The sequence below is a fragment of the Saccharothrix deserti genome (assembly GCF_009769385.1).
GTDB lineage: Bacteria > Actinomycetota > Actinomycetes > Mycobacteriales > Pseudonocardiaceae > Actinosynnema > Actinosynnema deserti.
The window spans coordinates 56,401-171,743 of the sequence record NZ_VKAB01000021.1; the positions used below are offsets into that span (position 1 = coordinate 56,401).

The 115,343-nt window shown below is 70.8% G+C and carries 113 protein-coding genes and 2 pseudogenes (2 of these 115 only partly in view); 74 read left to right on the forward strand and 41 right to left on the reverse strand.

Annotation, left to right across the window (positions count from 1 at the left end; translation table 11 throughout):
• The 10 genes from typA to FM051_RS29820 form a co-directional block, all read left to right on the forward strand.
• Positions 1-339, forward strand: the final stretch of a protein-coding gene (typA, locus tag FM051_RS29775; protein ID WP_158849124.1) for a translational GTPase TypA. Its footprint begins 1,563 nt before the window's first position; 339 of the gene's 1,902 nt are visible here — the last part of the coding sequence; its start codon lies beyond the left edge, outside the window; the stop codon is at positions 337-339.
• Positions 340-614: 275 nt separating this feature from the next.
• Complete coding sequence (locus FM051_RS29780; protein ID WP_158849126.1) at positions 615-2,285, forward strand: ABC transporter family substrate-binding protein; 1,671 nt, start codon at positions 615-617, stop codon at positions 2,283-2,285.
• Between the two features lie 294 nt (positions 2,286-2,579).
• On the forward strand, positions 2,580-4,382 hold the full coding sequence (locus tag FM051_RS29785; protein WP_158849128.1) for an ABC transporter family substrate-binding protein: 1,803 nt from the start codon (positions 2,580-2,582) through the stop codon (positions 4,380-4,382).
• A 146-nt stretch (positions 4,383-4,528) separates the two neighbouring features.
• Positions 4,529-5,527 carry an ABC transporter permease gene (locus FM051_RS29790; RefSeq protein WP_158849130.1) on the forward strand — a complete coding sequence of 333 codons (999 nt, stop codon included), beginning with the start codon at positions 4,529-4,531 and terminating at the stop codon, positions 5,525-5,527.
• Entirely contained in the window at positions 5,520-6,476 is a 957-nt protein-coding gene (locus FM051_RS29795; RefSeq protein WP_238412740.1) for an ABC transporter permease, read from the forward strand. The genes FM051_RS29790 and FM051_RS29795 overlap by 8 nt, the downstream gene beginning before the upstream one ends.
• Positions 6,473-7,663: an ABC transporter ATP-binding protein gene (locus tag FM051_RS29800; RefSeq protein WP_158849132.1), complete on the forward strand. Its 1,191-nt coding sequence runs from the start codon at positions 6,473-6,475 to the stop codon at positions 7,661-7,663. Before FM051_RS29795 ends, FM051_RS29800 begins: the two co-directional genes overlap by 4 nt.
• Entirely contained in the window at positions 7,660-8,730 is a 1,071-nt protein-coding gene (locus FM051_RS29805; protein ID WP_238412741.1) for an ABC transporter ATP-binding protein, read from the forward strand. Before FM051_RS29800 ends, FM051_RS29805 begins: the two co-directional genes overlap by 4 nt.
• Before the next feature lie 103 nt (positions 8,731-8,833).
• Positions 8,834-9,673, forward strand: a complete 840-nt coding sequence (mshB, locus tag FM051_RS29810) for an N-acetyl-1-D-myo-inositol-2-amino-2-deoxy-alpha-D-glucopyranoside deacetylase (RefSeq protein ID WP_158849134.1) — start codon at positions 8,834-8,836, stop codon at positions 9,671-9,673.
• Entirely contained in the window at positions 9,670-10,062 is a 393-nt protein-coding gene (locus FM051_RS29815) for a hypothetical protein (RefSeq protein WP_158849136.1), read from the forward strand. Before mshB ends, FM051_RS29815 begins: the two co-directional genes overlap by 4 nt.
• A complete protein-coding gene (locus tag FM051_RS29820; RefSeq protein ID WP_158849138.1) occupies positions 10,043-10,768 on the forward strand; it encodes a hypothetical protein in 726 nt (241 codons plus the stop codon). The genes FM051_RS29815 and FM051_RS29820 overlap by 20 nt, the downstream gene beginning before the upstream one ends.
• On the opposite strand, the gene FM051_RS29825 is transcribed toward FM051_RS29820, so the two are convergent.
• Positions 10,744-11,481, reverse strand: coding sequence for a GNAT family N-acetyltransferase (locus FM051_RS29825; RefSeq protein WP_158849140.1), 738 nt, complete (start codon positions 11,479-11,481; stop codon positions 10,744-10,746). The genes FM051_RS29820 and FM051_RS29825 overlap by 25 nt on opposite strands.
• Before the next feature lie 147 nt (positions 11,482-11,628).
• Between FM051_RS29825 and fdxA the strand changes: the two genes are divergently transcribed.
• Both fdxA and dapC read left to right on the forward strand, forming a co-directional pair.
• A complete protein-coding gene (gene fdxA, locus FM051_RS29830) occupies positions 11,629-11,955 on the forward strand; it encodes a ferredoxin (RefSeq protein WP_077008114.1) in 327 nt (108 codons plus the stop codon).
• Positions 11,952-13,079: a succinyldiaminopimelate transaminase gene (gene dapC, locus FM051_RS29835; protein WP_238412742.1), complete on the forward strand. Its 1,128-nt coding sequence runs from the start codon at positions 11,952-11,954 to the stop codon at positions 13,077-13,079. Before fdxA ends, dapC begins: the two co-directional genes overlap by 4 nt.
• A gap of 150 nt (positions 13,080-13,229) precedes the next feature.
• Here the strand turns inward: dapC and dapD are convergent, their stop codons facing one another.
• A complete protein-coding gene (dapD, locus tag FM051_RS29840) occupies positions 13,230-14,201 on the reverse strand; it encodes a 2,3,4,5-tetrahydropyridine-2,6-dicarboxylate N-succinyltransferase (RefSeq protein WP_238412743.1) in 972 nt (323 codons plus the stop codon).
• 25 nt (positions 14,202-14,226) lie between these two features.
• On the opposite strand from dapD, the gene dapE reads away from it, so the two are divergent.
• The 3 genes from dapE (at position 14,227) to FM051_RS29855 (ending at position 16,715) form a co-directional block, all read left to right on the forward strand.
• Positions 14,227-15,288: a succinyl-diaminopimelate desuccinylase gene (gene dapE, locus FM051_RS29845; protein WP_158849144.1), complete on the forward strand. Its 1,062-nt coding sequence runs from the start codon at positions 14,227-14,229 to the stop codon at positions 15,286-15,288.
• Positions 15,289-15,420: 132 nt separating this feature from the next.
• Positions 15,421-16,185, forward strand: coding sequence for an LOG family protein (locus FM051_RS29850; RefSeq protein WP_158849146.1), 765 nt, complete (start codon positions 15,421-15,423; stop codon positions 16,183-16,185).
• Entirely contained in the window at positions 16,182-16,715 is a 534-nt protein-coding gene (locus FM051_RS29855) for an LOG family protein (protein WP_238412744.1), read from the forward strand. Before FM051_RS29850 ends, FM051_RS29855 begins: the two co-directional genes overlap by 4 nt.
• 144 nt (positions 16,716-16,859) lie before the next feature.
• Here the strand turns inward: FM051_RS29855 and FM051_RS29860 are convergent, their stop codons facing one another.
• The 3 genes from FM051_RS29860 to FM051_RS29870 all read right to left on the reverse strand — a co-directional run bounded on the left by FM051_RS29860 (position 16,860) and on the right by FM051_RS29870 (position 20,021).
• Positions 16,860-17,903 (reverse strand): DNA glycosylase AlkZ-like family protein, encoded by a 1,044-nt coding sequence (locus FM051_RS29860; RefSeq protein ID WP_158849150.1) that lies wholly within the window; start codon positions 17,901-17,903, stop codon positions 16,860-16,862.
• Complete coding sequence (locus FM051_RS29865; RefSeq protein WP_158849152.1) at positions 17,896-18,267, reverse strand: DUF3224 domain-containing protein; 372 nt, start codon at positions 18,265-18,267, stop codon at positions 17,896-17,898. The genes FM051_RS29860 and FM051_RS29865 overlap by 8 nt, the downstream gene beginning before the upstream one ends.
• A 263-nt stretch (positions 18,268-18,530) precedes the next feature.
• Positions 18,531-20,021, reverse strand: coding sequence for a CocE/NonD family hydrolase (locus FM051_RS29870; protein WP_158849154.1), 1,491 nt, complete (start codon positions 20,019-20,021; stop codon positions 18,531-18,533).
• A gap of 126 nt (positions 20,022-20,147) precedes the next feature.
• Between FM051_RS29870 and folP the strand changes: the two genes are divergently transcribed.
• Both folP and FM051_RS29880 read left to right on the forward strand, forming a co-directional pair.
• Complete coding sequence (gene folP, locus FM051_RS29875) at positions 20,148-21,011, forward strand: dihydropteroate synthase (RefSeq protein ID WP_158849155.1); 864 nt, start codon at positions 20,148-20,150, stop codon at positions 21,009-21,011.
• The gene (locus FM051_RS29880; protein WP_158849157.1) at positions 21,011-21,910 is read left to right on the forward strand and encodes a glucosyl-3-phosphoglycerate synthase; all 900 of its coding nucleotides are present in this window, start codon (positions 21,011-21,013) and stop codon (positions 21,908-21,910) included. The genes folP and FM051_RS29880 overlap by 1 nt, the downstream gene beginning before the upstream one ends.
• A gap of 197 nt (positions 21,911-22,107) precedes the next feature.
• Here the strand turns inward: FM051_RS29880 and FM051_RS52115 are convergent.
• The 4 genes and pseudogenes from FM051_RS52115 to FM051_RS29900 form a co-directional block, all read right to left on the reverse strand.
• Positions 22,108-23,298: pseudogene (locus FM051_RS52115) on the reverse strand (ATP-binding cassette domain-containing protein); the annotation flags it as partial.
• Positions 23,295-24,911, reverse strand: coding sequence for a thiol reductant ABC exporter subunit CydD (gene cydD / locus FM051_RS29890; protein ID WP_158849159.1), 1,617 nt, complete (start codon positions 24,909-24,911; stop codon positions 23,295-23,297). The gene cydD and the pseudogene FM051_RS52115, both read right to left, overlap by 4 nt.
• Positions 24,898-25,743: a cytochrome d ubiquinol oxidase subunit II gene (locus FM051_RS29895; RefSeq protein WP_158849161.1), complete on the reverse strand. Its 846-nt coding sequence runs from the start codon at positions 25,741-25,743 to the stop codon at positions 24,898-24,900. Before FM051_RS29895 ends, cydD begins: the two co-directional genes overlap by 14 nt.
• Positions 25,744-25,755: 12 nt before the next feature.
• Positions 25,756-26,922: a cytochrome ubiquinol oxidase subunit I gene (locus tag FM051_RS29900; protein ID WP_158849163.1), complete on the reverse strand. Its 1,167-nt coding sequence runs from the start codon at positions 26,920-26,922 to the stop codon at positions 25,756-25,758.
• 88 nt (positions 26,923-27,010) lie between these two features.
• On the opposite strand from FM051_RS29900, the gene FM051_RS29905 reads away from it, so the two are divergent.
• The 4 genes and pseudogenes from FM051_RS29905 to FM051_RS29920 all read left to right on the forward strand — a co-directional run bounded on the left by FM051_RS29905 (position 27,011) and on the right by FM051_RS29920 (position 29,444).
• A complete protein-coding gene (locus FM051_RS29905) occupies positions 27,011-27,349 on the forward strand; it encodes a PadR family transcriptional regulator (RefSeq protein ID WP_158849165.1) in 339 nt (112 codons plus the stop codon).
• Positions 27,331-28,008, forward strand: coding sequence for a permease prefix domain 1-containing protein (locus FM051_RS29910; RefSeq protein WP_158849167.1), 678 nt, complete (start codon positions 27,331-27,333; stop codon positions 28,006-28,008). Before FM051_RS29905 ends, FM051_RS29910 begins: the two co-directional genes overlap by 19 nt.
• Before the next feature lie 27 nt (positions 28,009-28,035).
• Positions 28,036-28,326: pseudogene (locus FM051_RS29915) on the forward strand (DivIVA domain-containing protein); the annotation flags it as partial.
• A gap of 566 nt (positions 28,327-28,892) precedes the next feature.
• On the forward strand, positions 28,893-29,444 hold the full coding sequence (locus FM051_RS29920) for a DNA-3-methyladenine glycosylase I (RefSeq protein WP_158849171.1): 552 nt from the start codon (positions 28,893-28,895) through the stop codon (positions 29,442-29,444).
• Here the strand turns inward: FM051_RS29920 and FM051_RS29925 are convergent.
• Both FM051_RS29925 and FM051_RS29930 read right to left on the reverse strand, forming a co-directional pair.
• Entirely contained in the window at positions 29,431-30,210 is a 780-nt protein-coding gene (locus FM051_RS29925; protein WP_158849173.1) for an enoyl-CoA hydratase-related protein, read from the reverse strand. The genes FM051_RS29920 and FM051_RS29925 overlap by 14 nt on opposite strands.
• A 46-nt stretch (positions 30,211-30,256) precedes the next feature.
• A complete protein-coding gene (locus tag FM051_RS29930) occupies positions 30,257-31,051 on the reverse strand; it encodes a PaaX family transcriptional regulator (RefSeq protein WP_158849175.1) in 795 nt (264 codons plus the stop codon).
• Between the two features lie 262 nt (positions 31,052-31,313).
• On the opposite strand from FM051_RS29930, the gene FM051_RS29935 reads away from it, so the two are divergent.
• A complete protein-coding gene (locus FM051_RS29935) occupies positions 31,314-31,481 on the forward strand; it encodes a DUF3117 domain-containing protein (protein ID WP_012783412.1) in 168 nt (55 codons plus the stop codon).
• A gap of 195 nt (positions 31,482-31,676) precedes the next feature.
• Positions 31,677-33,137: a leucyl aminopeptidase gene (locus FM051_RS29940; protein ID WP_158849177.1), complete on the forward strand. Its 1,461-nt coding sequence runs from the start codon at positions 31,677-31,679 to the stop codon at positions 33,135-33,137.
• 2 nt (positions 33,138-33,139) lie between these two features.
• Here the strand turns inward: FM051_RS29940 and FM051_RS29945 are convergent, their stop codons facing one another.
• On the reverse strand, positions 33,140-34,006 hold the full coding sequence (locus tag FM051_RS29945; RefSeq protein WP_238412757.1) for a LysR family transcriptional regulator: 867 nt from the start codon (positions 34,004-34,006) through the stop codon (positions 33,140-33,142).
• Positions 34,007-34,062: 56 nt separating this feature from the next.
• Between FM051_RS29945 and FM051_RS29950 the strand changes: the two genes are divergently transcribed.
• Positions 34,063-35,289: an MFS transporter gene (locus FM051_RS29950; protein WP_158849181.1), complete on the forward strand. Its 1,227-nt coding sequence runs from the start codon at positions 34,063-34,065 to the stop codon at positions 35,287-35,289.
• Here the strand turns inward: FM051_RS29950 and FM051_RS29955 are convergent.
• Both FM051_RS29955 and glgA read right to left on the reverse strand, forming a co-directional pair.
• Positions 35,229-36,599: a hypothetical protein gene (locus FM051_RS29955; protein ID WP_158849183.1), complete on the reverse strand. Its 1,371-nt coding sequence runs from the start codon at positions 36,597-36,599 to the stop codon at positions 35,229-35,231. The two genes, FM051_RS29950 and FM051_RS29955, sit on opposite strands and share 61 nt — an antisense overlap.
• Positions 36,600-36,752: 153 nt before the next feature.
• The gene (glgA, locus tag FM051_RS29960) at positions 36,753-37,910 is read right to left on the reverse strand and encodes a glycogen synthase (RefSeq protein WP_158849185.1); all 1,158 of its coding nucleotides are present in this window, start codon (positions 37,908-37,910) and stop codon (positions 36,753-36,755) included.
• 104 nt (positions 37,911-38,014) lie between these two features.
• Here glgA and glgC point away from each other — a divergent pair, with 104 nt between their 5' ends.
• A complete protein-coding gene (glgC, locus tag FM051_RS29965; protein WP_158849187.1) occupies positions 38,015-39,229 on the forward strand; it encodes a glucose-1-phosphate adenylyltransferase in 1,215 nt (404 codons plus the stop codon).
• On the opposite strand, the gene FM051_RS50775 is transcribed toward glgC, so the two are convergent.
• Together FM051_RS50775 and FM051_RS29975 are read right to left on the reverse strand one after the other, a co-directional pair.
• Complete coding sequence (locus FM051_RS50775; protein WP_202919080.1) at positions 39,216-39,440, reverse strand: hypothetical protein; 225 nt, start codon at positions 39,438-39,440, stop codon at positions 39,216-39,218. The two genes, glgC and FM051_RS50775, sit on opposite strands and share 14 nt — an antisense overlap.
• A complete protein-coding gene (locus tag FM051_RS29975) occupies positions 39,437-40,063 on the reverse strand; it encodes an O-methyltransferase (protein ID WP_158849189.1) in 627 nt (208 codons plus the stop codon). The genes FM051_RS50775 and FM051_RS29975 overlap by 4 nt, the downstream gene beginning before the upstream one ends.
• 218 nt (positions 40,064-40,281) lie before the next feature.
• Between FM051_RS29975 and sigE the strand changes: the two genes are divergently transcribed.
• The 5 genes from sigE (at position 40,282) to FM051_RS30000 (ending at position 44,279) form a co-directional block, all read left to right on the forward strand.
• Positions 40,282-40,857: an RNA polymerase sigma factor SigE gene (gene sigE, locus FM051_RS29980; RefSeq protein WP_158849191.1), complete on the forward strand. Its 576-nt coding sequence runs from the start codon at positions 40,282-40,284 to the stop codon at positions 40,855-40,857.
• A complete protein-coding gene (locus tag FM051_RS29985) occupies positions 40,854-41,477 on the forward strand; it encodes an anti-sigma factor family protein (protein WP_238412745.1) in 624 nt (207 codons plus the stop codon). The genes sigE and FM051_RS29985 overlap by 4 nt, the downstream gene beginning before the upstream one ends.
• A gap of 81 nt (positions 41,478-41,558) precedes the next feature.
• The gene (locus FM051_RS29990) at positions 41,559-43,079 is read left to right on the forward strand and encodes a S1C family serine protease (RefSeq protein ID WP_158849193.1); all 1,521 of its coding nucleotides are present in this window, start codon (positions 41,559-41,561) and stop codon (positions 43,077-43,079) included.
• Positions 43,080-43,126: 47 nt separating this feature from the next.
• Entirely contained in the window at positions 43,127-43,507 is a 381-nt protein-coding gene (tatB, locus tag FM051_RS29995) for a Sec-independent protein translocase protein TatB (RefSeq protein ID WP_158849195.1), read from the forward strand.
• Positions 43,508-43,601: 94 nt separating this feature from the next.
• A complete protein-coding gene (locus tag FM051_RS30000; RefSeq protein WP_158849197.1) occupies positions 43,602-44,279 on the forward strand; it encodes a hypothetical protein in 678 nt (225 codons plus the stop codon).
• Positions 44,280-44,316: 37 nt separating this feature from the next.
• Here FM051_RS30000 and FM051_RS30005 read toward each other — a convergent pair whose 3' ends face one another.
• On the reverse strand, positions 44,317-45,450 hold the full coding sequence (locus FM051_RS30005; RefSeq protein WP_420803634.1) for an Mrp/NBP35 family ATP-binding protein: 1,134 nt from the start codon (positions 45,448-45,450) through the stop codon (positions 44,317-44,319).
• A gap of 133 nt (positions 45,451-45,583) precedes the next feature.
• Here FM051_RS30005 and FM051_RS30010 point away from each other — a divergent pair, with 133 nt between their 5' ends.
• Complete coding sequence (locus tag FM051_RS30010; protein WP_158849201.1) at positions 45,584-46,045, forward strand: MarR family winged helix-turn-helix transcriptional regulator; 462 nt, start codon at positions 45,584-45,586, stop codon at positions 46,043-46,045.
• A 9-nt stretch (positions 46,046-46,054) separates the two neighbouring features.
• Here the strand turns inward: FM051_RS30010 and FM051_RS30015 are convergent, their stop codons facing one another.
• From FM051_RS30015 to FM051_RS30030, 4 genes are all read right to left on the reverse strand, one after another.
• On the reverse strand, positions 46,055-46,594 hold the full coding sequence (locus tag FM051_RS30015; RefSeq protein ID WP_158849203.1) for a DUF1003 domain-containing protein: 540 nt from the start codon (positions 46,592-46,594) through the stop codon (positions 46,055-46,057).
• The gene (locus FM051_RS30020; RefSeq protein WP_158849205.1) at positions 46,587-47,840 is read right to left on the reverse strand and encodes a magnesium transporter MgtE N-terminal domain-containing protein; all 1,254 of its coding nucleotides are present in this window, start codon (positions 47,838-47,840) and stop codon (positions 46,587-46,589) included. The genes FM051_RS30015 and FM051_RS30020 overlap by 8 nt, the downstream gene beginning before the upstream one ends.
• 63 nt (positions 47,841-47,903) lie before the next feature.
• A complete protein-coding gene (locus tag FM051_RS30025; RefSeq protein WP_158849207.1) occupies positions 47,904-48,761 on the reverse strand; it encodes an aminoglycoside phosphotransferase family protein in 858 nt (285 codons plus the stop codon).
• Positions 48,758-49,093 (reverse strand): hypothetical protein, encoded by a 336-nt coding sequence (locus tag FM051_RS30030; protein ID WP_238412746.1) that lies wholly within the window; start codon positions 49,091-49,093, stop codon positions 48,758-48,760. Before FM051_RS30030 ends, FM051_RS30025 begins: the two co-directional genes overlap by 4 nt.
• A 113-nt stretch (positions 49,094-49,206) precedes the next feature.
• On the opposite strand from FM051_RS30030, the gene FM051_RS30035 reads away from it, so the two are divergent.
• Complete coding sequence (locus tag FM051_RS30035) at positions 49,207-50,166, forward strand: HpcH/HpaI aldolase/citrate lyase family protein (RefSeq protein ID WP_158849209.1); 960 nt, start codon at positions 49,207-49,209, stop codon at positions 50,164-50,166.
• Between the two features lie 108 nt (positions 50,167-50,274).
• On the forward strand, positions 50,275-50,439 hold the full coding sequence (locus FM051_RS30040; protein ID WP_158849211.1) for a hypothetical protein: 165 nt from the start codon (positions 50,275-50,277) through the stop codon (positions 50,437-50,439).
• A 1-nt stretch (position 50,440) separates the two neighbouring features.
• On the opposite strand, the gene FM051_RS30045 is transcribed toward FM051_RS30040, so the two are convergent.
• Positions 50,441-50,728: a DUF4190 domain-containing protein gene (locus tag FM051_RS30045; RefSeq protein ID WP_158849213.1), complete on the reverse strand. Its 288-nt coding sequence runs from the start codon at positions 50,726-50,728 to the stop codon at positions 50,441-50,443.
• Positions 50,729-50,872: 144 nt separating this feature from the next.
• Between FM051_RS30045 and FM051_RS30050 the strand changes: the two genes are divergently transcribed.
• On the forward strand, positions 50,873-52,069 hold the full coding sequence (locus FM051_RS30050) for an acyl-CoA dehydrogenase family protein (protein WP_158849215.1): 1,197 nt from the start codon (positions 50,873-50,875) through the stop codon (positions 52,067-52,069).
• A gap of 197 nt (positions 52,070-52,266) precedes the next feature.
• On the opposite strand, the gene FM051_RS30055 is transcribed toward FM051_RS30050, so the two are convergent.
• Entirely contained in the window at positions 52,267-52,479 is a 213-nt protein-coding gene (locus tag FM051_RS30055) for a hypothetical protein (RefSeq protein WP_158849217.1), read from the reverse strand.
• Positions 52,480-52,660: 181 nt separating this feature from the next.
• On the opposite strand from FM051_RS30055, the gene FM051_RS30060 reads away from it, so the two are divergent.
• From FM051_RS30060 to FM051_RS30090, 7 genes are all read left to right on the forward strand, one after another.
• Positions 52,661-53,188 carry a general stress protein gene (locus tag FM051_RS30060; protein ID WP_158849219.1) on the forward strand — a complete coding sequence of 176 codons (528 nt, stop codon included), beginning with the start codon at positions 52,661-52,663 and terminating at the stop codon, positions 53,186-53,188.
• Between the two features lie 173 nt (positions 53,189-53,361).
• A complete protein-coding gene (locus FM051_RS30065) occupies positions 53,362-54,612 on the forward strand; it encodes an ABC transporter substrate-binding protein (RefSeq protein WP_158849221.1) in 1,251 nt (416 codons plus the stop codon).
• Positions 54,613-54,620: 8 nt separating this feature from the next.
• Entirely contained in the window at positions 54,621-55,574 is a 954-nt protein-coding gene (locus FM051_RS30070) for a carbohydrate ABC transporter permease (RefSeq protein WP_420803635.1), read from the forward strand.
• Positions 55,574-56,419 carry a carbohydrate ABC transporter permease gene (locus FM051_RS30075; RefSeq protein WP_158849225.1) on the forward strand — a complete coding sequence of 282 codons (846 nt, stop codon included), beginning with the start codon at positions 55,574-55,576 and terminating at the stop codon, positions 56,417-56,419. The genes FM051_RS30070 and FM051_RS30075 overlap by 1 nt, the downstream gene beginning before the upstream one ends.
• Positions 56,420-56,426: 7 nt before the next feature.
• A complete protein-coding gene (locus tag FM051_RS30080) occupies positions 56,427-57,608 on the forward strand; it encodes an ABC transporter ATP-binding protein (protein WP_158849227.1) in 1,182 nt (393 codons plus the stop codon).
• Positions 57,609-57,880: 272 nt separating this feature from the next.
• Positions 57,881-58,768 (forward strand): SDR family NAD(P)-dependent oxidoreductase, encoded by an 888-nt coding sequence (locus tag FM051_RS30085; protein WP_158849229.1) that lies wholly within the window; start codon positions 57,881-57,883, stop codon positions 58,766-58,768.
• 122 nt (positions 58,769-58,890) lie between these two features.
• Positions 58,891-59,862, forward strand: a complete 972-nt coding sequence (locus FM051_RS30090; RefSeq protein WP_158849231.1) for a hypothetical protein — start codon at positions 58,891-58,893, stop codon at positions 59,860-59,862.
• A 1-nt stretch (position 59,863) separates the two neighbouring features.
• Here FM051_RS30090 and FM051_RS30095 read toward each other — a convergent pair whose 3' ends face one another.
• Complete coding sequence (locus FM051_RS30095) at positions 59,864-60,703, reverse strand: chromosome partitioning protein ParB (protein ID WP_158849232.1); 840 nt, start codon at positions 60,701-60,703, stop codon at positions 59,864-59,866.
• A complete protein-coding gene (locus FM051_RS30100) occupies positions 60,693-61,418 on the reverse strand; it encodes a metallophosphoesterase family protein (RefSeq protein ID WP_158849234.1) in 726 nt (241 codons plus the stop codon). Before FM051_RS30100 ends, FM051_RS30095 begins: the two co-directional genes overlap by 11 nt.
• 107 nt (positions 61,419-61,525) lie before the next feature.
• On the opposite strand from FM051_RS30100, the gene FM051_RS30105 reads away from it, so the two are divergent.
• Entirely contained in the window at positions 61,526-62,611 is a 1,086-nt protein-coding gene (locus FM051_RS30105; RefSeq protein ID WP_158849236.1) for a DUF2332 domain-containing protein, read from the forward strand.
• A gap of 253 nt (positions 62,612-62,864) precedes the next feature.
• Here the strand turns inward: FM051_RS30105 and corA are convergent, their stop codons facing one another.
• Positions 62,865-63,938, reverse strand: a complete 1,074-nt coding sequence (corA, locus tag FM051_RS30110) for a magnesium/cobalt transporter CorA (protein WP_158849238.1) — start codon at positions 63,936-63,938, stop codon at positions 62,865-62,867.
• A gap of 301 nt (positions 63,939-64,239) precedes the next feature.
• Here corA and FM051_RS30115 point away from each other — a divergent pair, with 301 nt between their 5' ends.
• Entirely contained in the window at positions 64,240-64,743 is a 504-nt protein-coding gene (locus FM051_RS30115) for a MaoC family dehydratase (RefSeq protein WP_158849240.1), read from the forward strand.
• A 1-nt stretch (position 64,744) separates the two neighbouring features.
• Entirely contained in the window at positions 64,745-65,830 is a 1,086-nt protein-coding gene (locus FM051_RS30120; protein WP_158849242.1) for a DUF2332 domain-containing protein, read from the forward strand.
• Positions 65,831-65,844: 14 nt separating this feature from the next.
• On the opposite strand, the gene FM051_RS30125 is transcribed toward FM051_RS30120, so the two are convergent.
• Complete coding sequence (locus FM051_RS30125) at positions 65,845-66,258, reverse strand: NUDIX hydrolase (RefSeq protein WP_158849244.1); 414 nt, start codon at positions 66,256-66,258, stop codon at positions 65,845-65,847.
• A 142-nt stretch (positions 66,259-66,400) separates the two neighbouring features.
• Here FM051_RS30125 and FM051_RS50780 point away from each other — a divergent pair, with 142 nt between their 5' ends.
• From FM051_RS50780 to FM051_RS30145, 5 genes are all read left to right on the forward strand, one after another.
• Positions 66,401-66,559, forward strand: a complete 159-nt coding sequence (locus FM051_RS50780; RefSeq protein WP_170185132.1) for a hypothetical protein — start codon at positions 66,401-66,403, stop codon at positions 66,557-66,559.
• Positions 66,560-66,597: 38 nt separating this feature from the next.
• Positions 66,598-67,158: a PH domain-containing protein gene (locus FM051_RS30130; protein WP_158849246.1), complete on the forward strand. Its 561-nt coding sequence runs from the start codon at positions 66,598-66,600 to the stop codon at positions 67,156-67,158.
• 14 nt (positions 67,159-67,172) lie between these two features.
• Positions 67,173-68,030, forward strand: a complete 858-nt coding sequence (locus FM051_RS30135) for a PHP domain-containing protein (RefSeq protein ID WP_158849248.1) — start codon at positions 67,173-67,175, stop codon at positions 68,028-68,030.
• A gap of 221 nt (positions 68,031-68,251) precedes the next feature.
• On the forward strand, positions 68,252-69,091 hold the full coding sequence (locus FM051_RS30140) for a RecB family exonuclease (protein WP_158849250.1): 840 nt from the start codon (positions 68,252-68,254) through the stop codon (positions 69,089-69,091).
• Positions 69,092-69,101: 10 nt separating this feature from the next.
• Complete coding sequence (locus tag FM051_RS30145) at positions 69,102-69,404, forward strand: hypothetical protein (RefSeq protein WP_158849251.1); 303 nt, start codon at positions 69,102-69,104, stop codon at positions 69,402-69,404.
• Positions 69,405-69,413: 9 nt separating this feature from the next.
• On the opposite strand, the gene FM051_RS30150 is transcribed toward FM051_RS30145, so the two are convergent.
• From FM051_RS30150 to FM051_RS30160, 3 genes are all read right to left on the reverse strand, one after another.
• Positions 69,414-70,286, reverse strand: coding sequence for an alpha/beta fold hydrolase (locus tag FM051_RS30150; RefSeq protein WP_158849253.1), 873 nt, complete (start codon positions 70,284-70,286; stop codon positions 69,414-69,416).
• Between the two features lie 95 nt (positions 70,287-70,381).
• Positions 70,382-71,701, reverse strand: a complete 1,320-nt coding sequence (locus tag FM051_RS30155; protein ID WP_238412747.1) for an Rv3212 family protein — start codon at positions 71,699-71,701, stop codon at positions 70,382-70,384.
• A gap of 594 nt (positions 71,702-72,295) precedes the next feature.
• Complete coding sequence (locus FM051_RS30160; protein ID WP_238412759.1) at positions 72,296-73,963, reverse strand: DEAD/DEAH box helicase; 1,668 nt, start codon at positions 73,961-73,963, stop codon at positions 72,296-72,298.
• Between the two features lie 353 nt (positions 73,964-74,316).
• On the opposite strand from FM051_RS30160, the gene FM051_RS30165 reads away from it, so the two are divergent.
• Entirely contained in the window at positions 74,317-75,015 is a 699-nt protein-coding gene (locus FM051_RS30165; protein WP_158849259.1) for a ferritin-like fold-containing protein, read from the forward strand.
• Between the two features lie 41 nt (positions 75,016-75,056).
• A complete protein-coding gene (locus tag FM051_RS30170; RefSeq protein WP_158849261.1) occupies positions 75,057-75,287 on the forward strand; it encodes a DUF3107 domain-containing protein in 231 nt (76 codons plus the stop codon).
• A gap of 105 nt (positions 75,288-75,392) precedes the next feature.
• On the opposite strand, the gene FM051_RS30175 is transcribed toward FM051_RS30170, so the two are convergent.
• Together FM051_RS30175 and FM051_RS30180 are read right to left on the reverse strand one after the other, a co-directional pair.
• Positions 75,393-75,695, reverse strand: a complete 303-nt coding sequence (locus FM051_RS30175; protein WP_158849263.1) for a DUF4873 domain-containing protein — start codon at positions 75,693-75,695, stop codon at positions 75,393-75,395.
• On the reverse strand, positions 75,695-76,438 hold the full coding sequence (locus FM051_RS30180) for a TetR/AcrR family transcriptional regulator (protein ID WP_202919082.1): 744 nt from the start codon (positions 76,436-76,438) through the stop codon (positions 75,695-75,697). Before FM051_RS30180 ends, FM051_RS30175 begins: the two co-directional genes overlap by 1 nt.
• A gap of 66 nt (positions 76,439-76,504) precedes the next feature.
• Here FM051_RS30180 and FM051_RS30185 point away from each other — a divergent pair, with 66 nt between their 5' ends.
• Positions 76,505-77,404 carry an AurF N-oxygenase family protein gene (locus tag FM051_RS30185; RefSeq protein WP_158849267.1) on the forward strand — a complete coding sequence of 300 codons (900 nt, stop codon included), beginning with the start codon at positions 76,505-76,507 and terminating at the stop codon, positions 77,402-77,404.
• Complete coding sequence (locus FM051_RS30190; protein ID WP_158849423.1) at positions 77,401-78,321, forward strand: alpha/beta fold hydrolase; 921 nt, start codon at positions 77,401-77,403, stop codon at positions 78,319-78,321. Before FM051_RS30185 ends, FM051_RS30190 begins: the two co-directional genes overlap by 4 nt.
• 261 nt (positions 78,322-78,582) lie before the next feature.
• Here FM051_RS30190 and FM051_RS30195 read toward each other — a convergent pair whose 3' ends face one another.
• Entirely contained in the window at positions 78,583-79,230 is a 648-nt protein-coding gene (locus tag FM051_RS30195) for a TetR/AcrR family transcriptional regulator (RefSeq protein WP_158849269.1), read from the reverse strand.
• A gap of 137 nt (positions 79,231-79,367) precedes the next feature.
• Here FM051_RS30195 and FM051_RS30200 point away from each other — a divergent pair, with 137 nt between their 5' ends.
• The 13 genes from FM051_RS30200 to FM051_RS30260 all read left to right on the forward strand — a co-directional run bounded on the left by FM051_RS30200 (position 79,368) and on the right by FM051_RS30260 (position 95,351).
• The gene (locus tag FM051_RS30200) at positions 79,368-80,351 is read left to right on the forward strand and encodes an alpha/beta fold hydrolase (protein WP_158849271.1); all 984 of its coding nucleotides are present in this window, start codon (positions 79,368-79,370) and stop codon (positions 80,349-80,351) included.
• Between the two features lie 81 nt (positions 80,352-80,432).
• The gene (locus FM051_RS30205; RefSeq protein ID WP_158849273.1) at positions 80,433-81,467 is read left to right on the forward strand and encodes a DUF3152 domain-containing protein; all 1,035 of its coding nucleotides are present in this window, start codon (positions 80,433-80,435) and stop codon (positions 81,465-81,467) included.
• A gap of 248 nt (positions 81,468-81,715) precedes the next feature.
• Positions 81,716-82,888 (forward strand): adenylyltransferase/sulfurtransferase MoeZ, encoded by a 1,173-nt coding sequence (gene moeZ / locus FM051_RS30210; RefSeq protein WP_158849275.1) that lies wholly within the window; start codon positions 81,716-81,718, stop codon positions 82,886-82,888.
• Between the two features lie 275 nt (positions 82,889-83,163).
• Positions 83,164-83,961 carry a TIGR02569 family protein gene (locus tag FM051_RS30215; protein ID WP_158849277.1) on the forward strand — a complete coding sequence of 266 codons (798 nt, stop codon included), beginning with the start codon at positions 83,164-83,166 and terminating at the stop codon, positions 83,959-83,961.
• 152 nt (positions 83,962-84,113) lie between these two features.
• Positions 84,114-86,087, forward strand: a complete 1,974-nt coding sequence (locus FM051_RS30220; protein ID WP_158849425.1) for a molybdopterin oxidoreductase family protein — start codon at positions 84,114-84,116, stop codon at positions 86,085-86,087.
• Positions 86,084-87,526: an FAD-dependent oxidoreductase gene (locus tag FM051_RS30225; RefSeq protein ID WP_158849279.1), complete on the forward strand. Its 1,443-nt coding sequence runs from the start codon at positions 86,084-86,086 to the stop codon at positions 87,524-87,526. The genes FM051_RS30220 and FM051_RS30225 overlap by 4 nt, the downstream gene beginning before the upstream one ends.
• Positions 87,527-87,625: 99 nt before the next feature.
• Entirely contained in the window at positions 87,626-88,978 is a 1,353-nt protein-coding gene (locus FM051_RS30230; protein ID WP_158849281.1) for an MFS transporter, read from the forward strand.
• A gap of 118 nt (positions 88,979-89,096) precedes the next feature.
• Positions 89,097-91,616, forward strand: coding sequence for a nitrite reductase large subunit NirB (nirB, locus tag FM051_RS30235; protein ID WP_158849283.1), 2,520 nt, complete (start codon positions 89,097-89,099; stop codon positions 91,614-91,616).
• A complete protein-coding gene (gene nirD / locus FM051_RS30240) occupies positions 91,613-91,933 on the forward strand; it encodes a nitrite reductase small subunit NirD (RefSeq protein ID WP_158849285.1) in 321 nt (106 codons plus the stop codon). Before nirB ends, nirD begins: the two co-directional genes overlap by 4 nt.
• Positions 91,930-93,045, forward strand: a complete 1,116-nt coding sequence (locus FM051_RS30245) for a uroporphyrinogen-III synthase (protein WP_158849287.1) — start codon at positions 91,930-91,932, stop codon at positions 93,043-93,045. Before nirD ends, FM051_RS30245 begins: the two co-directional genes overlap by 4 nt.
• Positions 93,042-93,707 (forward strand): sirohydrochlorin chelatase, encoded by a 666-nt coding sequence (locus tag FM051_RS30250; protein ID WP_158849288.1) that lies wholly within the window; start codon positions 93,042-93,044, stop codon positions 93,705-93,707. Before FM051_RS30245 ends, FM051_RS30250 begins: the two co-directional genes overlap by 4 nt.
• A gap of 289 nt (positions 93,708-93,996) precedes the next feature.
• Complete coding sequence (locus FM051_RS30255; RefSeq protein WP_158849290.1) at positions 93,997-94,956, forward strand: pirin family protein; 960 nt, start codon at positions 93,997-93,999, stop codon at positions 94,954-94,956.
• Entirely contained in the window at positions 94,953-95,351 is a 399-nt protein-coding gene (locus FM051_RS30260; RefSeq protein ID WP_158849292.1) for a tetratricopeptide repeat protein, read from the forward strand. Before FM051_RS30255 ends, FM051_RS30260 begins: the two co-directional genes overlap by 4 nt.
• Here the strand turns inward: FM051_RS30260 and FM051_RS30265 are convergent.
• Both FM051_RS30265 and FM051_RS30270 read right to left on the reverse strand, forming a co-directional pair.
• Positions 95,317-95,640, reverse strand: a complete 324-nt coding sequence (locus FM051_RS30265) for an MGMT family protein (protein WP_158849294.1) — start codon at positions 95,638-95,640, stop codon at positions 95,317-95,319. The two genes, FM051_RS30260 and FM051_RS30265, sit on opposite strands and share 35 nt — an antisense overlap.
• 31 nt (positions 95,641-95,671) lie before the next feature.
• The gene (locus tag FM051_RS30270; RefSeq protein WP_158849296.1) at positions 95,672-96,625 is read right to left on the reverse strand and encodes a chitinase; all 954 of its coding nucleotides are present in this window, start codon (positions 96,623-96,625) and stop codon (positions 95,672-95,674) included.
• A gap of 267 nt (positions 96,626-96,892) precedes the next feature.
• Here FM051_RS30270 and FM051_RS30275 point away from each other — a divergent pair, with 267 nt between their 5' ends.
• Positions 96,893-100,066, forward strand: a complete 3,174-nt coding sequence (locus FM051_RS30275; RefSeq protein WP_158849298.1) for an ATP-dependent helicase — start codon at positions 96,893-96,895, stop codon at positions 100,064-100,066.
• Positions 100,067-100,136: 70 nt separating this feature from the next.
• Entirely contained in the window at positions 100,137-103,718 is a 3,582-nt protein-coding gene (locus FM051_RS30280) for an ATP-dependent helicase (protein ID WP_158849300.1), read from the forward strand.
• Here the strand turns inward: FM051_RS30280 and FM051_RS30285 are convergent.
• Complete coding sequence (locus FM051_RS30285) at positions 103,715-104,251, reverse strand: hypothetical protein (RefSeq protein ID WP_158849302.1); 537 nt, start codon at positions 104,249-104,251, stop codon at positions 103,715-103,717. The genes FM051_RS30280 and FM051_RS30285 overlap by 4 nt on opposite strands.
• A gap of 79 nt (positions 104,252-104,330) precedes the next feature.
• Positions 104,331-104,711, reverse strand: a complete 381-nt coding sequence (locus FM051_RS30290) for a DoxX family protein (RefSeq protein WP_158849304.1) — start codon at positions 104,709-104,711, stop codon at positions 104,331-104,333.
• A 59-nt stretch (positions 104,712-104,770) separates the two neighbouring features.
• Between FM051_RS30290 and FM051_RS30295 the strand changes: the two genes are divergently transcribed.
• Positions 104,771-106,183, forward strand: a complete 1,413-nt coding sequence (locus tag FM051_RS30295) for a M20/M25/M40 family metallo-hydrolase (protein ID WP_158849305.1) — start codon at positions 104,771-104,773, stop codon at positions 106,181-106,183.
• The gene (locus tag FM051_RS30300) at positions 106,180-107,247 is read left to right on the forward strand and encodes a potassium channel family protein (protein WP_158849307.1); all 1,068 of its coding nucleotides are present in this window, start codon (positions 106,180-106,182) and stop codon (positions 107,245-107,247) included. The genes FM051_RS30295 and FM051_RS30300 overlap by 4 nt, the downstream gene beginning before the upstream one ends.
• A gap of 30 nt (positions 107,248-107,277) precedes the next feature.
• Here the strand turns inward: FM051_RS30300 and FM051_RS30305 are convergent, their stop codons facing one another.
• Both FM051_RS30305 and FM051_RS30310 read right to left on the reverse strand, forming a co-directional pair.
• The gene (locus FM051_RS30305) at positions 107,278-108,909 is read right to left on the reverse strand and encodes a sensor histidine kinase (RefSeq protein WP_238412748.1); all 1,632 of its coding nucleotides are present in this window, start codon (positions 108,907-108,909) and stop codon (positions 107,278-107,280) included.
• On the reverse strand, positions 108,906-109,583 hold the full coding sequence (locus tag FM051_RS30310) for a response regulator transcription factor (RefSeq protein WP_158849309.1): 678 nt from the start codon (positions 109,581-109,583) through the stop codon (positions 108,906-108,908). Before FM051_RS30310 ends, FM051_RS30305 begins: the two co-directional genes overlap by 4 nt.
• Positions 109,584-109,942: 359 nt before the next feature.
• Here FM051_RS30310 and FM051_RS30315 point away from each other — a divergent pair, with 359 nt between their 5' ends.
• Positions 109,943-110,089 carry a hypothetical protein gene (locus FM051_RS30315; RefSeq protein WP_158849311.1) on the forward strand — a complete coding sequence of 49 codons (147 nt, stop codon included), beginning with the start codon at positions 109,943-109,945 and terminating at the stop codon, positions 110,087-110,089.
• Between the two features lie 231 nt (positions 110,090-110,320).
• Positions 110,321-110,758, forward strand: a complete 438-nt coding sequence (locus tag FM051_RS30320) for a hypothetical protein (protein WP_158849313.1) — start codon at positions 110,321-110,323, stop codon at positions 110,756-110,758.
• Here the strand turns inward: FM051_RS30320 and FM051_RS30325 are convergent.
• Positions 110,728-111,627 carry a neutral zinc metallopeptidase gene (locus tag FM051_RS30325; RefSeq protein ID WP_158849315.1) on the reverse strand — a complete coding sequence of 300 codons (900 nt, stop codon included), beginning with the start codon at positions 111,625-111,627 and terminating at the stop codon, positions 110,728-110,730. The genes FM051_RS30320 and FM051_RS30325 overlap by 31 nt on opposite strands.
• Positions 111,628-111,642: 15 nt before the next feature.
• Complete coding sequence (locus FM051_RS30330; RefSeq protein ID WP_238412749.1) at positions 111,643-112,929, reverse strand: neutral zinc metallopeptidase; 1,287 nt, start codon at positions 112,927-112,929, stop codon at positions 111,643-111,645.
• Positions 112,930-113,004: 75 nt separating this feature from the next.
• On the opposite strand from FM051_RS30330, the gene FM051_RS30335 reads away from it, so the two are divergent.
• Both FM051_RS30335 and FM051_RS30340 read left to right on the forward strand, forming a co-directional pair.
• Positions 113,005-114,654 (forward strand): DUF2207 domain-containing protein, encoded by a 1,650-nt coding sequence (locus FM051_RS30335; protein WP_158849317.1) that lies wholly within the window; start codon positions 113,005-113,007, stop codon positions 114,652-114,654.
• Positions 114,655-114,991: 337 nt separating this feature from the next.
• Positions 114,992-115,343, forward strand: partial view of a M16 family metallopeptidase gene (locus FM051_RS30340; protein WP_158849319.1) — the beginning only. 947 nt of this gene lie beyond the right edge of the window; the window shows 352 of its 1,299 coding nt (coding positions 1-352); the start codon lies at positions 114,992-114,994; its stop codon lies beyond the right edge, outside the window.

Consider the following 115,343-nt stretch of genomic DNA (forward strand, 5'->3'; position numbering starts at 1 on the left):
ACGGCGTACGCGATGATCCAGCTGGCCGACCGCGGCACGTTCTTCGTGGAGCCGGGCGCGGACGCGTACGAGGGCATGGTCGTCGGCGAGAACCCGCGCGCGGAGGACCTGGACGTCAACGTCTGCCGCGAGAAGAAGCTGACGAACATGCGGACGTCGACGGCGGACGTGATGGAGACCCTGGCCCGGCCGCGCAAGCTGTCGCTGGAGGAGGCGCTGGAGTTCTGCGCCGCCGACGAGTGCGTCGAGGTCGCGCCGGACGTCGTGCGGGTGCGGAAGGTCATCCTGGACGCCAACCAGCGGGGCCGCGAGCGCAACCGCAACAAGCTGCGGGGCTGATCACCCACTCCTTATATATGGATATATGGGGTCTGCTGACGGGCACCCCGGGCTTCGGCCCGGGGTGCCCGTTCGTTTGGCCGACATGCCCGCGCGACATGCCGCGTGACGGGGCGTGTCGTCGGCGCGGCGATCACGCGGCGATCCTGTGGCAGGCGCGTGACGGGCGCGTGACGGCGGCACCCGGCGCTGGTTCGGCGTGGTCCGGGAAACGTGGTGGGCGACTCGCGGGGCCTGGGCGTCGACTGTCAGCGCCGTCTGGCACGCTCGTACGCATGGGGAAGCGAACGGTTCTTGCGCTGGTGGCTGCGTTTGCCCTGGTGGGCTGCTCGGCGACACCTCCGCCACCCCTGGTGCCCTCCACGCCGGGGATGGAGGTCGTCCCGAAGGAGAAGCTGAACGAGATCGTCGTCGGTCTCGACGACGTCAAGGGCGGCTACAACCCGCACACCCTGGCCAGCCAGAGCACCGTCACCACCGCCCTGGCCTCGCTGCTGCTGCCGTCGACCTTCCGGACCGACGCGGACGGCAGTCCGCGGCTCGACCTGGACCTCGTGGTCAGCGCAGAGGTGACCAACGCGGCTCCGTACACGGTCACCTACACGCTCCGCCGCGACGCCAGCTGGTCCGATTCGGCCCCGATCGCGGCCGAGGACTTCGTCTACCTCTGGCAGCGGATGCGGCAGGAGCCGGGGGTGGTCGACCCGGCCGGGTACCGGCTGATCAGCGACATCACCAGCCGCGAGGGCGGCAAGGTGGTCGAGGTCGTGTTCAGCAAGCCCTACCCCGGCTGGCGGAGCCTGTTCCGCAACCTCCTGCCCGCCCACCTGCTCAAAGACGCCCCCGGCGGCTGGAGCGCGGCCCTCGCGGACAGCTTCCCGGCCACCGCCGGGCCGTTCGCCGTCCGCACGCTGGACCAGCCGCGCGGCGAGATCATCCTGGAGCGCAGCGACCGGTTCTGGGAGGCGCCGCCCGCACTCGACCGGCTGGTCCTGCGCCGCGCCAGCCACCACGACACGGTCGAGGCGCTGAACACCGGTGACGACCAGGTCGCCCTCATCCGCGCCGACGCGATCGCGACCAAGGACGTCGAGGAACTGGCCAAGACCACCTCGCTGGCCACGGTCGTCGTGCCCCGCCCGGAGGTCGTCCAACTCCTCCTCCGCCCCGCCTCCCCGCGCATGCAGGACGTCCGCGTCCGCACCGCCGTCATGAACGCGCTCAACCGCGACGAGCTGATCGCCGCCGGCACCCGCAGCGGCCCGAGCGCGAACCTCCGCGCCGACGCCCAGGTGGTCCCGCCGAGCAAGCCCGGCTACACCGCGACCATGCCCGCCAAGGCCGGTGACCCGGTCCAACTGCTCACCGAGGCGGGCTACACCCGGCCCGAGGGCGGGCAGTGGGGCCGCGACGGCAAGCCCGTCGAGTTGACCATCGCCGCACCGGCCGGCATCGAGCCGTACGTGACCATCGCGAACGCGGTCCAGCGTCAACTGTCATTGTCCGGAATCGCCGCACGCGTCCTGACAACGCAGCCCAATCAGTTGTTCGGGCAAGATCTGTCGGATACCGCCACTTCCAATGAGATCGTCGACATTGCTGTCGTGCCGCAGGTCGACACCGGTGATTCGGCGGCCGTTCTGGCTTCCGCATTCGGCTGCCGGCCGTCGCCGGAGGACGGCGGTACGCCCATTCCGGCGAATCTGTCCGGTTTCTGCGACCAAGTGGTCCAACCGGTGATCGAACAGGCCCTCAGCGGGGAGCTGCTGCTCGCCGACGCGCTGAAGACGATCGAGCCGGTCCTCTGGCAGCAGGCCGTCTCGATGCCGTTGTTCCAGGTAGCGGACCTGTTGGTGATCCTCCCGGAGGCCCGGAACGTCACCGCGGGCGCGCCGTTCGCCGGTCCGATGAGCGCCGCGCGCACTTGGCAACGCGAAGATCGTTGACCGTTGACTCTTACGAAACACTGGCTTCAAGATGCGTTCGCGGTGCAGTATTGACAGTATTCCCGTCGTCCGGTTAACGAACGCTCCCGCCCGGTAACGATGGAGTCGCGTGCTGCGACCAACGTGTCACCCTTTGGTCACGATCGGCCGATGGGCAGTGACCGTGCCGCGTACAGCTTCTTATCGTGCTGCAACGGTGTGTCGGTTCGGGGCGCGTTTGGCACATCACGGTTATGGGTGTGGAAGTCGGCCCAAACGGTCGCTTCAACCCAGTGCTAGGAGGGCACGTTGTCGATGAGGAGATCAAAGGCTGTCTCGGCGCTTGCGCTGTTGACGAGCGCCGCGCTCGTGTTGAGCGCGTGCGGCGGCGGCGGTTCGAGCGACGGTGACCAAGGCGGGCAGCAGGACGCCGACCCGGGTTCGATCGGCGGTCAGGACGAGCTGTTCAAGCGTCCCAAGGTGGACGACATCGGTGAAGTCGCCGTTGCGGTGGAAGAGGGCTTCCACAACTACAACAACAACATCGGCGCGACGAACAACTTCTCCAACGCCATCGCGCTGTCGAACGTGCAGCCCTCGCCGTACATCGCGGAGCTGGTCGACGGCAAGATCGTGATCAAGGTCGACAACGACCTCATGGAGTCGATCAAGGTCACCTCGACCAGCCCCCAGACGATCGAGTGGAAGGTGCAGAAGGCGGCCGTCTGGTCCGACGGCGAAGCCGTCGACTGCGACGACTTCTACCTGAAGTGGCTGGCGGCCACCAGCAAGGCCACCGAGGGCGAAGCCGCGATCTTCGACTCGACGCCCACCGGCTTCGAGGACATCGAGAAGCTCGAGTGCTCGGACGACGGCAAGACGATCACCACGACGTTCAAGAAGCCGTACGCGGACTACCGCGGTCTGTTCTCGCAGCCGTCCAGCGACAGCCTGCTGCCGGCGCACATCCTGGAGCAGAAGACCGGCACGGCGGACATCACCAAGATCACGCCGACGCAGAACGACGAGACCGTCAAGAAGATCGCCGAGTTCTACACCAAGGGCTGGCTGGGCTTCGACCCGACGGTCGCGCTGTCCGCCGGTCCGTACATGATCGAGTCCTCGGACCTGAAGGACCAGACGGTCCTCGTGCGCAACCCGAAGTGGTGGGGCAACCCGGCCGGTCCGGCCAGGGTCATCCTGAAGACCAACACCGACTCCCAGTCCGCGGCGCAGCAGCTGCAGAACAAGGAAGTCCAGGTCATCGCGCCGCAGGCGGACAACGCGGTCGCGTCCCAGTTCCGCGGTAACGGCGAGTTCGACATCTACGCGGCCGGTGGCCAGACCTACGAGCACGTCGACTTCAACATGGCGCTGCCGCTGTTCAAGGACAACCGGGAACTGCGCCTGGCGATCGCCCAGTGCTTCGACCGCGACGCGCTGATCGAGAAGCTCGTGGCGGACGTGAACCCGAACGCCAAGCCGCTCGGCAGCCTGACGTTCATGCCGAACGAGGTCGGCTACGAGGACCACTACGGCGACATCGGCAAGGGCGACATCGCCGCGGCCAAGAAGACCCTCGAGGACGGCGGCTGGAAGCAGGGCGCCGACGGCATCTACACGAAGGGCGAGTTCCGCGCGTCCTTCAAGCTGGGCCACAAGATCGTCACGCGTCGTGCCGACACGGTCCGCATCCTCCAGGACAAGTGCAAGCAGGCCGGCATCGAGATCGTCGCCGACCAGGCCGCCGACTTCAACGACAAGCGCCTCCCGGCGAGCGAGTTCGAGGCCGCGCTGTTCGCGTGGGTCGGGCAGCCGCTGAAGGCCGGTGCGTTCGGCAACTACGCCCAGAAGGCCAAGGGCGGCACGGCGAACTACAACAACTACGACTCCGCCGCGTTGACGGAGAAGTGGTCGGCCGCGAACGCCGAGCTCGACTACCAGAAGCGCATCACGCTGATGAACGAAGCCGACAAGATCATGCGGGACGACCTGCACAGCATCCCGCTGTTCCAGTTGTCCGACTTCGCCGTCTCCAGCGCGGAAATCGGTCCGATCTCCTACGTCGGCGTCGCCGGCGGTGTGACCTGGAACCTGTACGCCTGGCAGAAGAAGTAACAGCCGGAAGTTCGCACTCCAGGTAGTCAGCACGACCCAGCCGCCGGGGGGCCGGTGCCACAAGCACCGGCCCCCCGGACGGTGCCCGCGTCCGGTAGGCTCCCCCGCTTGCACGCGGGGGTGCCTAGGGAGACTAGAGACTCGTCATGTTCCGTTACATAATCCGGCGGTTGTTGATCTCGATTCCGCTGTTGATCGTCGCTTCATTCCTCTGCTTCGGACTCGTCAACGCCATGGGCGACCCCCTGGGCGAGTGGAAGCTCCAGAAGGCCCGGACACCGGCGGAGATCGCCGCCGCCTACGAGCGGACGGGCTACAACAAGCCGTTCGTGGAGCGCTACGTCTCCTGGGCCGGCGACTTCGTGACCGGCGACTGGGGCGAGTCCGTCGTCCCCGGCAACGCGGGCAGGCCGGTGAAGGACGAGCTGCTCAAGGCCTTCGGCGTGACGCTGCGGCTGATCCTCGGCGCGGAGCTCATCGCGCTGCTGCTCGGTATCGCGGTCGGCGTCATCGGCGCGGTCAGACAGTACTCGATATTCGACTACACGGCGACGGGAATATCGTTCGCCATGTTCTCGATGCCGTTGTTCTGCGTTGCGCTGGTGCTGAAGGCCGGCGGTATCGAGTTGAACAACTGGCTGGAATCCCTGGGCGCCGACCGGTGGATCATCACGGCGGGCCCGCCGGGCGACGGGTTCGGCGGCAGCTTCGGCGAACAGGTGTTCCAGTACAGCGGGGCGTACATCCTGCCGACCATCTCCCTGGTCGTCATCCAGTTCGCGCTCTACAGCCGTTTCCAGCGTGCTTCGATGCTGGAGACCCTGAACGCCGACTACGTGCGCACGGCGCAGGCGAAGGGTGTTTCCGAGGCGCGGTCCATCTTCCGGCACGCGTTCCGCAACGCCCTCATCCCCATCATCACGGTCTCCTCGCTGAACATCGGCGCGGGCTTCGGCGGCGCGGTGATCACCGAAACGGTCTTCGGCTGGTCCGGCATGGGCAAGTTCCTCATCGAGGCGATCGTGAAGATCGAGCCATTCCAGGTGCTCGGCTTCATGATGGTGACGGCTGTGTTCATCATCGCGTTCAACCTGATCGCGGACATCCTGTACGCCTTCCTGGACCCGAGGATTCGCCTTGACTGAGATCGGTTCCCCCGTGGCGCAGGCGCCATCGCCGAGCCCGAACGAGGCGAGCACTTTCGACACGACCACGGCGCGCAAGCAGTGGCAGATCATCCTGCGCCGGTTCGCCCGGCACCGGGCCGCGCTGTTCGGCCTGGTCCTGTTCGTGATCCTGGTGGTGTTCGCCTTCATGGGCGGGCTGTTCTGGCAGTACTCGTACACGGACCTGGGCTTCAAGCGGTACCTGCCGCCGAGCGTCGACCACCCGTTCGGCACGGACCGGCTGGGCGGCGACATGGTCGCCCTGATCATCCGCGGCATGCAGTTCTCGCTCCAGATCGCGATGGTCGTCGCGTTCCTGTCCACGCTCATCGGCGTGGTGCTGGGCGCGTTGGCCGGTTACCTGAAGGGCTGGGTCGACACCCTGATCAGCCGCTTCATCGACCTGATGCTGGTGATCCCCGGCTTCGTGATCGCGGCCGTGCTGGTGCGCAACAGCTTCGTGGTGTCGGTGGCGGGCGGCAGCGGCGGCAGCAACTGGCTGATCGTGGCGCTCTACCTGGGCCTGATCATGTGGCTCCAGATCGCCCGGGTGATCCGCGGCATGGTGCTGTCGTTGCGCGAGAAGGAGTTCGTGGAGGCCGCCCGCGCGCTGGGCGCGTCCACGTTCCGGATCGTGTTCCGGCACATCCTGCCCAACACCATCGACGTGATCATCGTCAACGCCACGCTGGCCATCGCGCAGGCGGTGCTGCTGGAGGCCGCGCTGTCGTTCATCGGTCTGGGCGTGCAGAGCCCGGACACGTCGCTGGGCCTGATGATCAGCCTCAACAAGAACGAGCTGACGCAGCACCCGTGGCTGTTCTTCACCCCGTTCGTGTTCATCGTGCTGATCTCGCTCGCGGTGAACTTCATCGGTGACGGTCTCCGGGACGCCTTCGACCCGCGGCAGAAGAGGGTGAAGGCATGAGTGAGTTGGACGTGATGGACGCACCAGAGCCCTCGCCCTGGGAGAAAACCGACGGCAGGGGCGGCGAGAAGCTGCTCAGGGTCGAGAACCTGTCGGTGGACTTCCCGACCGACGACGGCACGGTGCACGCCGTGCGGGACGTGTCGTTCACCCTCGGCGCCGGCGAGGTGCTGGGCATCGTGGGCGAGTCGGGCTCCGGCAAGTCGGTGTCGTCGATGGCGATCATGGGCCTGCTGCCCAAGACCGCGAAGATCGGCGGCTCGATCAAGTTCAAGGACCGCGAGCTCGTCGGCCTGAGCTACAAGCAGATGCAGCCGATCCGCGGCAACGGCATCTCGATGATCTTCCAGGACCCGATGACGTCGCTGAACCCGGTGTACACGGTGGGCTGGCAGCTCGCCGAGGCGCACCAGGCGCACCACGACGTGTCGAAGAAGGCGGCCTTCGCCAAGGCCGTCGAGGTGCTGGAACTCGTCGGCATCCCGCAGCCGGACCGCCGTGCGGCGCAGTACCCGCACGAGTTCTCCGGCGGTATGCGGCAGCGCGCGATGATCGCCATGGCGATCATCAACGACCCGGACGTGATCATCGCGGACGAGCCGACCACGGCGCTGGACGTGACGGTGCAGGCGCAGATCCTGGACACGCTGCTGCGCATCCGGGACGAGACGAGCGCCGGCATCATGATCATCACGCACGACCTGGGCGTGGTGGCGGGCATGGTGGACCGCGTGCAGGTGATGTACGGCGGCACCGTGGTCGAGCAGGGCACCGTGGACGAGGTCTTCGAGGCCCAGCGGATGCCCTACACGGTCGGCCTGCTGGGGTCGATCCCGAACCCGAACATGCTGGGCAAGCGGCTCACCCCGATCAAGGGCGCGCCGCCCTCGCTGATGAACCTGCCGCAGGGCTGCTCGTTCTCGCCGCGCTGCCCGCTGGCGATCGACGAGTGCCGCGAGACCGAGCCGTTGCTGCTGGAGACCGACCGGGCCGGCCACTTCGCGCGGTGCCACCGCTCCGCGCACCTGGCCACGATCGAGAACCCGCAGCGGCTGTTCGCGCACGACGAGATCGGCGTGGTGGAGAACCCGGCGTCGCTGACCATGGCGAACCCGGACATCCCCATCTCCGAGGACGTCGACGTGGTGGAAGCGCGGTTGCACGAAGAGGAGAAGCCGACCTCATGACCACCTCGACAGACGTGAACCCGCAGGCCGGGGGACTCGAATCCGGCGACCGTCCGGGCGAGACCCCGCTGCTGGAGGTCAAGGACCTGGTCAAGTCGTTCCCGGTCCGCGGCGGCGGCATCATCCCGCGCACCGTGGGACAGGTGCAGGCCGTGTCCGGCGTCAGCTTCAACCTGCACCAGGGCGAGACGCTCGGCCTGGTCGGCGAGTCCGGTTGCGGCAAGTCCACCACCGGGCGGGCCATCCTCCAGCTGCACAAGCCGACGTCCGGCTCGGTGAAGTTCGAGGGCCGCGAGCTGACCACGTTGCGCGGCAAGGGCCTGCGGTCGGTGCGCCGGGACATGCAGATCGTGTTCCAGGACCCGTACGCGTCGCTGAACCCGCGCTGGCAGATCAACGAGCTGATCTCCGAGCCGTTCAAGATCCACGGCGTGCCGAAGGACGACGGCGGCGACGTGCAGCACCGGGTCAACGAGCTGATGGAACTCGTCGGCCTCAACCCGGAGCACCGCAACCGGTACGCGCACGAGTTCTCCGGCGGCCAGCGCCAGCGCATCGGCATCGCCCGCGCGCTCGCGCTCAACCCGAAGCTCGTGGTGCTGGACGAGCCGGTGTCCGCGCTGGACGTGTCGGTGCAGGCGGGCGTGGTGAACCTGCTGGAGGAGTTGCAGGAACGCCTCGGGCTGGCGTACCTGTTCGTGGCGCACGACCTCTCGGTCGTCCGGCACATCTCCGACCGGGTCGCGGTGATGTACCTCGGCAAGATCATCGAGATCGGCGACCGGGAGGACATCTACGCCCGGCCGATGCACCCGTACACGCAGGCGCTGCTGTCCGCCGTGCCGGTGCCGAACCCGAAGGTGGAGCGCCGGCGTCAGCGGATCGTGCTCACCGGTGACGTTCCGTCGCCGGTGAACCCGCCGTCGGGCTGCCGCTTCCGCACCCGCTGCTGGAAGGCGCAGGACATCTGCGCCGTCGAGGAGCCCAAGCTGGAACGGCGCGGCGACGGCGAGGGCACGCTCTCGGCGTGCCACTTCGCCGAAGTAGTGCCCGCTCTGGTCGGCTGATCACCTGCCGTTGGGGTCGCTCGATCGGCGGCCCCAACGGCGCACAGCGCAATTCCACACCGTCGCGATTCCGGATCACAGGGTGTCCCTCTACGCTGATCCGGTGACGCTCACTGCTCCACCACGGTTGCTTCTGGTACACGCACACCCCGACGACGAAAGCCTGTGGACGGGCGGCACCATCGCCCGCTACGCGGCGATGGGCGTGCACGTCACCGTGGTCACCTGCACCCTCGGCGAGGAGGGCGAGATCATCCCGCCCGCGCTCCGGGAGCTGGCCGCGGACGCCGCCGATCAACTCGGCGGGTACCGGGTCGCCGAACTGAGATCCGCGTGCGCCGCGCTGGGCGTGACCGACCACCGGTTCCTCGGCGGCATCGGCCGCTGGCGGGACTCCGGGATGGCGGGCGTCGAGGCGAACAACCACCCGCGCGCGTTCGCGAACGGCTCGTTCGACGAGCAGGTCGCCGCGCTGTCGGAGATCATCACGTCGGTCAAGCCGCAGGTCGTCGTCACCTACGACGCGTTCGGCGGCTACGGCCACCCCGACCACATCCGGGCGCACCAGATCACCATGGCGGCGGCGGTGGACGTGGACCGCGTCTTCCACGCCGTGACGTCGCGTGCGGCGACCGAGGCGGGCGCCGCCGCGTTGGCGGAGATGGCCGACCTGCCGTGGCGGCTGCCCGCCGAGGGCGAGCTGCCGGTCACCGACGACGCCGTCATCACCAGCACCATCGACATCTCCGAGCACCTGGTGGCGAAGCTGCGCGCGTTGCGGGCGCACTCCACGCAGGTCAGCGTGTGGCAGGACGGTTCGGGTGGCGCGAGCTACGCGCTGTCCAACGGCATCGCGCAGCCCGTCGTGCAGGCCGAGTACTACGTGCTGGCCAAGGGGCCCGCGGAGGGCGCGGAGACAGACCTGTTCGGGGGGCTCGATTGACCGATCGCCTGGCGCTCGTCGGTATCGCGGTCGCGGCGTTCGTGCTCGCCGTGCTGGAGCTGTTCTACCTGCCGTTGCGGCTGGACGGCACCCTGCTGCCGCGGGTCGGTGACTGGCCGTTCCCGGTCACCGTCGTGCTCGCGATCGTGACCACGCCGATGCTGGTGCTGGCCGCGTCACGGCACGCGCACCGCACGTTGGCCGCGGTGTCGCCGCTGCTGGTGTGGATCGGCACGTTGCTGCTGTTCGGGTTGTTCGGCCCGGGTGGTGACGTGGTACTCCTCAACGACTGGCGCACGCTGGTGCTGTTCGCCGGCGGTGTGCTGCCGAGCGCCATCGCGGTGGGCGCCCACATGGGGAGGCAGGTCGGTGCCCGAGACGATCACTGACCGGGACGTGGTGCGGGCGCTGCGGCCGTTCGTCCGGGCGACCGGGCCGCTGCTCGACACCCTCCGCGACGCGAACCTGCTCGGCCTGCGCGACCGCGAGGTCGAGCAGGGCGCCGACCGCGGGCTCGTGGACAAGCTGTGGGACCAGCTGGCCGCGGTGAAGGTGCCCGGCACGGCCGCGTGGTCCCGCATGGACGTGCTGCAGCGCGACGAGTTCTGGCTCAACCGGGTCGGCCGGCTGGTGTCGTTGATCTCGGCACTGCCGGGTATCGGCGGCGTGCTGGCCGACCGGCTGCCGATCCAGTCCGCGCTGGGTGCGGCGGGGCAGGGGCTGCTGCTGTCGGCGATCGCGGGGGAGCACGGGTTCACGTCGACCGAGGACCGGGTCCGGCTGCTCGCGCACGTGCTGTTCCAGCGGGAGGTCGACGGGCTCGCGGTCGATCCCCGGGAGGACGAGCAGACCGCCGAGCTGACCGAGGAGCTGCGGGAGCGGTCCACGATCAAGGCGATCGGCGCGACGATCTGGAAGCTCGCCAAGGTCCTCTGGAAGCTGGAGGACGAGCTGGACAAGCGGCCGCGGGGCCGGTTCTACCACCAGGCGCTCGGGATGCTGCCCGTCGTCGGCGTGGTCGGCGACTACTTCGGCGAGCGGTCGGCGTTGAAACGGGTCCGCACGGCCGCCTACGAGTGGTTCGAGACCCAGTAGCGGTAGCGGTGGTGCTCGGCGCAGCCCAGCGACTCGTAGAGCGTGATCGCGGGCTTGTTGTGCTCGGCCACCTGCAGCGCGCACGTCGTCGCGCCGCGGTCGAGGCCCCACGTCGCCAGGCCGCCCATCAGTCGGCGGGCCAGGCCGAGCCCGCGGGCCTCGGGGCGCACGGCGAGCCGTGCCACGTGGAGCAGGTCGTCGACGACGGCGCCGCGCACGGCGGCCAGCACCTGCCCGTTCACGGTGACCGTGCCGAAGCCGACCGTCTTCCCGGACGACAGGACGTGCCGTTGCGCCGCCGTGGGGTCCGGTTGCGCGGCCAGCTCCCACCATTCGGGAAGCGGGGAGTCCGAGATGACCACATCGGCCGACTTCGGAGTGGCGAACCCATCCAACCGGCCCGTCATCACCAGCGATTCCGCGCCACCCGGGTGATCCACATCGACTCGCCAGCCCGCCGCCTCGACGCCGGCCTCGGCGGGCGCGCCGACGACCACGTGCGCGGTCGGCTTGATGCCGTGCGCGGTCGCGAACCCGACCACCTCGGTCAACGCGTCGGAGACGGGCAGACCCGGATCACCCGTGGTCAGCGCGCTGTTCGCCCGTCCGGTGAACCCGCCGGCGGCCCGCAGCCGCCACTGCCCGAGCGGTCGGTCGACCAGCGCCGGCCACGCGTCCGCGCACCGTTGCTCCAACTCGGTGACGTGCTGCACCCCCGCATCGTGCCCCGTGCAGGTGAACGGTGGGTCTGTGAGCTGGCACACGGTGCCGATAAGGCAAGCCTGACCGTTGGACAATCGAATCCGCCGCGTACTCTCCGGCTTGCGCGGTGTGGACCAGAACAAGAGCAGGAGAGCGCAGTGACCTATGTGATCGCCCAGCCGTGCGTGGACGTGCTCGACAAGGCGTGCATCGAAGAGTGCCCCGTCGACTGCATCTACGAAGGCGACCGGATGCTCTACATCCACCCGGATGAGTGCGTCGACTGTGGTGCTTGCGAGCCGGTGTGCCCCGTCGAGGCCATCTACTACGAGGACGACGTGCCGGACGAGTGGAAGGAGTACACGAAGGCGAACGTGGACTTCTTCGACGAGCTGGGCTCCCCCGGTGGCGCCTCCAAGGTCGGCAAGGTCAGCGCCGACCCCGGGTTCATCAAGGCTCTCCCCCCGCAGGCGTCGCACGAGTGACCTCGGACAACTCGATCTCGGGTACGTCGGGCGCGGCTCGCAGGAAGCTGCCGGACTTCCCCTGGGACTCGCTGGCCGACCACGCCGCCAAGGCGCGCACGCACCCCGGCGGTGTGGTCGACCTGTCCATCGGCACGCCGGTGGACCCGGTTCCCGAGCTGATCCAGCACGCCCTGGGCACGGTCGCGGACTCGCCCGGCTACCCGACCACGCACGGCATCCCGGCGTTGCGGGAGGCCGTGGTCGGCGCGTTGACCCGGCGGCACGGCGTGCCGCCGTTCGACCCCGTCGCCGTGCTGCCGACCATCGGGTCCAAGGAGCTGGTGGCGTGGCTGCCGACGTTGCTGGGTCTCGGGCCCGGTGACGTGGTGGCGATCCCGGCGTTGTCGTACCCGACGTACGAGGTGGGTGCGCGGCTGGCCGGCGCGACCCCGGTGCGGCTGGCCGACGGTGAGCCGCCGCCGGCCGGGACGGGGCTGGTGTGGCTGAACTCGCCGTCCAACCCGACCGGTCGGGTGCAGGACGCCTCGCAGCTGGCACAGGCCGTGGCGGATGCGCGTGCGGTCGGGGCGGTCGTCGCGTCCGACGAGTGCTACCTGGCGTTGTCCTGGACGGCGGAGCCGGTGTCCGTGCTGCTGCCTTCGGTCAACGGCGGGAGCCTCGACGGGTTGCTGGCGGTGCACTCGCTGTCGAAGTCGTCCAACCTGGCCGGGTACCGGGCGGGGTTCGTGACGGGTGATCCGGCGTTGGTCGCGTCGTTGCTGGAGGTGCGCAAGCACGCGGGCATGATCATGCCCCGGCCGGTGCAGGCGGCGATGACGGCGGCGTTGAACGACGACGGGCACGTGGCGGAGCAGCGCGAGCGGTACCGGGCACGGCGTGACCTGCTGCTGCCTGCGTTGACCAAGGCCGGGTTCACCGTGGACCACTCGGAGGCCGGGCTGTACCTGTGGTCGACCCGGGACGGCGAGAACGCCTGGGACACCATCGCCTGGCTCGCCGAGCGCGGCGTCCTGGCCGCTCCGGGCACCTTCTACGGCCCGACGGGCGACAAGCACGTCCGCATCGCCCTGACGGCGACGGACGACCGCATCGCCACCGCCGTAGACCGCCTGACTGTGTAAATGGCCGCTGCTCCGCAGACGGCGGGCTCGGTCGCCTGGAAGTCGGTCGTTCGCGCCTGATTTCCCGACGATCGAAAAGCGTGATCGCCGGGAAATGAGTCGCGAACGACCGACGCGACCTCGCGCGGTGGGTTCAGGACGGGTGGACGGTCAGTCGTTGGCGTGCAGGGCGGCGTTCAGCTCCACGCCGGTGCCCTTGCGGGGGAGGACCTTGACCACGCCGGTGGTCGAGTCGCGGATGAACAGCAGGCCCGACATGCCGGACAGCTGGCCCGCCTTGACGACGGTGCCGTCCGCGCCGGTCACCTTGGTGCCTGCGGTGATGTAGAGGCCCGCCTCCACGACGCAGTCGTCGCCCAGCGAGATGCCCAGGCCGCCGTTCGCGCCGATCAGGCAGCGCTCGCCGACGGAGATGACCTGCTTGCCGCCGCCGGACAGGGTGCCCATGATCGACGCGCCGCCGCCGACGTCGGAACCGTCACCGACGACCACACCGGCCGAGATCCGGCCTTCCACCATGGACGCACCGAGCGTCCCGGCGTTGAAGTTCACGAAACCCTCGTGCATCACGGTCGTGCCGGACGCCAGGTGCGCGCCCAGCCGCACCCGGTCCGCGTCGGCGATCCGCACGCCGGACGGCACGACGTAGTCGACCATCCGCGGGAACTTGTCGATCCCGTACACGGTGACCGGCCCGCGGGTGCGCAGCCGGAGGCGGGTCTGCTCGAACCCCTCCACCGCGCACGGCCCGAAGTTCGTCCACACCACGTTGTTGAGCAGCCCGAACAGGCCGTCCAGGTTCGCGCCGTGCGGCTGGACGAGCCGCGACGACAGCAGGTGCAGCCGCAGCCAGACGTCGTAGGTCGTGGTGGGCGCGTCGGACAGCGAACCGATGCCGACCCGGACGCCCACGACCTCGACGTCACGCTCGGCATCCGCGCCGAGCTGCTTGGCGGCGGCCTCACCGAGCGAAGCCGAGACCTCCGCGGACGACAGCAGCGCCACACCGGGCTCGGCGGACCCGAGCGACGGCGACGGGAACCACGTGTCCAGCACAGCGCCTGAGGGAGTGACGGTGGCGAGTCCGACGCCGTACGCGCCGGTGGGGTTTGCGGTGCTCACGGGTACCAACGGTAACGTGCGCCAAGTGGCCGACACCTTGCACCTCGCCGCCGATCCCGTCGAACTGACCGCCGCCCTGGTGGACGTGCCCAGCGTCTCCGGCGACGAAGCCCGCATCGCCGACCTCGTGGAACGGTCGCTCAAAGAGCAGACCACCCTCGAAGTCGCGCGGTCGGGCAACGCCGTGCTGGCCCGCACGAACCTCGGCCGGCCGTCCCGGGTCGTGCTGGCGGGCCACCTGGACACCGTGCCGATCAACGCCAACCTGCCGTCCCGGCTGGAGAGCGACATCCTGCACGGCTGCGGCACGGTCGACATGAAGAGCGGTGACGCGGTGATGCTGAACCTCGCCGCCACCGTCCAGGACCCGCGCCACGACCTCACCTTCGTCTTCTACGACTGCGAGGAGGTCGAAGCCGTCCGCAACGGCCTCGGCCGCATCGAGCGGGAGATGCCGGAGTGGCTGAAGGGCGACCTGGCGATCGTGTGCGAGCCGTCCAACGGCGTGATCGAGGCCGGTTGCCAGGGCACGATGCGCATCGAGATCCGCACCAAGGGCGCCCGTGCCCACACCGCCCGCGGCTGGATGGGCGTGAACGCGATCCACGCCATCGGTGACGCCCTGCGCCGCCTGGAGGCCCACGAGCCCCGCCAGGTCGACATCGACGGCTGCCTGTACCGCGAGGGCCTGCAAGCGGTGAAGATCAGCGGCGGGGTGGCGGGCAACGTCGTCCCGGACGAGGCCGTTCTCACGGTCAACCACCGGTTCGCCCCGGACCGCACCCCGGCGCAGGCCGAACAGCACCTGCGCGAGCTGTTCGACGGCTACGAGGTCACGGTCACCGACGTGTCCGCGGGCGCCCTGCCCGGCCTCGGCGCGCCGACCACCAGGGAACTCGTCGAGGCCGCCGGCGGCACCCCCGTCGCCAAGCTCGGCTGGACGGACGTGGCGCGGTTCGCCGCCCTCGGCATGCCCGCGGTGAACTACGGGCCGGGCGACCCGCTGCTGGCCCACACGCAGCAGGAGAACGTCCCGGTGAACCAGATCCGTCAGTGCGTCGAAGTCCTGACCCGCTTCCTCAGCTGACCGGCGGCCCGCGCTTCCTGAGCAGGCCAGCCACCACGCGAGGTCGCCGACCTCCCGGGCGACCGAGCCCGCGACGCCGGAGGCGGCGCAATCCAACACAGCCCGCAATTCAACACAGCTAGACTCCCGGCAATGACGGACAGCGTGGACGAGCACCCCAGGGAGAAGCAGCGCGGACCGGTCGTCCTGCGTCGCGAGCGCCGCGATGAGCTGACCACCACGGACCAGCGGCTGCTGGACTCGCGCGGACCGAGCGACTGGGTGCACACCGACCCGTGGCGCGTCCTGCGCATCCAGGCGGAGTTCGTGGAGGGTTTCGGCGCGCTGGCCGAGGTGCCGAGCGCGGTGACCGTGTTCGGTTCCGCCCGCACCGGCCGCGACCACCCCGAGTACGAGACCGGCCGCAAGCTGGGCGGCGCGCTGGCCGAGGCCGGGTTCGCGGTGATCACCGGCGGCGGTCCGGGCGCGATGGAGGCGGTCAACCGGGGCTGTTCGGAGGCGGGCGGGTTCTCCATCGGCCTGGGCATCGAGCTGCCGTTCGAGCAGGGCCTGAACCCGTGGGTCGACCTCGGGGTGAACTTCCGCTACTTCTTCGTGCGCAAGACCATGTTCATCAAGTACTCGCAGGCGTTCATCTGCCTGCCGGGCGGGTTCGGCACGCTGGACGAGCTGTTCGAGGCGCTGACCCTGGTGCAGACGAAGAAGGTCACCAAGTTCCCGGTGGTGCTGTTCGGCAAGGCTTACTGGCAGGGCCTGTACGACTGGGTGCGCGACTCGGTGCTGGCCAGCGGCAAGGTCAGCGAGAAGGACCTGGACCTGCTGTACCTGACCGACGACATCGACGACGCGGTGCGCGTGGTGAACGACGCGCACAAGGCGTGGGCGGACGCGCATTGATCACGGTCACGGTGTACTGCGGGTCGTTGCGGACGGTCCCGGACAGCTACCTGGAGTTGGCGGCCGAGGTGGGCAAGCGCATCGCGGCCCGCGGCTGGGCGTTGGCGTGGGGCGGTGGCCGCACGTCGATGATGGGCGCGGTGGCGCGGGCGGCCCGTGAGGGCGGGGCCCGCACCACCGGGGTGATCCCGCGCGGCCTGGTGGACCGCGAGCTGGCCGACTCGGACGCCGACGACCTGCTGGTGGTCGACAACATGCGCGACCGCAAGGCGCTGATGGAGGCGCACGGCGACGCGTTCCTGGCGCTGCCCGGCGGCATCGGCACCTGCGAGGAGCTGTTCGAGGTGTGGACGTCACGGGTGCTGGCCATGCACGCCAAGCCGGTGGTGCTGCTCGACGTGGACGGCCACTACCGCGGCCTGCTGGAGTGGCTGACCGAGCTGAACGGGCGCGGGTTCGTGTCCCGGTTCGCGCTGGACTCGCTGGTGGTCACCGACGACGTGGACGCCGCACTCGACGCTTGTGTCTAATTGCCGCTGCTCCGCAGACGGCGGGCGAGGTCGCCAGAGGTCGGCCGCTCGCGCCTGATTTTCCGACGATCGAAAAGCGTGATCGCCGGAAAATGAGTCGCGAACGACCGACGCGACCTCGCGGGTTGACCGTCAGCTGCCCCCTCAGCTGACCTGGGCCTCGTCGAGGCCGCGGGCGGTGGCGAGGCGGGTGGCCTCCTCGGCGAACATGTCGACGTCCAGCGGCACGAACGGCGAGATCTTGACGTCCAGCCGGGAGCCGTTCACCTTGGCCTGCCAGGTGCCCAGGATCTCCCCGTCCACGAGCAGCGCGCCGCGTCGGCCCAGGATGCGCCACACCTCCTTCTGGTGCGCCTTGTCGGGCACCAGCAGGTCGCGGTCGCGGGCGTTGAGATACGGGTCGAGCGGTGGCAGCAGCCGCACCACCTCGGGTTCCGGCGGGTTCTCGAACGCCTCGATCCGGTCGGCGGGCAGCCACGCGCGCTTGGAGATCGCGACCAGGTCGTCCGGCCACACGTCCTTCACCTCGCGCACCGGCGCGCCGGAGTAGTGCGCCACCTCGGACGGCCCGGCGGGGCCGTGCAGCCGCAGGTAGTCCGCGATCAGGGTGTCGAAGCCGTGGGAGGCGTCGGGCACGTCCTGCCGGTTCTCCAGCGGCACGAACGTCACGGTCTTCTCCGCCGGGTCGAACCGCAGGCCGGCGGGCAGCACGGCGAGCCGGAAGATCGGGTCGAACACGTGCGTGGCGTCGCAACCCCGGCACCAGCCGGTGACCTCGGGACGCACCTTCGGCGTGAGCCGGGACGACGCCTCGCCCTTAGTCATCGGCTTCTCCACCACCGACCGCAGGGCCGACGCGACCTCGTGCAGCACCTCCAGCCCGTTGTCGACGGGCGGCCGGCTCATCCGGGCCACCGCGTCGGCGTCGCTCAACGGCCACAGCCGCGCCGCCAACGCCGGCACGTCGTCGGCCCGGTGCCAGTGCGGCGCGCCCCGCACGCTCCACGTGAGGGTGAAGGCGTCCAGATCGGGCACGCGGTCCAGCCGCGCCACCAGCGTGGGCACGGCCGACCGCTCCGAGTCCTGCAGCCCGAGGTCGAACACCCGCAGGTCGGACGCCTCGGTGGTGGTGCGGTCGAACTGGTGCGCGGCGACCCGGTAGGCGATCACCCGTTCCCGGTCAGCCAAGGTCGTGGTCCAGGGTGATCAGCTCGTGCTCCAGCCGGGCCGTGCCGGAGATCCCGGCCAGCTCGCCGGTGCCCGATCCGGGCACGACGTGGCCCCAGAACTGCGCGCCGTCCGCCGACATGACGGCGCCGTGCTGGAGCACGAACGTCCCCGACCGGCCGTCGACGGTGCCGACGAACCGCTCGGTGCCCACGTAGCCCGCCGAGCCCTCCGACGGTTGGCACGTCGTCAGCTCGGCGGTGCTCGTGCCCTCCATGACCCCGCTGTACGCCTTGTCCACGAGCACCCGGCCCAGCTGCGGCTCCGCCTCGTCGTAGACGGTCTGGTCCCATCTGGTGATCTTGAACGTCGACTTCGATTCCATGCCGGGAATCCTGGCAGGAAATCCTGTCAACCGCCGTCAGCTATCCACAGCTCGCGCGGTTGTCCACAGGCCGGTTCCGACCGCCCGGCGTTGTCGGTCCGTTCTGGCAGGATCAAAAACAGGGATCCCCTGGGCGGGGACCTCTGCGGAGCCAGGCCGGGGCAACGTCGGAGCGGTGCCGGAGCGGTGCCGGAGCGGTGCAGGGGCGATGCCGGAGGCGACGTCGGGGCGCGTCGGTCGGCCCGCCCCGTGCCGGAAGCGGGTCAGCCGCGCGGCACCGCCAGCCACGAATCCGCGCCGAACACCACCGACGAGCCGGCCGTGCTGGAACCGCCGTACCGGGCGTCCACGGTGTCCACCACCAACACCAGCCGGTTGCCCGCCGACACGTTCCACACCACCGGCTCGAGGTCCAGGCCGACGGTTCGCGTGCCGGCGCCGGTGAGCGTCACCGGCTTGTGCGTGACCAGCGCCCCCAGCCCCAGCGGGTTCACCTCGTACAAGTATGCGTAGAGCGTGGTCTTGGCGGCGCTCGGCGTCACGGTGAGGTGCGCGCGTGCCGTGCCGCTGACCGTGGTGGCGCTCCACTGCACCGGCCCCCACCACACCGCCGCCGCACCCGGGTCGATCAACGGCGTCGCGACGCCCACCGGGATCTTCAGGAAGCCCTGCAAAGCGCCCGACACCAGAACCGTGCCGCTCTCCGCGATGGTCGGCCGGCCGGCGTCGATCCGGTCCGCCGTCAACGGCACCGTGTCGGTCCGGGCGGTGGCCGCCGCCCACGACGGGAACGAGCGCCAGCCGCCGCCGTTGTTCGGCTTGACCTGCACCGGGTGCTCGCGGTCGATGCCGTTGTCGACGCCCTTGAGGTGGTGGTCGAACCAGCGGCCGACGGACGTCCAGATCTCGTTGGGCAGCCCGGCCGCGCCGAACAGCTCGGCGGTGGCGTGGTCGCCGGGCGACAGCATGAGCCGCTTCGAGCCGCTCAGCGCGCCGAAGAAGTCCGTGATCTGGCTCGGCGCGAACAGCCCGTCGTTCCACGCGTTGCCGATCATCACAGCGGCCCTGATGGACGACACCTTCGACGCGGGGGAACGGGGCGGCGAGATCGGCAGGACGTCCTCGAACCGGCCCTCCCGGTAGGCGGACTCCGCCGCGCGCAGCTCCGGCCCCGGCCGGCCGGTCAGGTGCCCGGCGGCCAGCAGCAGTTCGACGGCCTGCGCGTTGACCGTCTCGTTCGGGTAGAGCGAACGGGCCAGGTCGGTCCACGTGCTGAGCGCGGTCACGGCCTTGATCCGCGGGTCGGCCGCGGCGGCGAGCAGGGACTGGCCCGCGCCGTAGGAGATGCCGCCGACGCCGATGCGCGCCGGGTCGCCACCGGCCCGCGCGATGCCCCAGTCGATCACCCGGCTGACGTCGGCCACGGTGTCCGGCCCGGCCACGTCGATCTCGCCCGCCGAGTCGTGGAAGCCGCGCGAGGTGTAGCTGATCACCGAGTAGCCGGACTCGTAGGCGAGCCTGGCCGCCGCGCCGACGTACTCGATGTTGTTCACGCCCCAGCTCGACGGCAGCACGAGCAGCGGGAACGGTCCGCTGCCGCGTCCGGTCGGCGTGACGACGAAGGCCTTGAGCGGGGTGCCGCCCTGGCCGGGGATGGTCTCGTAGGCCACCGCGAAACCGGGCGCGGCCTGGGCGGGTGGCGCCAGGACGAGCGCCACGAGGGCGGCGAGCAGCAGGGAGAGTGATCGGCGCACGAGGTCCTCCTTGACCGTGACCGGGATCACGCAGGGTGTTACCGGTGAGTAAACACCGAGCTACTCGCGAGTAGTAACGGCCTGTGACGCAGCTCACCGCCACGTGTGACGTGGCACGATGCGGTCATGCTGCGGTTCGGTTCACGGGAGGTCGCGCACGACCGCGCGTTGGTGATGGCGATCGTCAACCGCACGCGCGACTCGTTCTACGACCGCGGCGCGACGTTCGACGACGCCGCCGCCATGGCCGCCGTGGACCGGGCGGTCGCCGACGGCGCGGACATCGTCGACATCGGCGGGGTGAAGGCGGGTTCCAAGGGCGAGGTGGTGGACGCGGCCGAGGAGGCGCGGCGGGTCGTGCCGTTCGTCGCGGCGGTCCGCGAACGGCACCCGGACCTGGTGATCAGCGTCGACACGTGGCGGCACGAGGTCGGGCGCTCGGTGTGCGCGGTGGGCGCGGACCTGATCAACGACACGTGGGCGGGCGCGGACCCGGCGTTGGCCGAGGTGGCGGCGGAGTTCGGCGTGGGCATCGTCTGCTCGCACACCGGCGGTCTGGAGCCGCGCACCGACCCGCACCGCGTCCGGTACACCGACGTGGTGGCGTCCGTGGCGGCGGAACTCGTCGAGCGGGCCGAGCGGATGGTGGCGCTGGGCGTGCCGGCCGAGGGTGTGCTGATCGACCCGACCCACGACTTCGGCAAGAACACGTGGCACGGTTTGGAGTTGCTGCGGCGGCTGGACGAGCTGGTGGCCACCGGGTGGCCGGTGCTGATGGCGTTGTCCAACAAGGACTTCGTCGGCGAGACGCTGGGCACGGGGGTGGAGGACCGGGTGGACGGCACGCTGGCCGCGACGTCGGTGGCCGCGTGGGCGGGCGCGAAGGTGTTCCGGGCGCACCAGGTGCGGCAGACCCGCCGGGTGGTGGAGATGGTGGCGAGCATCGCGGGCACCCGTCCGCCGGCGCGGGTGTTGAGGGCGCTGGCCTGATGCCGGACTGGTTCACGTCCAACACCTGGCAGAGTCCTTCTTGGACGGTGTCGGAGTTGGTGGCTCGCAAGGGAAGTCGCACGGTCAGCGTGGTGCTGCCCGCGTTGGACGAAGAGGCGACGGTCGGCGCCGTGGTCGGCGTGGTGCGCCCGCTGCTGGGCGGTCTCGTGGACGAACTCGTGGTGGTGGACTCGGGTTCCACCGACGACACGGTGGCGCGGGCGGTCGCGGCGGGCGCACGGGTGGTGCGGCGGACGGACGTGCTGCCGGAGTGGGAACCCCGGCCCGGCAAGGGTGAGGTGCTGTGGCGGTCGTTGGCGGCCACGTCGGGTGATGTGGTGGTGTTCCTGGACTCCGATCTGGTGGACCCGGACCCGGAGTTCGTGCCCGCGCTGCTCGGGCCCCTGCTGACGCGGGACGTGCACCTGGTGAAGGGCTTCTACCGGCGGCCGTTGCGGCTGGAGAGCACCGGTGGCGGTCGGGTCACCGAGCTGGCGGCCCGGCCGCTGCTCAACGCCCTGCGGCCGGAGTTGGCCGGGGTGGTGCAGCCGTTGGGCGGGGAGTACGCGGGGACGCGCGCGTTCCTGGAGTCGGTGCCGTTCGCGCCCGGTTACGGGGTGGAGATCGGGTTGCTGCTCGACGCGCACACCCGGTACGGGCTGGACGGGATCGCGCAGGTCAACCTGGGTGTGCGGAAGCACCGGAACCGGGATCTGCGGCAGCTCGGGGCGATGGCGGCTCAGATCACCGGCACCGTGCTGCGGCGGTGCGGTGTGCCGGTGGAGTCGTCCGAGTTGACGCAGTTCGTGCCGTTCGACGGCGAGTGGCTGCCGGCGACGGTGGACGTGTCGTGCGAGGACCGGCCCGCCATGCGCTCGGTGCTCCAGCGGTCGCGGTAGTAGCCGGGGGTCCCGATCAGGTCGGCGTGGGTGCCCTGTTGGGTGATGCGGCCGTCCTCGAACACCAGGATGCGGTCGAAGTCGACCAGGGGTGCGAGGCGGTGGGTGACGAGGACGACCGTTCGGGTGGCCTGGTCGAGCACGCGTTCCAGGACGGCGTCACCGTGGGCGATGGTCAGGCCTTCGACCGGTTCGTCCAGGAGCAGGACTTCGGGGTCGGCCAGCAGTGCTCGTGCGAGGAGCAGCCGTTGGCGTTGGCCGCCGGAGAGCGCGTCGCCGTTTTCGCCGACGACCGTGTCCCACGGCACGTCCAGGTCCACCAGCGCGGCTACGCGGTCCAGGTCTTCCTGTGACGCCTCCGGGCGGGCGAAGCGGACGTTGGCCTCCACGGTGGCGTGGAAGACGTGGGCGTCGTCCAGCACGCCTTTGGCGATGCCGGGGTGGGCGGCGGCGAGCTCGCGCAGGAACGTGCTCTTCCCCGCGCCGCTCGCGCCCACGACCCCGACCCGGCCGACGGGCAGGTCTGCCTCCGGTGGCGCGGTTTCCTGCGCTGTTGCCAGCACTTCACGCACCCGGCGGACCGATCCGTGCACCTCGGCCCACCGTTGGGCGGCCGACGCCAGCGGCACCGTCACCTCCAGCACGGCGACCGATCCCAGCACGACGTGCGCGGGGGCGCCGGACCGAAGGAACGCCAACGCGACCCCGAACTGCACGACCACGGCCACGGCCGCCAGCACCGCCGTGCCGGACCCGCCCCGCCGTTCCCGTTCGGCCAGCGAGTCGACCACGTGCCCGGTCGCGGCGAGCTCCCGTTCCAGCGCCCCGAACGCGGTCAGCTCGGCGGCGCCGTCCAGCAGCACGACGGTCCGCTCAGCCAACGCCGACCGCAACGGCGCAAGCGCCCGCAGGTGCCGCACCGCAAGCGCGTAAGCAGTCCACGGGATAACGCATACAGTAACCAATAACCCGACCAACAACGGCCACGCGAACCCGGTGGCCGCCAACGCGATCGCACCCACCACGAGCGCCACCACGCCCGGCAACAGGCAGCGCAACAACGCATCCTGCATACAGTCCACATCAGACACAAGTCGGGTGAGCGCGTCACCGCCGTTCAACGGCCGGCGCAGCAACGAGTCGTAAACCCGTCCCCGAACCTCCGCGAGGTGCCGCAACACCGCCGAATGCCCGGCCAACCGCTCGGCATACCGCATACCGCCGCGTGCGACGGCCAACGCCCGCACCGCCACGATCGCCACCGTCAACGCGGACAACGGCGGCTGCTCGGCGGCCCGCATGATGAGCCACACGGCGGTGGTCATCAGCCCGATCCCGGCGAGTTCGGCGGCCACGCCGGCGGCCACCGCGAGCACGAGTCGTCTCATGTGAACGTCACCACCCGGTCGACCTCGCCGAGCATCACCGGCCGGTGCGCGACGACCAGCGCCGTCCGCCCGGACGAGAGCTGCCGCGTGGCGCGCAACACCACCTCCTCGGTCCCGCTGTCCAATCGCGACGTCGGCTCGTCCAACAGCAGCATCCGCGCGTCGTCCCGGACCAGCGCCCGCGCCAACGCCACCCGCTGCCGCTCACCCGACGACAACGCGTGCTCGGCGTCGACCAAATGCCCCAACCCCATCGCCGACGCCGCACCCCGCACGTCACCACCCGACCCCAGCGCGATGTTCTCCCCGACCGTGCCGGGGAACAGCGTCGGCCGCTGCGGCACCCACGCGAGCTGCCGCAGCCACGACCCCCGCTCCACCTCCCGCAGATCCACCCCACCGACCAGCACCCGCCCGGACGCCGGCGTCACGAAACCCATCAGCACCGCGAGCAACGTGCTCTTCCCGACACCGCTCGGCCCCACCAACGCCACCCGCTCACCAGGCGTGATCCGCAACGACATCCCACCCAACGCGTCCCGCCCCGGATACCGCACCACCACCCGGTCCACCACGATCTCGGCCCGCCGCAGGTCCGGTGCCCGCGTCCCGATCACCGATGCGACAGGCCGGTCGGCGAGTTGTCCACAGGCCGTGCTCGACGGCGTGGGTTTGTCGGTCCCGTCTGGCAGGATCAAATCAAGGGATCCCCTTGGCGAGGACCCCTGCGCAGCCGCGGCCTCCAGCACCGCCAGCCCCTCGGCCGACGCGTGGAACTGGGCACCGGCCGCCCGCAACGGCAGGTAAGCCTCCGGAGCCAGCAGCAGCACCAGCAAGGCCACGTGCAACGTCACCCCGCCGTGCAGCAGCCGCAACCCCACCGGCACCGCCACCAGCGCCACGGACAACGTCGCCACCAGCTCCAGCACCAACGCCGACAGGAACGCCACCCGCAACGTCCGCATGGTCGACGCCGCGTGCGCACCCGCCATCGCCCGCACGGTCGCCGCCTGCGCCGCCGCCCGCCCGAACACCTTCAACGTCCCCAACCCGCGCACCACGTCCAGAAAGTGCCCGCCCACCACGGCCAACCCGGCCCACTGCGCCCGCGTCCGATCCCGCGTGTGCATCCCGACCAGCGCCGCGAACACCGGCACCAGCGGCAACGTCACCAGCACCACCACCGCCGACGTCAGGTCGGCGAACGACAGCCGCACCACCACCGCGACCGGCACCACCGCCGCCACCACGAGCTGCGGCAGGTACCCGGCGAAGTACGGCTCGACCGCGTCCAGCCCTTTCACCACCAAAGTCGCCACCGACCCGGCCCGCGCCGAAGAGCCGGAAGCACCGGAAGCACCGGAAGCCCCACAAGACCCACGCAACACCTGCTTGCGCAAAGAAGCCTTCATCGACGAGGCGAAGCGCTGCGTCACTACCCGCCCACCCCACACCACGACCCCGCGCGCCAGGACCACCGCCACCAGCCACCACGCCGACCGGCCACCGGACAGCACCGAGGCCAACACCTCGGCCTGTCCCACCACGACCACCGCCGTGACGACCGCGAGCACGGCGAGAACGACGACGTACCGCCGATCAACGTGCCGCACGGGACATCCACCAGGTCGCCCACTGGAACACCAACACCAACGGCACCACCGCGACCGCCGCCCACGTCAACACCCGCAACGTCGACGGGTCCGCCATCACCGACACCGTCACCACCGACCGCGCCCCGAACACCGCCACCACCGGCAACGCGCACAACAGAGCACTACAACCGAAAGCCACCCGGTACCGCTCGCAACGCAACGCCACCCACGCCCCGCCCGACAACCCGACGGCAACCACCGCCACCAACCCGAACGCGGGCACCGCCACCGGTCCGGCCGTGAACACCGCCGCCACCACAAAAGCCGCACAAGGCAGCACAAGGGAAACCGCGATCCGCACCGCCCGCCGCCGCAACTCCCCGGACAGCCGCCAAGCCAGAAAAACCGCACCGTGCAACGAGAACAGCACCAACACCCCCGCGCCCCACAGCACCGAAGGCCCGCCGAGCACACGTCCCAGCAGCACGCCCCAACTCACCGCGACCACCAGAGCCCCGCCCACCAACAGGAAATCCCAACCGGGCGACCGCAACTGCACCGCGACCGTGAAGCACACCAACCCGGTCAACAGCACCGCGAACACCGTGTGCTGCGACGACAACAGCTCGCCCTCCAACCGGGGGAACGCGCCGAACAGCACACCCACCGCCGCGACCAGCCACACCTCGTTGCCGAGGAAGAACGGCGTCACCGCCCGCAACACCACCCGCCGCGACCGCTCGTCCCTCGCGACCAGCCGCAACAGCACCCCCACCCCGTAGTCGAACCCGGCCAGCGCGAAGTAACCGCAGGTCAGGAACGCCAGCAGGACAACCCAGACACCCTCCACGACACACACCCCTCACAGAGCCGGAACGAGCGGCGACACGGGCTCCTCGTCGGACGACACCGGTCCGCGCCGCGCCAACCGGGCGATCAGCACCCAGTCGGCGACCGCCAGCACCGCGAACACGGCCGTGAACGCGATGAACGACACGAGCATCTGGTCCCGGCCGACGTGCGAGACCGCGTCGGACGTGGTCAGCAGCCCCTGCACCAGCCACGGCTGCCGCCCGACCTCGCGGAACAGCCACCCGCCGATCGCCGCGACGAACGGCAGCGGGATGCCGACCACCATCAGGTAGAGCGGGAACCGCATCTTCACCACCCAGTCGCGGAACAGCAGCGGCACGGTCGCCCAGCTCACCAGCAGCAGCACGAACCCGATCTGGATCATGAACCCGAGCCCGGTCCCGTCCAGCGCGCCGACCGTGTCGAGCTTCTCCGGCTGGAACTCCTGCAAGATCGGGAACTGCCCGAACCCGAACCCGACCAGGAACGGCGTGGCGACGGCGGTGAGCACCACGCCCAGCCGCAGCGACCGCCGGAAGAACTCGACCTCCGACGTCCGCCGGATGAAGTGGTAGGCGCTGACCCCGGTCACGAACACGCCGCCGACGGTCAGCGCCGCGAAGCACACGTGCAGGAACGCCGTCCCGAACGTCGGGTTGGCGAGCAGTGCGGAGAAGTCGACCATCCGCAGCACGCCGTCGCGCAGCTCGTGCCCGACGGGGTGCTGGAGGAACGCGTTCGCCATCATGATCCAGAACGCCGAGGCGTACGCGGTGAGCGCGACCAGCCAGATCAACGCCAGGTGCACCCACTTGCCCAGCCGGTCCCAGCCGAAGATCCACAGGCCGAGGAACGTCGACTCCAGGAAGAACGCCACCAGCGTCTCCAGCGCCAGCGGCGCGCCGAACACGTCGCCCGCGAACGTCGACAGGCCCGACCAGTTCAGCCCGAACTGGAACTCCATGACGATGCCGGTCGCGATGCCGAGCGCGTAGTTGACCACGTAGAGCCGTCCCCAGAAGCGCGTCATCCGCGCGTGCACGGGGTTGGCGGACAGTGCGGCCCGGGTTTGCGTCACCGCGACCACGGTCACCAGCCCGAGCGTGAGCAGCACGAACAGGAAGTGGAACGACGTGGTGGTGGCGAACTGGAGCCGGGCCAGTCCGAGAGCATCCATGAGTAGGGACGTTATATGTAGGCAGGCAACCTAACATCAGGGATGTCCCGGATCCGGTCCCTTGTCCTGATCCGTAGAGTCCCTACCTATGAAGTCCGACGCGTTGCGAGGTCACCTCGACGCGCTCCTGCTGGCCACGCTCGACGGCGGCCAGCTGCACGGCTACGCCATCATCGAGGCGTTGCAGAAGCGCAGCGGAGGCGCGCTCGACCTGCCCACCGGCACCGTCTACCCGGCCCTGCGCCGACTGGAGACGGCCGGACTGGTGGCCAGCGAGTGGAGCACCGTCGGCGGCAGGCAGCGCCGCACCTACCGGCTCACCAAGGCGGGCCACCGCGCCCTGGCCGCCGAGCGCACCGCGTGGCGCGAGTTCACCACCGCGATCGAGGGCGTGCTGGGAGGTGGACCGTGGCCGGCGCAGGCGTGATCGACGACTACGTGACCGCGCTGGACCGGAGGCTGCGCGGCCCCGGGCACGTGAAGGACGACCTGCTCGCCGAAGCGCGGGACAGCCTCCACGACGCCGCCGCCGCGCACCGGGACGGCGGCCTCACCGAGGAAGCCGCCCAACGCCGCGCCGTCGCCGAGTTCGGCCCGGTCAACGCCATCGCACGCGAGTACCAGGGCCTGCTCGGCCTGGCTCACGGCGCCCGCACGCTGCGCACGGTGATGCTGGTCCTCCCGCTCACCCACGTCATGTGGGAGCTGAACCGCAAGTTCTGGATCGGCGCCTGGAACGACTTCGACGCCCCGCCGCCCGACTGGTACCTCGTGATCGCCCGCCTCAACGACATCTCGGCCTGGGTCGTGGCGGGCGCGGCCGTCATCGCGCTGCTCATCGGACGGCGACTCGCCCGGACGGCGCTGAGCACCGTGACGCTGGCCAGGCTCGCGGGCACGGTCGCCGTCGTCGCCGTGGGCCTCAACGTGACCGGCAACGTGGCGATCCTGGCCGGCACCGCCCACCTGGACGCGGCGAGGCTGCTCATGTCGCCACCGGTGGCCGCCGCGACCGTCGTCTCGTTCGTCATCGCGCTTCGGCTCGCCGTCCTGGCGCGCCGCTGTGTGGTGTTCTCGTCGGTCTGATCGACGCGTGTGTGTCACGATCGTGTCGTGACCTCAGCGCTCATCTACATCGTCGTCATGGCGCTCGTGGCGGCCGTGGTGTTCCTGCTGGCCGCGCTGGTGTTCGGGCGTGGCGAGGAACTGGAACCGCTGCCGCCGGGCGCGTCGCCGACCCGCCTGCCGGCCGACGACGTGACCCCGGACGACGTGCGCGACCTGAAGTTCCAGCAGGTCCTGCGCGGCTACAAGATGACCGAGGTGGACTGGGCGCTCGACCGCCTGGCCACCGAGGTCGAGCAACTGCGCGCCCGGGTCGCCGAACTCGAAGCCGAACTGGACGCCGAGCGGCAGCGGGACCTCGGCCCGGAAATCGGCCCGGAAATCGGCCCGGAAATCGGCTCGGAAATCGGCCCGGACCTCGACGGGAAACCCGAACGGGAACTCGATTGGGAGCCGGAGCACGACCGGGCTTGAGCTGCGCGTCCACGTCGAGGCGCCGGCCGGGACCACCTGGGCGGCGCTCACCGACCGGGAGCGGCAGGGTGAGTGGACGCCCGGCACCACCGTCCGCGTGACCAGCGGCAACGGCGCGAGCCGCCGCGCACTTGTCCACAACTGTGGCTGGACGACCCGAGACTGTCGGTCCCCGCCGGCAGGATTGACGACAGGGGATCCCCCAGGCGGGGACCCCCGCGTAGCAACGCCGCCCCCCGCGCAGCGCCGCCCCCCCGCGCAGCGCCGACCACCACGCGAGGTCGCCGTCGGTCGTTCGCGACTCATTTTCCGGCGATCACGCTTTTCGATCGTCGGAAAATCAGGCGCGAGCGGCCGACCTCCCGGGCGACCGAGCCCGCGACGCCGGAGGCGGCGCAATCCAACACAGCAATCCAACACAGGAGCACCGCATGACCGACCTCGTCCGCTGCCCGTGGGGCGACAGCACCCCCGACTACGTCGAGTACCACGACACCGAATGGGGCGTCGAGCTGCACGGCGAGGTGGCCATGTTCGAGCGCATGTCGCTCGAGTCGTTCCAGTCCGGCCTGTCCTGGATCACCATCCTGCGCAAACGGGCGAACTTCCGGACCGCGTTCGCGGGCTTCGAACCCAAGCTCGTGGCCGAGTTCGGGCCGGACGACTTCGACCGGCTGATGGCCGACGCGGGCATCGTGCGCAACCGGGCCAAGATCAACGCCACGATCAACAACGCCCGCGCGATCGCCGAGCTCGACGTGCCGCTGGACGACCTGCTGTGGTCGTTCGCGCCCGAGCACCACGAACGGCCCGCCACGATCGCCGACGTGCCCGCCGTCACGCCCGAGTCGAAGGCGTTGGCCAAGGAGCTCAAGCGCCGCGGCTTCGTGTTCCTCGGCCCCACCACCTGCTACGCGCTGATGCAGGCCACCGGCATGGTCGACGACCACATCGCGACCTGCTTCCGCGCTACCGGCCGGTGAACGTCGGCTTGCGCTTGGCCACGAACGCGGCCACCGCCTCCCGGTGGTCCGCCGTCGCCCCCGCCTCCGCCTGCGTGCGCGCCTCCACCTCCAGCGCCGCCGCCAGCTCACCGGAGAACGCCATCGCCTCCTTGATCTTGGCGTAGGCGGTGGTCGGCCCGGCGGCCAGCTTGCGGGCCAGCGCCTGCGCCGTCGACAGCACCTCGCCGTCCGGCACCACCTGGCCCACCATGCCGATCCGCAACGCCTCCTCGGCGCCCACCGGCTGCGCGAGCAGCATCATCTCCATCGCCCGGCCGTGCCCGATGAGCCGCGGCAACGTCCACGACGCGCCCGAGTCCGCGGTCAGGCCCACGTTCGCGAACGCCATCAGGAACTTCGCACCCGCCCCGGCGATCCGCAGGTCGCTCGCGAACGCCAGCGACGCGCCCGCGCCCGCCGCCATGCCGTTCACCGCCGCGATGACCGGCTTCGGCATGCCCACGATCGCCTTCACCATCGGGTTGTAGTGCCGCTCCACCGTGTTCAGCGGCGCCGGGTCGCCCGCCTCCAGCAGCGAGACGTGCTCCTTCAGGTCCTGACCCGCGCAGAACGCCTTCCCCGCGCCGGTGATGACCACCGCGCGCACCTCGTCGTCCTCGGCCGCCTTGACCACGGCCTCCAGGAACCGCTCCTTCAACGCCAGCGTGAACGAGTTGAACGACTCGGGCCGGTTGAGCGTGAACGTGCGAACGCCGTCGGCGTCGTCGATGAGGAGTTCGGACACGTGGGACCTCCGGTCGGTGATGTGGCCCGGTCAGTGATCGGCCCGGTCAGGTGTCGGCCCGGTCGGGATGGGCGAGGCAGTCGTCGACGAACTTGGCCACCGCGGGCGCGAGGCGGTTGGTGTGCCGGTCGAAGAACTCGGCCGCGCTCGTGCCCGGCCAGTCGGCGGGCAGCAGCTCGCGCGGCAGGCCGGGATCGCGGAACAGGAACTTGCGCCAGGCGTGCAGGAACCGCTGCGAAGCCGCGAACGCCGCCGCGGGCGACGTACCGTCCACAGCGGACATCACCGGCTCCCACTCGGCCACGAACCGCGCGTAGTCCCGGCCCATCGTGGCCAGGTCCCAGGCGCGGGCGGCCAGCTCCGCCGGGTCGCCCTCGTGCTCGCCGTGGAACGTGCTCGCCCGCACACCCTCGCCCGCCAGCACGTCCGACAGCTCCGGCGAGGGCCGCGGTGCGATCCACGTCACCGGCCCGAGCGCGCCGTAACCGAGCAGTTGCAGGGAGGAGGCCAGCCGGTCCCGAGCCTCGCGCGCGGGCAGCTCCTCCAGCACCACCACGTGCCACCGACCGTCCCAGGTGGACGGCCGGGTGCGGTAGATGCGGGCCGCCGCCTCGTCCAGCCGCCGTTCCGCGCGAGGTGTCATCGCGTAGCCCGGACCGTCCGGCAGGCGGACGGGTTCCAGCCAGCCCTGCCGCACCGTGCGCGACACCGCCGTGCGCACAGCGGGCGCGGCGAAGTCAAGCGGCTCCAGCAACCGGACGAGCGCGGCGATCGTCGCCGCACCACCCCGCTCGCGGAGGTGGCCGCCGTAGACGTCGAAGAGCGCGGAACGGGCTCGCACGAGAACCGAGTCTGTCAGGGCGACCCCGCGACACGCCACAGAGCCGTGACGGGTCACGACCAGGTGACGGCCGGCGGCGGGAGCCGAAGTCGTTGGGGCGTGGTCATCCTGACGTTGATCTGCGGCTCCGTGAAGATCGTCAACCGGTCGCCGGAGGGGCGGAAAGATCGGTTCGGTTTCGCTGCCGAGTCCGCATAGGGGAGAATGGCCGGAGTATCCGGCCCTGGTCGGACGGGGAAGATGTTGACGGAGGGAGCACGCGATGGCGGCCATGAAGCCCCGGACCGGCGACGGTCCCCTCGAGGTGACCAAGGAGGGGCGTGGCATCGTGATGCGCGTTCCGCTCGAGGGTGGTGGGCGCCTCGTCGTCGAGATGTCGGCGGACGAGGCCAACGCCCTGGGCGACGCCCTCAAGGCAGCCGCCGGCTGACCAGCCGGAGCGAGAAAGCGTCGAGGCCCCGGTTTCCACTGTGGAACCGGGGCATCGCTACGTCGTGACGGGCCTGTGACGTGCGACGTTGCGACCCTGATCGGGTGACCTGCCTCTCCTGCCACCTGTTGCCGTAGCCGATTGCCGAAGCCGAATGCCGTAGCCGACCTTCGTCGGCCTTATCGGGAGGTTCCCGTGCGAGCACCCCTGCCGACCCCGCTGGTCACCGTCGAGGTGGCCGACACCCTCCGGCGAGGTGTGCCAGCGGTGCTCGTCGCGTTCCCCGGCGATCCGGTGCGGTTCGGGCCGGGTGCGGAGCGGGTGGACGACCTGGACGTGGCTGAGGTGAGCGGCAAGGCCGGTGCGACGTCCAGGCCGGGGCGGACGTGGGTCGTCGGTGTGGGCGAAGGCTCGGCGGGCGACTGGCGCAAGGCGGGGGCGTCGCTGGTGCGGGCCCTGCACGGTGACGCGGAGAAGGCGGGCGGGACGACGTTCGACGTGCTGCTGCCGGGTGACGTGACGGCGGACGCGGTGGCGGCGTTCACGCTGGGTGCGGCGGTGGGCGGGTACCGGTTCAAGGTGACCGGGGAGGAACCGCCGAAACGGGTGAAGTCGTTGCGCCTGGTCACCGATCCGGCGTTCGCGGAGGTCGTGCGGAAGGCGAACACGCTGGCCGCGGCGACGTCGTTGAGCCGGGATCTGGCCAACACACCGTCAAACGTCAAAGATCCGTCGTGGTTGGCCGCGGCGGCGGCCAGGGCGGCGCGCGGTGTGCCGGGTCTCCAGGTCGACATCCGTGACGAGAAGTGGCTGGCCGAGCAGGGTTTCGGCGGTGTGCTGGCGGTGGGCGGGGGTTCGTCCCGTCCGCCGAGGTTCATCGAGCTGACGTGGCCCGGAACCGAGGCCGGTCAGCCCCACCTCGTCCTGGTGGGCAAGGGCATCACGTTCGACACCGGCGGTATCTCCATCAAGCCGGCCGACGGCATGCACCTGATGCGCACGGACATGTCCGGTGGCGCGGCGGTGGTCGCGGCGCTCATCGGCATCGCGAGGCAGAGCCTCCCCGTACGCGTGACGGGTCTCGTGCCCGCGGCGGAGAACCACGTGTCCGGCTCCGCGTACCGACCGGGTGATGTGATCACCCAATACGGTGGAATCACGACCGAGGTGACGAACACCGACGCCGAAGGCAGACTCGTCCTGGCCGACGCGCTGGCCTACGCGGTCCACAACCTGAACCCGGACGTGGTGGTCGACGTGGCCACGCTCACCGGTGCCATGAAGGTGAGCCTCGGCGTCCGCACCGGAGGCTTCTTCGCAACCGACGACGCCCTGGCGTCCCGCGTGACCCGAGCCGGAACCGCTGCAGGCGAGTCGTGGTGGCGCATGCCGCTGCTGGAGGACCTGGCGGAGGACGTCCAGAGCGACATCGCCGACGTCCGCCAGTGCCCGCCAGGTCCGGGCGGCATCACGGCGGCCCTGTTCCTGCGCGAGTTCGTCGGCAAGATCCCGTGGGCACACCTGGACATCGCCGGCCCGGCGAGGTCGGACAAGGTGTACGACGAGGTGGTCGCGGGTGCGACCGGCTTCGCCGCCCGAACCCTGATCGAACTGGCCGAGACCTGCACCCAGCCCTCGGCCGACACGATCGGGTGATCTCAGCTGGTGAGCGCGTGGTCGCGGAAGGCGCGGACGGCGGGTGGCAGAGGGGGGTCGGCGGGCCAGACCAGGGCGATTTCCCGCGACGCCCGGGGCGTGAGGGGGATTTCCGGCAGGCCCGACGGCGAGTCGGCGTGCGGCAGCAGCGCCACGCCCAGGCCCGCCGCGACCAGCCCGCGCACGGTCTCGGTTTCCTGGCCCTCGAACGCCAGGGTCGGCACGAAACCGGCCGCCGCGCACAGGTCGTCGGTGATCTGCCGCAACCCGTAGCCCGGTTCCAGCCCGACGAACTCCTCGCCCGCCAGCTCCGCGACCCGCACCGACGCGCGGCCGGCCAGGCGGTGGCCCGGCGGGACCACCAGCACCAGCTCCTCCTCGCGGACGACGGCGTGCGCGAACGCCGGATCGGTCGGCGGCGGAGACACGAGTGCGAGGTCGACGACGCCGTTGACCAGGTGGTCCAGGATGTCCTGCCGCGAGTCCTGCACCAGCCGGAATCGCACGGACGGGTGAAATTCGCGGAAGCCGCTGACCAGGGCCGGCACGACTGACCGGCCCAGGAGGTGCAGGAAGCCCAGCGCCACCTGACCACGTTCGGGTGAAACTTCCTCCGCCGCCGCACGGTGGCCTGCCTCCAGTGCCGCCAACGCCCGGTCCGCCGCCTCGCACAGCAGCCGTCCCGCCCTCGTCAACCGCACCCGCCGGCCGGACCGCACGACCACCGGCGCGCCCACCGACGCACCCAGCGCCGCCAACCACCGGCTCACCGTCGGCTGCGGCACGCCCACCGACTCGGCCGCGTGCGTCACGTGCTCGTCCGCCGCCAACGCCCGCAGCACCGCCAACCTCGGCACCAATTCATCCATCACAGCATCAATTCTCCCAAACCACCGCATTGGACGCATGGATTAGCGTCGAAGACGTGCCAAGCCGCCTCACCACCTCCGTCGCCGCAACGGGCCTGGCCACGTTCGCGCTGCTCTACGCCCCGCAGTCGGTCCTGCCCGACATCGCGAACGAATTCCGCCTCACCCCGGCCGAAGCCTCCCTCACCATCAGCGCCGCCACCGGCGCCCTCGCCCTCGCCGTCATCCCGATGGCCGCCCTCGCCGACCGCATCGGCCGCCGCCGCGTGATCGTCTGGTCCGTCCTCACCGCCGCCGTCCTCGGCCTGCTCCTCCCGCTCACCCCGACTTACGAGACCCTCATCGCCGCCCGAGCCCTGCAAGGCCTCGCCACGGCGGGCGTCCCGGCGACCGCCATGGCGTTCCTCGCCCAGGAGGCGAACAAGACGCACGTCGGCGCGGCGATCGGCGCCCTGGTCGCGGGCAACAGCGCGGGCGGCATGCTCGGCCGCCTCATCACCGGCCTCACCACCGACGGCACGTCGTGGCGCGCCGCCCTGGCCATCGCCGGCGCGTTCGGCACGGTCTGCGCGATCACCGCCGCCCTCCTGCTCCCGAAGGGCCACGACACCGAACGCCGCCCGAGCGCGCTCAAAGACGCCCTCACCGACCGCGTCCTGCTCTGCCAGTACGCGGTCGCCGTCCTCGCCGTGGCGGCGTTCATCTCGGTCTTCAACGTCATCGGCTTCCGCCTGACCGCCGACCTGGGCCTGCCCACCGGCATCGCCGCCCTGGTCTTCCTCGCCTACGCGGCAGGCGGCACGTCAGCCCCGGCGGGACGGCTGGCCGACCGCCACGGCCGCGCCCGCATCACCCTCGCCGGCCTGGCCCTGGCAGCAGCGGGCGCCGCGATCACCCTCCCGGACAACCTGATCACGATCGCCCTCGGCCTCACCCTCTTCACCGGCGGCTTCTTCGCCGCCCACGCCGTGGCGAGCGGCTGGGTGGGCGCACGGGCGCCCGAGCACGCCAGGGGCCAGGCGTCGGGCGTCTACCTGTTCGCGTTCTACGTCGGCAGCAGCACCGGCGGCACGGCGGGCAGCGCCGCGTACCAGGCGCACGGCTGGCCGGGCCTGGTCGTCCTGATCACGGTGTGGCTGGCGCTGGCGGCCGTCGCGGTCGTCATCGCACACAAAGCGCAGAGAGCCCGGAAAGCGCAGAGAGCCCGGAAAGCACGGACGGCTCAGAAGTCGAGCGGCACCGCGACCCCGGGACCGCCGGTCACCGCGACCGTGCCCAACTGAGGCAACTGCACCGTCCCCGACGCCACCGAGAACGTCACCGACCGCACGTCCTCCGGCACCTCGAACACGACGGCCACCGGGAACGTGTCCCCGCCGTGGCGCAGGCCGACCTGCCGCGCCGTGCCCCCGCCGGGCAGCGTCACGGTCATCAGACCGGCCGTCTGCCCCGCCCCGAGCACGCTCGGCAGCCCGTGCCCCTGCAACCGCAGCTCCAACAACGCCGTGCCGGGACCGGCCGTGGCCAACTCGTGCTGCCCGTTGGACGACACCGGCCGCTGCCGACCCAACCGCGCCCGCACGACCTCCAGCGACCCGACCTTCTCCGCCGAACCCACCGCCGAACCCACCGACACGGGCGTCGACACCGACATCGACTCGGGCCCGGGTGCACGCCGCAGCACCACCGGCGCGTTGCCGAGCACCTGCCCCGACGGCACCTCGACCCGCTGTTCCAGCGACTTCGCCCCCACGGTGTTGAGCACCAGCACCTCCGACCCACCGGCGACCGGCACCGTGTAGACGATCAGCGCCGACCCGTTGTCCGGCAGCCGGTCGGCGGGCAGCGGGTGCCGCCGCCCCGGCAAGTCCAGCGCGAACTCCGGCAGCTGCGGCAGCCAGCCGCGCCACGGCGTCTGCTTGAACGCCGAGTCGACCTCGCTGTGCCGCGTCACCCGGACCCGCAGCACCCGTAACGCCACCCCGTGCTCGGCCCGCAGGTCACCCTCCGCCGTCGGCCACACCGCCGGCGTCGCGTACCCCGTCACGTGCACTTCGAGCTGGTCGTCCCGAACCATCGCGGACGCCGCGTCGAGGATCTGGCCGTCGTCGGGCAGCACCGCCAGGAAATCGGGCCCGGCCGCGCCGACGCCCTGGTCCGCGCTGGTCTCACGCCCGTCGGTGCGCACCAGCTTCCCCACCGGTGTGCTCCGGGCGCCCAGCGCGGGCACCTGCGGCGGCTGGACCTCCAGCCGCACGCTGGAGTCGTCCCGCTCGACCTCCTTCAACGGCACCGGCACCCAGTCCGTGGTCGCGGCCGTGCCGGGCACCTGCACCGGGCCGCACCACAACCGGGTGTCGACCTCGAACGCATCACCCGTCCGGGCGAACCAGCAGCTCACCGCGTCCTGACCGGTCCGGGCCACGTAGCCGAACGACAACGTGTAGCTCAGCTCGGCCTCGGCGCGCGCCTGTAAGCCGGGGGCGTCCAACACCGCCCTTCCCCCGATGGTCAACCTGACCTGCTCGGCGCTGAACGCGGGCGTCGCACACCCACCGGCCACCAACGCGAGCAGGAGCACAAGCCACCGCATGCAACCCCCAGTAGTTGCCCCTACTGGTTAAAGGCGATTGCCACCCCGTTCCGTTGCACTCGGACCAGGGTGGCGCCCGTCACACTACGGTGTCGCTCGATCGCCCAACGCTGTCAGGCGATCACCGTGCGGTGCTGAAACCGCTGGTCAGAGCTACGAGCCCAGGGCCGCGCGGTACACGGCGACGGTCTGCTCGGCCACGGTCGCCCACGAGAACTCCTCGATCGCGCGCTCCCGCCCGGCCGCGCCGAACGCCGCCGCCCGCTCCGGATCGCCCAGCACCTCGTTCACGGCATCGGCCAACGCCGTCCGGTACGTCTCCACGTCCTTCTCGTCGTAGTGCACGAGCAGCCCGGTGCGCCCGTGGTCCACGACCTCCGGGATGCCGCCGACGTCGGACGCCACCACGGCCGTCCCGCACGCCATCGCCTCCAGGTTCACGATGCCCAGCGGCTCGTACACCGACGGGCACACGAACACCGTCGAGTGGCTCAGGATCTGCCGCACCTCGGCCGGCTGGAGCATCTCCCTGATCCAGAACACCCCCGGCCGGGCCGCCGCCAGCTCCGCCACCGCCAGGCGCGTCTCCTCGGCGATCTCCGGGGTGTCCGGCGCGCCCGCGCACAGCACGATCTGCGCGTCCGGCGAGATCCGGTGCGCGGCGGCGACCAGGTGCCCGACACCCTTCTGCCGGGTGATCCGCCCCACGAACGTCACGATCGGCCGTTCCGGGTCGATCCCGTGCCGGACGAGCGCGTCGGTTTCGGAAACGGGGTGGTAAGCCGCCGTGTCGATCCCGTTGCGCACGACGTGCACCCGCGCCGGGTCCAGCGCCGGGTAGCAGTCCAGCACGTCGGCCCGCATGCCCTCGCTGACCGCGATCACCGCGTCCGCCGCCTCGTACGCGGTGCGCTCCACCCAGGACGAGATCCGGTAGCCGCCGCCGAGCTGCTCGGCCTTCCACGGCCGGCGCGGCTCCAGCGAGTGCGCGGTCACCACGTGCGGGATGCCGTGGAGGAGTTTGGCCAGGTGACCGGCCATGTTGGCGTACCAGGTGTGCGAGTGCGCGAGTTGCGCGTCGCCCAGCGCGGCGGCCATCTCCAGGTCCACCGACAGGGTCGCCAGCGCGGCGTTCGCCTGTTCCAGACCGTGCGCCGCGTTGTGCGCCCTGGCGTCCGCGCGCGGCCCGCCGAAGGCGTGCACGTCCACGTCGACCAGTTCGCGCAACCTCGGCACCAGGAAACCGACGTGCACCCCCGCCCCGCCGTACACTTCAGGCGGGTACTCCCGTGTCAGCAGTCCAATTCGCACGCCGCTCACCGTAACCCCGCCGCCGGGGGCAGCCGGGTGAACACGGTGAGTCTGCGTTACTTCGCCGTTGGTGGGCCGGTGCCGGCCCGGTTAGGGTCGTTGCTGTGAAAGGGCAACCGCATGTTCTAGGAATTGTCCTCGCCGGTGGCGAAGGCAAACGGTTGTGGCCGTTGACCGCCGACCGGGCAAAGCCGGCGGTGCCCTTCGGCGGTAACTACCGGCTGGTGGACTTCGTCCTGTCCAACCTGGTGAACGCGGGTTTCGTCAAGCTCTGCGTGCTCACCCAGTACAAATCCCATTCCCTGGACCGGCACATCTCCACGACGTGGCGACTGTCCAATGTGCTCGGCCAGTACGTCACCCCGGTGCCGGCGCAGCAGCGGCTGGGTCCGCGCTGGTACACGGGCAGCGCGGACGCGATCTTCCAGTCGCTGAACCTCGTCAACGACGAGAAGCCGGAGCACGTGATCATCTTCGGTGCCGACCACGTCTACCGGATGGACCCCGGTCAGATGGTGGAACAGCACGTCGCGACCGGTGCGGGCGTGACCGTCGCGGGCATCCGGGTGCCGCGGAACGAGGCCAAGGCGTTCGGCTGCATCGATTCCGACGAGTTCGGGCAGATCACCCGGTTCCTGGAGAAGCCTTCGGAGCCGCCGCACGTGCCGGACGACCCCGAGGTCACCTTCGCGTCGATGGGGAACTACGTGTTCACCACGGAGGCGCTGCTGGAGGCGTTGCGCGCGGACGCGGCCAACCCCGACTCCGACCACGACATGGGCGGCGACATCATCCCGATGCTCGTCGACCAGGGGCAGGCCCACGTCTACGACTTCGCCGACAACCAGGTGCCGGGCGAGACCGACCGGGACCGCGGCTACTGGCGTGACGTGGGGACCATCGACGCCTACTACGAGGCGCACATGGACCTGGTGTCGGTGCGGCCGGTGTTCAACCTCTACAACCAGGCGTGGCCGATCCGGACGGCGACCCCGCCGTTGCCGCCCGCGAAGTTCATCGCGGGCGGCAGTGCCGAGGACTCCATGGTGGGGCCGGGGTCGATCATCTCCGGCACCGTCCACGGGTCCGTGGTCAGCTCGGACGTGGTCGTGGAGACCGGGTCGGTGGTGCAGGGGAGCGTGCTGCTGCCGGGCGTGCGGATCGGGCGCGGGGCGGTGGTGCGGCGGGCCATCCTGGACAAGAACGTCGTGGTGCCCGACGGCGCGCTGATCGGCGTGGACCCGGCGATGGACCGGCAGCGCTACACCGTGTCGGCGGGTGGGGTGACGGTGCTCGGGAAGGGCGTCACGGCCGGCTGACTTCCGCGCGGCCGGTGAGCACGTGGCCGGTGGTCGCGGTGCCGGCGGTTGTGGTGCCGGTGAGCGGGTGGCCGGTGGTCGCGTCGACGTGGTCGGGGATCTCCTCATGGCGGTCCCCGACGGTCGACCTGCCGCCGGCTCGACCACGCCCGGAGTCCGGGCTCAAGTCCGCGACAACCCCGAACGGCAGCCGGGCGTGTCGACCGCTCAAGCGGCCTTCGCCGCGACCAGCAACCCGTCACCCAGGGGCAGGATCACCGACACCAGTCGGTCGTCGTCGCGCACCGCCCGCGCCACCTCCCGCATCGCCGTCGTGTCCGGATCCCGCTGCGAAGCGTCGACCACGCGCCCGTGCCACAGCACGTTGTCGAACGCGATCACCCCACCCGGCCGCAGCAGCCGCACGCCCTCTTCCAGGTACTTCGGGTACTCCGACTTGGCCGCGTCCACGAACACCAGGTCGTACGCGCCGTCGGTCAACCGGGGCAGCACCTCCAGCGCCCGGCCCATGATCAACCGCGTCCGCGACACCGCGATCCCCGCCTCCGCGAACGCCACCCGCGCGGCCCGCTGGTGCTCCGGCCTCACGTCGATCGACGTCAGCACCCCGGCCGCGGGCATGCCGCTGAGCAGGTACAACGCGCCTACACCGGCCCCGGTGCCGATCTCCACCACGGCCTTGGCCTGCAGCGCCGCGGCGAGGAACCGCAACGCCGCCCCGCCGCCGGACCCGATCGGCACGCACCCCAACTCGGCGCCACGAGCCCTGGCTGCCGTGATCACGGCGTCCTCGGGCAGGTAGCGCTCCACGTACTCGCGCGTCGGCGCATCCACAGCACGAAGGCTAACGCCGCCGGCGGCGGTTCGGGTGAATCTTGGCGGCGACCCGGATTCTCAGCGTGCTCTCAGCCGACTCTCACGATGGTTATAAGAGGAGCCGTCACTCTAGGTGCCAACGCATGACGAGCAGGACCAACGGGAACACGCCAGGGAAGCCGAGCGTTGACCCGTGCAGCAGGGCAGCCAGCCCAGTGGAGGTGCTTAACCGCCCGATGCCTAAGCAGCCGACCGCGGCCATGACCGCGACCATCGACGACGCGGACTGGATCGCGCCCTCGTGGGACCAAGTTGTGCGTGAGCACGCCGACCGGGTGTACCGGCTGGCCTACCGCCTGACCGGCAACCAGCACGACGCCGAGGACCTCACCCAGGAGACCTTCATCCGGGTCTTCCGGTCCCTCGCGTCGTACAAGCCCGGCACGTTCGAGGGCTGGCTGCACCGCATCACCACGAACCTCTTCCTCGACATGGCCCGCCGCCGCTCGCGCGTGCGCATGGAGGCCCTGCCGGAGGAGACCGACCGCATCCCGGGCGACGACCCGACGCCCGAGGAGATCTACGACGACACCCACCTCGACCCGGAACTGCAGGCCGCGCTCGACGAGTTGCCGCCCGAGTTCCGCGCCGCAGTGGTGCTGTGTGACGTGGAAGGACTCTCCTACGAGGAGATCGGCGCCACCCTCGGCGTCAAACTGGGTACCGTGAGAAGCAGGATCCACCGGGGCCGGCAGGCCCTGCGGGTCGCACTGGAACGCCGTCGGGGTCTGGTTCAGGAGGACTCTGCATGACCGACCTGCGAGGTTGGCAACTGCCCGAGCAGCACCTGCTGCCCGACGCGGTCGTCGCCTTCGTCGACGGCGAGCTGTCCGCCTCGGCGCACAACAGGGCGTCCGCGCACTTGGCGCGCTGCCCGTTCTGCGCGGCGGAGGCGTACTCGCAGCAACAGGCGCGTTCCGCGGTGCGCGCCGCCGACGCACCCTGCGCGCCCGCCGGCCTGCTGGCCAGGCTCGGCGCGATCCCGCAGGAAGTCGAGCTGCCCAGCGCGCCGGACGGCCTCGCGGTCACCGAGGACGGCCAACTCGTCACGGTGCAGCGGCCCGACCGGGTCGCGTTCGGCAGCGGTCCCGTGTTGGGACAGAGCCGCCCTTTCGGGACAGGCGGCGGTAGCCGCTCCGGTGCCGGCCTCTTCGGGGGTCGCCGCGCGCGCCAGGGTGCGGGTGTGGTCGTCTCCGGTCTCATGCTCGGCGCCCTCGCCCTGGTCGCACCCGGCGGCGAGGACGCGGCGCCCACGCCCGCGCAGGGCAACACCCCGCCGCCCACGCCCGCCGTCGCGCCGTCGTTGACCGACGCCGGCCACGAGCAGATGGTCGGGCTGCGCCCCGTGGCGGACCCCGGCCTGGGCCGCTGACCAGCCCGCTGACGGCAACTTCACCGGTCACCGGGCACGATTGGCCCCGCGACAACATGGTGTGACGACGTGCGGGGAGCGATGAGCGAGCCAGAACAGGGCAACGGGACCCCCAGGTCGGGCGTGGACGACGGGGCGCACCGCAGGCTCGCACCCCGTCCCCTGAACCGCCCGCCGGTGGACCCGGGCCAGGAAGCCGTGTTCGGGAGGCCGCAGGGCGTTCCGGGCGCGTTCTCCGCCGACCGTCCGAGCCTCAACGGCTCGGTGCAGTTCGCGCCGCCGCCACCGGAGGCGCTGTCCACGGCGTTCGGCCGGCCGCGCGGTGACGACAGCACCCGCTTGCAGCGCCCGCCGCTGGACCTGAACGGCGAGCCCGAGGTGGAGCCCGTCTTCTGGGAGGGCAAGGCCGCGGGCGACTCGTGGCGCGACCCGGGCGCGTCGGCCGTCATCGGCCCGCCCGCCGTCACCGAGCAACCCGACACCGAACCCAAGCCCGAACCGAAGGCCGGTCCGCAGCTCAGCGTCCCCGAACTGCTGTTCGGCAGGCGCGTCAAGCCGATGGGCCTGATCCTGCTGTTCGTGGCCGCGCTGCTGGTCGGCACCGGCGGCGGCGCGGTCGGCTGGCTGCTCGGCCGCGTCGACAACCCCCTCACCGACGGCGGCGTCACGCTCGCCGAGGTCAAGCCGGGCAAGGAACGCCCGGTCGGATCGGTGGCCGACATCGCCAAGCGGGTCACGCCGAGCGTCGTGTCGATCGAGTTCAAGGGCGCGAACGTGGCGGGCGTCGGCTCCGGCGTGGTCATCGACGGCGCCGGCTACGTGCTGACCAACGACCACGTGGTCGCCCCGGCGGTGCAGGACACGTCGGCGAAGCTGACCGTGGTCTTCACCGACGGCAAGCGGGCCGTGGCGCAGATCGTCGGCCGTGACTCCAAGACCGACCTCGCGGTGATCAAGGTCGAGGTGGACAACCCGACCGTCCTGCAGTTCGGCGACTCGGACGAGCTCGCCGTCGGCGACACCGTGCTGGCCATCGGCTCGCCGCTGTCGCTGTCGAACACCGTGACCGAGGGCATCGTCAGCGCCCTGCACCGGCCGGTGACGGCGGCGGGCGAGAACGGCGGGCCGCAGGTCACCTACGACGCGATCCAGACCGACGCGGCCATCAACCCCGGCAACTCGGGCGGTGCGCTGGTCGACTCGTCCGGCGCGCTGGTGGGCATCAACTCGTCGATCCGGACCGAGACCGGCGGCTCGGTGGGTCTGGGCTTCGCCATCTCCGGCAACTACGCGCGCAAGGTCTCGGAGGCGCTGATCCGGGACGGCCAGGTCAAGCACGCGGACATGAACATCAACGTGCGGTCGGCGTCGGCGGAGACGGCCGAGGGCGCGCAGGTGCAGAACGTCCCCGAGGGCGGCGCGGCGGACGCGGCCGGCATCGAGGAGGGCGACGTGATCACGCGGGTCGGCGACCGGATGGTGCGCAACGCCGCGGAGTTGACCGTTGCCGTACGGGACCATGAAATCGGCGAGACGGTGCCGGTCGTGCTGGCCAGGCAGGGTCGTGAGCTGACCGTGCAGGTGACCCTCCGGTCGGACTGACGGCTACGCTGGCAGTCAGGCAGGGGCGCGGAAGGTGGGGCACGCGGGTGTTCGACAGCATCGGATGGGTTGAGATCCTCATCATCATCGTCGCGGGCCTGTTCATCCTGGGCCCGGAACGACTGCCCTCGGCCGCGGCCTGGGTGGGCAAGACGATCCGCCAGGTGCGCGACTACGCGACCGGCGCGCGCGAGCAGCTGAAGCAGGAGATGGGGCCGGAGTTCGAGCAGCTCCGCAAGCCGCTCGAGGACCTGCGGGAGCTGCGCAACTTCGACCCGAAGCGCGCGATCACCAAGCACCTGTGGGACGAGACGCCGACCGACAAGCCGAACGGCCACCCCGCCGTTCCCCCGGCACGCGACCAGGCGGCGCACGAGCGCCCCCTCCAGCAGGGCGAGCGCCCGCCGTACGACCCGGACGCGACCTGACACGAGCGGGCTCGGTCGACCCGTCGGGGTGAACGTCGCGAGTACTGGTTCCGCCTGAGCCGCCACTCGGCCACGGTGGACGCGGAGGTAGTGCATGGAGGGACCCTGGACCAGGGCCGGGGCGCTCGCGGGCCTGGGCGCCTTGCTCGTGGGTGTCCTGGCGCTGGTGGTCGCGTTCCTCGCCTGGACGCTCCCGCGGCAACCGGCGGCGTCACCGCAAACGACTGCGTCACCGCAAACGACTGCGTCACCGCGATCAGCCGGGTCACAGGCGGACGACAAGAGGCTCGACGAAAAGATCAGACCGTCGTCCTACGACGTCACAGCCTCCAAGTGGCAGCCCGACGGGCCTGCCTACGACTCCCGCGGCGAACTTCACTCGGAACACGGGTTGACCCACGCGCACGCTTACGGCAACCGCGTCGGTCGCTTCGTGTACGAGGTGACCCTCGACGAGTTCGACAGCGAACAGGTCGAACTGAGGGCGCGCCTGTCCGCCGACACCTGGATGTACCGCGGCGCCGAAGACCAGAAGACGGACGTCACGGTGATCGTGAACGGTGAACGGCTGCCATCCCAACGCGTGATGCAGGACGACGGGCGCGGCACCCACTACACGTGGCGGTTCGACGCCGCAGCCCTTCGGCCTGGTGCGAACACGATCGAGTTCGTCGTCGAGGAGGACGCGGCGTTCGCCAACGGTCTGGCGATCTACGGTGCCGCCATCGCCCCGGGAGCAGTCGAGGAGTACATCACGCTCCGCGGCGACTGAGCGGCGGCGACCACCCGCGGACCGGCGCCCGCAGGCGTCAGCGCCCGGCGGGGGAGACGTTCAGCAGGCGTCCGGCCAGCCCGCGCGACCGGGTCGACAGCTTGCCCGCCACCGCCGTCAGCACCTGACCGGCGGCCGACTCGGGGTGTGACAGCACGATCGGCGTCCCGGAGTCACCCTGCTCACGCAGCCGCGGGTCGAGGGGGACCTGGCCCAGCAGCGGCACGTCGGCGCCGACGGCCTGGGTCAGCGAGTCCGCCACGGCCTGACCGCCACCGGAGCCGAACACGTCCATCCGCGTCCCGTCCGGCAGTTCCAGCCACGACATGTTCTCGATGACACCGGCCACCCGCTGACGCGTCTGCAGCGCGATCGCCCCGGCCCGCTCGGCCACCTCGGCCGCCGCCTGCTGCGGCGTCGTCACGACCAGGATCTCGGCGTTCGGCACGAGCTGCGCCACCGAGATGGCGATGTCACCGGTGCCCGGCGGCAGGTCCAGCAGCAGCACGTCCAGGTCGCCCCAGAACACGTCGGCCAGGAACTGCTGCAACGCGCGGTGCAGCATCGGGCCGCGCCAGACCACCGGGGCGTTACCCGACGTGAACATGCCGATCGAGATGAGCTTCACGCCGTGCGCCTGCGGCGGCATGATCATCTTTTCCACCTGGGTCGGCTTGCCCTCCGTGCCCAGCATCCGCGGGATGGAGTGGCCGTAGATGTCGGCGTCCACCACGCCGACGGACAGCCCCCGCGCGGCCATCGCGACGGCCAGGTTCACCGTCACCGACGACTTGCCGACACCGCCCTTGCCCGACGCCACGCAGTACACCCGCGTCAACGACCCGGGCTGCGCGAACGGGATCACCGGCTCCTCGACACCACCGCGCAGCGACTTGCGCAGCTCGGTGCGCTGCGCGTCGCTCATCACGTCCAGCTCGACGCGGACACCGGTCACACCGTCGAGCGCGGACACGGCGGACGTCACGTCGGCGGTGATCTTGTCGCGCAACGGGCAGCCGGAGACGGTCAGGAACACCGCCACGTCCACGACCCCGTCGCCGCCGACCACGACGCCCTTGACCATGCCCAGGTCGGTGATGGGACGCCGGATCTCCGGGTCCTGCACACCGGCCAACGCCTTCTGCACGTCGTCAACGGAAGGAAGAGTCACTGGAAGCGCCTTCGAAAGATGTGGTGGGACCGCCATGCTACGGCGGACCGTGCACCTCCAAGCTACCGGTTGGTCACCTCCGATTCGGGGGCAGCGCGAAGCCGGTCGCGTGCTTTCCGTAACATCGGTATCCGTGCCGGAAACCGGATCTGCCCGGTTGCCCACCCGTACCGAGCTGGGGGTGTGGCGATCCTTCCTCCGGGCGCACGCGAGGCTCACTCGGATCCTGGAAGCCGAACTGATCGCCGAGCAACGCCTGTCGCTCGCGGCCTACGACGTCCTGGTCCAGCTCGCCGAAGCGCCGCAGTACAGATTGCGGATGACCGAACTCGCGGATGCCGTGCTGCTGTCCCGCTCCGGCGTGACCAGACTGGTCGACCGCCTGGAACGCGCGGGCCTGGTGCTGCGCGAGCGGGCCGACGGCGACGGGCGCGGTGTGGTGGCCGTGCTCACGCCGCAGGGCCTGGACCGGCTGCGCGTCGCGTCCGGAACCCACCTCACGGGCGTCGTGCGGCACTTCGCCGAGGCGTTCGGCCACGCCGAGTTGGAGGCGTTCGGCCGCACGTGCGACCGGCTGGGCACCGAAGAGCCCTGACCCGCGGCCTCACGACGAGGGCACGTCGTCCTTCAAGCCGTCCTTGACGTCCTTGCCGTCCTTGGCGTCTTTGAGGTCCTTGCCGCCGCGCTTGCGTTCGCGGAACACGCGTTCCAGCTCGCTGCGCAGGTAGTCGCGGGTCGCCACCTCGCCGACGGCGATCCGCAGCGCGGCCAGCTCACGGGCCAGGTACTCGGTGTCGGCCTTGGTCTGCGCGGCCCGCGCCCGGTCCTCCTCCAGCGACACCCGGTCCCGGTCGTCCTGCCGGTTCTGCGCGAGCAGGATCAGCGGCGCGGCGTACGCGGCCTGGGTGGAGAACGCCAGGTTGAGCAGGATGAACGGGTACGGGTCCCAGCGCAGCGTCACCGCGAACAGGTTCAGCGTGATCCACACGATCACCAGCAGGGTCTGCCAGAACAGGAACTTCCCGGTGCCCAGGAACCGGGCGAGCCGCTCGGAGAACCGCCCGAACGCCTCCGGGTCCAGCGACAACCGGAAGCCCGGCGAGCGCGGCTGGTCGAGCCGTCGACGCGGCAGCAGCTCAGGCATGGGTCAGCCCCGTTTCGCGCCAGTTGGCCGGCAGCAGGTGGTCCAGCACGTCGTCCACGGTGACCGCGCCGAGCAGGTGGTCGCTCTCGTCCACCACCGGCCCGCACACCATGTTGTACGCGGCGAAGTAGCGGGTCACGTCGCCCAGCGACGCGGTCGGCGACAACGTCGCCAGGTCCGTGTCCAGCACGCCCGCGACCAGGTCGGACGGTGGTTCGCGGAGCAGCCGCTGGATGTGCACGCACCCCAGGTAACGCCCGGTCGGCGTCGCGGTCGGCGCCCGGCACACGAACACCATGCTGGCCAACGCGGGCGTGAGGTCCGGGTTGCGCACGTGCGCCAGCGCCTCCGCCACGGTCGCGTCCGGCGCGAGCACCACCGGTTCCGGCGTCATCAACCCGCCCGCGGTGTCGAAGCTGTACTCCAGCAGCCGCTTGACCGGCGCGGACTCCTCCGGCTCCATCAGCTCCAGCAGCCGGTTCTTCTCCCCCTCGGGCAGCTCGGCCAGCAGGTCGGCCGCGTCGTCGGGGTCCATCGCCTCCAGGATGTCCGCGGCGCGCTCGTCGTCGAGGTGCGCCAGCATGTCTTTCTGGTCCTCTTCGGGCATCTCCTCGATCACGTCGGCGAGCCGTTCGTCGTCCAACGCCTCGGCCACCTCGTAGCGCCGCTTCACCGGCAGGCTGTGCAGGGCGAGCGCCACGTCGGCCGCGCGCATCGTGTCGAAGACCGCCACCAGGTGCTGAGCGCCCTGCGGCTCCGCGGCCAACGCGGTCGCCGACAGCCCGGACACCTCTTCCCAGTGCAGCACCTGCACCGGTCCGCGCCGGGACAGCCTCCCGGTGCGCTCCCGGACCGCCACCCTGGTCATCCGCCAGTCGCGGGTGCGGGTGGGTTCCATGGCGGCGTCGACCAGCACCACGACGGTGCCGGAGTCGAGAGTCACGCGGGCGTCCAGCAGTTCGCCGACGACCAGCACCTCGTTGGTGCGCTGGTGGAACTGGCGCAGGTTGACCGAACCGGTGGCGAGCGTCACCGCGTTCGGCTCGATCGAGGTGACCCGCAGCATCGGCACGAAGATGCGCCGCCGGGTGGCCAGTTCCAGCACCAGGCCGAGGACGCGCGGCGGTTGGCGGTCCACCCGCAGGCCGACGACCAGGTCACGGACCTTGCCGATGGATTCCCCGTCCGGCCCGAACACGGGCAGGCCGGCGAGCTGAGCGGCGAAAACCCTGTTCACGGCGACCACGTGATCAGGTTAGTCCGCCGAACGGCCAACCGCTGCGTTCCACTGTGGACCTGTGACCAGGAGTTACGGCCGGAACGTGCGGGCGATGGCCTCGACGGACACCCTCATCTCGTCCAGTTCGCCGTCCACGCACCACAGCCAGGTGTCGACCGCGCGGCAGAACGTCCACGCACGTGCCCGCTCGGCGTCCAGCTCGCCCATGTCGCACAGCGCGGCGAACCGTTCGCGCAGTCCGCGTTCGCCGTCCATCTCGCCGAACCTGTTCCACAGCAACGGGATCACGCAGAACTCGGGGTCACCGGACAGCGGTTTCGGGTCGATCATCAGCCACGGCTCGCGGTCGCCGCGCAACACGTTCTCGTAGTGCAGGTCCTGGTTGACGAGGGTGTTCGCGGCGCTCTCGGCGAGCCCGCGGCCGAGTTCGTCGGCCTGCTGGACGAACGCGGCCGGCACCGGTTCGCCCAGCCCGGCGTTCTCCCGGGCCAGGTCCGGGGGCTCGTGGCGGCGGAATTCCGGCCCGGCCGGGACGCGCAGCCGGCGGAGCAGCCCACCGGTGACGGCCAGCGCCTCCTCGATCGGCGCGTCGTCCAACGACCGGTTGTGGTCCAGGCGTTCCAGGAGCAGCGCGCCGTGCTCGTCGTCGTGGTCCAGCAGCTCCACCACGCCCTCGCCGCGCCACGCCGTGAGCGCCAGCGGCTCCTGCCGGGTCTCCTCGTCCAGCCAGGTGAGTTTGAGCACGGCCGGGTGGCCGTCGGCGCGGCGGACCGGGAGGACGACGGCGACGTTGCCGTTGAGCAGGTCGCCGTCCGGGGTGAGGCGCCAGCGGGCGCAGAACTTCGTGGCCAGGGCGGGCAGGGTGGCGCGCCACGGCAGCGCCTCCTCACCGAGGATGGCGCCGAAGTCGTCGGGGACGGTGATCACGCGAACTCCAAGCGGTAGACGGATTCCCACTCCGGCCGGGCGTTCAGCCGGGCCGCCCGCAACGCCGCCGCGGCCTCGTCGTCCAGCTCTGTTCCGCGCGCGGTCGCGGTCGCGTCGACCAGGTGCGAGTGCGTGGTGGGGGAGCGGACGGTCACCGTGCACGTGACGCCGTCCGCGAGCCCCGGAACTGCCTGCTCGGTGCCGCCGACGGCCACCAGCACCGCGCCGTCCCGCCACAGCGCCCACACCAGCCGCGGCTCGTGGCCGTCCGGTCGGATCCACACCGCGGCGGCCTTGCGCAGCGCGTTGTCCAGCACCTGCTCGATCTCCACCGGTTCAGCCTGCCACGGGCCTGTGAATCGTGACTCACGAAATAGCGGCCGGTACGCGTGCGTGCCACCCTTCGCACAACAGGAGTTACCGGCCGGTACGAGGAGGTACCCCAGTGGTCGACCAGCAGCGTCCCCGTCGCTCGTGTCTGGCCGTGCCCGGCTCGAGCCAGAAGATGATCGACAAGGCTCGCACGCTGCCCGCGGACCAGGTGTTCCTCGACTTGGAGGACGCGTGCGCGCCGCTGGCCAAGCCGGACGCGCGCAAGACCATCGTGGCCTCGTTGAACGAGGGCGGCTGGGGCTCGCGCGCCCGGGTCGTCCGGGTCAACGACTGGACCACCGAGTGGACCTACCGCGACGTCACCGAGGTCGTCGAGGGCGCGGGCGCGAACCTGGACTGCATCATGCTGCCCAAGGTGCAGACCGCGGAGCAGGTGCACGCGCTCGACCTGCTGCTCACCCAGATCGAGAAGACCATGGGCTACGAGGTCGGCCGCATCGGCATCGAGGCGCAGATCGAGAACGCCCTGGGCCTGATCAACGTCAACGCGATCGCCACCGCGTCGCCGCGGGTGGAGACGATCATCTTCGGCCCGGCGGACTTCATGGCGTCGATCAACATGAAGTCGCTGGTCGTCGGCGAGCAGCCGCCCGGCTACGACGTCGGTGACGCCTACCACTACATCCTGATGCAGATCCTGATGGCGGCCCGTGCGCACGACAAGCAGGCCATCGACGGCCCGTACCTCCAGATCCGCGACGTCGACGGCTTCCGCCGCGTGGCCGGCCGTTCCGCCGCGCTGGGCTTCGACGGCAAGTGGGTGCTGCACCCGGGCCAGATCGACGCGGCGAACGAGGTGTACAGCCCCAAGCAGGAGGACTACGACCACGCCGAGAACATCCTCGACGCGTACGACTACTTCACGTCCGAGGCGGGCGGCAAGCGCGGCGCGGTGATGCTCGGCGACGAGATGATCGACGAGGCGTCCCGCAAGATGGCGCTGGTGATCTCGTCCAAGGGCCGAGCCGCCGGCATGTCCCGCTCGAACATCTGGTCGCCGCCGGAGGAGTGACGTGGTGTGCCGGTGAGGTCACCGGCCGGTGACCTCACCGGTGAGCATTGCCACAGGTCACGCCCAGGATTGGCGATCATGGGGTGGCGCATGTGCATGGTGGTCGACATGTCACGACACCGCAACGACCGGAGACGCCTGTTCCGCCGCCGCCCGTCCGACGACCTGTTGGAGCGCAGCTTCCGCACGTGTCCGGGCTGCTCGGCCGACGTCCACGTGTTCGCCGACGTGTGCCGGCACTGCGGCGGCGCGTTGGAGTTGCGCGCTTCCTGAGTCACCGCGCCGGGATGGTTCCGGCTTCCCGGTACAGCCACACGATCAGCACGACCCACAGCACGAACGCCAGCAGACCGAGCACGGTGAACACGGCGCCGATGATCAGACCCGCGGTGGCCATGCCCCAGCCCTCCTCGCCGCTCTGCCGGATCTGCTTGCGCGCCACGATGCCCAGCACGATGGCCGCCGGGGAGAACAGGAACGCGGTGATCAGCGCCGCGATCGCCAGGCCGTTGGTGCGCCTGGGCGGGTAGTGGCCCGGCTGCTGGTAGTACGGCTGCGACATGGCGGTCCCCCTGCGCGGTCGGTGCGGTGGCACAGGTTAACCGCTGTTTCGGTTCAGCGCGTGGCGATGAGCACCTTCGTAGCGCGAACGTGCGTTAACCGGTCCATACTCGCCGGTAACCCGAGAGCTACGAAGGGAAACGCGATGGCGCGCCTGGCCCGGACCGCAGGACTGACCGACGTCCAGGAGGAGATCCTGTCGACGGTTCGCACCTTCGTGGACAAGGAGATCATCCCGCACGCCCAGGCGCTGGAGCACGGCGACACCTACCCGGCCGACATCGTCGAGGGCATGAAGGAGATGGGCCTGTTCGGGCTCACCATCCCCGAGGAGTTCGGCGGGCTCGGCGAGTCGCTGCTGACCTACGCCCTGGTGGTCGAGCAGATCGCCCGCGGCTGGATGTCGGTGTCCGGGGTCATCAACACCCACTTCATCGTGGCGCACATGCTCAAGCAGCACGGCACGCCCGAGCAGCAGCAGAAGTACCTGCCGCGGATGGCGACCGGCGACGTGCGCGGGTCGTTCTCGATGTCCGAGCCGGAGTTGGGTTCCGACGTCGCCGCGATCCGGACGCGCGCGACGCGTGACGGCGACGACTTCGTCATCAACGGCCAGAAGATGTGGCTGACCAACGGCGGCACGTCCAACCTCACCGCCGTGCTGGTGAAGACCGACGAGGGCGCGGAGAAGGCGCACCAGAACCTGACCACGTTCCTGGTGGAGAAGCCCGAGGGCTACGGCGAGGTCGTGCCGGGGCTCACCATCCCCGGCAAGATCGACAAGATGGGCTACAAGGGCGTCGACACCACGGAGATGGTGTTCGACGGCTTCCGGATCGCGGGTTCGCAGGTGCTGGGCGGCGCCACGGGGCGCGGTTTCCGGCACATGATGGACGGCGTCGAGGTGGGCCGGGTGAACGTGGCGGCGCGGGCGTGCGGCATCGCGTTGCGGTCGTTCGAGTTGGCCATCGAGTACGCGCAGCAGCGCAAGACGTTCGGCAAGCCGATCGTCGAGCACCAGGCCATCGCGTTCAAGCTGGCCGAGATGGCGACCAAGGTCGAGGCCGCGCACCTGATGATGGTCAACGCGGCGAGGCTGAAGGACTCCGGCGCGCGCAACGACGTCGAGGCGGGCATGGCGAAGCTCATCGCGTCCGAGTACTGCGCCGAGGTGACGCAGGAGGCGTTCCGCATCCACGGCGGCTACGGCTACTCCAAGGAGTACGAGATCGAGCGCCTGATGCGCGAGGCCCCGTTCCTGCTCATCGGCGAGGGCACCAGCGAGATCCAGAAGACCATCATCAGCCGGGGCCTCCTGCGCGACTACCAGTCCCGAGGCTGACCGCCCGCCGGTTGTCCCCCGCCGGTTGTCCACAGGCCGACCGGTTGTCCACAGGCCGATCCGCGCCGCCCTGAATCGTCGGTCCCCTCCGGCAGAATCAAAGCAGGGGTCCCCTTGGCGGGGACCTCTGCGAAGCGCGAGCCCGGCGGCACAGCAGGGTCCTGGTCGGCTCCGCGCCGGGGGAACCGGGGGTCGGCTCAGCCTCGGACGACCTGGTGTAGCGCGGCGCCGGTCGGGGTGGCGAACACGGCCACCTCGGCGGTGACGGTGAGCGGTGCGCCGGGTAGGGCTTGGCCCAAGCGGTTGGCGGAGCGGTCGTAGACGTGGGCCCGGCCGCCCGGCGTCCAGCCGAGCAGCGCGCCGCCCGGCGTGATCAGGTGCCTCGCGACGTGCGTGGTCCGCCGCGACACCCGCGGTCCCGGTTCGCCGGCGGTGTAGCTGAGCAGCCTGCGGCGACGGCCGGCGTTCCGCCGAACGGGGGTCCGACGGCGGGTTACATCACGTTCGCGTCAGTTTCCCGGCAACCCGTTTCGCGCTGTTCGCCCTGTGTTGGCAGGATGGGGTGATCAGCACCGCGAAGAGGTGGTCACCGTGACGAGTTCCTTCTCCGGCCAGAACCGACCCGGGGTGCCTCCCCGCCTGCCCACCCCTCCCACCGGCTGGCCCATCGGCTCGTACGGCACGTACGAGGAGGCGCAGCGCGCGGTCGACTTCCTGGCCGACGGCGACTTCCCCGTCCAGGAGGTCACGATCGTCGGCGTGGACCTCATGCTCGTCGAACGGGTCACCGGCCGGCTCACCTGGGGCCGGGTGCTCGGCACCGGCGCGGCGTCGGGCGCGTGGTTCGGCCTGTTCGTCGGCGTCCTGCTCAGCCTGTTCAACACGAGTCCCGGCGCGAGCCTCGGGCCGATCGTCGCGGGCCTGGTCGTCGGTGTCGCCTTCGGGCTGATCTTCGCCGCCGTCGGCTACGGCTCGGCCCGCGGCAAGCGGGACTTCCAGAGCGCCAGCCAGCTCGTCGCGGGCCGGTACGACGTGCTGTGCCAGCCCCGTTCGGCCGAGCGCGGCCGTGACCTGCTCGCCCGGCTCGCCCTGCGCCCCGGCGACGTGAAGAAAGACTGAGGTTTGCGCTCCCACCCCATTGGGTAAGGCCGTTCCGGGCTTCGGTGGTTGCGGCACCTGATCATCGGGCCTAGGTTCGGGTCCACCGGTCGGCCACTGGCCGCCGGTGGGGCACGACGAGGTGCCGGGCGCTGCGGTCTGGCTCCTCCGTTGTCGGGAAGGAGGCAGGACCGATGAGGGGCACTGGTCATCGGTTGGCCGCCGCAGGGGGCGCCGCGCTGATCGCGACGTCCGTGCTGGCGGGCTGTGGTTCGGGTGACGGCGGGATCACCATCAACGTCTACAAGTACCCGCAGGAGAGTTTCCAGAAGATCGTCGACAACTGCAACGCGACGGCCGACGGCTACCAGATCGTCTACCACAAGCTGCCGCGTGAGGCGGACGGCCAACGCGAGCAGATGGTGCGCAGGCTGGCCGCCGAGGACACCGACATGGACGTGTTGGCGCTCGACGTGACGTGGACCGCCGAGCTGGCCAAGGCGGGCTGGATCAAGGAGTTCACCGGCCAGGCCAAGTCGGAGGTCGAGGACGGCACGCTGGAGACACCGCTGGACACGGCCCGTTACGAGGGCAAGCTGTACGGCGCTCCGGACAACACCAACGTCCAGCTGCTCTGGTACCGCGGCGATCTCGTGCCGACACCGCCGAAGACGTGGGACGAGATGATCGAGATGGGCTCGCAGCTGAAGGCGCAGGGCAAACCCGGCCTGGTCGAGGCGACCGGCAAGCAGTACGAGGGCCTGGTCGTGCTGTACAACACGCTGGTCAACTCCGCGGGCGGGCAGATCCTCGACGAGAACGGCACCAAGGCCGTGGTGGACGACGGCGCGGTGAAAGCGTTGGAGGTGCTGAAGAAGTTCGCCACCTCCGACGTGGTCGACCCGTCGTTCTCCAACTTCGCCGAGGACCAGGCGCGGCTGGCCATGGAGGGCGGCAACGCCGCGTTCATGCTGAACTGGCCGTACGTCTACGCCGCCGCGCAGAAGGTCCCCGACTTCGCGAAGAACCTGAAGTGGGCGCCCTACCCGTCGATCGACGCCGGTGACGAAGCCGAGGTCACCGTCGGCGGCATCAACTACGCGGTCAGCGCGTTCACCCAGCACTCCGAGGAGTCGTTCGACGCGGTGATGTGCCTGCGCAACGCGGAGAACCAGAAGTTCGCCGCCATCAACGACGGCGTGCCGCCGACCATCGAATCGGTCTACGACGACCCCGAGATGGCCGAGCCGTACCCGATGAGGGACGCGATCCTGGAGACGTTGAAGAGCGCGAGCGCGCGTCCGCGCACGCCCGCGTACCAGAACGTCTCCACGGTGATCTCCACGATCCTGTCGCCGCCCGCGAGCATCGACCCGCAGGCGACGGCGGACCGGCTGCGCACCGAACTCCAGGACGCGCTCGACTCGAAGGGGGTGCTGCCGTGAGCCACGCCGTGAGCCCCGCCGGCGCCGATGCCGCCGTCGCGGAGGAACCGAAGCTGTCCCCGAAGGCAAAAGCCGCGCTGAGCGAGGGCAAGAAAGCCGAACGCCGGCTCGGCCTGCTGCTGTGCGCGCCCGCGATCCTCATCATGGCCGCGGTCGCGGGCTGGCCGATCATCTACTCGGTCTGGCTGTCCCTGCAGCGCTACGACCTGAAGTTCCCGGACCGCACCGAGTTCGTCGGCCTGGACAACTACATCACCGTGCTGTCCAACGGCTACTGGTGGAACGCCATGTGGGTGACGGTCGTGATCACGGTGGTGTCCGTGGCGATCGAGCTGGTGCTGGGCATGGTGCTGGCGCTGATCATGCACCGCACCCTGGTCGGCCGCGGCATCGTGCGCACGTCCACGCTGATCCCGTACGGCATCGTCACGGTCGTCGCCGCGTTCTCGTGGCGCTACGCGTGGACGCCCGGCACGGGCTACCTGGCCGAGACGCTCGCGGGCGGCGACCCGGTGCTCACCGAGAAGGTGCCGGCGATCATGGTGGTGACGCTGGCCGAGATCTGGAAGACCACGCCGTTCATGGCGCTGCTGCTGATGGCGGGCCTGGCGCTGGTGCCGGACGACCTGCTCAAGGCCGCCGCGATGGACGGCGCGACCGCGTGGCAGCGGTTCATCAAGGTGATGGTGCCGGTGATGAAGCCGGCGATCCTGGTGGCGCTGCTGTTCCGCACCCTCGACGCGTTCCGCATCTTCGACAACCTGTTCGTCCTCACGGCCGGCTCGCAGGGCACCTCGTCGGTGTCGATGCTGACCTACAACAACCTGATCAAGGGCCTGAACCTGGGGATCGGCTCCACCATGTCGGTGCTGATCTTCATCGCGGTGGCGATCATCGCGTTCGTGTTCGTGAAGCTGTTCGGCACCGCTGCTCCCGGCAGCGACGGCGGGGGGAGGCGCTGATGGCGGGCATCGGCGGAGCCGTGACCACGGGCCGCAAGGCGCGCTGGACCGTCCTCAACGTCCTGGTGGTGGCGTACGCGCTGTTCCCGGTGCTGTGGATCGTGTCGCTGTCGTTCAAGACCAAGGAAACCCTGGCCGACGGCAACTTCATCCCGCGCGAGTGGACGTTCGACAACTACGAGACGATCTTCTCCACCACGGAGTTCGTCCGGGCCCTGGTGAACTCGATCGGCATCGCGCTGATCGCGACCGCCGTCGCGGTGGTGTTCGGCACGATGGCCGCCTACGCGATCGCCCGGCTCGACTTCCCCGGCAAGCGGCTGCTGGTCGGGGTGTCGCTGCTGATCGCGATGTTCCCGCAGATCTCGCTGGTCTCGCCGCTGTTCGAGATCGAGCGGGGGCTGGGCCTGTTCGACACCTGGCCCGGCCTGATCCTGCCCTACATCACGTTCGCGCTGCCGTTGGCGATCTACACGCTGTCGGCGTTCTTCCGCGAGATCCCGTGGGAGCTGGAGAAGGCGGCGAAGATGGACGGCGCCACGCCCGGTCAGGCGTTCCGCCGGGTCATCGCGCCGCTGGCCGCGCCGGGCGTGTTCACCACGGCCATCCTGGTGTTCATCTTCTGCTGGAACGACTTCCTGTTCGCGATCTCGCTGACCTCCACCGAGAGCTCCCGCACGGTGCCGGTCGCGCTGTCGTTCTTCACCGGCAGCTCGCAGTTCGAGGACCCGACCGGGTCGATCGCCGCCGCCGCGGTGGTGATCACCATCCCGATCATCCTGTTCGTGTTGTTCTTCCAGCGTCGGATCGTCGCGGGGTTGACCTCCGGCGCCGTCAAGGGGTGACGAAACAATGGCCGAGATCGTTCTGGACAGCGTGACCAAGCAGTACCCCGACGGCGCGGTGGCCGTGCGGGACGTGGACATCGAGATCGCCGACGGCGAGTTCATCATCCTGGTCGGCCCGTCCGGCTGCGGGAAGTCCACGACCCTCAACATGATCGCGGGCCTGGAGGACATCACGTCCGGCGAGCTGCGCATCGGCGGCGAGCGGGTCAACGAGCGGGCGCCCAAGGACCGCGACATCGCGATGGTGTTCCAGTCCTACGCGCTGTACCCGCACATGACGGTGAAGGAGAACATGGCCTTCCCGCTGCGGCTGGCCAAAGTGGACGACGCGACGGTGGAGAAGAAGGTCCGGGACGCCGCCGAGATCCTGGACCTGACCCAGCACCTGGACCGCAAGCCGTCCAACCTGTCCGGTGGGCAGCGGCAGCGGGTGGCCATGGGGCGGGCGATCGTGCGCAGCCCCAAGGCGTTCCTGATGGACGAGCCGCTGTCCAACCTGGACGCCAAGCTGCGCGTGCAGATGCGCACGTCGGTGTCCCGGCTGCAGAAGCAGCTCGGCACGACCACCGTGTACGTCACGCACGACCAGACCGAGGCGATGACCCTCGGTGACCGGGTGGTGGTGATGCGCGGTGGCGCGGTGCAGCAGATCGGTGCGCCGCAGTTCCTCTACGACAACCCGGCCAACCTGTTCGTCGCCGGGTTCATCGGCTCGCCCGCGATGAACTTCGTGCCGGCCGCGTTGGAGAACGGCACGCTGCGCTCGGCGCTCGGCGACGTCCCGCTCACCGACGGGGTGCGCGGGTTGCTGGAAGGCGCCGCAGCACCCCGTGAAGTGATCATGGGGTTGCGGCCCGAGCATTTCGAGGACGCACGCCTGGTGGAAGACCACGTCCGCTCGACCGGGGTCACTTTCACCAATCAAGTGGACGTGTTGGAGTCGATGGGTTCGGACAAGTTCGCCTATTTCAGTCTGGCGGGTGAACAAGCAACCTCGGCCGAGTTGGCGGAATTGGCGGCCGACGCGGGTTCGGCCGACGTTCCGGGAGGTGGCGTGTCCCTGGTCGCCCGGATCTCCGCCACGTCCACCGCGGTGGAAGGCGAACCGGCGGAGATCTGGTTCGACGCCGACAAGGTGCAGCTGTTCGACCCGAAGAACGGCCGCAACCTCACCTACCGCGGCTGACGGTTCGCCGGCCGGAAGGGTTGCAGAAGGGCCGTCCCCGCTCGTCGGGGGCGGTCCTTCGTGCTTTTAACGGAAGTGACGGCGAGTTGCCGACCAGCCGGGATCATCGGCAGGGACGAACTCCATAGGCCATTCGGCGCAGCAAACACGCATCTCGCCGCATTTGTCCCGCCGCAACTGTCATCGATCCCCACCCTGGTCGAAGGCGGTGACGACTCCGGCCGAAAGGCGTCGGGGCAGGGGAGTCCGCCGAGCACAGAGAAGAGCGCGAGATGGGGATTCTTGACGGCAAAGCAGTGGTGATCACCGGAGCGGGACGTGGCCTCGGCGAGGCCTACGCGATGCACGCGGCGCAGGCCGGAGCGGCGGTCGTGGTCAACGACGTCGACGCTGACCTGGCCGAACAGGTCGCCGAGCACATCCGGGGGTACGGCGGACGCGCGGTGGCGAGCACGCACACCGTGGCGGACCCGAGCGAGGCCGAGAAGATCGTGGGAATGTGCGTGACGGAGTTCGGCCGGGTGGACGGCCTGGTCAACAACGCCGGGCTCAACTACGAGACCCTGCCGTGGGAGGACGAACCGGAATCGATCCGGAGGATCGTCGAGGTCAACCTCCTGGGAGTCATATACACCGGAATGGCCGCGATGCGCGCGATGCGCGAGCAGGGCTCCGGCTCGATCGTGAACATTTCGTCCGGGGCGTTTCTCGGCCAGCGCAAACTCGCCACCTACTCGGCCACCAAGGGCGCGGTGGCGTCGCTCAGTTCGTCGTGGGCCCTGGACCTGGAAGGGGAGAACATCCGGGTCAACGCCGTCTGCCCGGTCGCGCACACCAGAATGGTGTGGAAGTCGGAGCGCTCGCTGCGGGCCATCCCCGCCGACCGCACCCCCGGCAAAGTCGCACCGCTCGTGCTGTTCCTGCTCAGCGACGCCGCGGACGGGATCACCGGCCAGATCGTCCGGTGCAACGGCCGGCAGCTGCACCTGGTCGGGCACCCGTACTTCAAGCAGCCGATCCTGGAGAGCGACACCTGGGACACCACGTCGGTGAAGCGCGCGTTCGACGGCGTCCTCCAAGCCCACCTGGAACCGTTCGGCCTGGAAAAGCGCATGCCGCCGCGGCTGCGCGAACTGGTGGAGCCGAGCCAGACGGCTTGAGTCGGTGGATCGAAGTGTCGCCAGGTCGAGCCGAGCTGGTGGCACTTTGTCCATGGATTCCCCACCGGTCACTCCTTCGGGTGATCGCTAAATCGTCGTACCCCCCTGACACGATGCTGGTCATGAGCGCACGCACTCCTCGTGTCACGGACTGGCGGCTGGTGGTGCAGTCGCGGCTGGACCGCGTCCGGGCCGATCTGGCGGCGCTCGGACCGCCGGATCCGCTCGACCTGGAGAGCCGGCAGTGGCGCGCGGTGGCGGAGCAGGAGGCCGCCGTCGTCGAGGACATGATCACGCGCACCGAATCGCGGTGGCGCACGGTGGCCTCGTGGTGGTCCGGCTGGCACATCGAACGGGCCTGGCGGTCCGTCCACGAAGCCGAGATCGCGGTGGTGGCCGCCGGCAACGGGTTCCTCGGGCGGTTACCCGGGTTGAAGGCACGCGTCGCCGAGAACCTCGACGAGCACGACCCGAGGCGCGTAGCGCTGGAGGAGATGCGGCCCGGCGAGCACCCGCTGTCGGTGGAACGGGAACTCGTGGTCGACGCGTTGCGGGCGGCGTTCGACGCGTCCGACTTCGCCCACGCCGGGTCGCGGGCGCTGCGGAACAAGCTGATCGCCACGTCGGTGGTGCTGTTCGTGGTCAACACCGTGCTGGGCGTCGTGGGGCTGGTCAAACCCGGCCTGATCCCGATGTGCGTGAGCTCGGAGAAGCTGCCCACGGTGTGCCCGTCGGGCAAGACCGCGGCCGGGGCGGACGTCTGGCTGATCCAGGTGCTGGGTGCGTTCGGTGCGGTGCTGTCGGCGGTCGTGCTGCTCCTGCGGCGGCGTCCCAGCCTCTCGCCGTACGTGATGGTCGGCTACCAGGCCCTGATCAAGGTGCTGCTGGGCGCCGCGTTGGCGGTGGTCGGCATCCTGGCCCTCGGCGCCGGCGTGACGACCGGCCTCATCGGCGTGGCGTCCCAGGCGGCCCTGCTGCTCTGGGCCGTGATCCTGGGTTACGGCCAGCAGATCGCGACCCGCCTGCTGGACAGCTACACGGACCGCGTGATGGACCAGGCGCGCCCACTGCCCAGGCTGGAGAGCCAGCGGTAGCTCACCGCCGCGAGCGGAGCGTGGAGATGACGTCCTGGTCCCACCGGTGCGTGCGGATCAGGCGGTACCGCTCGGCCGCGACCCACATGTACGCCTCGGTCTCCGTGCGGTCGCCCACCAGCTCGGCCTGCCGGAGCATCTCCACCACCGGCTCGTACTCCTCGGCGTACCACCGCTTGGCGATCGTCGCCCGGTCCAGGAACGCGCCCTCGTCCTGCATCAACCGGAAACCCCAAGCCTCCACGTGCTCGCCCAACTCGGCGTAGTCCCACGGGTCCGACAGCAGCACCGCCGCCCGCGCCTGCCCGCTCAACGGCACCCGCTCCAGGAACAGCCGCCGGTAGTCCTTCACGATCAGGTCCCCGCGGTGCCGGATCCCGTGCGCCGCGATCCGCGTCACGACCTCCGTCACGTACGCGTCGATCACCTCCAGCCCCAACGCGTGCGCGACCGACACCCGGTGGTGCCCGTCCTGCACGAAGTGCAGGTCACCCACCCGGTACACCTCGATGGGCGGCACCGCCTCGCCCCGCCGCTGCGCCAGCGCCAACCGCTGCCACCGCTCCCGCACCCGCGCCGACGTCGGCCGGAACCGGCGGTCGAAGTCGCGGGTCCGGTCCACGCTGCCGACGATCGAGTCGAGCCTGATCGTCTGCAGCCCCAACCGCCGCTCGCTGAGCATCCCCAGCGACTCCACCACCTCGTGGAACGGCAGCATGATGTTCACGTCGTCCGGCTCACGGCGCAGCCACGCCGCCAACCGCGACATCACCTGGCGACGGCGGGCGCGCAGGAAGTCGTTCTCCGCGTCGGCCTGCGGAAAACCGGTGTCACGGCGCACGGCGCTCCTCCTGTCCGAACCCGAGCCCGGAGCCGAACCCCGAGCCGGAGCCGGCCGCGGACCCGACCGGGATGTCCAACACCTTGTAACCCACCACGTTCACCACGCGGGTCGAGTCGAGCGTGCGGTCCTCCTTCAGGACACCGTGCGGGTGGATGTGCCCGTGCAGCATGAGCGGGGGCCGCAACCGCCGCACGGCGTCGTGCAGGCACGCGAACCCCCGGTGCGGCGGATCGGGCTCGTCACCGCAGTCCAGCGGCGGCGAGTGGGTCAGCAGCACGTCCACCCCGCGCCCGTCGCGTAACCGCCGCCACTGCGCGGTCCGCAGCACCCGCCGCAGCCGCCGCGCCTGCTGCCGCTCGGTCCACTGGTTCGGCCCACCGCTGTACCGGATCGATCCACCGAGACCCGCGATCCGCAGCCCGGCGACGTCCACCACCCGCTCGTCCGCGTTCACCCCGCCCGCCGGACCGGGCCAGCGCGCCGGGATGCCGGCCTTGGTCCACAGCCCTCGGACGTTCGAGTACCCGGTCAGGTCCGCGTCGTGGTTGCCCGGCACGAACACGCAAGGCCGGTCCAGCGCGTTCGCCAGGAACTCCAGGTAGTCGAACGGCAAGTCCCCGGCCGCGACGATCAGGTCCACGTCGTGCCGGCGCACCTGTTCGGTCCACAACCGCTCGACCACCTCGTCCGCCACCGCGAGCACCTTGGGCATCCACCGAGCCTAGGCGCTGCCGCCGTCGGCGACACCTCGCCGGTGAAAGGGTGAAAACCGGCCTCCTCCTACTGCCGCACAAGGGAAATCGGGCTAGCGTCACGGGTGTGCTCGCCGAGTTGTTCCTCGATGCGTCCCGCGCCTGCCAGACCCACAGCCCGCTCACCCACACCCTCCTGGTGTCGGCGGCGGACGACTTGGCGCGCGGCGGCATCACCGCGCGGGTGATGGCGGGCGCCGAGTGCGACCGCAAGGGCACCGTGCCCGGCCTCCGGTTCGCGGGCGCCCTGCACCGGCTGGTCCTGGAAGGCCGCGTGCCGACCCTCGCCAAGCACTACCCGACGGCGGGCGGCAAACCCGACCTCGACACCCTGTGGGACGACGCGCTGACCGTGCTGCACGAGCACACCGACGAACTCCACAACCTGATCGCGACCACGGTCGTGCAGACGAACGAGCCGGGCCGCAGCGCGCCCCTGTTCGGCGGCCTCCAGACCGCCACCCACCTGGCCGCGACCGAGGCCGGCCGCCGCGCCACGTTCCCGATCCGCCTGCTGGAGGTCGGCGCGTCCGGCGGCCTGAACCTCCGGCCGCACCGCATCGCCTACGACGTCGACGGCGAGAAATTCGGTGACGTGGGCAGCCCGTTCACCCTCGACCCGCAGTGGACCGGCAGGCCGTCCGTCGACATCAGCCACAACCTGCGCCTGGTCCGGCGGGCAGGCTGCGACCTCAACCCGGTGGACGTGACGAGGGAGAGCGGGCGGCTGCACCTGGCGTCGTTCGTGTGGGGCGACCAGCCGGCCCGCTTCGCCCGGCTCCAGGAAGCCCTGGAGCTGGCCCAACTCGACCCGGTCCCGGTGCAGCGGGCGACCGGCCCGGAGTGGCTGGCCGACCAGCTGGCACGCCCGGAACGCGACGTGCTGACCGTCGTCTGGCACTCGGTGGTGTGGCAGTACGTGTCACCGGCCGACCGCGCCATGGGCCGCGCGATCCTCGCCGACGCCGCCGCGCGCGCCACCCGGATGGCGCCGTTGGCGCTGCTGGTCTTCGAGCCCCGGCGCACGCACACGGCCGGCAAGTACGAGTTCCAGCTCCTGCTCAAGCTGTGGCCGGCGGGCATCTCGCTCCGCCTGGGCACCGGCGTGGGCCACGGCATCCCGTTCACCTGGGACACCCAACCCTGGAATTGAGTTGGATTGCCGCTGTATTTGATGGCCGCTGCTCCGCAGACGGCGGCTCGGTCGCCCGGGAGGTCGACCGCTCGCGGCGGTGGTCCCGTGACCGGCGGAGCAGCGGCCATCCAACACAGGCCTAGTGACCATTGGCGATCAGCAGGGTCACCGTGGCGAGCCAGCCGATCAGGAAGGTGAGGATCCAGAACCGCAGGTTGGTGAACATTCTGGTCATGTCGGAACATCCCGTCGCAGGAAGGGGAAGGGGGACTCAGAGCCACTGGTTGCGACGGAATATTCGGTACAGGGTGAGGCAGACCACGAGGATCACGGCGATCACCATGGGGTAGCCGTAACGCCATTGCAGCTCCGGCATGTGCTCGAAGTTCATGCCGTACACGCCGACCACCATGGTCGGCACGGAGATGATCGCCACCCACGCGGCGAGCTTGCGCATGTCCGAGTTCTGCTGGAGCGTGATCTTCGCCAGCACGGCGTTGACCAGCGTGGTCAGCAACTCGTCGAAGTTGATCACGCGCTCGGACACCTCGGTGAGGTGGTCGTCGACGTCGCGGAAGTACGAGCGCACCTGCTCGGGGATCAGCGGCGTGTAGCCCTCCGCCAACCGCCGCAGCGGCACGGCCAGCGGCATCACCGCCCGGCGCAGCTCCAGCACCTCGCGCTTCATCAGGTAGATCTGGTCGGCGCTGATCCGGCTGCGCGGCTGGAAGACCAGCGCCTCCATCTGGTCGATGTCCTCCTCGATGTGATCGGTCACGTCGAGGTAGTTGTCGACCACGTGGTCGGCGATCGAGTACAGCACCGCCGCCGGCCCGGTCAGCCGCTCCGGCTCCTCCTCCAGCTCACGGCGCACCGCCGCCAGCCCCGAGTGGTTGCCGTGCCGCACCGTCACCACGAAGTCCCGCCCCAGGAACACCATGATCTCGCCGCTCTCGACGATCTCGTTGGCCGTGTCCGGCGAGGAGTTCTGGATGTACCGCACGGTCTTGAGCACCATGAACAACGTGTGGTCGTAGCGCTCCAGCTTCGGCCGCTGGTGCGCGTGCACGGCGTCCTCGACGGCCAGCTCGTGCAACCCGAACGTGTCCGCGACGCCCTGGATCTGCTCCTCGTCCGGCTCGTGCAGCCCGATCCAGACGAAACCCTCGCCGCGCTTGCGCACCTCTTCGACCGCGTCGGTGTGCGACCACCGTCCGGGCAGGCGCTTGCCGTCGACGTAGACGCCGCAGTCGACCACGTACGCGGACAGCGGCACGGGGACGGGCACGGAGGGGCGGTCCTGCGCGCGGCCTCTCAGGCCGCCGAGCGAGGGCAAGCTGGGCACGAGGGTCCTCCTGGTGGGGGCGTCGACATCGACGAACGACGACGGCACGTCCCCGACCGGTACCGCTGGGCCTAGCTGTGGAAAGCCGGCTCCCCGATGAGGACGCGCGAGGTACTCGCAGGATGGGGGTCGTTACTCATCGGTAGTCCTCACCTCCTCGGGTCGGCTGTCCGCGGCGGTGTAGTCGCTCACAGACCAGTTGCCGAGGGTACTCCCCCGATGTTCACACTGTCGTCCCGGTCGGAGTGGTCTTCGATCACACCCGGTCCGATCACACAGGGACAGCCAACGGAGGCGTGCGGTGCAGTTCGGGCGTTACTACGAGGAGTTCGAGGTCGGCGCGGTCTACAAGCACTGGCCCGGGAAGACGGTCACCGAGTACGACGACCACCTGTTCTGCCTGCTCACGATGAACCACCACCCGCTGCACATGGACGCGCACTACGCGGCGGAGACCACCGACTTCGGCAAGAACGTGGTCGTCGGCAACTACGTCTACTCCCTGCTGCTGGGCATGTCCGTGCCCGACGTGTCGGGCAAGGCGATCGCGAACCTCGAGGTCGAGTCGCTCAAGCACATCAAGCCCACCTTCCACGGCGACACCATCTACGGTGAGACCGAGGTGCTGGACAAGACACCGTCGAAGTCCAAGGAGGACCGCGGCGTGGTCTACGTCGAGACGCGCGGGTACAAACAGGATGGAACGGTCGTCTGCGTGTTCCGCCGGAAGGTCATGGTGCCCAAGCGCTCCTACGGCGAAGCTCGCGGCGGTGAGCAGCCGGGTAGGCCCGAACCCAAGGAGTGAAGTGACCTCGCTGGATCTGGTGCGGCAAACACTGGCCGGGTTCGCCCAGCGGGAGGCGCACGGCGTCTCCCCGCTCTACGAGCACCTGGCCGCCCACGCCGCCGAAGATCCGGAGGTCGCCGGTCTGCTGACCGCCGCCCCGGAGCGGTTCGCGCACGCGACCCTGCTCCTGGCGGCGGCGCACCGGCTGCTGCAGGCCGAGCCGTTCCACGAGCTGTCCAACTACTACCCGTCCCTCGGCGGCACGTACGGCGCGGACGAGAACACGTGGCCGCTGTTCCGGAGTTTCGTGCTGGAGCGGGCGGACAAGATGCGGGCGCTGATCTCCAGTCGCAGCACGCAAACCAACGAGGTGCGCCGCGCCGCGCTGCTGTACCCGGCGCTGGCACAGGTCAAGGGACCGGTCGGGCTGCTGGAGGTCGGCTGCTCGGCCGGTCTGCTGCTGGGGCTGGACCAGTACGGCTACCGCTACCAGACCCAGCAGGCCGGGCAGCTGGTCGCCGGACCGGCGAAGGCGGCGCTCGGGCTGCACTGCTCGTTGGAGCTGGCGCCCGGCGCGGAGCTGCCGAAGATCCCCAAAACGGTGAAAGTCGCGGCCAAGGTCGGGTTGGACCGGGCGCCCGCCGACCTGACCGACGAGGACACGTACGCGTGGCTCGAGGCGTGCGTGTGGGCGGACCAGCCGGAGCGGCTGCGGCTGTTCGGCGTGGCCGCGACCGTGCAGCGGAAGTCGCCACCGGAGTTCGTCGTCGGTGACGCGGTGGCGGACCTCGGCACGGCCGCCTCACGCGTGCCGGAGGACCTGCCGCTGGTGGTCCTGACCAGCAACGTCCTGCCGTACGTGTCGGGGGAGGAGTTCGTGCGCGCGTTGCGCGGGCTGAGCCGTCCGGTGTGGTGGTTGAGCCACGAGGCGTACGCGGCGGGCCTGGTCCACGTGCTGCCCGCGCGGGACGACCTGAGGCCCGGCCCGGACGAGGCCGCGTTCGGTGTGGTGGGGCTGGCCCGGTTCGAGGACGGCGAGCTGCGGTCGGCGCGGGCGCTGGCCAAGACCGCGATGCACGGCCAGCGGCTCGTCTGGCTCCCCTGATCGGGCGAAGTCGATCACGTCCGGGGGAGCTGGTCCCACTCCCCGAGGGTGTCGAGCAGCATCTCGGCCAGTGGGAGTGTGGCCAAGATCGCAGCGTCGGCCCAGCACGCATCCGATGCGTCGTCCCCCGCTCGGAGCACACCGGATCGCACCTGGCAGGCGTAGTCGTGGATCTCGTAGACGCCCCGTGGAGCCGTACGGGTGACGGTCCCGACCAACACCCCTACGGTCACGGAGAGTCCCGTTTCCTCCTCCAGTTCCCGCATGATTGCGGTCTCGTCTGTCTCACCAGGCTCGACTCGGCCACCCGGTAGAGACCACAGTCCCTCACCTGGGGGATTGCTGCGTCTTACGAGTAGTAGGCGCCCGTTCGAGTCATGGACGATGCCGCCGACACAGCGGATCCGGGGCTCACGTTCGGCCGTCACGGTTACCAAGCGTAGTCACCCCGGGTTGGCGGTGCAGCTCGCTGACCCAAGTGCGGTACAAATCTCCCGACGTGTCGCGGAGTGCGGTACAACGGTTTTCACTGGCGCCAAACGGGTGCGGTAGCGAACGGGGTTGATCACCGTGAATCTGAAGAAGATTCTCACTTTCGCCGGGGTCGGCTTGGTCCTGTTCTTCCTCATCGCGGAGCCTCAGCAGGCGGCTCAGCTGGTGCAGAACATCCTGGGCACGCTGCGGGAAGCAGCTGAGGCGCTCATCACCTTCGTGAAACAATTGTTCTGAGTCGCCCGGCTCCTCCCCCACGGCGAGAGGTCGAAGGCATGTTCGCACCACGGGACCCCGACGAGTACCTGCTCCCCACGGAGCGTCGGGTCATCCGGGTACGCAGGCACTGGAGCAGTCTGCTCTGGGATCTCATCGAGGCCGGCGCACTGCTGGCCGGCGCGATGATGATCTCGTACCTGCTGCCCGACAACGCCGGCATCATCCAGAACATCCTCTGGTACGCCTCGCTGTTCGTGCTGCTCAGGCTGGCCTACTTCGTCATGGAGTGGTGGGTGGAGCGGATCGTGGTCACCGACAAGAGATTCATGATCTCCTCGGGGGTCTTCGAGACCAAGGTCGCCATGATGCCGATCAGCAAGGTCACCGACCTCACCTACGAGCGTTCGGTCCTCGGCCGCATGTTCGGCTTCGGCACCCTGGTCGTGGAGTCGGCGGGTCAGATCCAGGCCCTCAACCGGATCGAGTACCTGCCGAACCCCGAGGAGGTCTACGACGCCATCTCGGAGTTGACCTTCGGTGACAAGAAGGCTCAGGCGGAGCGTTTCTCGATGATCAAGGCGCAGCGGGCGGCGCGCGGCAAGAAGATGGTGCCGTAGTTCAGACTGGGCGGGTGCGCATCGACCTGCACACCCACTCGACCGAGTCCGACGGCACCGACACGCCCGCGGAGCTGGTGGCGGCTGCGGCCGCCGCCGGCTTGACCGCGGTCGCGCTCACCGACCACGACACCGCCGCCGGCTGGGCGGAGGCAGCCGACGCGCTGCCACCCGGCCTGAAGCTGGTGCGTGGCGCGGAGTTGTCCTGTGCCTCCGACGACGGCCGGGGCCGGGTCATCACCGTCCACCTGCTCGCCTACCTCTACGACCAGACGTCGCCGGCGCTGGTCGAGGAGCAGCTCCGGCTGCGCCTCGAACGACGGCTGCGGCTGCGCCGGATGGCCGAGAGGATGGTCGTCGACGGCTTCCCCATCGACCCCGACGAGCTGATGGCGGCCATGCCGACCGACGCGCCGGCCGGACGTCCCCACCTCGCCATGGCGTTGATCCGGGCCGGGGTGGTGACCAGCGTCGACGAGGCGTTCGCCCGCTACCTGACCGGCGGGCGCTACTACGTGCCGCGCACCGACACGCCCGTGGCGCGGGCCATCGAGATGATCACCGAGGCCGGTGGGGTGACCGTGCTCGCACACCCTTTTGCCACGTCGCGGGGCCCGATCGTCACCGACGAGGTGGTGGCGGACCTCGCCGCCCAGGGACTGGCCGGCGTCGAGGTCGACCACCCCGACCACGACCTCGAGACGCGCGCGCGGCTGCGCGGGCTGGCGGGGGAGCTGGGCCTGCTGACCACCGGCTCCAGCGACTACCACGGCACGAACAAGACCGTGCGGCTCGGCGCGGAGACCACCTCGCCGGACGTCCTGGACGCACTGGCCGACAGAGCAACCGGCTGCAAGGTCCTGGTCGGCTAACCCCACCTGCGCCCGCCGGCCACGGGACCACCACGCGTGTCCTGGTCGCCGACCCGTCCCCGCGAGGTCGCCGTCGATCGTTTGCGACTCATTTCCCGGCGATCACGCTCTTCGATCGTCGGGAAATCAGGCGCGAGCGGTCGACCTCCCGGGCGACCGAGCCGCCGTCTGCGGAGCAGCGGCAATCCGACACTGTCGGACCCTCTCGGTAGCGTGGGGGTGTGCAGGAGCAGCTTGGGTTCGACTTCGGCGCGATGCCGAAGAAGCTGGTGCGGGTGACGCCGGCGAAACTGGCCACGTGGGCGGACTGCCCGCGTCGGTTTCGCATGGCCTACCTCGACCGGCCGACACCACCGCGCGGCGGTGCGTGGGCGCACAACACCCTCGGCGCGGTCGTGCACAACGCGTTGAAGGCGCTGTTCGACCTGCCGGCCCAGCGGCGCAGCCCGGAGCAAGCGGTGGCGCTGCTGCACCGGCAGTGGAAGAACGAGGGCTTCCGGGACGCCGAGCAGGCGGCCGTCTACCGGGACCGCGCGGTCGGGTGGGTGCGCGACTACGTCGCCGAGCTGGACACGTCGATCGAGCCGGTCGGGATCGAGCGGTGGGTGTCCACGCCCACGTCGAAGATCGTCGCCGAGGGCCGGGTCGACCGCATCGACCTGCGCGACGGCGAGCTGGTGATCGTGGACTACAAGACCGGGCGGCACGTGCTCACCGTGGACGACGCGCGTGGCTCGCAGGCGTTGGCGCTGTACGCGCTGGCGGCGCGGCGGACGTTGCGCAAGCCGTGCCACCGGGTGGAGCTGCACCACCTGCCGTCGGGCACGGTCGCGGCATGGGAGCACACCGAGGAGAGCCTGGCGCGGCACGTGTCGCGGGCCGAGGAGGCGGCGGACGAGTTGGCGCTGGCCACGGACACCCTCGCCGCGGGCGGTGACCCGGAGATCCTGTTCCCGCCGCGCACCGGCAAGCAGTGCACGTGGTGTGACTTCCGCCGCTCCTGCCCGGAAGGCCGGCAGGCGGCGCCGACGATCGACCCGTGGGCGTTGCTCGCGCCGTAGAGTTGGCCGAGTGACGATGGTGGACAGCAGACGCGAACCACTCCTGGCCAGGGTGTGGCGCGGCGTCAGTGGTGCCTTTGCCGTCGGCTTGGTGCTGTTGGCGTTGGCCATGATCGGCGTGCAGGTCTACGCGCGCACCCACGAGTTGCCAGGTCCGGGGCTGGACGTGGTGGCGGGGCACATCGGAACGGCAGTGGCCGCGGTGGTGGCCCAGATCGTCGCGGACCGCCGCAAGGGCTGGGTCGTGGCCGTGTGCGGCCTGGTGGTCGTGCTGCTGGTGGCGTTGACCCTGTGGATCTACTGGTGGGCGTGAGTCTTCGACTCAGCTGAGCCAGGCGCGCCAGGTCGGCAGGAGCGTGGCCAGCAGGGCGTCCGGGGCTTCGGTGTTCGGTGAGTGCATGACGCCGGTCAGCACGGCGAAGTCGGCGTCGAGGCGTTCGGCCATGTCCCGCTGGCTCGCCGCGGACCAGGCGTCGTCCAGTTCGCCGCACACCACCAGGCAGGAGATGCCCGCCGAACGCGTGACGCGGGCCAGTTTGGCGACCAGGTCCGGTTCGGTGCGCAGCGCCTGGCCCATGCCGAGCAGACCGGCGGGTGAGGAGCGGACGAACCGTTCGCGGTAGAAGTCCTTCAGCTCCTGCGGGATCATCTGCCAGCGCGGGGTCAGCGCTTGGCGGGTCTCGTGGACCTGCTGCGATGCCTCGACGCCCTGTTCGCGCAGGACGATCTCGCCGTAGTCGAGGGCGGTGCGGCGTTCGCCCGGCGGCAGCTCGGACGGGCCGGACGCGAGGAGCGTCAACCCGGACACCGGCGCGCCGGCCAGCACCGCGCCACGGGCGACCAGGCCGCCGAACGAGTGGCCGAGCAGGAGGACGCGCCTGCCTTCGGCGGCCAGCTTCGCGACCAGTTCGGCCATCACCGCACCCAGGACGGCGGGCCGGTAGTCGGATTCCGCGATCGGGCCGACCGATTCGTACTGGCCGGGCAGGTCGACGGCGACGACTTCCAGGCCGGCGTCGGCGATCGGGTCGATCAGGGGTGCGAAGTCCTCTTTGGACCCGGTGTAGCCGGGGATCAGCAGCGCGGTGGCGCCGAGGTCATGCCCGGCGGCGGGCGCGCGGAGGGCCGCGATCGGGCCGTGCCGGCCGGGCAGGCCCACGCGTTCCGCGCGGTGCGGGCTGAACTGCGAGTGCACGTCTCGCAGTCTGCCCCACTCGCCGCGCGGGCGCTGGTGCTTGTCGCAGTCGCCGCGTTCACCGCAGGTACGGCAGTGATCGTGAGCGATCGTGGCTACCGGAGTGCGACGAGCGTGCCACCCCGCTGCTCCAGCACGATCGGCCCTTCGGTGGCCATCTCGATCGGGCCGGTGTAGCCGTTGCGGTTGATCTGGATCGAAGCGGCTTCCGCGCCGGTGACCTGGTCGAGCACCTTCAGCCCGTCCGCGACCGGAACCAGCAGCCGGCCGACGAGCGTGGTGCCCGGACCGAGGGTGTTGTTCGCGGTCCACAGCGGGTTCAGGTCGGACAGCGACAGCGCCACCGTCTTCGACCCGGTGAACCAGTAGATGTTCGCGGTGCTGGTGAAGGTCGACACCACCCGGCCGGGCGGGTCGCCCGCCAGTTCCTCGGCGGTGACGTCGACCGGGTAGTTCGCGACCAGGCCACCGGTCTCGGAGTCGAACACGACGATCCGGCCCGGCGCGGCCACCGCGACCCGGTTGGCGGTCACCGCGATCACCCGGGCGTTCTTCTCCCCGATCACCGCGGTGCTGATGACCTGCGGCTCGTCGGACTTCTCGGGGTTCGGCTTGAGCACGGTGAGCCGGTCGGACGGGTCCTGCGTGGGGCAGCGCTCGATCAACGCGATCTTGCCGCCGGTGACCGCGAACGAGCCGTACGTGCAGTTGGTGCGCGGCTGCTTGTTCGGGTTCACGATGGCGCGCAGTTGGCCGTACTCCATCGAGCGGACCAGGTCGTCTCGGCGGTAGACCTCGGCGAACGTCTCGCCGGTGGTGAGGACGTGTGAGCCCTCGTTCAGCAGGCGGGTGCCGAGTTCGGCGTCGCCGTTGCGCTGCGGGCCGCGCTTGCCGGAGGCGGTGTCGAGGGTGGTGACCTCGGAGCAGTTGGTGTCCTTGCGGTGCACCGCGAACACCCGGCCCCAGGCCGTGGAGACGGTGCACAGGGGCCAGTCGCGGGCGTAGCGCCAGCGGACGTCGCCGGTCAGCGCGTCGTGGCCGACGACCTCGCCACCGTCACCCGTGACCACGATCGAGTCGAGGTTCACCGGAACGGGGGTCGCACTGCTGGGCGCACGCCAGATCTCGGAGAGCGACGGCGGCAGCGTGGTCAACGGTTGCAGCGGGGTGATCTGGGACGGGCCGGTCTGGCTGGTGGTGTTGCGGGCGTCGCTGGTGAGCCACACGACCAGGCTCGCCACCAGCACCCCGACCACGACCAGCGTCAGGCCGATGAAATCGCCCTTGGTGCGCCACGACCGGGCGGGCGGCGGCTCCGCGGGGTCGTCGTCGTCCTGCGGCTCGATGGGCTCGGCCAGGACGTCCTCGTCCAGCACGACCTGCCCGTTCGACTCCGCCTGCTCCGGCTGGCCCACTGCCCGGCTCCCGATGGTCGGTGATCTATCGCGTTCGGTCTGGCGACATGCTGCCACCACTGGGAAGAGGTCGGTGTGAGGGCGGCCGAAGTCGCCGCCGCCGCACACACCGCACGCGCGTTCGGTGGCTCGCCGGGGCCCGTTCCGCGCCGACGTCCAGGACCATGCCTGGGCCGGTCCGCGCCGCGGTCGGGGCCTGCGCCGACGTCCGGGGCCGGAGCTGGGTCCGGTCCGCGCGGGGGCCGTCTGTGCTGGTCGCGTCCGCGCCGAGTCCGGCTGGCCCGAGTCCGGCTGGCCCAAGTCTGGTCGTGGGGCCCGCCGAGCCCGGGTCAGAGTCCGCCGGCCAGGTCGTGGGCCGGTCGTGGGCCGTGTCCGGCTGGGGCCGGGCTTCTTCACTTCTTCGCGACCCCGAGTGTCATCCCGGCGGGTGGGGAGTTGCGGGGTGCCGGGGTGGTTCGGGGGCGCCTCGTTTTAACCGACGTTCGAAGTGCTTGATAACGGCGTTATCCGTACATCGTCGGGCCATGATCACCCGATTGTGTTGCTACCGGGCCGGGCAGCGCTCGAGGTCGCGCTGCCCACCACGATTGTTCCCTACTCCGCCGGTGCGGACTCGCCTGACTCGCCGCCGCCGGTCGTGCGGCGACGCCTGCGCCTGCGCGGGCGCTCGCCCTCGGCGGACGACGGCGCGGTACCGGTGGACGCCGACTCCGGCGCACCCGCGGTGACCTCGGCCGATGCCTCGGACGCCTGACCGTTCTCGCTCGCCGCGACACCCGCACGGCTGCGGCGGCGACGGCGTGGGCGGGTGCCGCCTTCCTCACCCGAGCCGGAGCCGGTGGTGCTGCTACCGCTGCCGGCGTTCGAGCTGGTCTCCGGCGCCGGTGCGGCGTCGCCGCCCGCACGGCCGGTGCGGCGGCGCTTGCGCGTCTTCTTCTCGCCCTTCAGGTTCTCCTCCGGCTCGGCGTCGAGGCCCGCGCGCGTGCGCTGACCCAACGGCAGCCGACCGGTCGAACCCGACGGGATGTCGAGTTCCGCGAACAGGTGGTCCGACGTCGAGTACGTCTCCACCGGCTCAGGCTTGCCCAGGTTGAGCGCGTCGCTGATCATCTTCCAGCGCGGCATCTCGTCCCAGTCCACCAGCGTGACCGCGACACCCGTGCGCCCCGCGCGACCCGTGCGGCCGATGCGGTGCACGTAGGTCTTCTCGTCCTCGGGGCACTGGTAGTTGATGACGTGCGTGACGCCCTCGACGTCGATACCGCGCGCCGCCACGTCGGTCGCCACCAGCACGTCGATCTTGCCGGACCGGAACGCCCGCAGCGCCTGCTCACGCGCGCCCTGACCGAGGTCGCCGTGCACGGCCGCCGCCGCGAAACCGCGTTCGACCAGCTCGTCCGCCACCTTCTGCGCGGTGCGCTTGGTGCGGGTGAAGACCATGGACAGGCCGCGCTCGCGGGCCTGCAGCGCGCGCGCCAGCAGCTCCGACTTGTCGAGCGCGTGCGCCCGGTAGACGAACTGCTCGGTGCGCTCGTGGATGGCGCCCGCGTCGTTCTCCTCGGCCCGCACGTGCGTGGGCTGGTTGAGGAACGTCCGCGCCAGCGTGATGATCGGGCCGGGCATGGTCGCCGAGAACAGCATGGTCTGCCGCTCGTCCGGCACCATGCGCAGGATCCGCTCGATGTCCGGCAGGAAGCCCAGGTCGAGCATCTCGTCGGCCTCGTCGAGCACCAGGCTGCGCACCTTGCCGAGCACCAGGTGGCGCTGTTCGGCCAGGTCCAGCAGTCGGCCCGGGGTGCCGACGACCACGTCGACGCCCTTGCGGAGCGCCGCGATCTGCGGCTCGTACGGCCGGCCGCCGTAGATGGCCAGCACCCGCACACCGAGGTGCTTCGCCGCGTCGGTCAGGTCGTGGGTGACCTGGAGGCACAGCTCACGCGTCGGGACGACGACCAGCGCCTGCGGCGTGCCGTCACCCGGAACGGTGATGCGCTGGAGCAGCGGGATGCCGAAGCCCAGGGTCTTGCCGGTGCCCGTGCGGGCCTGGCCGATGACGTCGTCGCCGGCCAACGCCAGCGGCAGGGTCAGCTCCTGGATGGCGAACGTGCGGTGGATGCCCGCCTCGGCCAGCGCGCGCACGATCTCCTCGCGCACGCCCAGCTCGCCGAAGGTGGGCGAATCGGGTTTGACCGGGGCGTCGGCCACGAGCGGGTGGGAGGTGTCCTCGGCGGGCACACCCGCCTCGCTGTGTTCCAAGGCCACCGGGTCGATATGGGTCTCTTCGTTCGTCGCGGTCAGGGTGATCGCCTCTCTCGTACCAGCGCGCACGGCCTGTACGGGCCGCTCGACCGCGTCACCGCCGGTCACAGGCCACCGCTAGGGGCCAGGGCGGGTCGCGGGAGGGCCAGCGAGGTATGCGCGCACCCTCTCCTGGCGGCACGGTGCCGCCGCAGTTCAGCCTTCGGCACCGCTGCGAGCCCCCACTGGGCCGCGCCGCGCCGGGCGTCAACTATCGAGTCTACCCGGCGACTAGGCCGATCGGGCTGGAACACGAGGTCGAGTGCGGTTTCGCGTGCCTGGGGTGTTGTGAACGACACGCGACTAGGCTTTCTGCCATGAGCGACCCGGGAGTGGATCGAGCGGCTGGTCAGGCGGTTGCCGTGGGTGAAGGGGACCAGGTGGCCGAGGGGGTCGTGGACCTCCTGGGCGCGCTCGCGTACGGCGAGCTTTCCGCGTTCGACCGGATGGCGGAGGACGCGCGCACCGCGCCCACGCTGGCCGGGCGCGCCGCGTTGGCGCAGATGGCGGCGGCCGAGATCGGTCACTTCACGCTGATCGAGCAGTACCTGGCCGACCGGGGCCACTCGCTCGAGGAGGCCATGCGGCCGTTCGCCGCGGGCTTCGACGCGTTCCACACCTCGACCGCGCCGAGGTCGTGGCTGGAGTCGTTGGTCAAGGTCTACGTCGGGGACGGTCTGGCGGCCGACTTCTACCGCGAGGTCGCCGAGTGGCTGGACGCGCCGACCAAGGAGCTGGTGCTCGCGGTGCTGGCGGACACGGGGCACTCGGCGTTCGCCGAACGCGAAGTCCGGGCCGCCTGCGGCACCGACCCGAAACTGCGCGACCGGCTCACGTTGTGGGGTCGCCGGCTGCTCGGCGAGGCGTTGACGCAGGCCCAGTACGTGGTGGCGGAGCGGGACGGGCTCGCCGAGCTCATCGTGCGCGGCTCCGGCGACCTGGCGGGCATCGCGGCGCTGTTCCGCCGCCTCCAGCAGAGCCACACGCGGCGCATGACGACGCTCGGGCTCGGCTAGGGTTGGGTTTCGAAAGCCATCAACGCCGCACGGAGGTCAGCGTGGAGGTCAGGGTCGGGATCGCGGACAGCCCGCGGGAGCTCGTGGTGTCCAGCGGGCTCACCCCCGAAGAGGTCGAGGCTCAGGTCGCGGACGCTCTGAAGGCGGGCACCGGCCAGCTCGTGCTGGTCGACACGAAGGGCGCCCGTTACGTGGTGCCCGCGGCGCGCATCGCGTACGTGGAGATCGGTCCGAGCGACCAGCGCCGGGTCGGTTTCGTCTCGGGCGACTGAGGCGACGGGACTGAGGCGACGGATCGGGCGACCGGGTTCCGCCGAGAACGTCGAACGCCGGAAGGGGCACCCGATCGGGTGCCCCTTCTGCGTTTTTCGCCCCTGTCAGCCGACCGTGAACGGCGGGGTCGAGACGCCCGCCACCCGGTAGCGCCGCCAGGGGTCGGGGTCGGTCAACGACCCGGTCGCCGTGCCGTCGGGCGTGCGCAGCAGCGCGGTCCGCGCACCACCCTCCACCAGCTCGGTGACCTGCTCGTTCGCGCCGACCCGGCCGTACCAGTGGTAGCGGCCGTCGATGGGCTGGAAGTAGCCGCGCAGCTCGACGTCCACCGGCACCTCCCGTTCGTCGAACACCAGCACGGCCGCGCCGGTGTACCCCTCTTCGCCGTGCTCGTGCTCCTCCGACATCACGCCTCCTCGGCCTTGACGTCGACGAGCCGCAACCGGGGCTCACCCGACGGGTCCGTTTCGCTGAAGCCGGTGGTCAGCGGCGCGTCCGGGTCGAGTTCCACGCCCGCGGAGCGGAGCGGGCCGTCGATGGCGTGCCAGATGATCGTGGTCAGGTAGTCGCTCAGGCTCGCCCGCGTCATCGACTGCCGGTCGAGCCACCAGTCACCCGCGTTCTGCACCATGCCGACCAGCGCGTGCGCCCACGGCTCGGCGCCGCCGGAGTCCATCCCGAACCCGCGCAGGTAGTCGCCGAGCAGCCGGGCCAGGGCCGCCGCGATCATCTGCTTGTCCTCGTTGACCACGTCCTGCTCGACCGGCCGGTCGGTGAACGACTTGCGCACCACGAACCGGTACAGGTTGGGGTGCTCCTCGATCACCGACAGGTAGGCGTCGACGATCCGCTTGATCCGCGTGCGGATGGGCCCTTCCTGGCTGATGGCGGGTCCGAGCCGGTCCATCAGCATCTCGGTGCCGCGCTGCCCGACCGCGAGGTAGAGGTCGGACTTGTCCACGAAGTGCCGGTAGAGCACCGGTTTGCTGACGCCCGCCTCGGCGGCGATCTCGTCCATGCCCACGTCCGGGCCGTGTTGGGCGACGGCGCGGATGGTCGCCTCCACGAACTCGGCGCGCCGCGCCTCGCGGTGCCCCTTCCACCGTTCTCGGCGCGCGTCCGTGCCGCCGGCCTTGACAGTTCGAGCCATGTGACGCACGCTACCAGAAGTAACCGTTACCTCAAGTTACAGATAACTGGACCGGGGAGGGACCCGATGACGAAGACCTTGAAGGTCGCGGATCGCGAGAAGACCGCCGAACGTCTGCTCAACTCCTCGGCCGACAAGTTCTACGACCCCGAGGTCGACATCGACTGGTCCGCACCGCTGGTGGACGGCCTGCGGTACACCCCGGAGCACCGGTGCTCGCTCTACGGCACGCAGCTGTGGGACCGGATGAGCGCGGAGCAGCGCATCGACCTGTCGCGGCACGAGGTCGCCAGCGTGGCCAGCGTCGGCCTGTGGTTCGAGATCCTGCTGATGCAGATGCTGCTCAAGGAGGTCTACCGCTCGGACCCGACGACCAAGCACGCCCAGTACGCGCTGACCGAGGTCGCCGACGAGTGCCGGCACTCCACGATGTTCGCCCGCATGGTCGAGCGGATCGGCTGCCCGCCCTACGGCCCCCGCCAGTACACCTACCAGCTGGGCAAACTGCTCCCGGTGATCGGCTACGGGCCCGCGCTGTACGGGTCGATCCTGGTCGCCGAGGAGGTCCTGGACCGGCTGCAGCGCGAGACGATGGCCGACGAGACCGTGCAGCCGCTGGTGCGCATGGTCAACCGGATCCACGTGCTCGAAGAGGCCCGGCACGTGCGGTTCGCGCGGGAGGAGGTCGTCCGCGGCATGGAGGGGCTGACCCGGAAGGAGCTGCCCTACCAGCGGTGGCTCATCGCGACGACGTCCATGTTCATCACCCGGTCGCTCATCAACCCGGACGTGTACTCGGCCGTCGGGCTGGACCAGGACGAGGCGCACAAGGTCGCGCTGGGCAACCCGCACTGGCAGGAGACGATCCGCTGGTCGGGCGAGCGGATCATGAAGTTCCTGGACGAGGTCGGGCTGGTCGGCAAGCCGGGGATGCGGGCGTGGCGTCGGTCGTTCCTGCTCGGATGAGCGGCCGGACGAGTGCGCCGCCCGTCGGCAGGGCCGGCAATCGGGCGCGAGGGGCCGATCACCGGTTCGTGACCTCGGACGGCACCGCGTTGCGCGTCGTGGACAGCGGGCCTCGGGACGCGGGTACGACCACCGTGCTGCTGCACGGCTGGACGTTGGACCACACGTCGTGGGACCTGGTGGCGTCCGGTCTGCCGGGGCGCGTGCTGCGGTACGACCACCGGGGGCACGGCGGCTCGGCGCCCGCGCCGGTCGGGACGGCGACCATCGCGCGGTGTGCGGACGACCTGGCCGAGGTGATCGCGGCACGGGTGCCCACCGGGCGGATCGTGCTGGTCGGGCACTCGATGGGCGGCATGATGATCATGGCGTTGGCCGAGCAGCACCCCTCGCTGCTCGACCGCGTCGCCGGCGTCGTGCTGGTGGCCACCTCTTCGGGTGAACTTGCGGGGGCGACGCTGGGGCTGCCCGGCGCGTTCGGGCGGGCGTTGGCGGCGGGGGAGAAGGCGGTCAACCGGCGGATCGCCCGGTTGCGGCGGGCGGAGCTGCTCCGCCGCACGGAGGTCGCCCGGCCGGGGCTGAGGTGGCTGCTGTTCGGCAAGCGGCCGCCGTGGCGGTACGTCGCGATGACCGCCGCCATGGTCGGCCGGTGCCACCCGGTGAGCATGGTCGGGTTCCGCGACTCGCTGGACGCGCACGACCGGCGCAAGGCGCTGGCCGAGTTCGCCTGCATCCCGTCGGTGGTGCTGGCGGGCGCGGAGGACCGGCTCACGCCGTTGCGGCACGCGCGGGTGCTCGCCGACGAACTACCGCACGCCGAGCTGGTGATCTACCCGGGCGCAGGCCACATGCTGCCTTTGGAGAGGGCCAACGAGGTCGCGGCACACATCACCGCAATCGCCCGTGGCCGCCGTTGACCCAGGGTCCCCCCGGCAAGGGGAACCCTTGTTTTGATCCTGCCGGCTCGCACCGACAATCACGCGCGGTCGCGCCCGGCCTGTGGACAACGAGCGCCGCTGTGGACAACCGGGCGCCGCGGTGGACGACGAGTGGGGCCGTGTCGGGGGGACGGCCCCACTCGCCTGCTCGATGCCGAGCTCGGCAACTCAGTGCCGCGACTCGGTGCCGCAACGACTCAGCGCCGCGACTCAGTGCCGCAACTCAGCGCCGCAACGACGTCAGTGCTGCAGCGGGAAGCCGCCGCCGATGCCCCGCCAAGCCAGGTTGGAGATCAGCGCCACCGCGTCTTCCTTCGCCAGCTTCCGGTCGTCCGCCAGCCACGCCCGTGCCGTCACCTGGCTCAAGCCGACCAAACCCACCGCCAGCAGCCGGGCGCGGTGCTCGTCCAGGCCGGCGTCGGAGGTGATCGTGTCGGTGATCGCGTCCACGCTGTCCGTCGTCGCCCGCTCCACGGCGCGCGCCACCGCGGGCTCGCCGCGCAGGTCCGATTCGAACACCATCCGGAACGCCTGGCCCTCGCCGTCCACGAAGTCGTAGAACGCGGCGACCGCGGCCTTGACCCGCTGCTTGTTGTCCGTGGTGGACGCCAGCGCACCGCGAACGCGGTTCACCAACTCGTCCACGTGGGACTCCAGCAGCGCCATGTACAGCTCGAGCTTGCCGGGGAAGTGCTGGTAGAGCACCGGCTTGCTGACCCCGGCGCGCTCGGCGATCTCGTCCATCGCGGCGGCGTGGTAGCCGTTGGTCACGAACACGTCCTGCGCCGCGGCCAGCAACTGGGCACGTCGAGCGGTGCGTGGGAGTCGTACACCCCGCCCCGCCGCGCCGCCGTGGTGCCCGACCGCAGTCTGGGCCGTCTCCGTCATGGTGCCTCCAGCCAACCAATCATCACGGAACCGGAAAGGGGTTGCCCTTCCGGCTCGTCGGCAACCTTACTCGCTGGTAGCAGCGTTTCGGGAAAGCTTCTCGTTTCACCGGACGTCCGAGCAGGCATCCTGGAGTGGTGACCGACATCCTGGAGGCGCGCCGAACCGCCATCACCCACGTGCCGCTGTCCTCCGCGTCGCTGCCTGCCCTGGACACAACGATCCAGCCGTGGCCAGGTGACTACGTCCAGGTCGGCGGGCACAGCATGCACGTCCGGCGCACACCCGGACCGGCCGGGTCGACGGCCGTCTACGTGCACGGGCTGGGCGGTTCGGCGACGAACTGGACCGACCTGGCCGCGCAGCTCTCCGAGCACGTCGAGGGTCACGCGCTGGACCTGCCGGGGTTCGGCCGGTCGGAGCCGATCGACGGCTACGACTTCCGGATGGCCACCCACGCGCGGGTCGTCATCGAGTACATCGAGTCGCTCGGCTCACACCCCGTGCACCTGTTCGGCAACTCGATGGGCGGCGCGATCACGTTGATGGTCGCCTCCACCCGGCCCGACCTGGTGCGCACCCTGACGCTGATCTCGCCCGCCGTGCCCGACCTGCGGCCGAGCCTGCGCCGGGTGTCCGACCGGCGGCTGCCGCTGGCGTTCCTGCCGGTCGTGGGCCCGCGGGTGCGGGAGCAGCTGGCCGCCGTGTCGCCGCGTGAGCGCACCCACCAGATGCTCCGGCTGTGCTTCGCGAACCCCCACTCGGTGCCGGCGAACCGGATCGAGCAGAGCGAGGAGGAGTACACCGAGCGGTCCGCGCAGGCGTGGGCGGGCAACGCGCTGAGCCGCAGCACGATCGACCTGATCCGCACCTGGCTGGTGCCGCGGTCGAAGTCGATGTGGCTGCTGCCGCCGAAGATCACCGCGCCGACGCTGGTCGTGTGGGGCACCGAGGACCGGCTGGTCAGCGTGCGCAAGGCGCCGAGGGTGGCCCGGCTGATCCCGCGCGGTCGGCTGCTCGTGCTGCCGCGGACCGGGCACGTGGCGCAGATGGAGCGGCCGGTGTCCGTGGCCCGCGCGGTGCTGGGCATGTGGGAGGCGGTCGAGCGGCGGGAGTGGTGACGTGGATCGGTTCAGCCGGTCGGTGACGCGCAGGTCACCTGCGCTCCGCTGTAGGGGGGAGGTTGTGGCACCCTGGTTGCCGTGAACCGGACGTCGCAGGGCGAGCGTGACACGGCGCCGTCCTCTGATGACCGACCGCCGCTGTCCGAAGAGCGCTACCGCCGCGGCACGCGCCGCACGGGCGCGGAGCCGCTGGCGGCGTCCTGGGAACCGGCCGGCCGGAAGCACCGCAAGCGTCGCAGGGGCGTGAAAGGCCTGATCGCGAGCTACGGCTGGCGCATCTACGCCATTCCCGTGCTGCTCGTGCTCACCGCCTTGGTGGTGCTGGACACCGCCGTGCCGACGAAGATCGGCGAGACGGGCGCAGGCACCGACACGGCCACCGGTGCGACGGCGGCGGCGACGTCCTCCACCGGTCCTCCCGCGGCCACCGAGAAGCCGCCGGTCGACGTGGACCTGAAGAACTTCCCGACCGCGCAGCTGCCGGACGGGCCGAAGTACTCCGAGCAGGGCGCCGGCACGTGGGCGGTCGTCCCCGGCGGCACTCCGCAGGCCGGCACCGGCAAGCTGTACAAGTACGCGATCGCCATCGAGGACGGCGTCGAGCCGGCCGACTACGGCGGCGACCGGGACGCGTTCGCCCGGACCGTCGACGGGTTCCTGTCCGACCCGCGCAGCTGGATCGGCACCGGCCAGGTGGCCGTGCAGCGGGTCGAGGGCGGCCCGGTCGACTTCACCGTGAGCTTGACCACCACGAACACCACGCACGCCCTGTGCGGGTTCCAGATCCAGTTCGAGTCGTCGTGCTGGCACCGGCTCACCAAGCGGGTCATCATCAACACCGCCCGGTGGGTGCGGGGCGCCAAGGTGTACGGCAGCGACCTGGGCGCGTACCGGAACTACGCGATCAACCACGAGGTCGGCCACGTGCTCGACATCCAGCACGAAGGCTGCAAGGAGAACGGCAAGGCCGCGCCGGTGATGATGCAGCAGTCGTTCGGGGTCGCCAACGACTACGTCGCCCAGCTGAACTCGGTGGACTCGTCCAACCGCTACGCGGTGGAGGCCAACGGCCTGGTGTGCACACCCAACCCGTTCCCCGTCGCACCCCAGTAGCTGTGTTGGATTGCGCCGCCTCCGGCGTCGCGGGCCCGGTCGCCCGGGAGGTCGGTCGCTCGCGCCTGATTTTCCGACGGTCGAAGAGCGTGATCGCCGGAAAATGAGTCGCGAACGACCGACGGCGACCTCGCGGGGGTGGCGAGCTGGGCGTCCCGCGCCTTGGGACGACTTCCCATCGGGGAAGACGGACGGGCAGGCTGGTGTTGTCCGTCGGTAGAGGACATGTTTCGTCGAGGAGGACTCAGATGGCGCTTCCGCCGCTCGTGGAGCCCGCAGCGGAGCTGACCAAGGAAGAGGTCGCGCGGTACAGCCGCCACCTGATCATCCCGGATGTCGGGGTCGACGGGCAGAAGCGGCTGAAGAACGCGAAGGTGCTGGTCGTCGGGGCCGGTGGCCTGGGCAGCCCGGCCCTGCTCTACCTGGCCGCGGCGGGCGTCGGCACGCTGGGCGTGGTCGACTTCGACATCGTCGACGAGTCGAACCTCCAGCGTCAGGTCATCCACGGTCAGTCCGACATCGGCAAGCCGAAGGCGGAGTCCGCGCGCGACTCGGTGGCCGAGATCAACCCGTTCGTGAAGGTGGTGCTGCACCAGACCCACCTGAACTCGGAGAACGTGCTCGACATCTTCCGGGACTACGACCTGATCCTGGACGGCACGGACAACTTCGCCACCCGGTACCTGGTCAACGACGCGGCCGTGCTGCTCGGCAAGCCGTACGTGTGGGGCTCGATCTTCCGGTTCGAGGGCCAGGTCAGCGTCTTCTGGGAGGACGCGCCGGACGGCCAGGGCCTGAACTACCGCGACCTCTACCCCGAGCCGCCGCCGCCCGGCATGGTGCCGTCGTGCGCGGAGGGTGGCGTGCTGGGCGTGCTGTGCGCGTCGATCGGCTCGATCATGGTGACCGAGGCGATCAAGCTGCTGACCGGCATCGGCGACCCGCTGCTCGGCCGGCTCATGGTGTACGACGCCCTGGAGATGTCCTACCGGACCATCAAGATCCGCAAGGACCCGGAGAGCGTCAAGATCACCGAGCTGATCGACTACGACGCGTTCTGCGGTGTGGTGTCCGACGACGCCCAGCAGGCCGCGGCGGGCAACACGATCACGCCGCTGGAGCTGAAGCAGAAGCAGGACGCCGGCGACGACTTCCTGCTGGTGGACGTCCGCGAGCCGCACGAGTACGAGATCGTGAAGATCCCCGGCTCGGTGCTGATCCCGAAGGACCGCATCCTGTCGGGCGAGGCGTTCGCGGAGCTGCCGCAGGACAAGCCGCTGGTGCTGCACTGCAAGTCCGGCGCCCGTTCGGCGGAGGCGCTGGCCGCCCTGCACCGGGCCGGGTTCAAGGACGCCGTGCACGTGGGCGGCGGCGTGCTGGCGTGGGCCCGCGAGGTCGACCCCTCGCTGCCGACCTACTGAACCGACGCTTCGCAGGGGTCCCCGCCAGGGGATCCCCTGATCTTGATCCTGCCAGGCAGGGCGGACGGTCCGCGACGGTCGAACGCCCGCCTGTGGACAACTGCGAAGTCACCCGGGGCCGTCTCGTTCGCGAGGCGGCCCCGGGTGACTTCTGTCACTGTGACCTGGACTTCACGCTGAGACCGCACTTTTGCGGACAGGTCGAAGGTGTGGACACCACATGTTCGGGGTCCGAGGTCCACCAACACCGCGCCGAGTGCAGGTAGCGTGCCGGCGTGACCTCGACTCCGGAGCCGCCACCGTCGCACGTGCGTGCTGCGTTCGGCGCGCGGGACGCCGAGCCGGAGTTGATCGACGGTGGTCCGGTGTGGCGGTGCGGTGACGCGGCCATCCGCCCGGCGGGCAAGCCGGCCGAGGCCACCTGGGTCGCCAAGACCCTCGACACGCTCGAAGTCGACAACCTCCGCGTCGCCAGACCCCTGCGCTCCACCGACGGCCGGTACGTCGTGGGCGGCTGGGCGGCGACCAAGTACCTGTCCGGCCGGGCCGAGCCGAGGCACGACGAGGTCGTGGACGTCGCCGTCAAGCTCCACCGGGCGACCGCCGAGCTGACCAGACCGCGGTTCCTGGACGCGCGCACCGACCTGTTCGCCACGGCCGACCGCTGCGCGTGGGACGAGGAGAAGGTCGACCTCGACCCCGACCTGGGCGGTCGGTTGTTCGAGCTGTGCGCGGGCTACCGCAAGCCCGTCCAGCTCAAGCCGCAGGTCGTGCACGGCGACCTGTTCGGCAACGTGCTGTTCGCGGGTGACGCGGCCCCCGCGATCATCGACTTCGTCGCCTACTGGCGTCCTGGCACGTACGGCGCGGCGGTCGTCGTGGTCGACGCGCTCGCCTGGGGTGGCGCGGATCACGGCATCCTCCGGCGCTGGGCGCACCTGGACGAGTGGCCGCAGATCCTCCTGCGGGCGACCCTGTTCCGCCTCGCGGTCCACGCACTGCACCCCCGGTCGAGCCCACAATCTCTCGTCGGGCTCGAGCGAACGGCCGCACGGGTCGTCGAACTGCTGTGACCTCACCCTCATCGCAGGCGTGCTGAGCAGTCAAGTTCCCCTGGATGAAACATTCCACGTTCTGCCGTTAACAGGCCTTTCTTACCGTCGGACGCGTGACCGACTCCCCCAGAATCGACACGCACTGTCCGTACTGCGCGCTCCAGTGCGCGATGTCCATCGACAACGGCAGGGTGTCGCCGCGGGAGTTCCCGACCAACCGCGGCGGCCTGTGCCAGAAGGGCTGGACGTCGGCAGAGCTGCTGACCTCGCCCCACCGGCTGACCACGCCCCTGGTCCGCCGGGACGGTGAGCTGCGCCCGGCCACGTGGGGCGAGGCCCTCGACCTGATCGCCGACAAGCTCCGGGACCTGCGGGAGACCCACGGCCCCGACTCGGTCGGCGTGTTCGGCGGCGGCGGGCTGACCAACGAGAAGTCGTACCTGCTCGGCAAGTTCGCCCGGGTCGCGCTGGGCACCTCGCAGATCGACTACAACGGCCGGTTCTGCATGTCGAGCGCCGCGGCGGCGGGCATGAAGGCGTTCGGGCTGGACCGCGGCATGCCGTTCCCGGTCACCGACCTGGACCACGCGAACGCGATCCTGCTGGTCGGCGGCAACCCGGCGGAGACCATGCCGCCGTTCGTGCAGCACCTGAGGAACGCCGAACTGATCGTCATCGACCCCCGCCGCACGGCCACCGCCGAACTCGCCACCCTGCACCTGCAACCGGCGCCCGGCACGGACCTGGCGCTGGCCCTGGGCCTGCTGCACACCGCCGTCGCCGACAGCCACCTGGACAAGGAGTACCTGGCCGAGCGCACCACCGGCTTCGACGACGCGTGGCGCATCGCCGCGACGTGGTGGCCGGAACGGGTCGAGCGGGTCACCGGCGTGCCGGTCGCCGACCAGCGCGCGGCCGTGCGCATCCTGGCCGAGGCCCACAACGCCTACATCCTCACCGGCCGCGGCACCGAGCAGCACGCCAGCGGCGCGGACACCGTCTCGGCGTGGATCAACCTGGCCCTCGCGCTCGGCCTGCCCGGGACCAAGGGCTCCGGCTACGGCTGCCTCACCGGCCAGGGCAACGGCCAGGGCGGGCGTGAGCACGGTCAGAAGGCCGACCAGCTCCCCGGCTACCGCAAGATCGACGACCCGGCGGCCCGCGACCACATCATGAACATCTGGGGCGTGGACGACCTGCCCGGACCGGGTCGTTCGGCGTACGAGCTCCTCGACGCCCTCGGCCAGCCGAACGGCCCGAAGGCGCTGCTGGTGTTCGGCAGCAACGTCATCGTCTCCGCACCGCGCTCCCAGCACGTCGCCGACCGGCTCAAGGCGCTGGACCTGCTGGTCGTGGCGGACCTGGTGCTGTCGGAGACGGCCGCGGTCGCCGACGTCGTGCTGCCGATCACGCAGTGGGCGGAGGAGAGCGGCACGATGACCAACCTCGAAGGCCGCATCCTGCTGCGCCAGGTGGCCGTGGCCCCGCCCGAGGGCGTGCGCAGCGACCTCGACGTGCTGCAGGGCCTCGCCACCCGCCTCGGCCAGCCCGCCGAGCGGTTCCCGACCGAGCCCGAGGTGGTGTTCGAGGAGCTGCGCCGGGCGTCCAAGGGCGGTGCGGCCGACTACTCCGGCGTCACCTACGAACGCCTGCGCCAGGGCGAGGCCCTGCACTGGCCCGTGGTCGGGGAGAGCACGCCGCGCAACTTCCTGGACCGCTTCGCCCACCCGGACGGCCTGGCCAGGTTCATCCCGGTCGAGCACCGCGGACCGGCGGAGATGCCGGACGCCGACTACCCGTTGCAGGCCACCACCGGCCGGGTGCTCCAGCACTACCAGTCCGGCGCGCAGACCCGGCTCGTGGGCGAGCTGAACCGGGCCGAGCCGGAGGCGTACGTGGAGGTGCACCCGGACACCGCCACCAGGGCCGGTCTCGACAACGGCCAGCTGGCCGCCGTGGTGTCCCGGCGCGGGCGGACCTTGGCGCGGGTGCGCTGCGTGCCGTCGATGCGGATCGACGTCGTGTTCCTGCCCTTCCACTACGCGGGCGAGGGCCGGGCCAACCTGCTGACCAACCCGGTGCTGGACCCCACCAGCCGGATGCCCGAGTTCAAGGTGTGCGCGGTCCGATTGGAGTCGGTATGAGGAACGTTGTCATCGTGGGCTACGGCATGGCCGGCGCCAGGCTGGCCGACGAGATCCGCCGCCGCGATCCGAAGGCGGAACGGGTCTCGGTGACCGTGTTGGGCGACGAGTCGCACCCCGCGTACAACCGGGTGCTGCTGTCCAGCGTGGTGGCCGGGTCGCTGACGCCGGACGCCGTGCGCCTGCACGGCACGGACTGGGCCGCCAAGCACGACGTGGACCTGCGGCTGGGCGGCACCGTCACCAAGATCGACCGGACCCGCCGGGTCGTGCACGTGGACGACACCGAGGTGCCGTACGACGCGTTGGTGCTGGCCACCGGTTCGCGGTCGTGGGTGCCGCCGACCGACGGCCTGCTCAACGGCAACGGCGACCTGGCGCCCGGCGTGGTGGCGTTCCGCTCGCTGGACGACTGCGCCCAAATCGTGGAGAAGGCGTCACCGGGCACGCCGGTCGCGGTGATCGGCGGCGGGCTGCTCGGCCTGGAGGCCGCCCGCGGCCTGGCCGGCCGTGGCTGCCTGGTCACCGTGGTGCACCCGGTCAAGCACCTGATGGAACGGCAGCTCGACGCGGGCGCGGGCCGGGTGCTGGCGACGACGTTGCGGGGTCTGGGCATCGAGTTCCGGCTCGGCGTGCTGGCCACCAAGTACACGCCCGGCGAGGGCCTGGAGCTCAACGACGGCACGCACGTGCCCGCGGACTTCGTCGTCGTCTCGGCGGGCGTGCGCGCGGAGACCGGGCTGGCCGAGCAGTCGGGCATCGAGGTCGACCGCGGGATCCTGGTCGACGACGCGCTGCGCACCAGCGACCCCAGGGTGCACGCCATCGGCGACTGCGCCCAGCACGTCGGCACGGTGTCCGGCCTGGTCCAACCCGCGTGGGAGCAGGCAGCCGTGCTCGCCGACCGGCTCACCGGCGTCGCGCCGGCCGCCCGTTACGCCGGCACCACCGTCGTGACCAGGCTCAAGGCGCGTGACGTCGACCTGGCCGCGTTGGGCGACGTGCACGTCGACGTCGACTCGGTGGACGACGAGGTGCTGTGCTTCCAGGACCCGGCGCGCGGCCGGTACGCCAAGCTCGTGCTGCGCGACGACAAGGTCACCGGCGCGATCGTGCTGGGCGCGCCGGACGCGGCGGCGGCCATCACCCAGCTGTTCGACCGCGGCCTGCCCGCGCCGACCGACCGGCTCGCGCTGCTGCTGGGACGCGCGCTGCCCGGCGAGAGCACCGCCAGCCCGGCCGACCTGCCCGCGTCCGCGGTGGTCTGCCGGTGCAACACGGTCAGCAAGGGACAACTGGTCAGCGCCTGGCGCGGGGGCGCGACCACGATCTCGGCGATCGCGGAGGTCACCCGCGCGAGCACGGGCTGTGGCGGCTGCAAGGACGCCGTGTGCGGCATCGTCGACTGGCTCGCCGCCTCACAGCCCCAGTCGGCCTGATGTGCGGCGGAGTTGCCGTCGGCGACACGTCTGTGCACCCAAGCAGGTAACTCGCCGTTCTTACGGTCTGCGCAACGAAAACGTGGTCCAGGAGGTCCGATGAGCACGATGGTGGACACTGACAGCCCTGCACCGCAGGCGAAGCGCGGCGGCCGGTGGATCGACCACTGGGAGCCGGAAGACCCGCAGTTCTGGGAGAGCACCGGCAAGAAGGTGGCCCGGAAGAACCTGATCTTCTCGATCCTCGCGGAGAACCTGGGCTTCACCGTGTGGAGCCTGATGAGCATCGTGGTCGTCAGCCTCGGCTCGGTCGGCTTCAACTTCAGCGTCGGCCAGACGTTCTGGCTGCTGATCGTGCCGAACCTGGTCGGCGCGGTGCTGCGCATCCCCTACACGTTCGCGGTGCCGAAGTTCGGCGGGAGGGCGTGGACCACGGTCAGCGCGGGCCTGCTGCTGATCCCCTGCACGATGCTGATCATCGCGGTGACGAACTCCGGCACGCCGTACTGGTTCTTCCTGCTCACGTCGGCCGCGATGGGCTTCGGCGGCGGCAACTTCTCGTCCTCCATGGCGAACATCTCGTTCTTCTACCCGGAGGGCAAGAAGGGCCTGGCGCTCGGCCTCAACGCGGCGGGCGGCAACCTCGGCGTGGCGATGGTGCAGCTGGTCGTGCCGATCGTGATCTCCATCGGCACCGGCGTGCACCTGGCCTACGCGGCGCTGTTCTGGATCCCGTTCGTCGTGTTCGCCACCGCGTGCGCGTGGTTCTTCATGGACAGCCTCACCCAGGCCAAGCCGGACGGCACGTCGTACAAGAAGGCGATGTCGAACAAGCACACGTGGGTGATGTCGTTCCTCTACATCGGCACGTTCGGCTCGTTCATCGGCTTCTCGTTCGCGTTCCCGTCGCTGATCAAGCTGAGCTTCGTGGACTACAAGAGCTTCGTCGGCCTGGCGTTCCTGGGCGCTCTCATCGGCTCGGTGAGCAGGCCGTTCGGCGGGTGGCTGTCCGACCGGTTCGGCGGCGCGCGGATCACGCTGATGACGTTCGTCGGTCTCGGGATCGGCACGACCGGCCTGCTGGTGAGCCTGGACATCCGCAGCTTCACGCTGTTCTTCGGCTCGTTCATCGCGCTGTTCGTGCTGGCGGGCGTCGGCAACGGCTCGACCTACCGGATGATCCCGGCGATCTTCGCGGCCCAGAGCGACGACGTGGCGTCGGCCAAGCGGCAGGCCGCCGCGGTGGTCGGCATCGCGGGCGCGGTCGGCGCGTTCGGCGGTGTGCTGGTGAACCTGGTGTTCAAGTTCTCGCTGGAGGGCAGCAAGACGTTGGTTCCGGCGCTGACCGCGTTCCTGGTCTTCTACGGCCTGTGCGTGGTCACCACGTGGTGGTTCTACATGCGCCGCCGGGTCCTCGCGAGCCGGCCGAGCCTCGCCTACGCCGGTGTGTGACGCACACAACCCTCTGAAGTGCGGCGTGAGGCTGCTTTAACACCTGCGCAACATTCGCGACCTGTGCACGACACGGTGCCCGGTGAGCATTGACCGGGCAGAAGGAGGGATTGGTCCCATGACGCGAACGCTTGTGATCGTCGGTCACGGAATGGTCGGACACCGGCTCGTGGAGGCTCTCCGCGAGAAGGACGTCACCGACCAGTGGCGGATCGTCGTGTTCGCCGAGGAGACCCGCCCCGCCTACGACCGGGTCGCCCTGTCGTCCTATGTGGACAACTGGGACGCGGACTCGCTGAGCCTCGCGCCGCACGACGACGACGCCGTGGAGCTGCACCTGAACGACCAGGTGGTGCACATCGACCGGGACAACAAGGTCGTGCGCACCACGAGCGGTCGGGTGCAGTCCTACGACGCGCTGGTCCTGGCCACCGGCTCGGTGCCGTTCGTGCCGCCGGTGCCCGGCCGTGACCTCCCCGGATGTCACGTCTACCGGACCATCGAGGACCTCGACGGCATCCGCGCCACCGTGGAGGCGGCGCACAGCAGCGGACGGCACGCGGGCATGGTGCTCGGCGGCGGCCTGCTCGGGCTGGAGGCCGCGAACGCGTTGCGCGGCATGGGCATCTCGCCGCACGTGGTCGAGCTCGGACCGCGCCTGATGCCGCTGCAGGTCGACGAAGGCGGCGCCGGGCTGCTCAAGCGCCTGGTGGAGAAGCTGGACCTGACCATCCACACCGGCACGTCCGCGTCCTCCATCGAGCGGGACGGCGACCGGCTCATCGCCAAGCTGTCCAACGGCGTCGAACTCGACCTGGACGTCGTCGTGTTCTCCGCGGGCATCCGGCCGCGCGACGAGCTCGCCCGCTCCTTCGGCCTGCAGGTCGGCGAGCGCGGCGGGATCATCGTCGACCAGGCCTGCCGCACGTCCGACGAGAACATCTACGCCATCGGCGAGTGCGCCAATCTGGGCGGAATGGTGTACGGACTCGTCGCCCCGGGGTACTCCATGGCCGAAGTGGTGGCCGACCGCCTGCTCGGCGGTGAAGCGGAATTCCCCGGAGCCGACATGTCCACCAAGCTCAAGCTCCTCGGCGTCGACGTCGCCTCCTTCGGCGACGCGCACGCCAAGGAGGAGGGCGCGCTGGAGGTCGTGGTCAACGACGCCGTGGCCGGCACGTACGCCAAGGTCGTGGTGTCCGACGACGCGAAGACCCTGCTCGGCGGCATCCTCGTCGGCGACGCGACCAAGTACCCGATGCTGCGGCCGCTGGTCGGCAGGCCCGTGCCCGGCGACCCGGTGGCGTTGATCGGACCGGCGGGCGGCGGCCCCGAGCTGACGTTGCCGCACGACGCGCAGGTGTGCTCCTGCCACGCGGTGATCAAGCAGGACATCGTCGACGTGATCAACTCCGGTGAGGCCGTCGACGTGCCGGGCATCAAGGCCTGCACCAAGGCGGGCACCGGCTGCGGTTCCTGCGTGCCGCTGCTGAAGAAGCTACTGTCCGAGTGCGGCGTCGAGCAGTCCCGCGCGCTGTGCGAGCACTTCGACCACTCGCGCGCCGACCTGTTCGAGATCGTCCGCTCGACCGGCATCACCACGTTCTCCGAGCTGATCTCGCGGCACGGCCGCGGTCGCGGCTGCGACCTGTGCAAGCCCGCCATCGCCTCCATCCTGGCTTCGCTGGACAACGGGCACGTGCTGGAGGGCGAGCAGGCCACGCTCCAGGACACCAACGACCGCTTCCTGGCCAACCTCCAGCGCAACGGCACCTACTCGGTCGTGCCGCGCATCCCCGGCGGCGAGATCACGCCGGAGAAGCTGATCGTCATCGGCGAGGTCGCCCGCGACTTCGGCCTCTACACCAAGATCACCGGCGGACAGCGCATCGACCTGTTCGGCGCGACCGTCGACCAGTTGCCGCAGATCTGGAAGCGCCTGGTGGACGCCGGGTTCGAATCCGGCCACGCCTACGGCAAGGCGTTGCGCACGGTGAAGTCGTGCGTCGGCACCACGTGGTGCCGGTACGGCGTGCAGGACTCGGTGTCGCTGGCCATCGAACTGGAACTGCGCTACCGCGGCCTGCGGTCGCCGCACAAGCTCAAGTCCGCCGTGTCCGGCTGCGCGCGCGAGTGCGCGGAGGCGCGCGGCAAGGACTTCGGTGTCATCGCCACCGAGAACGGCTGGAACCTCTACGTCGGCGGCAACGGCGGCTTCACGCCGCGGCACGCGGACCTGATCGCGTCCGATGTGGACACCGAGACGCTGATCAAGCTGATCGACCGGTTCCTGATGTTCTACATCCGCACGGCGGACCGGTTGCAGCGCACCTCGACCTGGATCGAGTCGTTGGAAGGTGGGTTGGACCACCTGCGCGCGGTCATCGTGGACGACAGCCTCGGCATCTGCGCCGACCTGGAGGCCGCGATGGCCAAGCACGTGGACAACTACGCCGACGAGTGGCGTGGCGTGCTGGAGGACCCGGAGAAGCTGGCCCGGTTCACCTCGTTCGTCAACGCACCCGGCACGCCGGACCCGACCATCTCCTTCCGCGAAGAGCGCGGCCAGAAGGTGCCCGTTCTGCTGGGGGTACCTTCCTTCAGCGGAGCGGAAAATCAGGCGGAGGTTTCCCGATGACACCTGTGTGCGAGTTGAGCGTCCTCCAGCCCGACCGCGGGGTGGCTGCCCTGCTCCCCGACGGGTCCCAGGTGGCGGTGTTCCTCACCTCCGCCGGGACGGTGCACGCTCTGGGCAACATCGATCCGTTCAGCGGGGCGGCGGTGCTGTCGCGCGGGATCGTCGGCGACCGGGGCGGCGTGCCCGTGGTCGTGTCGCCCGTCTACAAGGAGGCGTTCGAGCTGACCACCGGCAAGTGCCTGGACGACCCCTCGACCGGGGTGCCGGTGTACCCCGTGGTCGTGATCGACGGCGTCGTCCAGGTCGGGTCGCCGTGAACGCCGCCCCGCTGGCCGGGTACACGGTAGGTGTGACCGCCGCCCGGCGGGCCGACGAGCTCTCCGCTCTGCTGGAACGCAAGGGCGCGACCGTGCTGCACGGTCCCGCCATCCGGATCGTGCCGCTGCCCGACGACGCGGAGCTGCTGGCCGCGACCCGGACCGTGGTGGAGGAACCGGTGGACGTCGTCGTGGCGACCACCGGCATCGGCTTCCGCGGCTGGGTCGAGGCGGCCGAGGGCTGGGGTCTGGGCGCCCGGCTGCTGTCCCGGCTGTCCGGGGCGCAGGTGCTGGCGCGCGGGCCCAAGGCCCGGGGCGCGGTGCGTGCCGCCGGGCTGGTGGAGGCGTGGTCGCCGGAGGGTGAGAGCAACGCGGAGTTGCTGGACCACCTGCTCCGGTCCGGTGTCTCCGGTCTGCGCATCGCCGTGCAGCTGCACGGCGAGCCGCTGCCGGAGTTCACGTCGGCGCTGCGTGCGGCCGGTGCGGACGTCGTGTCGGTCCCCGTCTACCGGTGGACCGGCCCGTCCGACCCCGCGCCGTTGGAACGCCTGCTGGAGGCCGTGCTGGCGGGCCAGGTGGACGCGCTGACGTTCACCAGCGCCCCCGCCGCGGCCTCCGTGCTGCGCGTCGCGGGCGCCATGGGCAAGCTGCCCGAGCTGGTCTCCTTGCTGCGGCAGGAAGTCCTGGTGGTCGGCGTCGGCTCGATCACCGCCGGACCGCTGGTGGCGGCCGGGATCCCGGTCGTCCAGCCCGCCCGCGCCCGGATCGGCGCGTTGGCGCGCGAGCTGACCCTCGAACTGCCCGCCAGGGCGACCCGGCTCCGGATCGCCGCCCGTGACATCGAACTGCGCGGCCAGGCCGTCGTGGTGGACGGCGAGCTGCGGCCCGTCCCGCCCGCCCCGATGGCCGTGCTGCGCGTGCTGGCCGCCGCCCGTGGTCGGGTGGTGTCCCGTCGTGACCTGTTGGCGGCCCTGCCCAGCGGTGGCGAGGAGCACGCCGTGGAAACCGCGATCGGCCGCCTGCGCACCGCTCTCGGTGAGCCCCGGATGGTCGCCACGGTCGTGAAGCGCGGCTACCGACTGGCCATGGACCCCGCCGGAGTGGCTGTATGACACTGGTTCTCGTCGCGCACGGCACCCGTGACCCCGCCGGGGCCGTCGTGATCGAAGAGATCGCGTCCCTCGTCCGCGCCCGGCTGGGTGGCGTGCCCGTGCGGGTCGCCTACGCCGACGTGCGGCAGCCGGACGTCACCTCGGTCCTGTCCTCCGTCTCGGGCCCGGCGGTCGTGGTCCCGGCGTTCCTGGCCGCCGGCTACCACGTCCGGGTGGACATCCCGGCGCAGGTCGAGGCGTCCGGGCACCCCGACGCGGTGATCACCGACCCCATCGGCCCGGCCCTCCTGCCGGCACTCCTGGCGCGCCTCACCGAGGCCGGCTGGACGCTGGGCGACTCGGTCGTCCTGGCGGCGGCGGGCTCCTCCGACCCGCGTGCGCTGGCCGATGTCCGAGCGGTCGCCACCGCGCTGTCCCGTCGCGTGGGCCCGGTGACCGTCGGCTACGCCGCCACCGCCACACCGCACATCTCGGACGTGGTCGCCTCCGCCTCCGGCCGCGTGGCCGTCGCCTCCTGGCTCCTCGCACCCGGCCTCTTCCACCAGGCCGTAGCCGCCTCCGGCGCCGCCGTGGTAGCCGCACCCATCGGCGCCCACCTGCGCGTGGTGGAAGCCGTCCTCCTCCGCTACTACGAAGCCCGCTGCTTCCAAGACGTCGCCTGACCCCGCGAACGCAGAACTCACCCCACCTGAACGTTCGACACACCCCGCGCGAATGTAGGACACACGCGTGTGTCCTACATTCGCGCAAGGTGTGTCCTACCTCCAGACCGCGTGAGTCCTACGTTCAGACCGCGAGAGTCGAACGTTCAGAGCGCGTGAGTCGAACGTTCAGGTGCCGCGAGTTCAACGCTCAGGTGTGGGCTGGACCGCGACGGAATAGTTGAGGGTTAAACTAGGTTGAGGCAGGCGAGACCGCTGAACCCGGGCGGTCACGCCGAAGGAGGCAGTCATGCCCGCCGTCACCGCCGACACCCTCACCCTCCCGCGCCTCCCCGAGCTGCCCGAAACCACCACGGCGTGGCGCAAGGTGCAGCGGGTCGTGCCGGCGCGCAGGTTCCTCGAAGGCGAAGGCTTCCAGGTCCGCCGCCCCTTCCCGGGCGTCGACCTCGCCCTCGCGGACCCGTTCCTGCTCCTCGACCACATGGGCGCCGTCGAGTACGGCCCCGGTGAGGCGAAGGGCGCGCCCTGGCACCCGCACCGCGGCTTCGAGACCGTCACCTACCTGATCGACGGCGTGTTCGAGCACCAGGACTCGGCCGGCGGCGGTGGGGTGATCACCAACGGCGGCACGCAGTGGATGACGGCGGGCGCGGGCGTCCTGCACTCGGAGCTGCCCTCCCAGGAACTGGTGGCCAAGGGCGGCCTGTTCCACGGCGTGCAGCTGTGGGTCAACCTCCCGAAGGCCGACAAGTGGGCGCCACCCCGCTACCAGGACATCGCGCCCGGCGACACCAAGCTGCTGTCCAGCGACGACGGCGGCGCGCTGGTCCGCGTCATCGCCGGTGACGTGGCGGGCTACCGAGGCCCCGGCATGACGTACACGCCGATCACCTACCTGCACGCCACGCTCAGCCCGCACGCCCGCCTCACCCTGCCCTGGCCGGAGGACTTCAACGCGATGGTCTACGTGCTGTCCGGCCGCGGCACGACCGGCGCCGAGCACCGCCCGCTCGAAGAAGGCCAACTGGCCGTGTTCGACCGGGGCCAAGCGCTCACCATGCAAGCCGACACGACGTGGGACGTCCTGATCCTGGGCGGACTCCCGCTCAACGAGCCCGTCGCGCGCTACGGGCCGTTCGTGATGAACACGCGCGCCGAGATCCTGCAAGCCATCGAGGACTTCCAAGCCGGGCGACTGGGCGTGACGCAGGTCCCGCACGTCACCTCGGCGGATGAGGAGCTGTCATGACCGACGTCCTGGAGCTGCTGGCCAAGGGCCGCGAGTTCCGCGCGGCCGGCGACCCCAGCAGCGCCGCCCGTTACCTCGCCGAGGCGGCGGAGCAGGCGCCGCAGGACCGGACCGTGCTGACCGAACTCGCGTTGGCGCACTTCCAGTCCGCCGCGCTGGGCAAGGCCGAAGGCGTGCTCAACGCCCTCGTCGACCTCGACCCGTCGGACGGCTACACGCGCCTGCTCCTCGGCCGCACGCTCAGCCGGCAGAGCAGGCACGCCGAGGCGCTGCCCCAGCTGCGCCTGGCCGCCGCGCTGACCCGCGACCCCGAGGTCGAGACCGAGGTGGCCCGCGTGCAGGCGCGGGTCGCCCCGGAGGTCAGAACAGAGCGGGAGGCTCCTCCTTCTCCTTGACCGCGTCCTCCCAGCGGTACGTGCGCAGGTCGACCTTGCCCCCGTCGGCCACCACACCCTCCTCGCGCAGCCGTTGCAGCTGCTCGTCGGCGATGTGTGGCGCGCACGTGCCGTTGGCGCGCAGCACCCGGTGCCACGGCAGGTCGTGCCCGTCCTGGTTCAGGACCTGCCCGACCAGCCGCGGCGACGGTGCGCGGGCGATGTCGGCGACGTCACCGTAGGTGGCCACCCGGCCCGGCGGGATCCTGCGCACGACCTCGCGGACCAATTCGTGCAACTGTTCGTCCACCCGCACAGCTTTTCACGTCATCGGGTGCAGCTCATCCGGTGTAGCCCGCCACGATCCGGGTGAACTCGTAACTGCCCTGGTTGGTGCCGCTGCAATCGCTGCTCGACCCGCCGCAGCCGCCCTTGTCGCGGTTGCTCGCCCAGAACGTGAAGCGGGACAGGTTCCTGCCCGCCGCCCAGTCCCGGATCGCCCGGAAGTTCGCCGGCGTGACCGTTTCACCCGTGTCGGTGATCCCGTTCATCGACGACAGACCGCTGCGCCGGTACGCCGCGTCGTCGCTGAGCCCGAACGTGGACTTGATGTGGTTCTTCAACCCGTCCACCGACGTCTTGGTGCCCGCCACCACGTCGCTGGGCCCACCCCAGTTGAACGGCATGACCGACCACACGTCGATCGGGACGGAAAGTTCCTTCGACCGGGTGATCAGCCGCCGTCCCCACGAGTTCGGGCCGGACCGGTCCGTCGGCATGGTGATCACCGTCCGGATGCCCGCGTTGTTCTGCTCCACGATCTTCAACGCCCCGAGCACGCGGTCCTGCACGGTGGCGTTCTCGAACTCGGCGGCCTCGATGTCGATGTCGATCGCCTTGAGCTGGTAGGCGTTGATCACCTTCTGGTAGGCGCCCGCCAGCGCGCTCGCCGACGAGCAGTACTGGCCGAGCTTGCGCCCCGACCAGCCGCCGAACGACGGGATCACGTCACCGCCCGCCGCGCGGATGTTCTTGATCAGCGTCGCGTCGCTCCCGGTCAACGACCGGCTGCCGTCCCACGCCGGGTTGCACCCGCCGTCGGACAGGACGAACGCGAGGGTGAACGACTTGACCCCGGTCTGGTTCATCACGGTCACCGGGTTGGGTTTGGCGCCCCACTGGTAGAGGTACGGGGACGCGAGCACCGGGTCGGGCGCGGCCTGCGCGTGGGGTGCGAGCGTCAGGGCTGTAGCCGCCGCGACCAGCGGGATCAGGATCCGCCGCAGGGGTTTCATCGGGTCCTCCAAGTGGCAGGGAACCGGCGGCGGCGCGTCCCAAAATGGCCTAGACCACCCGAATTTGTCAAGAACTCGTACGAACTAGGTCCCCGCGAGGTCGCGTCGATCGACGGCGACCACCACGCGAGGTCGCCGTCGATCGTTCGCGACTCATTTCCCGGCGGTCACGCTCTTCGATCGTCGGGAAATCAGGCGCGAGCGGTCGACCTCCCGGGCGACCGAGCCGCCGTCTGCGGAGCAGCGGCAATCCAACACTGTGGTTCCATGCTCCCCGTGGCAGTGAACAGGGCGCCGTTGCTGGTGCGCCGGGTGCGGCAGGAGGAGCCCCGGCGCGACTGGGACGCGCCCGCGCGCGCCGTGTTCGAGCACGCCGGCGGGCCGTTGCGGGTGCTCGGCGGCCCCGGCACGGGCAAGACGACGCTGCTGGCCGAGGTGGTGGCGGACCGGGTGCTGCGCGGCGGCGTGCACCCGGAGAACGTGCTGGTGCTCACCGCGAACCGGCGGGCGGCGGAGGCGATGCGCGCCCACATCACCCGGCTGTTAACCGGCGCGAGGGCCGACGGCGTGCTGCCGACCACGCAGGAACCGCTGGTCAGAACGGTGCACTCGTACGCGTTCGCGGTGCTGCGGGCGCAGGCGGTGCTGAACGGGGAGCCCACGCCCCGGCTGCTGTCCGGGCCGGAGCAGGACGCGGTGGTGCGCGAACTGCTGGCGGGTGACGTGAGCATGGGCGCGCCGAAGTGGCCGGAACGGCTGCGACCCGCGTTGACGCTGCCCGGGTTCGCCCAGGAGCTGCGCGACCTGATGCTGCGTGCGCTGGAACGCGGCCTCGCCCCGGAGGACCTGACCGAGTTGGGCCGCAAGCACGCACGCGAGGAGTGGGTGGCGGCCGGGTTGTTCGCCACCCAGTACGAGCAGGTGAACCTGCTGGCCAGCAGCGGTCAGGGGCACGCGCCGTCGTTCGACGCGGCGGAGCTGGTCGGCAGCGCGTTGCTGGCGTTCGAGACGGAGCCGGACGTGCTGGCGGGGGAGCGGCGGCGGGTGCGGCACCTGCTGGTGGACGACGCGCAGCACCTCGACCCGCTGCAGTTCGAGTTCATCCGGGTGCTGGGTGGGGCCGCGCAGGAATTCATCCTGGCGGGTGATCCCGATCAGGCGGTGTTCTCGTTCCGGGGCGCCGATCCGACGATCCTGGCCGAGGCGGACGGGCCGGCGGTGGTGCTGCGCCGGGGTTACCGGATGGCGCCGGAGATCCGGGCCGCGGTGGGCCGGCTCGCGGCACGGCTGCCGGGCGCGTCGCCGACCCGCGAGGTGTCGCCCGTGGACGGCACGGGGAACGTGCAGGTGCGGCTGTTCGCGTCGGCGGCGCAGGAGGCGAGCTGGGTGGCGGACCAGCTGCGCCGGGCACACTTGATCGACGAGGTGTCGTGGTCGCAGATGGCGGTGGTGGCGCGGTCGGCTACGAGGTCGTTGCCGGTGCTGCAACGGGCGCTGCTGGCGGCGGGCGTGCCGGTGGCGGTGCCGCGCGACGAGCTGCCGTTGGCGCGGCAGCCCGCCGTGATGCCGTTCCTGGCGTTGCTGCGGTGCGCGGCCGTGCCGGGCAGCCTGGACGAGGACACGGCGGCGATGCTGCTGTCGTCACCGCTGGGTGGCGCGGATCCGTTGGCGCTGCGGCGGTTGCGGCGCGGTCTGCGCAGGCTGGAGCTGGCCGCGGGCCGTGACCGGCCGAGCGGCGAGCTGCTGGTCGAGGTGATCGAGTCCGACGACCGGCTGGCCGCGCTGGAAGACGCCGAGGCGCAGCCCGCGCGGCGGATCGCCGGGCTGTTGCGCAAGGCGCGCAAGGGGATCGCGGACGGGCTCACCGTCGAGCAGGTGCTGTGGGAGCTGTGGCAGACCACCGGCCTGGAGCTGCGGTGGGTGGCGCAGTCCGCGCGGCACGGCACCGTCGGCATGCAGGCGGACCGGGATCTGGACGCGATCGTGGCGTTGTTCGAGGCGGCGGCGAAGTACGTGGACCGGCTGCCCGGCTCCGGGGCCGAGGGTTTCGCCGATTACCTGGCCGCGCAGCAGATCGTTGGCGACACGCTGGCGGCGTCCGCGCCGGTCGGCGAGGCGGTGTCGGTGCTCACCGCGCACGCCGCCGCAGGTCGCGAGTGGACGGTCGTGGCGGTGCCGGGCGTGCAGGAGGGCAGCTGGCCCGATCTGCGGCTGCGCGGGTCGCTGCTCGGCGTCGAGCGGATGGTCGACGTGGTGGCGGGCGTGTCGACCGAGACGGTGTCCGCGGTCGCGCCGATCCTGGCCGAGGAACGGCGGCTGCTGCTCGTCGCGGCGAGCCGGGCGCGGCAGACGTTGCTGGTCAGCGCGGTGCGCGGGGAGGACGAGCAGCCGTCGCGGTTCCTGGACGAGATCGAGGAGCTGTCCACCGACTCCCCGGAGCGGCCGACGTTCACCCCCGAGCGCGGGCTGGTGCTGGCCGAGTTGGTCGGCGAGCTGCGACGGGTGGTGTGCTCGGACGACGAGCCGGCCGAACGCCGTGAGCGTGCGGCGGTCCAACTGGCCCGGTTGGCGGCCGAGGGCGTGCCGGGCGCGCACCCCGATTCGTGGTACGGCTTGGCGGACGTGACCACGGATAGTCCTTTGTGGACCGAGGAGCACACGGTGAGCGTGTCGCCGTCCACGGTGGAGATCCTGGCGAAGTGCCCGCTGCGGTGGGTCGTGGAGCGGCACGGCGGGCAGGACCCTGCCGAGCTGGCGTCCATCACCGGCACCCTCGTGCACGCGCTGGCGCAGGCCGCCGCGACCGGCGCGGACGAGAAGGAGCTGCGGGTCAGGCTGGACGAGGCGTGGGCGGCGGTGGACGCGGGCGCGCCGTGGTTCTCCCGGCGCGAGCGGATCCGGGTGGAGCGGATGCTCGACACGTTCCTGGCGTGGCTGGCGTCCAGCCGCGCCCAGCTCACCCAGGTCGCGGTCGAGGAGGAGATCTCGGTCGAAGTGCCCAAACAGGACGGTGGGCCGTTCCTGCGGGTGCGCGGCCGGGTCGACCGGCTGGAGACCGACCGGGACGGGCGGCCGGTCGTGGTCGACGTGAAGACCGGCAAGAACCCGGTCACCAAGGAGGAGGCCCGGCAGCACCCGCAGCTCGCGGTCTACCAGCTGGCGTCGGCGCTCGGCGGCTTCACGCACCTCGGCCTCGGCACCGATCCTGGCGGCGCGCGGCTGCTGTACGTGGCCAAGGAGAACAAGAAGACCGGCGCGACCGAACTGGAGCAGGCGCCGCTGGACGAGCAGGGCGTCCGGGTGTGGCTGGAGGCCGTGCAGCTGGCGGCCGGGTCGAGCGTCGGGCCGCAGTACCGGGCGGCGGAGAACGCGGACTGTGATCGCTGCCCGGCCCGCACGTCGTGCCCGGTGCACTCGTCCGGCCGGCAGGTGAGCCAATGAGGGAGGTCTGACCAGGGAATATGGTTGCGGCCCGCGGGTCGCCGCAGGCAGCTCGGCCCGACAACGGAGAATGCGGGATGTGGTCGTGCCGGGCGGGGTCGAACGTGCGGGTGAGCCGGTGGCGCTCGCCAGCCCGTTCGAGGTCGCCGAAGCACTCGGCCTGCCCAAACCCACCCCCGAGCAGGCCGCGGTCGTCGCCGCGCCCACCGCGCCCGCGCTCGTCGTGGCCGGCGCCGGTGCGGGCAAGACCGAGACGATGGCCGCCCGCGTGGTGTACCTGGTGGCCAACGGCTTCGTCACCCCCGACCGGGTCCTCGGCCTGACGTTCACCCGCAAGGCCGCGCGCCAGCTGTCCGACCGCGTCCGGGCCCGGCTGCGCAGGCTGGGCGGGTCGCCGTTGCTGGACCGGCTCGACCCGAGCGGTGAACGGCGTGCCGCGGTGCTGACCACCGAACCGGTGATCCTCACCTACCACGCGTACGCGGGCAGGCTCGTCGGCGAGCACGGCCTGCGGCTGCCCGTGGAGCCGGGCGTGCGGCTGCTCACCGAGACCGCGGCGTGGCAGCTCGCGCACCGCGTGGTGTCGACGTGGGCGGAGGACATCGACACCGACAAGGTGCCCGCGACCGTCACCGGCTACCTGCTCGCGCTGGCCGGTGAGCTGGGTGAGCACCTGGTCGAGCCGACCGCGTTGCGCAAGCACGCCGAGTGGCTGTGCACGATCATCGAGTCCGCGCCGAAGACGAAGCGGCAGGGTGACGGTCTGCCGCAGTCGTTGCAGGCGGTGATCAACGCCCAACGCCTGCGCGTCAACCTCCTCCCGCTGCTGGAGGCCTACCAGGCGCGCAAGCGGCGGGAAGCGGCGATGGACTTCGCCGACCAGATGTCGCTGGCCGCACGGCTCGCGTCCGAGCACCCGGAGGTCGTGCGCGGCGAACGTGAGCGCTACGGCGCGGTGCTGCTGGACGAGTACCAGGACACCGGCCACGCGCAACGCGTGCTGCTGCGTTCCCTGTTCGGGCGGGGCGAGCCGATGCCCGTGACGTCGGTGGGCGACCCGGCGCAGGCGATCTACGGCTGGCGCGGCGCGTCGGCGGCGAACCTGCCCAGGTTCGTGCACGACTTCCCGCCCGCGAAGAAGTACGGCCTGCTCACCAGCTTCCGCAACCCGCCGGAAGTGCTGGCCCTGGCCAACGCCGTCTCCGCGCCGCTGCGCGCCATGGGCCTGGACGTGGACGAACTGCGCGCCCGTGACGGCGCCGGACCGGGTGACGTGCGGGTGGCGCTGTTCAACGACGTGCGCGAAGAGCTGGACTGGCTGGCCGACACCGTCGCCGCGCAGTGGGAAGCGCACCTCGACACCAGCGACGAGCCGCCGACCGCGGCCGTGCTGGTGCGCCGCCGTTCGGACATGGCGAACATCGCGGCGGCGTTGCGTGAACGCGGCCTGCCGGTGGAGGTCGTGGGTCTGGGCGGTCTGCTCGACGAGCCGGAGGTGCGCGACCTGTCGAGCGCCCTGCGGGTCCTGGTCGACCCCCTGGCCGGCACCGCCGCCGCCCGCCTCCTCACCGGCTCCCGCTGGCGGATCGCCGCGTACGACCTGGCGGCGCTGTGGACGCGGGCGCGTGACCTGGCCGGCGCGCCCAGCCGTCAAGCCGTGGCGGACGACCCGCTCGCCGTGCTGGCCGACGCCCTACCGGGTGAACACGCCGAACAGGCCGGTCTCGCGGACGCGTTGGACGACCCCGGTGACCCGACCGCGTACTCCGCCGAGGGGTACCGCCGGATCCGCAGGCTGGGCGCCGAGCTGTCGGCGTTGCGCCGACGCCTGGACCAGCCGTTGCCCGAACTCGTCGCCGACGTCGAACGCACCCTGCTGCTGGACATCGAGGCGATGGCCCGACCGGGTGGCGTCGGTCGGGCGCACCTGGACGCGTTCGCCGACGTGGTCAACGACTTCGCCGCGGCCAGCCCGTCGGCCACCCTGCCCGCGCTGCTCGACTACCTCTACACCGCCGAACAGGCCGAGGACGGCCTCGAACCCGGTGAGGTGGAGGTCGCCGAGAACCGGGTGCAGGTGCTGACCATGCACTCGGCGAAGGGCCTGGAGTGGCACATCGTCGCCGTGCCGCACGTGGTGAAGGACGTGTTCCCGGGGCGGAAGAAGTCGTCCAGCTGGCTGCGTTCGGTGGCCGAGCTGCCCGCCGACCTGCGTGGCGACGCCGAGGACCTGCCGAAGCTCCGCATCGCGCCCGACGCCAACCGCAAGGAGGTGGAGGAGGCGCTGGTCCGGCACGAGGACGATTTCGACGCGCGGAGGCTGGTGGAGGAGCGTCGGCTGCTGTACGTCGCGCTGACCAGGTCCGAGCACAGCCTGCTGGTGTCGGGGCACTGGTGGGGCGAGACGGGCGACAAGCCCAAGGGGCCGTCGGCGTTCCTGACCGAGATCCGGGAATCGGTGCTGGCCGCCGACCACCCGCCCGCCGACATCGCCCACTGGGCGCCCAGGCCTGCCGACGACGACCCCAACCCCCTCGCGTCGCAGACGAAGACGGCCCAGTGGCCCACCGATCCGCTGGGCAAGCGCCGCGCGGCCGTGGCCGAGGGCGCGGAGCTGGTCCTGGCCGCCCTGGAACGCCACCTGGCCCAGCCGCCGACCCCCGCGACCCCTCAACCCACCGATCAAGACCTGCCCCCCGAGCCGCCGGACGACTTCCCGCCGGACCCGCTGGACTCCTTCGACCCCTCCGACCCACTGGACTCGTTGCCGTCACCGGAGCCGCCGGACGAGCCGGACTTCGAGCCACCGCCCGACCCCCTGGACGACGACCCCCGCGAGTCGAACACTCAGGTCCCGAGAGTCGAACCTCCAGGGGCCCCGAGTTCTACATTCGCGTCGCACATCGCCGACGCCGCCGAGCCGGAACCCGAGTCCGGCCACGCCGTCGTCGAGCCCGATCTCATCGAGCAGTCGGACGATCCCGAGGGCTGGGCACGGGACGTCGACGTGCTGCTGGCCGAACGCGCCGCCGCGGCCGACCGCCGTGAACGCGTCGTCCTGCCCGACCACCTGTCGGTCAGCCAACTGGTCGAACTGGCCGCCGACCCGGACCTCCTCGCCCGCCGCCTGCGCCGCCCCCTGCCGTTCCCGCCGAACCCGCTGGCCCGCCGGGGCACCGCGTTCCACACCTGGCTGGAACAGCGGTTCGGCGCGAGCCGGCTCTTCGACCTGGACGAACTCCCCGGCGCGGCCGACGAGGGCGCGGCGCCGGACGCCGACCTCACCCGCCTGCAGGAGGCGTTCCTGGCCAGCGGCTGGGCCGACCGCGTCCCGCACGACGTCGAGGTGCCGTTCGAAGCGGAGATCGACGGCCTGTCCGTGCGCGGCCGGATGGACGCCGTGTTCGCCGACGACGACGGCGGCTGGACCGTGGTCGACTGGAAGACCGGCGCCGTGCCGGACGGAGACCGGCTGCCCGCGCTGTCGGTGCAGCTCGCGGCGTACCGGTTGGCGTGGGCGGCACTGACCGGCACGCCGGTGGAGAAGGTGCGGGCGGCGTTCCACTACGTCCGCCAGGACCACACGCTGCGCCCGGCGGACCTGCTGGACGTGGACGGCCTGCGCGAGCTGATCCGCTCGATCCCGAACTAGGTGGTCACCCGCGCCTCGGCGGGCACTTCCTTCAGCACCCGGTCGTAGAGCACTTCCAGCAGCCAACGCCCGAACAGCGACGGCCCGAACTCGGTCGACCGGTCCTCCGGCGGCACCATCAGCTCGGCCGCGCCCGCGGCGTCCACCGCGACCACGCCGATGCCGTAGTAGTCCAGCTCGATCAGCGGCCACGACTGCGCGCCCTGCGGCGCGGGCAGCACGACCGAGCAGGGCGCGAGCGTCATCAACGTCCCGCACGACTGCAACGCGCGGTCCACCGTGGACTCACCCACCAGCACACCGACCAGTTCGACCGCGGGAACGGGCAGCTGGTCGTGCGCGGCCGGCTCGAACCACGAGCGGAACCACGACGGGTCCGCCTGCGGCGGCCAGCCGTTCGCGCTGCGCCACTCGTGCACATCGGCACGAACCCGCACGACAGCCGACACCTGGTGGCCCAGCACGGCGACGTCGGGAACGACGATGCCGCGCCAACCCAGCGCCGACGCGGCATGGTGGAGGAGCGGTTGCACTCGGGCATCCTAGGACTGGTTGCGGTTTCAATGACAGCCCCTCGGCCGCGCTGGGTGTCGAACCCAGTGCCGAGAGTGATCAGGAAGTTGAGCGTCCCACGCGCAAGGCCCACAGGATGAGCGGCACCTGGAGCGGCAACCGGCCGTAGGCGACGGCCTTCACCCTGGGTGACTTCGTGCGGTAGTCGTAGGCCATCTTGACGTTGGCCGGGAACACCGCGGCGAAGAACCCGGCCGCCAGTTTCCCGCCGAGGCTGCGCGTGCGCGGCACGGCGACCGCCGCGGCCAACGCCACCTCGACGGCCCCGGACAGGTAGGTCCAGGTCCGAGGCTTGCCCGGCAGCGCACGCGGCACGATCGCGTCGTACGGCTTCGGCTTCGCGAAGTGCGTGACCCCGGCCGTGCCGAGCAGCCCGGCCAGCGCGAGCGCCGACCAGGATCGGGAACGAGTGGGTTCCATAGGACCCACCCTGTCATGTCGGCCGCCGCCCGGCGCTCCCAGGGTTATCCTCCCGCACCGTGAGCGGTGATTCTGAAAATCCCGAACATGCGGAACGGGTGGCAGTCGCCGCGCTCGTCGACGACTTCCTGGTCGGTCTGCGCGAATGGCTGGCCATCCCGTCGATCGGCGGCGACCCGGCGCACCACGTCGACGTCGACGCCTCCGCGCGCTGGCTCGCCGAGACGTTGCGCGGTGACGGCTGGCCCGACGTCCGGGTCTGGGACGAAGGGCCCGCGCTGCCCGCCGTGTACGCGTGCTGGCCCGCCGCCGACCCCGACGCGCCGACCGTGCTGGTCTACGGCCACCACGACGTGCAGCCGGTCGACCCGGTGGAGCAGTGGCAACACCCGCCGTTCGAGGCGACGTTGGTCGGCGAAGAGCTGTTCGGACGGGGTGCCAGCGACGACAAGGGGCAGGTCGCGATGCACCTGCTCGGCGTCAAGGCGCACCTCGCGGCGACCGGTGCGGCACAGCCGGCGGTGACGCTCAAGTTGTTCGTCGAAGGCGAGGAGGAGTCCGGTTCGCCGCACCTGACCCGGCTCCTCGACGCGCACCGCGACGAGCTCGCGTGCGACCTGGTCGTGTTCACCGACACACCGCTGTACGGGCGCGACGCGCCGACGATCTGCACCGGCCAGCGCGGCGTGTACGGCGCGGAGGTCGTGTTCACCGGTGGCACGTCCGACGTGCACTCCGGTCGTGCGGGCGGCAGCGTCCCCAACCCGGCGACCGCCATCGCCCGACTCGTGGCCGCGCTCCACGACTCCGACGGACGCGTGCGGCTGCGCGACTTCTACACCGACGTGACGGAACCCACTGCGGCCGAACGCGCCGACTACGCCGCGTTGCCGTTCGACGAGGCGGTGTGGCTCGCGAACGCGGGCGGTGCGCAGGGCCTGGCCGGCGAGCCCGGCTGGTCGACTTTGGAACGCGTGTGGGTGCGCCCGACCGCCGAGGTCAACGGCATCCACGGCGGCTACACCGGGCCCGGCCTGAAGACCATCGTGCCCGCGCAGGCGTCGGTGAAGCTGTCGTTCCGGCTCGTGCCCGACCAGCGGCCCGAACGGGTCGCCGACGCGTTGCGCGAGTTCGTCGTCAAGCACACCCCTGCCGGGCTGCACGCCGAGGTGATCGCACGCGGTGACGGCGTGCCGCCCTATGCGGTGGATGTGTCACACCCGGCGGTGGGCGCGGTCCGTGATGCGGTGCAGGCCGCGTTCGAGCAGCCGGTGAGGTTCAGCCGAACGGGTGGCTCCGGCCCCGCGGCCCTGCTGCACGGCTGGCTCGGTGTGCCCGTTGTGTACCTCGGTGCGACGTTGCCGGATGATCGGATCCACGCGCCCAACGAGCGCGTCGTCGTGCCGCTGCTGCTCCGCGGCGCCGAGGCCGCCGCACGGCTGTGGCGGCTACTCCCGGAGAGGTTGTCATGATCCGCCACTTCCGCCCGGGTGAAACGCTGGCCGACCGGCCCGGACATTCACTCGTCGGTGTGATCAGGATGCCGGACGTGGTGCAGAGCCCGGTCCGCGCGATCCTGAAACGGGTCATCGGCGCGCTCACCGCGCTGTTCGCCGCCGTCCTGATCGTGTACCTCGACCGTGACGGTTACCGCGATGTCAACGGTGACGGACTGTCCTTGCTGGACGCCATCTACTACGCCACCGTGTCGTTGTCGACCACCGGATACGGTGACATCGCCCCGGCCAGCTCCTCGGCCCGGCTGGTCAACGTCCTGGTGATCACCCCGTTGCGGGTGCTGTTCCTCATCGTCCTGGTCGGTACGACCCTCGAAGTGCTCACCGAGCGTTCGCGACAGGCGCTGCGCATCCAAAAGTGGAGGACCAAGGTGCGGGACCACGTGGTCGTCATCGGGTACGGCACGAAAGGCCGGTCCGCCGTCAGTGCCCTGATGGGCGACGGTGTGGAAGCGGGCTCGATCGTCGTGGTCGACACCGCCCAGGACTCCCTCGACGCGGCGTCGGCCATCGGCCTGGTCACCGTGCACGGTTCGGGAACGAGCAACGACGTCCTCCGCGTAGCAGGCGTTCCCCGTGCGCGGGCGGTGGTCGTAGCGGCGAACCGGGACGACACAGCGGTCCTGGTAACCCTCACCGCTCGCGAGTTGGCGCCGAAGGCCCAGATCGTCGCGTCGGTCCGGGAGCGCGAGAACGAGCACTTGCTGCGCCAGTCCGGCGCCGACTCGGTGGTGGTGTCCAGCGAGACCGCAGGCCGCTTGCTGGGCATGGCCACCGCCACCCCGTCCGTGGTCGACATGGTGGAGGACCTGCTGACTCCCGACGCAGGCCTCTCCATCGCGGAACGCGACGTCGAACCGTCCGAGATCGGCGGCTCACCCCGCCACCTGCCGGACATCGTGCTGGGCGTGGTGCGCGACGGCACCCTGTACCGGGTGGACGCCCCGGAGGCCGACGCCGTAGAAGCGGGCGACCGCCTCCTCTACGTCAAAAAGGTAACCCCGCCAAAGGAAGCCTGACCCACTCCCACCTCCGCCCGCGCCACACGCTCAATCCACCAACGGAATCCGCGCCTCGAACGCGGCCCCGGAAACCCTCACGCCTGCCGGCCCCGTCACGTCCGCACCGACCGCGTCCGCCGGCCCCGACAGCCCCGCCGTCTCTGCCATCGCGACGCGCGCGACGGGTGCATCCGTCGCCATGCCGGACGCGCCTGCCACGTGCGGGCCGCCGACCCCGGCTGCAGTCGGCTCGCCGCCGATCGCATCTGCTGTCGGCTCGCCGCCGATCCCGCCTGCCGTCGGCTCGCTGTCCGTCGCACTCGCCGTCGGTGCGCTGCGGTGGCCGCCGGAGGTCGCGCCGGTGGGTTTCGCGCCGCTGGGCCTGGTGGTGTCGGCGGGCTTCGTGACGGGCGGGGCGAAGTGGTTGTGGCTCTGGCCGTGGCTGCGTCGTGCCTCGGCGGGGTCGATGCACGACAGCTCCCCGCCGTGCGCCCGCACCACGCCACGGGCGATCGGCAGCCCGAGGCCCGACCCGCCGGAGCGCTCGTCCCGAGCCTCGTCGAGCCGCACCAACCGGTCGAAGATCCGTTCACGGTCCTCCGGCAGGACACCCGGCCCGTTGTCGGACACGACCAGCAGCGCGAAGCTGCCGGCCTTCGACACCCGCAGCCGCACCCGGCCCGACGGCCCGGTGGCCTGGCGAGCGTTGTCGGCAAGGTTGGCCAGCACCTGCGCCAACCGCTGCGGATCGCCCGAGACGAACGCCGACTCACCTTCGGCCGCGATGTCGAAGTCGGGCGCGAGCAACCGCGTCCGCCCCACCTCGGCCTCGGCCAACGCCAGCAGGTCCACCCGTTCCCGGTACAGCTCGAGTCCCGCCTCGATCCTCGCCAACGCCAGCAGGTCGTCCACCAGCCGCCCGGCCCGTCGCGACTCCCGCACCAGCAGCAGGTTCAACCGCTCCCGCTCCTCGGCACTGGCGGTCTGCATCAAGGCCTCGGCGACCGCCTGCACACCCGCGATGGGCGTCCGCAGCTCGTGCGCCGCGTCGGCCACGAACCGTTTCGTCCGCTCCTCTGATCCCTCCAACGAGTCCAACATGTCGTCGAACGCGGCCGCCGTCCGACCGAGTTCGTTGTCCGCCTGCGACGGGTTGAGCCGGTATCCCCGGTGACCTCGGGCGATCGAACGGGCCAGCGTGGTCATCGTGTCCAGAGGCGCCAAGGCCCGCCGGACCACCCACACCATCGCCACCGCCGTCACCGCCAACGCACCGATGCCGACCAGCAGCAACAACCGCCGCAACCGCGCCTGCGCGGCCGTGATCACCGACGACTCGGCGTACACCGTGATCTTCGACCCGTCGACCAATTCCCGACTGACCTCGTTCGCCACCTCCTCATCCGGTGCTTTCCCGAACACCGTCCCGTCCGGCATGACCAGCCGGACCTCTACACCCCGGCCATCCAGCCGGTTCACCAGATCCGCCCCGCGCACCCGCTGCTTGACCAGCTGCTGCGCGACCCGCGACTTCTCCAGCAACGCGGTGTCGACATCCCGCTTGGACTGGGCCGCGAACAGCGCGTCCACCAACAACACGACCCCGATCAGCACCACGCCGAGCACGCCGATCGCGGAGAGCGTGACCCGTCGGCGCAGCGAGACGGTCCGCAGGCTCACGTCTCGTCCGCCCTGAGCACGTAACCGAGGCCGCGCACCGTGTGCAGCAACCGCGGACCGTGCTCCTCCAACTTCCGGCGCAGGGCGCTGACGTGCACCTCCACCAGATTCGGGTCGTAGTCCTCGTACCCCCACACCGCGGTGAGGATCTGCGTCTTGCCCACCACCCGCCCCCGCTGCGCGGCCAGGTAGCGCAGCAGACGCAGCTCGGTGGCGGTCAACTCGACCGGCACGTCGCCCCGCATCACCACCGCGGAGTCGGCGTCCACCACCAGGTCGCCGATCTGCACGGTCGACGGCGTCCGCCCCAGCCGCCGCAACACCGCACTCACCCGGGCGACCAGCTCGGCCAGCACGAACGGCTTCACCACGTAGTCGTCCGCACCCCGATCGAGCCCACGCAGCCGATCGGACACCCCGTCCCGGGCGGTCAACATCACCACCCCGGCCCCACTGGTCCGCCGGATGACCTCCAGGAGCATGAAGCCGTCCCGACCCGGCAGCATCACGTCGAGCACCACCAGATCCGGGCGGAACCGGGCCAACTCGCCTTCCAGATCACGGCCGTCCGGGCGTACCTGCACCTGGTAACCCGCATCCCGCAGGGCGGAGCTCACCGCGGCGCCAATCGCCTCCGCGTCCTCGATCACCAGCACCCTGGCAGCAGTCGACACCTCCTCATTCTGCGTCCCGGCGTGCGTCACGGAGGTGAGGCCGCGACAAGCGTGAACAAATCCCAACCATGGCCGGACATGCCCTCCTCACAGCCCGCGAGCAGCCGCTGACATCCCGCCGGCGTCCAGCCCGCGTCGCCATGCTCGTCACGGGTGGCGCGGCCGCGACGAGCCTGAACAACCGTGCCGCTGAACAACCGTGCCGCTGAACAGCGGCACCGCCCGGCACTGGTGGCATCGCGGCCCTTCGGCGCCCCGGTGCGGGCGGACGGCGCGTCGAAGGTCGGGCGATGCGGCGGGCACTGCGTTCCTGGGCGGGTGTGATGGGTGGCTGGGCTGGTGCGTGGCCAGGTGGATGCGTGGCCAGGTGGGTGCGGGTCGAGGACGGCAAGGCGCTCACGGTGGCCGTGCCCTGGGCGCGCGATCGAGGCACGGTGACCGCGCTGGGCGGAGACCGGGCCACCGGGGTCGCGACCGACGGCTCCACTCGCGCCCTGGATCTCTAAGCCGTGGCGGACAAGCCCAAGGTCGGAGATCTCGTCGCCGTGCGCGGTACGGCATCCGGCGATGTGCTCGCGGTCGAACGGTTTCGGTGGGTTTCGCGGTGAGGTTCATGGGGACTAGTTTCGAACACGAGTTCGAGGGTGTGCAAGATCACGATCAGGTGATGTTTGGCGGTGGAGAACACCCATCGGCCCCCACGACAACCAACCACTCCGTCTGCGACCATCCACGATGTGGCGGTTCCGCGAAGCCCGGTCAGATGGGCGCTGGTCCTGCTGGTCGTGGGGCCGGTAGGCGTCGCGGCAGCGGTCGCGTTGTGGTGGCCGCGCACATCAACCGAGGTCGAACGGGTCGCCGCCACCGTCGTCGCCCCCGCCTCCTGCGGCGGTGCGGAAGCCTACGACCGGGTCGAACTGAAGATCGGTGACGAGACCCACACCGCGAAACTCGACGGCTGCGGCCATCAGCAGAACGAGGTGGTGGAAGTCGTCGTCCCCGCCGACACCAGCGGCGAGTTCATCGTCCAAGACGCCGCCAGCACCCCCGTCGGCATGCCGTTCGACGCCAGGCTGACCACGATGCTGATGTGCCTGAGCGGCCTCGCCGGCGGTCTCTACGCCTACCTGCTGACCAGGCGCGCTCAGCCGACGGCGTCCGCCGGAGCCGCATAGGTGTTGCACGACGACGTGACGCCCGCCGTGAACCCCTGCGACGCCCACTCCGCCTGGTTGACCGGGCTGCCGTGCGAGTTCTTGTCCTGCGGCTCCTCCACGGCGTACTGGAAGTCGTCCGCCGCCTCCTGAGCCAACCCGGTCCCGATCGATTCGGACGCCGCCACCAGGAACATCCCGGCGAAGCAGTTGGCCTGCAGCTCGATCCGCCGCGACATCTCCAGCCCCGCCGGCGACTCCTCGCCCGCGGCCACGATCTTGCTGTCCGCCGCCCGCAGCATCCCCGTCAACGCCTGCACGTGGTGCCCGTACTCGTGCGCCAACGTCGCCAGGTGCGACCCCGCGCGCTCACCACCACCGTTGTCACGCAGCCGCCGCGTCGGCATGTAGATGGTCCTGTTGCGCCCGCAGTAGTACGCGACCGCCTCACTCTCCGCGGGCGCCGAACCGCACGGGCCCTCGGCCAGGTCCGGCGACGTGTCCAGCGCGGGCGGGTCGAACGGCAGGTTCGCCTGCTCCAGCACCGGCTGCCACGCGTTGTTCAGGCACGCCACCCCGGCCTCGTAGTACGCCGACAGCTCCGAATCCGACACCCCGAACCCCGGCAACGGGCACGCCACCGCGGGCAGCCGCGCGGGCGTCGTGAGCAGCGGGTGGTCGGCCAGCCGGTGCACCGCGCGCGGCCTGGGCGGCTCGGTCTCCGCGGGCTGGATGACGGGCGCGCCGGACACCGCCACCGCCCGGCCGCTGATCCGCTGGGACGTTTCGAGTTGCGTGATGCCCCCGAGACCCAGCACGCACAACACGATCATCGAGAACACGCCGATGAGGACGATCGGGTTGTTCTTGGGCTCCCCGGGCGTGTGCACGGTCCTCCAGTCGGGTCAGCTGACGTCCGCCGCGCTCGCCACCCAAGTGTTGCACGCGCTCGTCACGTTGTTCTTGAAGCCGTGGTCCACCCACGCGGCGTTCCGCTCGGGCGCGCCGTGGTCCCGGTTGGGGTAGATCGGGTAGTCACCGCGGTTTCCCGCGTCCGTCAACGCCACCGAGATCACGTCGGCGGGAATCGCGCCGTGCGACAGGGGCGCCAGCGTCATCCCGCCGAAGCACGTCGCCTGGAGCTCCTTGCGCCGGTTGAGGTCGAGGCCTTCCGGGGTGTCCCAGCCGCCCTTCTCGTACTGCGCCTGGCCGGACGCCCGCAGGATGCCGGACAGCCACTGGATGTGGTGGCCGTACTCGTGCGCGAGCTGCCCCAGGTACTTGCCGGGGTGGTTCGGGTTCGCCGCGCCCTGCTCGTTGGCGTAGTGGTTCGGCGTCCAGTAGATCGTGCCGTCGCAGTACATGGCGGTGCGGTCCGGGCCCATGGAGCCGCACGTGTTGGTGATCTGAGAGGTCACCATGACCAGCTCGACCGGCTGGTAGGGCAGGTTCGCGCGCTCGAACGACGGCTTCCACATCGCCTCGATGCACGGCAGCGCGGCCCTCAGGAACTGGTCCTGACCGGCGGGCGAGTAGTCCATGGACGGCAGCGGGCAGCCATCGATGTTGAACGCGCCCAGGCCCGCCGCGTGGATCGGGTTGTCGCCCAGGGCGATGACGGCCTTCGGGCCGGACTTCGGCGTGCTGGTCGACGTGGACCGCGTGCTGCTCTCGGTCGTGGTCGTCGTCGTGGTGGTGGTCTCCGTCGTCGGTTCCGGCGTGTACGTGTAGCTCGCGTACCCGGCGTTGCCCGAATCGCTCGCCTCCTTGGAACCGCTGGTCGCGGCCACGATGCCGATCGTGACGACACCGAGCACGAGGAAGCCGACCAGCAGCACCGCCACCAGCGGGCCCTTGCTCTTCTTGTGCGGCAGCGGCGGGTACGGCATCGGCGCCGGACCCCAGCCCGGAGGCGATCCGGGCGGCGGACCCCAGTTCGCGGGCGGCGGCTGCGGCGCGCCCACAGGCGGGGGCGCGGCCATCGGGGGCGGCATCACGGGGGCCTGCTGCGGCCACGACTGCCGAGGTTGCGGACCGGTCGGCGGGGCCTGCGCCGGCGGCGGCTGCTGCGCCGGCCACTGGCGGGTCGGCTGGGGCTGCTGGGGTTGTCGGGGGTTCAGCGGGGCGGGCATCGGCGGCGGTCCGACCGGTCGTGGTGGCGGCCAGCCACCCGGCGGCGGTGGTTGCGTCATCGCTGGTGGTCCCCCATATCGCGGATGCCCGAATCAGCACAAGAGCTTAGGCGAACTCCGCTATCCTCCGCGGCCGTGTTGAAAAACTGGGGAGCGGCGGCCATCTGCGCGGTCGCGCTGTGCGCGGGTGCCGGCACAGCGTTGGCGCAGCCGAGCGGCACAGCCGGTCTGCCCGGAACGGTCGGCGCCGACGTGCGGCTCAAACTGGAGCGCGACGGCAGGCTGACCGTGACCGAGGTGGTCACCGTCCCCGAGGGCAGGACGGCCACGAGGGTCGTTCCGCTGCGCGTCTCCGTCGGCGCCGACCGCGACCGGGTGTTCCAGGTCAGCGACGTGGCCGTGGAGGGCAAGGGCACGGCTTCGGCATCGGCCGACGAGCTGACGATCGCGCTGCAGGCGGGCACGTCCACGGTCAAGTACGCCGTGGTGGGCACCGTCGCGAAGATCGGTGACACCCTGGAGGTGCGCTGGCAGCCCGCGAGCGGCTGGGACACCGCGCTCGACTCGGTGAAGGTCTCCGTGATCACGCCGGACGCGCCCAGGTCGGTGAACTGCCTGGCCGGCGAGCCGGGCACGGCCAAGCCGTGCACCAGCGCGGAGCTGGGCGACGGCCGCGGCGTGCGGGCGACCGAGATCAGCCTGGCCGCCGGTGAGCGGATCGACGTGGCGGTCGGGCTGCAGGAGGGCGCCGCGCCGGCCAACGCGCTGGTCGAGGAGACCTCCGGGCTGGCGGCGGCGTTCGCGCTGACCCCCGCGACCGGCGCCGGACTCGGTGGGCTGGTCCTGCTGCTGCTCGGCGGCGGGTTGTCGTTGTGGTACCTCCGCGGACGTGACGCGCGGGCGTTGGCCGGTGACGTCGGGCCGGTGAACGTGCTGGTCACCGACGGTTCCGGGCGGATGGCGTTCGCCTCGCCGGACGGGGTGCTGCCCGGTCAGGTCGGGACCGTGGTGGACGAGCACGTGGACGTGGTCGACGTGACCGCGACGATCGTGGACCTCGCGGTGCGCAACTACGTGTGGATCGAGGAGGTCGACGGGCACGACTGGCGGTTCGTGCGGCGCAACCCGGCCGACCCTTCGCTGTCCGGGTACGAGCGCGCGGTGTACGACGCCTTGTTGCCCGACGGAGTGGACGCGGTGCTGTTGTCCGAGCTCAGGGGCAGGCGGATCGACCTGTCTCGCGTGCGGGACGAGTTGTACGCCGACGTGGTGGCCAAGAACTGGTTCGCCCGGCGGCCGGACGCCGAGCGCAGCCTGTGGTGGTGGGCCGGGGGCGCGCTGGGGCTGGTCGGTGTGGTGCTGACGGTGGTGTTGGCGCTGGTCGGCGGGGCGGCGTTGTTCGGATTGGCGGTCGTGGTGGCCGGTGTGGCGCTGGCCGTGGGCGCGCGTTCCATGCCCGCTCGGACCAAGCGCGGCAGTGCCTTGTTGGAGCACGTGCGGGGGTTGCGCGGGTATCTGCACACGGCGACGCCCCAGGACATCCCTGATTCCGATCGGGAGATGGTGTTCTCGCGGTCGCTGCCCTACGCGGTCGTGCTGGGGGAGACGGAGCGGTGGCTGGCGACGTTCGCCGGCACGCGGCCGGGGCTGTACTGGTTCGGCGAGGCCGAGGAGGGCGGAGAGAGCGGGGACCTGCGGCGGTTCGCGCAGCGGTTCCCGGCGTTCCTCGGTGCGCTGGACGGTGTGCTGGCACAGGCCGGCCACCTGCGGTCGCTGCGGGGCTGACCCGCTTTTCACTCGAAAGTGATCTTGCCATCCATCGAACGCCAGTTCGACAACTGAGCCGTCCCCAGAACGCAAGCCCGCGGGCGGCAGGCGAGGGTTCCGAGGACGTAGGCCGAAACCACCCCGGTGTCCACACGCGCCGGCTCCACCGGGTGGGTGGTCTGTTGAGACGGGCAGTGGTCCGGGCCGGGCACGGCGTGTTCCCGGTACCGGATCGACCGTCGACGCGCTGGTCGGCCGGTCCGAACCCGGTCGGTTCGCGTTGGGCGTAGCAGGGGGTCGTCGCGGGTGGGCGACCATCGAGCCCGGTGGTGGTGTGAACCCGTAGGCTGCGTTCATGGCGCTACCCGAACTGCACAGGTTCACGCTTCCCAACGGTCTGCGGGTGGTGCTCGCACCCGACCGCAGCGCCCCGGTCGTCGGGGTGAGCGTGCACTACGACGTGGGCTTCCGCTCCGAGCCCGAGGGGCGGACGGGGTTCGCTCACCTCTTCGAGCACCTCATGTTCCAGGGCAGCGAGAGCCTGGAGAAGCTGGCCCACTTCCGGCACGTGCAGTCCTCGGGCGGCACGTTCAACGGGTCCACGCACCCCGACTACACCGACTACTACCAGGTGCTGCCGTCGGCGGCCCTGGAGCGGGCTCTGTTCCTCGAGGCGGACCGCATGCGGGCGCCCAAGATCACCGAAG

Excerpts from the sequence above, each read along its gene's own strand:
- FM051_RS29780 (WP_158849126.1), top strand. The coding sequence starts at position 615 with ATGGGGAAGCGAACGGTTCTTGCGCTGGTGGCTGCGTTTGCCCTGGTG.
- FM051_RS29785 (WP_158849128.1), top strand. The coding sequence starts at position 2,580 with ATGAGGAGATCAAAGGCTGTCTCGGCGCTTGCGCTGTTGACGAGCGCC.
- FM051_RS29790 (WP_158849130.1), top strand. The coding sequence starts at position 4,529 with ATGTTCCGTTACATAATCCGGCGGTTGTTGATCTCGATTCCGCTGTTG.
- FM051_RS29800 (WP_158849132.1), top strand. The coding sequence starts at position 6,473 with ATGAGTGAGTTGGACGTGATGGACGCACCAGAGCCCTCGCCCTGGGAG.
- FM051_RS29805 (WP_238412741.1), top strand. The coding sequence starts at position 7,660 with ATGACCACCTCGACAGACGTGAACCCGCAGGCCGGGGGACTCGAATCC.
- FM051_RS29850 (WP_158849146.1), top strand. The coding sequence starts at position 15,421 with ATGACGGACAGCGTGGACGAGCACCCCAGGGAGAAGCAGCGCGGACCG.
- FM051_RS29865 (WP_158849152.1), bottom strand. The coding sequence starts at position 18,267 with ATGGAATCGAAGTCGACGTTCAAGATCACCAGATGGGACCAGACCGTC.
- folP (WP_158849155.1), top strand. The coding sequence starts at position 20,148 with ATGCTGCGGTTCGGTTCACGGGAGGTCGCGCACGACCGCGCGTTGGTG.
- FM051_RS29880 (WP_158849157.1), top strand. The coding sequence starts at position 21,011 with ATGCCGGACTGGTTCACGTCCAACACCTGGCAGAGTCCTTCTTGGACG.
- FM051_RS29900 (WP_158849163.1), bottom strand. The coding sequence starts at position 26,922 with ATGGATGCTCTCGGACTGGCCCGGCTCCAGTTCGCCACCACCACGTCG.
- FM051_RS29905 (WP_158849165.1), top strand. The coding sequence starts at position 27,011 with ATGAAGTCCGACGCGTTGCGAGGTCACCTCGACGCGCTCCTGCTGGCC.
- FM051_RS29920 (WP_158849171.1), top strand. The coding sequence starts at position 28,893 with ATGACCGACCTCGTCCGCTGCCCGTGGGGCGACAGCACCCCCGACTAC.
- FM051_RS29935 (WP_012783412.1), top strand. The coding sequence starts at position 31,314 with ATGGCGGCCATGAAGCCCCGGACCGGCGACGGTCCCCTCGAGGTGACC.
- FM051_RS29945 (WP_238412757.1), bottom strand. The coding sequence starts at position 34,006 with ATGGATGAATTGGTGCCGAGGTTGGCGGTGCTGCGGGCGTTGGCGGCG.
- FM051_RS29955 (WP_158849183.1), bottom strand. The coding sequence starts at position 36,599 with ATGCGGTGGCTTGTGCTCCTGCTCGCGTTGGTGGCCGGTGGGTGTGCG.
- sigE (WP_158849191.1), top strand. The coding sequence starts at position 40,282 with ATGCCTAAGCAGCCGACCGCGGCCATGACCGCGACCATCGACGACGCG.
- FM051_RS29985 (WP_238412745.1), top strand. The coding sequence starts at position 40,854 with ATGACCGACCTGCGAGGTTGGCAACTGCCCGAGCAGCACCTGCTGCCC.
- FM051_RS29990 (WP_158849193.1), top strand. The coding sequence starts at position 41,559 with ATGAGCGAGCCAGAACAGGGCAACGGGACCCCCAGGTCGGGCGTGGAC.
- FM051_RS30000 (WP_158849197.1), top strand. The coding sequence starts at position 43,602 with ATGGAGGGACCCTGGACCAGGGCCGGGGCGCTCGCGGGCCTGGGCGCC.
- FM051_RS30015 (WP_158849203.1), bottom strand. The coding sequence starts at position 46,594 with ATGCCTGAGCTGCTGCCGCGTCGACGGCTCGACCAGCCGCGCTCGCCG.
- FM051_RS30040 (WP_158849211.1), top strand. The coding sequence starts at position 50,275 with ATGTCACGACACCGCAACGACCGGAGACGCCTGTTCCGCCGCCGCCCG.
- FM051_RS30045 (WP_158849213.1), bottom strand. The coding sequence starts at position 50,728 with ATGTCGCAGCCGTACTACCAGCAGCCGGGCCACTACCCGCCCAGGCGC.
- FM051_RS30050 (WP_158849215.1), top strand. The coding sequence starts at position 50,873 with ATGGCGCGCCTGGCCCGGACCGCAGGACTGACCGACGTCCAGGAGGAG.
- FM051_RS30065 (WP_158849221.1), top strand. The coding sequence starts at position 53,362 with ATGAGGGGCACTGGTCATCGGTTGGCCGCCGCAGGGGGCGCCGCGCTG.
- FM051_RS30075 (WP_158849225.1), top strand. The coding sequence starts at position 55,574 with ATGGCGGGCATCGGCGGAGCCGTGACCACGGGCCGCAAGGCGCGCTGG.
- FM051_RS30080 (WP_158849227.1), top strand. The coding sequence starts at position 56,427 with ATGGCCGAGATCGTTCTGGACAGCGTGACCAAGCAGTACCCCGACGGC.
- FM051_RS30085 (WP_158849229.1), top strand. The coding sequence starts at position 57,881 with ATGGGGATTCTTGACGGCAAAGCAGTGGTGATCACCGGAGCGGGACGT.
- FM051_RS30090 (WP_158849231.1), top strand. The coding sequence starts at position 58,891 with ATGAGCGCACGCACTCCTCGTGTCACGGACTGGCGGCTGGTGGTGCAG.
- FM051_RS30100 (WP_158849234.1), bottom strand. The coding sequence starts at position 61,418 with ATGCCCAAGGTGCTCGCGGTGGCGGACGAGGTGGTCGAGCGGTTGTGG.
- FM051_RS30130 (WP_158849246.1), top strand. The coding sequence starts at position 66,598 with ATGTTCGCACCACGGGACCCCGACGAGTACCTGCTCCCCACGGAGCGT.
- FM051_RS30165 (WP_158849259.1), top strand. The coding sequence starts at position 74,317 with ATGAGCGACCCGGGAGTGGATCGAGCGGCTGGTCAGGCGGTTGCCGTG.
- FM051_RS30175 (WP_158849263.1), bottom strand. The coding sequence starts at position 75,695 with ATGTCGGAGGAGCACGAGCACGGCGAAGAGGGGTACACCGGCGCGGCC.
- FM051_RS30180 (WP_202919082.1), bottom strand. The coding sequence starts at position 76,438 with ATGGCTCGAACTGTCAAGGCCGGCGGCACGGACGCGCGCCGAGAACGG.
- FM051_RS30185 (WP_158849267.1), top strand. The coding sequence starts at position 76,505 with ATGACGAAGACCTTGAAGGTCGCGGATCGCGAGAAGACCGCCGAACGT.
- FM051_RS30190 (WP_158849423.1), top strand. The coding sequence starts at position 77,401 with ATGAGCGGCCGGACGAGTGCGCCGCCCGTCGGCAGGGCCGGCAATCGG.
- FM051_RS30195 (WP_158849269.1), bottom strand. The coding sequence starts at position 79,230 with ATGACGGAGACGGCCCAGACTGCGGTCGGGCACCACGGCGGCGCGGCG.
- moeZ (WP_158849275.1), top strand. The coding sequence starts at position 81,716 with ATGGCGCTTCCGCCGCTCGTGGAGCCCGCAGCGGAGCTGACCAAGGAA.
- FM051_RS30220 (WP_158849425.1), top strand. The coding sequence starts at position 84,114 with ATGTCCATCGACAACGGCAGGGTGTCGCCGCGGGAGTTCCCGACCAAC.
- FM051_RS30225 (WP_158849279.1), top strand. The coding sequence starts at position 86,084 with ATGAGGAACGTTGTCATCGTGGGCTACGGCATGGCCGGCGCCAGGCTG.
- FM051_RS30230 (WP_158849281.1), top strand. The coding sequence starts at position 87,626 with ATGAGCACGATGGTGGACACTGACAGCCCTGCACCGCAGGCGAAGCGC.
- nirB (WP_158849283.1), top strand. The coding sequence starts at position 89,097 with ATGACGCGAACGCTTGTGATCGTCGGTCACGGAATGGTCGGACACCGG.
- nirD (WP_158849285.1), top strand. The coding sequence starts at position 91,613 with ATGACACCTGTGTGCGAGTTGAGCGTCCTCCAGCCCGACCGCGGGGTG.
- FM051_RS30250 (WP_158849288.1), top strand. The coding sequence starts at position 93,042 with ATGACACTGGTTCTCGTCGCGCACGGCACCCGTGACCCCGCCGGGGCC.
- FM051_RS30255 (WP_158849290.1), top strand. The coding sequence starts at position 93,997 with ATGCCCGCCGTCACCGCCGACACCCTCACCCTCCCGCGCCTCCCCGAG.
- FM051_RS30260 (WP_158849292.1), top strand. The coding sequence starts at position 94,953 with ATGACCGACGTCCTGGAGCTGCTGGCCAAGGGCCGCGAGTTCCGCGCG.
- FM051_RS30270 (WP_158849296.1), bottom strand. The coding sequence starts at position 96,625 with ATGAAACCCCTGCGGCGGATCCTGATCCCGCTGGTCGCGGCGGCTACA.
- FM051_RS30275 (WP_158849298.1), top strand. The coding sequence starts at position 96,893 with ATGCTCCCCGTGGCAGTGAACAGGGCGCCGTTGCTGGTGCGCCGGGTG.
- FM051_RS30280 (WP_158849300.1), top strand. The coding sequence starts at position 100,137 with ATGCGGGATGTGGTCGTGCCGGGCGGGGTCGAACGTGCGGGTGAGCCG.
- FM051_RS30290 (WP_158849304.1), bottom strand. The coding sequence starts at position 104,711 with ATGGAACCCACTCGTTCCCGATCCTGGTCGGCGCTCGCGCTGGCCGGG.
- FM051_RS30300 (WP_158849307.1), top strand. The coding sequence starts at position 106,180 with ATGATCCGCCACTTCCGCCCGGGTGAAACGCTGGCCGACCGGCCCGGA.
- FM051_RS30330 (WP_238412749.1), bottom strand. The coding sequence starts at position 112,929 with ATGACGCAACCACCGCCGCCGGGTGGCTGGCCGCCACCACGACCGGTC.